This window comes from uncultured Tateyamaria sp. (assembly GCF_947503465.1).
Lineage (GTDB): Bacteria > Pseudomonadota > Alphaproteobacteria > Rhodobacterales > Rhodobacteraceae > Tateyamaria.
The window spans coordinates 1400789-1512148 of sequence record NZ_CANNDN010000001.1; the positions used below are offsets into that span (position 1 = coordinate 1400789).

The 111360-nt window shown below is 62.8% G+C and carries 119 protein-coding genes (1 of these 119 running past the window's edge); 46 read left to right on the forward strand and 73 right to left on the reverse strand.

Features of this window, described 5'->3' with window-relative positions; all coding sequences use genetic code 11:
• From Q0844_RS07150 to Q0844_RS07165, 4 genes are all read right to left on the reverse strand, one after another.
• On the reverse strand, positions 1-927 hold the 5' portion of the coding sequence (locus Q0844_RS07150) for a GSCFA domain-containing protein (RefSeq protein ID WP_299043370.1). Its footprint begins 132 nt before the window's first position; 927 of the gene's 1059 nt are visible here — the first part of the coding sequence; its start codon is at positions 925-927; the stop codon falls past the left edge of the window.
• A gap of 347 nt (positions 928-1274) precedes the next feature.
• Positions 1275-2111 carry a sialate O-acetylesterase gene (locus tag Q0844_RS07155; RefSeq protein ID WP_299043372.1) on the reverse strand — a complete coding sequence of 279 codons (837 nt, stop codon included), beginning with the start codon at positions 2109-2111 and terminating at the stop codon, positions 1275-1277.
• Positions 2112-2439: 328 nt separating this feature from the next.
• The gene (gene groL, locus Q0844_RS07160) at positions 2440-4083 is read right to left on the reverse strand and encodes a chaperonin GroEL (RefSeq protein ID WP_299043374.1); all 1644 of its coding nucleotides are present in this window, start codon (positions 4081-4083) and stop codon (positions 2440-2442) included.
• 51 nt (positions 4084-4134) lie between these two features.
• Positions 4135-4422: a co-chaperone GroES gene (locus Q0844_RS07165; RefSeq protein ID WP_299043376.1), complete on the reverse strand. Its 288-nt coding sequence runs from the start codon at positions 4420-4422 to the stop codon at positions 4135-4137.
• 216 nt (positions 4423-4638) lie between these two features.
• Here Q0844_RS07165 and Q0844_RS07170 point away from each other — a divergent pair, with 216 nt between their 5' ends.
• Positions 4639-5634 carry a TraB/GumN family protein gene (locus Q0844_RS07170; RefSeq protein ID WP_299043377.1) on the forward strand — a complete coding sequence of 332 codons (996 nt, stop codon included), beginning with the start codon at positions 4639-4641 and terminating at the stop codon, positions 5632-5634.
• 295 nt (positions 5635-5929) lie between these two features.
• Here Q0844_RS07170 and Q0844_RS07175 read toward each other — a convergent pair whose 3' ends face one another.
• Positions 5930-6604 (reverse strand): DUF2161 family putative PD-(D/E)XK-type phosphodiesterase, encoded by a 675-nt coding sequence (locus tag Q0844_RS07175; RefSeq protein WP_299043379.1) that lies wholly within the window; start codon positions 6602-6604, stop codon positions 5930-5932.
• A gap of 534 nt (positions 6605-7138) precedes the next feature.
• Between Q0844_RS07175 and Q0844_RS07180 the strand changes: the two genes are divergently transcribed.
• The 6 genes from Q0844_RS07180 to Q0844_RS07205 all read left to right on the forward strand — a co-directional run bounded on the left by Q0844_RS07180 (position 7139) and on the right by Q0844_RS07205 (position 12045).
• Entirely contained in the window at positions 7139-8059 is a 921-nt protein-coding gene (locus Q0844_RS07180; RefSeq protein WP_299043380.1) for a manganese-dependent inorganic pyrophosphatase, read from the forward strand.
• Between the two features lie 39 nt (positions 8060-8098).
• Complete coding sequence (locus Q0844_RS07185; protein WP_299043382.1) at positions 8099-9043, forward strand: crotonase/enoyl-CoA hydratase family protein; 945 nt, start codon at positions 8099-8101, stop codon at positions 9041-9043.
• A gap of 62 nt (positions 9044-9105) precedes the next feature.
• Positions 9106-9978 (forward strand): TIGR01459 family HAD-type hydrolase, encoded by an 873-nt coding sequence (locus Q0844_RS07190; RefSeq protein WP_299043384.1) that lies wholly within the window; start codon positions 9106-9108, stop codon positions 9976-9978.
• Positions 9979-10067: 89 nt separating this feature from the next.
• The gene (locus Q0844_RS07195; RefSeq protein ID WP_299043386.1) at positions 10068-10511 is read left to right on the forward strand and encodes a MaoC family dehydratase; all 444 of its coding nucleotides are present in this window, start codon (positions 10068-10070) and stop codon (positions 10509-10511) included.
• Between the two features lie 134 nt (positions 10512-10645).
• On the forward strand, positions 10646-11578 hold the full coding sequence (locus tag Q0844_RS07200; protein WP_299043388.1) for a bifunctional riboflavin kinase/FAD synthetase: 933 nt from the start codon (positions 10646-10648) through the stop codon (positions 11576-11578).
• A complete protein-coding gene (locus Q0844_RS07205) occupies positions 11575-12045 on the forward strand; it encodes a YcgN family cysteine cluster protein (protein WP_299043390.1) in 471 nt (156 codons plus the stop codon). Before Q0844_RS07200 ends, Q0844_RS07205 begins: the two co-directional genes overlap by 4 nt.
• A 3-nt stretch (positions 12046-12048) precedes the next feature.
• Here Q0844_RS07205 and Q0844_RS07210 read toward each other — a convergent pair whose 3' ends face one another.
• Together Q0844_RS07210 and Q0844_RS07215 are read right to left on the reverse strand one after the other, a co-directional pair.
• Positions 12049-12846 (reverse strand): alpha/beta hydrolase, encoded by a 798-nt coding sequence (locus tag Q0844_RS07210; protein ID WP_299043392.1) that lies wholly within the window; start codon positions 12844-12846, stop codon positions 12049-12051.
• Positions 12843-13442 carry a 2-hydroxychromene-2-carboxylate isomerase gene (locus Q0844_RS07215; protein WP_299043393.1) on the reverse strand — a complete coding sequence of 200 codons (600 nt, stop codon included), beginning with the start codon at positions 13440-13442 and terminating at the stop codon, positions 12843-12845. The genes Q0844_RS07210 and Q0844_RS07215 overlap by 4 nt, the downstream gene beginning before the upstream one ends.
• A gap of 105 nt (positions 13443-13547) precedes the next feature.
• Here Q0844_RS07215 and Q0844_RS07220 point away from each other — a divergent pair, with 105 nt between their 5' ends.
• The 7 genes from Q0844_RS07220 (at position 13548) to Q0844_RS07250 (ending at position 18425) form a co-directional block, all read left to right on the forward strand.
• Entirely contained in the window at positions 13548-14567 is a 1020-nt protein-coding gene (locus Q0844_RS07220; RefSeq protein ID WP_299043395.1) for a ribose-phosphate pyrophosphokinase, read from the forward strand.
• A 66-nt stretch (positions 14568-14633) separates the two neighbouring features.
• Complete coding sequence (locus tag Q0844_RS07225) at positions 14634-15101, forward strand: AAA family ATPase (RefSeq protein ID WP_299043397.1); 468 nt, start codon at positions 14634-14636, stop codon at positions 15099-15101.
• Positions 15086-15322, forward strand: a complete 237-nt coding sequence (locus Q0844_RS07230; protein ID WP_366522982.1) for a hypothetical protein — start codon at positions 15086-15088, stop codon at positions 15320-15322. The genes Q0844_RS07225 and Q0844_RS07230 overlap by 16 nt, the downstream gene beginning before the upstream one ends.
• A 75-nt stretch (positions 15323-15397) precedes the next feature.
• A complete protein-coding gene (locus Q0844_RS07235; protein WP_299043399.1) occupies positions 15398-16213 on the forward strand; it encodes an ABC transporter substrate-binding protein in 816 nt (271 codons plus the stop codon).
• Positions 16210-17019 carry an amino acid ABC transporter permease gene (locus tag Q0844_RS07240; protein ID WP_299043401.1) on the forward strand — a complete coding sequence of 270 codons (810 nt, stop codon included), beginning with the start codon at positions 16210-16212 and terminating at the stop codon, positions 17017-17019. Before Q0844_RS07235 ends, Q0844_RS07240 begins: the two co-directional genes overlap by 4 nt.
• Positions 17006-17734 (forward strand): amino acid ABC transporter ATP-binding protein, encoded by a 729-nt coding sequence (locus Q0844_RS07245; RefSeq protein ID WP_299043403.1) that lies wholly within the window; start codon positions 17006-17008, stop codon positions 17732-17734. Before Q0844_RS07240 ends, Q0844_RS07245 begins: the two co-directional genes overlap by 14 nt.
• A 79-nt stretch (positions 17735-17813) precedes the next feature.
• On the forward strand, positions 17814-18425 hold the full coding sequence (locus Q0844_RS07250; RefSeq protein ID WP_299043405.1) for a septation protein IspZ: 612 nt from the start codon (positions 17814-17816) through the stop codon (positions 18423-18425).
• Positions 18426-18483: 58 nt separating this feature from the next.
• On the opposite strand, the gene Q0844_RS07255 is transcribed toward Q0844_RS07250, so the two are convergent.
• The 6 genes from Q0844_RS07255 to Q0844_RS07280 all read right to left on the reverse strand — a co-directional run bounded on the left by Q0844_RS07255 (position 18484) and on the right by Q0844_RS07280 (position 23891).
• The gene (locus Q0844_RS07255) at positions 18484-18834 is read right to left on the reverse strand and encodes an H-type lectin domain-containing protein (RefSeq protein WP_299043407.1); all 351 of its coding nucleotides are present in this window, start codon (positions 18832-18834) and stop codon (positions 18484-18486) included.
• Between the two features lie 114 nt (positions 18835-18948).
• Positions 18949-19374 (reverse strand): F0F1 ATP synthase subunit epsilon, encoded by a 426-nt coding sequence (locus Q0844_RS07260; RefSeq protein ID WP_299043408.1) that lies wholly within the window; start codon positions 19372-19374, stop codon positions 18949-18951.
• 86 nt (positions 19375-19460) lie between these two features.
• Positions 19461-20885, reverse strand: coding sequence for a F0F1 ATP synthase subunit beta (gene atpD / locus Q0844_RS07265; protein ID WP_299043409.1), 1425 nt, complete (start codon positions 20883-20885; stop codon positions 19461-19463).
• Between the two features lie 18 nt (positions 20886-20903).
• Complete coding sequence (locus tag Q0844_RS07270; protein WP_299043410.1) at positions 20904-21776, reverse strand: F0F1 ATP synthase subunit gamma; 873 nt, start codon at positions 21774-21776, stop codon at positions 20904-20906.
• Positions 21777-21788: 12 nt separating this feature from the next.
• Positions 21789-23330, reverse strand: a complete 1542-nt coding sequence (atpA, locus tag Q0844_RS07275; RefSeq protein ID WP_299043412.1) for a F0F1 ATP synthase subunit alpha — start codon at positions 23328-23330, stop codon at positions 21789-21791.
• The gene (locus tag Q0844_RS07280) at positions 23331-23891 is read right to left on the reverse strand and encodes a F0F1 ATP synthase subunit delta (protein WP_299043414.1); all 561 of its coding nucleotides are present in this window, start codon (positions 23889-23891) and stop codon (positions 23331-23333) included. It abuts the gene before it with no gap.
• Between the two features lie 426 nt (positions 23892-24317).
• Between Q0844_RS07280 and Q0844_RS07285 the strand changes: the two genes are divergently transcribed.
• Positions 24318-25865 carry a hypothetical protein gene (locus Q0844_RS07285; protein WP_299043416.1) on the forward strand — a complete coding sequence of 516 codons (1548 nt, stop codon included), beginning with the start codon at positions 24318-24320 and terminating at the stop codon, positions 25863-25865.
• A 3-nt stretch (positions 25866-25868) separates the two neighbouring features.
• Here the strand turns inward: Q0844_RS07285 and Q0844_RS07290 are convergent, their stop codons facing one another.
• Positions 25869-26612: a methyltransferase domain-containing protein gene (locus Q0844_RS07290; protein ID WP_299043418.1), complete on the reverse strand. Its 744-nt coding sequence runs from the start codon at positions 26610-26612 to the stop codon at positions 25869-25871.
• Between the two features lie 72 nt (positions 26613-26684).
• Between Q0844_RS07290 and gloB the strand changes: the two genes are divergently transcribed.
• The 3 genes from gloB (at position 26685) to Q0844_RS07305 (ending at position 30937) form a co-directional block, all read left to right on the forward strand.
• Complete coding sequence (gloB, locus tag Q0844_RS07295; RefSeq protein WP_299043420.1) at positions 26685-27452, forward strand: hydroxyacylglutathione hydrolase; 768 nt, start codon at positions 26685-26687, stop codon at positions 27450-27452.
• Between the two features lie 195 nt (positions 27453-27647).
• The gene (gene clpA, locus Q0844_RS07300; RefSeq protein ID WP_299043422.1) at positions 27648-29969 is read left to right on the forward strand and encodes an ATP-dependent Clp protease ATP-binding subunit ClpA; all 2322 of its coding nucleotides are present in this window, start codon (positions 27648-27650) and stop codon (positions 29967-29969) included.
• The gene (locus Q0844_RS07305; protein ID WP_299043424.1) at positions 29969-30937 is read left to right on the forward strand and encodes a M23 family metallopeptidase; all 969 of its coding nucleotides are present in this window, start codon (positions 29969-29971) and stop codon (positions 30935-30937) included. Before clpA ends, Q0844_RS07305 begins: the two co-directional genes overlap by 1 nt.
• Positions 30938-30949: 12 nt before the next feature.
• Here Q0844_RS07305 and Q0844_RS07310 read toward each other — a convergent pair whose 3' ends face one another.
• From Q0844_RS07310 to Q0844_RS07320, 3 genes are all read right to left on the reverse strand, one after another.
• Entirely contained in the window at positions 30950-33190 is a 2241-nt protein-coding gene (locus Q0844_RS07310) for a peptidoglycan -binding protein (protein ID WP_299043425.1), read from the reverse strand.
• 2 nt (positions 33191-33192) lie between these two features.
• Positions 33193-34398, reverse strand: coding sequence for a biopolymer transporter ExbB (locus Q0844_RS07315; protein WP_299043426.1), 1206 nt, complete (start codon positions 34396-34398; stop codon positions 33193-33195).
• Positions 34399-34472: 74 nt separating this feature from the next.
• A complete protein-coding gene (locus tag Q0844_RS07320) occupies positions 34473-35003 on the reverse strand; it encodes a gamma-glutamylcyclotransferase (RefSeq protein ID WP_299043427.1) in 531 nt (176 codons plus the stop codon).
• A 66-nt stretch (positions 35004-35069) separates the two neighbouring features.
• On the opposite strand from Q0844_RS07320, the gene Q0844_RS07325 reads away from it, so the two are divergent.
• On the forward strand, positions 35070-36068 hold the full coding sequence (locus Q0844_RS07325; protein WP_299043428.1) for a DUF2125 domain-containing protein: 999 nt from the start codon (positions 35070-35072) through the stop codon (positions 36066-36068).
• A 56-nt stretch (positions 36069-36124) separates the two neighbouring features.
• Here Q0844_RS07325 and Q0844_RS07330 read toward each other — a convergent pair whose 3' ends face one another.
• The 5 genes from Q0844_RS07330 to Q0844_RS07350 all read right to left on the reverse strand — a co-directional run bounded on the left by Q0844_RS07330 (position 36125) and on the right by Q0844_RS07350 (position 40535).
• Positions 36125-36907, reverse strand: a complete 783-nt coding sequence (locus tag Q0844_RS07330; RefSeq protein WP_299043429.1) for an extensin family protein — start codon at positions 36905-36907, stop codon at positions 36125-36127.
• On the reverse strand, positions 36904-37824 hold the full coding sequence (locus Q0844_RS07335; protein WP_299045240.1) for a prephenate/arogenate dehydrogenase family protein: 921 nt from the start codon (positions 37822-37824) through the stop codon (positions 36904-36906). The genes Q0844_RS07330 and Q0844_RS07335 overlap by 4 nt, the downstream gene beginning before the upstream one ends.
• Positions 37818-38900, reverse strand: a complete 1083-nt coding sequence (gene hisC / locus Q0844_RS07340; RefSeq protein WP_299043430.1) for a histidinol-phosphate transaminase — start codon at positions 38898-38900, stop codon at positions 37818-37820. Before hisC ends, Q0844_RS07335 begins: the two co-directional genes overlap by 7 nt.
• 95 nt (positions 38901-38995) lie before the next feature.
• A complete protein-coding gene (locus Q0844_RS07345) occupies positions 38996-40033 on the reverse strand; it encodes an endonuclease/exonuclease/phosphatase family protein (RefSeq protein WP_299043431.1) in 1038 nt (345 codons plus the stop codon).
• Between the two features lie 73 nt (positions 40034-40106).
• Positions 40107-40535 carry a hypothetical protein gene (locus tag Q0844_RS07350; RefSeq protein WP_299043432.1) on the reverse strand — a complete coding sequence of 143 codons (429 nt, stop codon included), beginning with the start codon at positions 40533-40535 and terminating at the stop codon, positions 40107-40109.
• 107 nt (positions 40536-40642) lie between these two features.
• On the opposite strand from Q0844_RS07350, the gene Q0844_RS07355 reads away from it, so the two are divergent.
• The gene (locus tag Q0844_RS07355) at positions 40643-41401 is read left to right on the forward strand and encodes a helix-turn-helix transcriptional regulator (protein ID WP_299043433.1); all 759 of its coding nucleotides are present in this window, start codon (positions 40643-40645) and stop codon (positions 41399-41401) included.
• A gap of 141 nt (positions 41402-41542) precedes the next feature.
• Here the strand turns inward: Q0844_RS07355 and Q0844_RS07360 are convergent, their stop codons facing one another.
• The 3 genes from Q0844_RS07360 to Q0844_RS07370 form a co-directional block, all read right to left on the reverse strand.
• Entirely contained in the window at positions 41543-42001 is a 459-nt protein-coding gene (locus Q0844_RS07360; RefSeq protein ID WP_299043434.1) for a DUF2867 domain-containing protein, read from the reverse strand.
• A gap of 197 nt (positions 42002-42198) precedes the next feature.
• A complete protein-coding gene (gene rpsD, locus Q0844_RS07365; RefSeq protein WP_299043435.1) occupies positions 42199-42819 on the reverse strand; it encodes a 30S ribosomal protein S4 in 621 nt (206 codons plus the stop codon).
• 131 nt (positions 42820-42950) lie between these two features.
• Positions 42951-43532, reverse strand: coding sequence for a DNA-3-methyladenine glycosylase I (locus Q0844_RS07370; RefSeq protein WP_299045243.1), 582 nt, complete (start codon positions 43530-43532; stop codon positions 42951-42953).
• Between the two features lie 125 nt (positions 43533-43657).
• Here Q0844_RS07370 and Q0844_RS07375 point away from each other — a divergent pair, with 125 nt between their 5' ends.
• From Q0844_RS07375 to Q0844_RS07395, 5 genes are all read left to right on the forward strand, one after another.
• Positions 43658-44506, forward strand: coding sequence for an EAL domain-containing protein (locus tag Q0844_RS07375; protein ID WP_299043436.1), 849 nt, complete (start codon positions 43658-43660; stop codon positions 44504-44506).
• 148 nt (positions 44507-44654) lie between these two features.
• Positions 44655-45830: an acetyl-CoA C-acetyltransferase gene (locus Q0844_RS07380; protein ID WP_299043437.1), complete on the forward strand. Its 1176-nt coding sequence runs from the start codon at positions 44655-44657 to the stop codon at positions 45828-45830.
• 131 nt (positions 45831-45961) lie between these two features.
• Complete coding sequence (phbB, locus tag Q0844_RS07385; protein ID WP_299043438.1) at positions 45962-46684, forward strand: acetoacetyl-CoA reductase; 723 nt, start codon at positions 45962-45964, stop codon at positions 46682-46684.
• Between the two features lie 353 nt (positions 46685-47037).
• Positions 47038-47985, forward strand: coding sequence for a transcriptional regulator GcvA (locus tag Q0844_RS07390; protein ID WP_299043439.1), 948 nt, complete (start codon positions 47038-47040; stop codon positions 47983-47985).
• The gene (locus Q0844_RS07395) at positions 47982-48866 is read left to right on the forward strand and encodes an EamA family transporter (protein ID WP_299043440.1); all 885 of its coding nucleotides are present in this window, start codon (positions 47982-47984) and stop codon (positions 48864-48866) included. Before Q0844_RS07390 ends, Q0844_RS07395 begins: the two co-directional genes overlap by 4 nt.
• On the opposite strand, the gene Q0844_RS07400 is transcribed toward Q0844_RS07395, so the two are convergent.
• The 3 genes from Q0844_RS07400 to Q0844_RS07410 form a co-directional block, all read right to left on the reverse strand.
• The gene (locus tag Q0844_RS07400; protein ID WP_299043441.1) at positions 48847-49011 is read right to left on the reverse strand and encodes a DUF465 domain-containing protein; all 165 of its coding nucleotides are present in this window, start codon (positions 49009-49011) and stop codon (positions 48847-48849) included. The genes Q0844_RS07395 and Q0844_RS07400 overlap by 20 nt on opposite strands.
• A gap of 113 nt (positions 49012-49124) precedes the next feature.
• Positions 49125-49868: a methyltransferase gene (locus Q0844_RS07405; RefSeq protein ID WP_299043442.1), complete on the reverse strand. Its 744-nt coding sequence runs from the start codon at positions 49866-49868 to the stop codon at positions 49125-49127.
• Positions 49846-50061, reverse strand: a complete 216-nt coding sequence (locus tag Q0844_RS07410) for a DUF2007 domain-containing protein (RefSeq protein ID WP_299043443.1) — start codon at positions 50059-50061, stop codon at positions 49846-49848. Before Q0844_RS07410 ends, Q0844_RS07405 begins: the two co-directional genes overlap by 23 nt.
• Before the next feature lie 56 nt (positions 50062-50117).
• Here Q0844_RS07410 and Q0844_RS07415 point away from each other — a divergent pair, with 56 nt between their 5' ends.
• The gene (locus Q0844_RS07415) at positions 50118-51116 is read left to right on the forward strand and encodes a polyprenyl synthetase family protein (protein WP_299043444.1); all 999 of its coding nucleotides are present in this window, start codon (positions 50118-50120) and stop codon (positions 51114-51116) included.
• Here the strand turns inward: Q0844_RS07415 and Q0844_RS07420 are convergent.
• The 4 genes from Q0844_RS07420 to soxR all read right to left on the reverse strand — a co-directional run bounded on the left by Q0844_RS07420 (position 51109) and on the right by soxR (position 56078).
• Positions 51109-51915 carry a 4-(cytidine 5'-diphospho)-2-C-methyl-D-erythritol kinase gene (locus Q0844_RS07420; protein ID WP_299043445.1) on the reverse strand — a complete coding sequence of 269 codons (807 nt, stop codon included), beginning with the start codon at positions 51913-51915 and terminating at the stop codon, positions 51109-51111. The two genes, Q0844_RS07415 and Q0844_RS07420, sit on opposite strands and share 8 nt — an antisense overlap.
• On the reverse strand, positions 51905-53617 hold the full coding sequence (locus tag Q0844_RS07425; RefSeq protein ID WP_299043446.1) for a tetratricopeptide repeat protein: 1713 nt from the start codon (positions 53615-53617) through the stop codon (positions 51905-51907). Before Q0844_RS07425 ends, Q0844_RS07420 begins: the two co-directional genes overlap by 11 nt.
• 131 nt (positions 53618-53748) lie before the next feature.
• Positions 53749-55398, reverse strand: a complete 1650-nt coding sequence (locus Q0844_RS07430) for an electron transfer flavoprotein-ubiquinone oxidoreductase (RefSeq protein ID WP_299043447.1) — start codon at positions 55396-55398, stop codon at positions 53749-53751.
• A gap of 221 nt (positions 55399-55619) precedes the next feature.
• Positions 55620-56078 carry a redox-sensitive transcriptional activator SoxR gene (gene soxR, locus Q0844_RS07435; RefSeq protein ID WP_299043448.1) on the reverse strand — a complete coding sequence of 153 codons (459 nt, stop codon included), beginning with the start codon at positions 56076-56078 and terminating at the stop codon, positions 55620-55622.
• Between the two features lie 89 nt (positions 56079-56167).
• Between soxR and Q0844_RS07440 the strand changes: the two genes are divergently transcribed.
• The 3 genes from Q0844_RS07440 (at position 56168) to Q0844_RS07450 (ending at position 58196) form a co-directional block, all read left to right on the forward strand.
• On the forward strand, positions 56168-56548 hold the full coding sequence (locus Q0844_RS07440; RefSeq protein ID WP_299043449.1) for a VOC family protein: 381 nt from the start codon (positions 56168-56170) through the stop codon (positions 56546-56548).
• Positions 56549-56707: 159 nt separating this feature from the next.
• Entirely contained in the window at positions 56708-57178 is a 471-nt protein-coding gene (gene greA, locus Q0844_RS07445) for a transcription elongation factor GreA (RefSeq protein ID WP_299043450.1), read from the forward strand.
• 4 nt (positions 57179-57182) lie between these two features.
• Positions 57183-58196, forward strand: coding sequence for a hypothetical protein (locus Q0844_RS07450; RefSeq protein WP_299043451.1), 1014 nt, complete (start codon positions 57183-57185; stop codon positions 58194-58196).
• Between the two features lie 4 nt (positions 58197-58200).
• On the opposite strand, the gene Q0844_RS07455 is transcribed toward Q0844_RS07450, so the two are convergent.
• Genes Q0844_RS07455 through Q0844_RS07480 form a run of 7 tightly spaced genes read right to left on the reverse strand, consistent with a single transcriptional unit; the run spans position 58201 to position 63323 of the window.
• Positions 58201-58779, reverse strand: a complete 579-nt coding sequence (locus Q0844_RS07455; RefSeq protein ID WP_299043452.1) for a chemotaxis protein CheB — start codon at positions 58777-58779, stop codon at positions 58201-58203.
• A 59-nt stretch (positions 58780-58838) separates the two neighbouring features.
• Complete coding sequence (gene glp, locus Q0844_RS20875; protein ID WP_366522983.1) at positions 58839-60083, reverse strand: gephyrin-like molybdotransferase Glp; 1245 nt, start codon at positions 60081-60083, stop codon at positions 58839-58841.
• The gene (locus Q0844_RS20880; RefSeq protein ID WP_366522984.1) at positions 60070-60945 is read right to left on the reverse strand and encodes a molybdopterin guanine dinucleotide synthesis; all 876 of its coding nucleotides are present in this window, start codon (positions 60943-60945) and stop codon (positions 60070-60072) included. Before Q0844_RS20880 ends, glp begins: the two co-directional genes overlap by 14 nt.
• Positions 60942-61433: a molybdopterin-guanine dinucleotide biosynthesis protein B gene (gene mobB, locus Q0844_RS07465; RefSeq protein ID WP_299043453.1), complete on the reverse strand. Its 492-nt coding sequence runs from the start codon at positions 61431-61433 to the stop codon at positions 60942-60944. The genes Q0844_RS20880 and mobB overlap by 4 nt, the downstream gene beginning before the upstream one ends.
• Entirely contained in the window at positions 61430-62032 is a 603-nt protein-coding gene (gene mobA / locus Q0844_RS07470) for a molybdenum cofactor guanylyltransferase MobA (RefSeq protein WP_299043455.1), read from the reverse strand. Before mobA ends, mobB begins: the two co-directional genes overlap by 4 nt.
• A complete protein-coding gene (locus tag Q0844_RS07475) occupies positions 62029-62436 on the reverse strand; it encodes a hypothetical protein (RefSeq protein WP_299043457.1) in 408 nt (135 codons plus the stop codon). The genes mobA and Q0844_RS07475 overlap by 4 nt, the downstream gene beginning before the upstream one ends.
• Positions 62436-63323 (reverse strand): formate dehydrogenase accessory sulfurtransferase FdhD, encoded by an 888-nt coding sequence (locus Q0844_RS07480; protein ID WP_299043459.1) that lies wholly within the window; start codon positions 63321-63323, stop codon positions 62436-62438. The genes Q0844_RS07475 and Q0844_RS07480 overlap by 1 nt, the downstream gene beginning before the upstream one ends.
• Before the next feature lie 49 nt (positions 63324-63372).
• Between Q0844_RS07480 and Q0844_RS07485 the strand changes: the two genes are divergently transcribed.
• The gene (locus Q0844_RS07485) at positions 63373-64083 is read left to right on the forward strand and encodes an AzlC family ABC transporter permease (RefSeq protein WP_299043461.1); all 711 of its coding nucleotides are present in this window, start codon (positions 63373-63375) and stop codon (positions 64081-64083) included.
• Positions 64080-64400 carry an AzlD domain-containing protein gene (locus Q0844_RS07490; RefSeq protein WP_299043462.1) on the forward strand — a complete coding sequence of 107 codons (321 nt, stop codon included), beginning with the start codon at positions 64080-64082 and terminating at the stop codon, positions 64398-64400. The genes Q0844_RS07485 and Q0844_RS07490 overlap by 4 nt, the downstream gene beginning before the upstream one ends.
• A gap of 51 nt (positions 64401-64451) precedes the next feature.
• Here the strand turns inward: Q0844_RS07490 and Q0844_RS07495 are convergent, their stop codons facing one another.
• From Q0844_RS07495 to Q0844_RS07515, 5 genes are all read right to left on the reverse strand, one after another.
• Entirely contained in the window at positions 64452-65057 is a 606-nt protein-coding gene (locus Q0844_RS07495) for a hypothetical protein (protein WP_299043463.1), read from the reverse strand.
• A gap of 40 nt (positions 65058-65097) precedes the next feature.
• Positions 65098-65232 (reverse strand): aa3-type cytochrome c oxidase subunit IV, encoded by a 135-nt coding sequence (locus Q0844_RS07500; protein WP_299043464.1) that lies wholly within the window; start codon positions 65230-65232, stop codon positions 65098-65100.
• Positions 65233-65314: 82 nt separating this feature from the next.
• A complete protein-coding gene (locus tag Q0844_RS07505; RefSeq protein ID WP_299043466.1) occupies positions 65315-65773 on the reverse strand; it encodes a DUF6173 family protein in 459 nt (152 codons plus the stop codon).
• A 10-nt stretch (positions 65774-65783) separates the two neighbouring features.
• Entirely contained in the window at positions 65784-66830 is a 1047-nt protein-coding gene (locus Q0844_RS07510) for an MBL fold metallo-hydrolase (RefSeq protein WP_299043467.1), read from the reverse strand.
• Positions 66830-68536, reverse strand: a complete 1707-nt coding sequence (locus tag Q0844_RS07515; protein WP_299043469.1) for an acyl-CoA dehydrogenase — start codon at positions 68534-68536, stop codon at positions 66830-66832. The genes Q0844_RS07510 and Q0844_RS07515 overlap by 1 nt, the downstream gene beginning before the upstream one ends.
• Positions 68537-68670: 134 nt before the next feature.
• On the opposite strand from Q0844_RS07515, the gene Q0844_RS07520 reads away from it, so the two are divergent.
• Positions 68671-69606, forward strand: coding sequence for an L-threonylcarbamoyladenylate synthase (locus Q0844_RS07520; protein ID WP_299043471.1), 936 nt, complete (start codon positions 68671-68673; stop codon positions 69604-69606).
• Here Q0844_RS07520 and Q0844_RS07525 read toward each other — a convergent pair.
• Entirely contained in the window at positions 69603-70172 is a 570-nt protein-coding gene (locus Q0844_RS07525; RefSeq protein WP_299043473.1) for a YqgE/AlgH family protein, read from the reverse strand. The two genes, Q0844_RS07520 and Q0844_RS07525, sit on opposite strands and share 4 nt — an antisense overlap.
• A gap of 158 nt (positions 70173-70330) precedes the next feature.
• Here Q0844_RS07525 and Q0844_RS07530 point away from each other — a divergent pair, with 158 nt between their 5' ends.
• Entirely contained in the window at positions 70331-71143 is an 813-nt protein-coding gene (locus tag Q0844_RS07530) for a protein-disulfide reductase DsbD domain-containing protein (protein ID WP_299043475.1), read from the forward strand.
• Here Q0844_RS07530 and Q0844_RS07535 read toward each other — a convergent pair.
• From Q0844_RS07535 to Q0844_RS07555, 5 genes are all read right to left on the reverse strand, one after another.
• Positions 71140-74754: an efflux RND transporter permease subunit gene (locus tag Q0844_RS07535; RefSeq protein ID WP_299043477.1), complete on the reverse strand. Its 3615-nt coding sequence runs from the start codon at positions 74752-74754 to the stop codon at positions 71140-71142. The genes Q0844_RS07530 and Q0844_RS07535 overlap by 4 nt on opposite strands.
• Positions 74755-76215 carry an HlyD family efflux transporter periplasmic adaptor subunit gene (locus Q0844_RS07540; RefSeq protein ID WP_299043479.1) on the reverse strand — a complete coding sequence of 487 codons (1461 nt, stop codon included), beginning with the start codon at positions 76213-76215 and terminating at the stop codon, positions 74755-74757.
• A gap of 95 nt (positions 76216-76310) precedes the next feature.
• Positions 76311-76853, reverse strand: coding sequence for a molybdenum cofactor biosynthesis protein B (gene moaB / locus Q0844_RS07545; RefSeq protein WP_299043481.1), 543 nt, complete (start codon positions 76851-76853; stop codon positions 76311-76313).
• Complete coding sequence (locus tag Q0844_RS07550) at positions 76850-77458, reverse strand: LysE family translocator (protein WP_299043483.1); 609 nt, start codon at positions 77456-77458, stop codon at positions 76850-76852. The genes moaB and Q0844_RS07550 overlap by 4 nt, the downstream gene beginning before the upstream one ends.
• Positions 77451-78230, reverse strand: coding sequence for a uracil-DNA glycosylase (locus Q0844_RS07555; RefSeq protein ID WP_299043484.1), 780 nt, complete (start codon positions 78228-78230; stop codon positions 77451-77453). The genes Q0844_RS07550 and Q0844_RS07555 overlap by 8 nt, the downstream gene beginning before the upstream one ends.
• A gap of 129 nt (positions 78231-78359) precedes the next feature.
• On the opposite strand from Q0844_RS07555, the gene Q0844_RS07560 reads away from it, so the two are divergent.
• From Q0844_RS07560 to Q0844_RS07585, 6 genes are read left to right on the forward strand one after another with little or no spacing between them, the layout of a single operon-like run.
• Positions 78360-79304 (forward strand): aspartate carbamoyltransferase catalytic subunit, encoded by a 945-nt coding sequence (locus tag Q0844_RS07560; protein ID WP_299043485.1) that lies wholly within the window; start codon positions 78360-78362, stop codon positions 79302-79304.
• A complete protein-coding gene (locus Q0844_RS07565) occupies positions 79301-79843 on the forward strand; it encodes a hypothetical protein (protein WP_299043487.1) in 543 nt (180 codons plus the stop codon). The genes Q0844_RS07560 and Q0844_RS07565 overlap by 4 nt, the downstream gene beginning before the upstream one ends.
• Positions 79840-81120 (forward strand): dihydroorotase, encoded by a 1281-nt coding sequence (gene pyrC / locus Q0844_RS07570; RefSeq protein WP_299043488.1) that lies wholly within the window; start codon positions 79840-79842, stop codon positions 81118-81120. The genes Q0844_RS07565 and pyrC overlap by 4 nt, the downstream gene beginning before the upstream one ends.
• Positions 81120-81734 carry a glycerol-3-phosphate 1-O-acyltransferase PlsY gene (gene plsY / locus Q0844_RS07575; RefSeq protein WP_299043489.1) on the forward strand — a complete coding sequence of 205 codons (615 nt, stop codon included), beginning with the start codon at positions 81120-81122 and terminating at the stop codon, positions 81732-81734. The genes pyrC and plsY overlap by 1 nt, the downstream gene beginning before the upstream one ends.
• Positions 81731-81988, forward strand: coding sequence for a hypothetical protein (locus Q0844_RS07580; RefSeq protein ID WP_299043491.1), 258 nt, complete (start codon positions 81731-81733; stop codon positions 81986-81988). The genes plsY and Q0844_RS07580 overlap by 4 nt, the downstream gene beginning before the upstream one ends.
• Before the next feature lie 9 nt (positions 81989-81997).
• Complete coding sequence (locus Q0844_RS07585; RefSeq protein WP_299043492.1) at positions 81998-82621, forward strand: LysE family transporter; 624 nt, start codon at positions 81998-82000, stop codon at positions 82619-82621.
• Between the two features lie 37 nt (positions 82622-82658).
• On the opposite strand, the gene Q0844_RS07590 is transcribed toward Q0844_RS07585, so the two are convergent.
• The 4 genes from Q0844_RS07590 to Q0844_RS07605 form a co-directional block, all read right to left on the reverse strand.
• Entirely contained in the window at positions 82659-84029 is a 1371-nt protein-coding gene (locus Q0844_RS07590; RefSeq protein WP_299043494.1) for a glutamate--cysteine ligase, read from the reverse strand.
• A 107-nt stretch (positions 84030-84136) separates the two neighbouring features.
• Positions 84137-84670, reverse strand: coding sequence for a hypothetical protein (locus Q0844_RS07595; protein ID WP_366522985.1), 534 nt, complete (start codon positions 84668-84670; stop codon positions 84137-84139).
• Entirely contained in the window at positions 84670-85545 is an 876-nt protein-coding gene (locus Q0844_RS07600; RefSeq protein ID WP_299043496.1) for a GNAT family N-acetyltransferase, read from the reverse strand. Before Q0844_RS07600 ends, Q0844_RS07595 begins: the two co-directional genes overlap by 1 nt.
• Positions 85542-86267, reverse strand: coding sequence for a 16S rRNA (uracil(1498)-N(3))-methyltransferase (locus Q0844_RS07605; RefSeq protein ID WP_299043497.1), 726 nt, complete (start codon positions 86265-86267; stop codon positions 85542-85544). The genes Q0844_RS07600 and Q0844_RS07605 overlap by 4 nt, the downstream gene beginning before the upstream one ends.
• A gap of 12 nt (positions 86268-86279) precedes the next feature.
• On the opposite strand from Q0844_RS07605, the gene ubiA reads away from it, so the two are divergent.
• The 3 genes from ubiA (at position 86280) to Q0844_RS07620 (ending at position 89536) form a co-directional block, all read left to right on the forward strand.
• Positions 86280-87242: a 4-hydroxybenzoate octaprenyltransferase gene (ubiA, locus tag Q0844_RS07610; protein ID WP_299043500.1), complete on the forward strand. Its 963-nt coding sequence runs from the start codon at positions 86280-86282 to the stop codon at positions 87240-87242.
• Between the two features lie 67 nt (positions 87243-87309).
• Positions 87310-89223, forward strand: coding sequence for an OmpA family protein (locus Q0844_RS07615; protein WP_299045245.1), 1914 nt, complete (start codon positions 87310-87312; stop codon positions 89221-89223).
• A complete protein-coding gene (locus Q0844_RS07620) occupies positions 89210-89536 on the forward strand; it encodes a hypothetical protein (protein WP_039688288.1) in 327 nt (108 codons plus the stop codon). The genes Q0844_RS07615 and Q0844_RS07620 overlap by 14 nt, the downstream gene beginning before the upstream one ends.
• A gap of 170 nt (positions 89537-89706) precedes the next feature.
• Here Q0844_RS07620 and Q0844_RS07625 read toward each other — a convergent pair whose 3' ends face one another.
• The 10 genes from Q0844_RS07625 to Q0844_RS07670 all read right to left on the reverse strand — a co-directional run bounded on the left by Q0844_RS07625 (position 89707) and on the right by Q0844_RS07670 (position 98394).
• On the reverse strand, positions 89707-90147 hold the full coding sequence (locus tag Q0844_RS07625; RefSeq protein ID WP_299043505.1) for a molybdenum cofactor biosynthesis protein MoaE: 441 nt from the start codon (positions 90145-90147) through the stop codon (positions 89707-89709).
• A gap of 4 nt (positions 90148-90151) precedes the next feature.
• Positions 90152-90397, reverse strand: coding sequence for a molybdopterin converting factor subunit 1 (moaD, locus tag Q0844_RS07630; RefSeq protein ID WP_299043507.1), 246 nt, complete (start codon positions 90395-90397; stop codon positions 90152-90154).
• 5 nt (positions 90398-90402) lie between these two features.
• Positions 90403-91062: a CDP-diacylglycerol--glycerol-3-phosphate 3-phosphatidyltransferase gene (pgsA, locus tag Q0844_RS07635; protein WP_299043509.1), complete on the reverse strand. Its 660-nt coding sequence runs from the start codon at positions 91060-91062 to the stop codon at positions 90403-90405.
• Positions 91063-91119: 57 nt separating this feature from the next.
• The gene (uvrC, locus tag Q0844_RS07640; protein ID WP_299045247.1) at positions 91120-93006 is read right to left on the reverse strand and encodes an excinuclease ABC subunit UvrC; all 1887 of its coding nucleotides are present in this window, start codon (positions 93004-93006) and stop codon (positions 91120-91122) included.
• 289 nt (positions 93007-93295) lie between these two features.
• Positions 93296-94153: an SDR family oxidoreductase gene (locus Q0844_RS07645; protein ID WP_299043510.1), complete on the reverse strand. Its 858-nt coding sequence runs from the start codon at positions 94151-94153 to the stop codon at positions 93296-93298.
• Positions 94096-95046: a calcium/sodium antiporter gene (locus Q0844_RS07650; RefSeq protein WP_299045248.1), complete on the reverse strand. Its 951-nt coding sequence runs from the start codon at positions 95044-95046 to the stop codon at positions 94096-94098. Before Q0844_RS07650 ends, Q0844_RS07645 begins: the two co-directional genes overlap by 58 nt.
• Before the next feature lie 179 nt (positions 95047-95225).
• Positions 95226-96023, reverse strand: coding sequence for a S49 family peptidase (locus tag Q0844_RS07655; protein WP_299043511.1), 798 nt, complete (start codon positions 96021-96023; stop codon positions 95226-95228).
• Positions 96024-96092: 69 nt separating this feature from the next.
• Complete coding sequence (locus Q0844_RS07660) at positions 96093-96854, reverse strand: ABC transporter permease (protein ID WP_299043512.1); 762 nt, start codon at positions 96852-96854, stop codon at positions 96093-96095.
• Positions 96854-97786 carry an ABC transporter ATP-binding protein gene (locus Q0844_RS07665; RefSeq protein WP_299043513.1) on the reverse strand — a complete coding sequence of 311 codons (933 nt, stop codon included), beginning with the start codon at positions 97784-97786 and terminating at the stop codon, positions 96854-96856. The genes Q0844_RS07660 and Q0844_RS07665 overlap by 1 nt, the downstream gene beginning before the upstream one ends.
• An 89-nt stretch (positions 97787-97875) precedes the next feature.
• Positions 97876-98394, reverse strand: a complete 519-nt coding sequence (locus Q0844_RS07670; protein WP_299043515.1) for a carbon monoxide dehydrogenase subunit G — start codon at positions 98392-98394, stop codon at positions 97876-97878.
• Between the two features lie 106 nt (positions 98395-98500).
• Here Q0844_RS07670 and Q0844_RS07675 point away from each other — a divergent pair, with 106 nt between their 5' ends.
• Complete coding sequence (locus tag Q0844_RS07675; protein ID WP_299043517.1) at positions 98501-99484, forward strand: DMT family transporter; 984 nt, start codon at positions 98501-98503, stop codon at positions 99482-99484.
• Here the strand turns inward: Q0844_RS07675 and Q0844_RS07680 are convergent.
• From Q0844_RS07680 to Q0844_RS07710, 7 genes are all read right to left on the reverse strand, one after another.
• Complete coding sequence (locus tag Q0844_RS07680; protein ID WP_299043519.1) at positions 99481-100446, reverse strand: NADPH:quinone oxidoreductase family protein; 966 nt, start codon at positions 100444-100446, stop codon at positions 99481-99483. The two genes, Q0844_RS07675 and Q0844_RS07680, sit on opposite strands and share 4 nt — an antisense overlap.
• Positions 100447-100461: 15 nt before the next feature.
• A complete protein-coding gene (locus tag Q0844_RS07685) occupies positions 100462-100707 on the reverse strand; it encodes a hypothetical protein (RefSeq protein ID WP_299043521.1) in 246 nt (81 codons plus the stop codon).
• Positions 100708-100771: 64 nt separating this feature from the next.
• Positions 100772-101881: a Hint domain-containing protein gene (locus Q0844_RS07690; RefSeq protein WP_299043523.1), complete on the reverse strand. Its 1110-nt coding sequence runs from the start codon at positions 101879-101881 to the stop codon at positions 100772-100774.
• A 140-nt stretch (positions 101882-102021) separates the two neighbouring features.
• Positions 102022-102492, reverse strand: coding sequence for a transcription antitermination factor NusB (gene nusB, locus Q0844_RS07695; protein ID WP_299043525.1), 471 nt, complete (start codon positions 102490-102492; stop codon positions 102022-102024).
• The gene (locus Q0844_RS07700; RefSeq protein ID WP_299043527.1) at positions 102489-103031 is read right to left on the reverse strand and encodes a 6,7-dimethyl-8-ribityllumazine synthase; all 543 of its coding nucleotides are present in this window, start codon (positions 103029-103031) and stop codon (positions 102489-102491) included. The genes nusB and Q0844_RS07700 overlap by 4 nt, the downstream gene beginning before the upstream one ends.
• Position 103032: 1 nt before the next feature.
• Positions 103033-104151 (reverse strand): 3,4-dihydroxy-2-butanone-4-phosphate synthase, encoded by a 1119-nt coding sequence (ribB, locus tag Q0844_RS07705; protein ID WP_299043528.1) that lies wholly within the window; start codon positions 104149-104151, stop codon positions 103033-103035.
• 193 nt (positions 104152-104344) lie between these two features.
• The gene (locus tag Q0844_RS07710; RefSeq protein ID WP_299043530.1) at positions 104345-104932 is read right to left on the reverse strand and encodes a riboflavin synthase; all 588 of its coding nucleotides are present in this window, start codon (positions 104930-104932) and stop codon (positions 104345-104347) included.
• 152 nt (positions 104933-105084) lie between these two features.
• Between Q0844_RS07710 and Q0844_RS07715 the strand changes: the two genes are divergently transcribed.
• From Q0844_RS07715 to Q0844_RS07725, 3 genes are all read left to right on the forward strand, one after another.
• Positions 105085-106377, forward strand: coding sequence for a capsular biosynthesis protein (locus tag Q0844_RS07715; RefSeq protein WP_299045250.1), 1293 nt, complete (start codon positions 105085-105087; stop codon positions 106375-106377).
• A 180-nt stretch (positions 106378-106557) separates the two neighbouring features.
• The gene (locus Q0844_RS07720; protein WP_299045251.1) at positions 106558-107670 is read left to right on the forward strand and encodes a polysaccharide biosynthesis/export family protein; all 1113 of its coding nucleotides are present in this window, start codon (positions 106558-106560) and stop codon (positions 107668-107670) included.
• An 8-nt stretch (positions 107671-107678) separates the two neighbouring features.
• Entirely contained in the window at positions 107679-109691 is a 2013-nt protein-coding gene (locus Q0844_RS07725; RefSeq protein WP_299043532.1) for a capsular polysaccharide biosynthesis protein, read from the forward strand.
• Here Q0844_RS07725 and ribD read toward each other — a convergent pair.
• Complete coding sequence (gene ribD, locus Q0844_RS07730) at positions 109688-110788, reverse strand: bifunctional diaminohydroxyphosphoribosylaminopyrimidine deaminase/5-amino-6-(5-phosphoribosylamino)uracil reductase RibD (protein WP_366522986.1); 1101 nt, start codon at positions 110786-110788, stop codon at positions 109688-109690. The genes Q0844_RS07725 and ribD overlap by 4 nt on opposite strands.
• On the reverse strand, positions 110785-111252 hold the full coding sequence (gene nrdR / locus Q0844_RS07735; protein WP_299043536.1) for a transcriptional regulator NrdR: 468 nt from the start codon (positions 111250-111252) through the stop codon (positions 110785-110787). Before nrdR ends, ribD begins: the two co-directional genes overlap by 4 nt.
• Between the last annotated feature and the right edge of the window lie 108 nt (positions 111253-111360).

Below are 111360 nucleotides of genomic sequence, written 5' to 3' on the forward strand. Positions count from 1 at the left end.
CTCAAAGAAAACCGACATCACCCGATCCACGGCAGAGCGCCCAACGGTCCGCAGGTTCGCAGTGTAGGACCCGGACACGAACGGCACGCCGCATACCAGTTCGTAGGACGGAAAGTAATCGACATTGGGATGGCTCAACGCGAGCTCTTCTGCTGCGGCCCGCAACACGGACTTGGAGTACGTCGTGGCCGCAAGCACATGTGTGTCGGTCGCGGTTGCGGTCAGCGGAACAGGGGACACCGTCAGCAAGAGGCTGATGTCCGGTGCGATGTCGCGCATCAGTTCGAAGGCGATGTTCATGTCCTCGACCACCTCGTTGAAGCGGAAGTTGACGAAGGAATGGCGGGCCGGGTCATAGGTGCCCGCAACGACACCCGGCGCCGTGGGAAACGCCAAACCGGTCCTGGTATCTTGCCATGCTTCGGTCAAACCCAGAGTGAAGATGAACATGTCCGCCGTCTCGAAGATGGAGCGCACGCGGTCGAGGTGATCGCGCCGGTGCGCCTTCAGCGCGTCAACGCTGGCGTATCCGTGGGGTTCGATGCCCGGTCGCAGGCCGTCAAAAAAGGCGCCGTCCTGACCCCAGATCGCTTCTTTGTGCACGTCGCCCGTGACGGCGTCGGTCAGCAATTGCCGCAATTGCCGGGCCGTGTAGATGTTTCCGTATCGGGCCGAAAACAGGTCATACCCGTATCTCTTGGCGACGTCCGGTGGCATGCCGTAGGGGGCAGGTTCGACGTCTACGAGGGTCAAATCGGATTTCTTGATATAGGCGCCGATATTCTGGGCAAAGCAACTTCCGGCCGTCGCGATCTGATCCCCCGTCTTCAACTGGCGTTTCGGGCGAAACATCTGATTGGAAAGAAAGTCTTGGCTGTCGCGACAGATTTTCCAGAAGGCCGATTTCTGCTGGGACGAATAGGGCATTGACCTGCCTTCCGGGCACAAGGGTTTTCCCAGAGTGCGGATTAGTCCGGCGCTTCGTCAAGTCCGAATGTCCGTGGGTCTGGCACTTGCGGCACGGGCACGGACAGGGGCGTGACATGGCCCCTGGCCGTAGGGGTCACGCCATGCGGTTCAGCCTGATGCAAACACTCTGCCACGCCCGAAGTACTGCCGCGACGCATCCCCGATCTGACCAAAGCCGAAGGCGCAAGGGCGGCCTTGGTGTGCGGGCAGCGCCGCGAGCCGGCACCGGATCATCTGGTCGCGTCGGTGCCCAAGCGGACAAAGGCGTCCTCCTTGACCCGCCAATGGGCCCGTACCGTATGCGCTTAGCCAACCATGCCAAGCAACGGCAGAAGTGGCAGCAGGAACAAGATCGCTTCGAAGCCAAAGCCGCCGTCATCCCCGTCTTCTTCTGCGCCGTCCGCTTGCATGTCGTCCAGCGGCGGGCCCTCGTCCGTGACCGGCAACGTCGGGAATGGCGGCACGGGGGACCCATCACCGTCGTCCCCGACCTCTGGCGGCGAGAACGCCAGCGTTTGCACCAGTTCGTCGGCCAGGATGGCCCCAAAGTCATCCTCGTAATGCAGCCCATCGCGAAACATGTCCGATGCAGCGACATCTGCATCTTGGGCAACGGTGTCGGGGTCCAGCGTTTGTACCGTCGGATCCGCGTCCGCGACCTCCCGTTGTTCGGCAATGACGGTGTCCCAGCCAACGCGGTCCGGGGCGTCTGGCGCGTTCTCTGACAATTCGAGAATGGTCACGTTTGCAGTATTCATGCCCACGTCGATGTCGCCCATTGCGGTCGAAACATCGTCCCGGAACCCGTCAATCAATTCGTCCAGCGTTTCGCCATATCGGTCGGCGCCGCCTGCGAAAAACGTGTCCGCCTCGCCCTGGACCCAGATCATGCCGCCAAAGACCCGATCATCGTCAGCAAGCAGCGCGTTGATCGTTTCGACGGTCAGGTCCTCTCTCAATTCATCTGGATTGCTCCAATCCAGTTGGTTTTCCCGTTCCCGGGTCAACGGTGCGCCCGCATCGAAAACGCGAATAAGTTCGTAATTGCCCAAACCATATTCATCGTCGAATGCCTGTTCGATTTCGCTGGACAGGAAGCCAACATTACTTTGGCCTGCCAAAACAAATACCGGTGTTGTCATAGCGCGATGCACCTCCGTTTGAGCAAAGAGGTACGCGCACTTGGTTAAATCCGGGCTAACACTGTCAGCCCAGGTTTCGGTGATGGAAGTATGATTTTACAAATTGAAATTTCACATCAAGTCAATAAAGGTGAATTTTTTCCTAATTTCACAACCCGGGGACATTCCTGTTGGGTGTGGATTGCGTAAAAAGGGGTCGCCGCGCCGCCACCCCTGCGCAGGTGCCAACGCAAAAGGGGCCGCCCGAGGCAGCCCCTTTCATCCATCCGGTCAAGCGGTTGCTTGCCCTTTCGTGGTCGCACAAGTCGGCTGAACGCCGCCTTGTTGCTTACATCATGCCGCCCATGCCGCCCATGTCGGGCATGCCGCCGGGGGCACCGCCTGCGCCTTCTTTGGCGGGCTTGTCGGCCACCATGGCTTCGGTCGTGATCAGCAGCGACGCGACCGAGGCGGCGTCTTGCAATGCGTGGCGCACCACTTTGGCGGGGTCGATCACGCCGAACTTGAACATGTCGCCATATTCTTCGGTCTGCGCGTTAAAGCCAAAGGTCACGTCACCGCTTTCGCGGATCTTGCCCGCAACCACGGCACCGTCGACGCCTGCGTTTTCGGCGATCTGGCGCAGCGGCGCTTCGATGGCCTTGCGCACGATGCCGATGCCGACGTTCTGGTCGTTGTTGTCACCGGTCAGCCCGTCAAGCGCCTTGCCTGCCTGAACCAGAGCAACACCGCCGCCCACAACAACACCTTCCTGCACGGCAGCGCGGGTGGCGTTCAGGGCGTCGTCGACGCGGTCCTTACGCTCTTTCACTTCGACTTCGGTCATGCCGCCGACGCGGATCACCGCAACACCGCCTGCCAGCTTGGCAACGCGCTCTTGCAGCTTTTCACGGTCGTAATCGGATGTGGTTTCCTCGATCTGGCCGCGGATCTGGGCAACGCGTGCCTCGATCTCGGCTTTCTCGCCATTGCCGTCGATGACCGTGGTCTCGTCCTTGGTGATTTGGATGCGCTTGGCGGTGCCCAGCATGTCCATGGTCACGTTTTCCAGCTTCATACCCAGATCTTCGGAGATCACCTGGCCGCCTGTCAGGATCGCGATGTCCTGCAGCATGGCCTTGCGGCGGTCACCAAAGCCGGGGGCTTTGACGGCTGCAATCTTCAGGCCGCCGCGCAGCTTGTTGACAACCAGGGTTGCCAGCGCTTCGCCTTCGACGTCTTCAGCAATGATCAGCAGGGGTTTCTGCGACTGGATCACCGATTCCAGCAGCGGCACCATGGGCTGCAGCGACGACAGTTTCTTTTCGTGCAGCAGGATCATGCAGTCTTCGAGCTCGGCGGTCATCTTGTCCGCGTTGGTCACGAAGTAGGGGCTCAGGTAACCGCGGTCGAATTGCATCCCTTCGACGACATCGGTTTCTGTTTCCAGACCCTTGTTCTCTTCGACGGTGATGACACCCTCGTTGCCGACCTTCTGCATCGCGTCCGCGATCTGCTGGCCGATTTCGGCTTCGCCGTTGGCCGAGATGGTGCCGACCTGTGCCACTTCGGCGCTGTCGTTCACTTCGCGCGAGGCGGCCTTGATCGCTTCAACGACTTTGGCGGTTGCCATGTCGATGCCGCGCTTGAGGTCCATCGGGTTCATGCCTGCGGCAACCGATTTCATGCCTTCCTTGACGATGGCCTGGGCCAGCACGGTGGCGGTCGTTGTGCCGTCACCCGCTTCGTCGTTGGTACGCTGGGCCACTTCCTTGACCATTTGCGCGCCCATGTTCTCGAACTTGTCTTCCAGTTCGATTTCCTTGGCAACCGACACACCGTCCTTGGTGATGCGGGGTGCGCCGAAGGATTTGTCCAGCACCACGTTGCGGCCTTTGGGGCCCAGTGTCACTTTGACGGCGTCCGCCAGAATGTTCACGCCTTTCAGCATGCGCCCGCGGGCATCTGTGTCGAATTTGACGTCCTTAGCCATTTTGAATTCTCCTGTGAGAGTTTCGATCAGGGATCAGAGAAGCGGGGCCGCTTACTCGATGATCCCCATGATGTCGCTTTCTTTCATCATCAGCAGCTCTTCGCCGTCGATGTTGACTTCGGTGCCGGACCACTTGCCGAACAGCACCTTGTCGCCGGCTTTGACACCCATTTCGATCAGCTCGCCGCTGTCCTTGCGGGCGCCGGGGCCTGCGGCCACGATTTCGCCTTCGCTGGGCTTTTCCTTGGCGCTATCGGGGATGATCAGCCCGCCAGCGGTTTTCTCTTCGCTTTCCGTGCGGCGTACCAGCACGCGGTCATGAAGCGGTTTCAATGCCATCTTTGCAGCTCCTTGAGGCTCAAAGTTACTCTCCCTTGACCCCGGATTCGGGGCCGTTAGCACTCATTACGTGCGAGTGATAACGTGGCGTAGGTAAGGAAGCGCCCGCGCCGAGTCAAGCACCGCCAACACCAAAAAATGCACGGCTTTGTCCGCACCTGTCTTGGCAAGCTTTGCCCCTGCCCCTAGCCTGCCGAAAACAAGAGCGAGGCGACAATGCACACATTTGTTCGATCCTGTCTGGCCGCCTGCGCCTTTGTGCTGCCGGGCCTTGCCATGGCAGCCTGCACCGGCGCCGATCTGAGAGAAACGCTCACCCCGCAGGACAAGGCAGAGATCGCGTCACAGGTCGCGTCGATGCCCTATCCCGAAGGCAACCATTGGCAGGCAACGCGGGGCGATCAGACCATTGCCCTGATCGGCACCATGCATCTGCACGATGCGCGGATGGGGGCCATCGTCGATCGCCTGAGACCGACCATCGCTGGCGCGGACCTGCTGTTGGTCGAGATCACGTCGGACGAGGAAGCGGCCATGCTGAACGCCATCGCAACCGATCCTTCAATTGCCTTTCTGACGGACGGGCCCAGCCTGATTGATCTGGTGGCCCCGGACGTGTGGACCGAGCTGGCAGCTGCCGTGCAGAAGCGCGGTGTGCCACCTTTCATGGCTGCGAAGTATCAACCGTGGTTTTTGTCACTGACCCTGGCCCTTGCGCCCTGTGCCGCGGCGGACGTGCAGGCAGGCAAACCCGGTCTCGACAAGCAGATCATCGGTGCGGCGGACGCCGCGGATGTCCCTGTTGCGGGCCTCGAGACCTTTCGCGAGGTGTTTGACCTGATGGCGTCTGACCCGCTGGAAGAGCAACTGCGCTTTCTGCCGCTGACCATACAGATGGAGCGGACGGTGAATGATGCGACCGCCACGACTATCGCAAGCTATTTCGAAGAACGACATGGTGAGTTGTTGGCCTTTTCGCAGGTATTCACGCGCGGACAGATCGATATTGCCGCAGATGAGTTTGACGCCCTGTTTGACGAGATGATGGGTATGCTGCTTGATCAGCGGAACCTGATGTGGATGGACCGGATCGATCAACGCACAGAGCGCAACATCGTCATCGCTGTGGGGGCCGCGCATTTGTCGGGCGAAACCGGGCTGCTGAACCAACTGGCCCTGCGCGGGTACACTGTGGAACGCCGCCCCTTTTAGGTCCTGGACGTCTCGGTCGGTGCAAGACAGAGCGTAACCCTTTGGCCCATGCGGTCGGGTGACGGTCGACCGTCCAATTCTGCACATGTCCCCGGCGCCACAGGTCATCCCCAGCCGTCCGCACCGCTGCGCGCAAAAGTCCGGACGGAGGTGACTATGACCCACCTGACCAAACCCGTTTCTCAGGCTGTCCTGATCGTACGCGGTTTCGCCCTTGCGGGCGTTGATGTGGGCCAGTCGCTGGGTACAGCCGAGGCCGATATGCGCGCCGCGCTTTGCCGCACGCCAAGGCGCCTTAGGCCCCAAGCACCCGCCCGGACTGCGCCACCGCCTCGGCCCCCTTGGGCGTCAGACCGTAGACACCTTTTTCCACCTTCTCGAACCAACCGTAATGATCATCGCGCATCATTGTCGTGGCGCGGGCCACACCGGTTTCGCGCGCGACATCCGCGCCCTTGCTCGCGCCAACCTCGAACAGATACATCGCAAGTTTGACAGCATCCTGCCTGTACGCCGTGACCAGCCCGACACGGGTCTGACCACCGTCATTCGGATCCCCTTGCCGCGCCGCAAATTCGCGCAGCAATTGCCCCTGTCGCCTGGTGTTCTTGCGGGGCGCATAGGGTCCGGGGTCGCAATGCACCTGCACCAGATCATCGGACAGTCGCACCGTCATCAGCCCCAGCCCAAGACGGCGACACAGCCTGGTCATGTCCCTGGCCGCTTTCTGAAACCGTTTGCCCTTGCCGCGTTCAACGGCCATGTAAACATCATCACTGACCGCAAGCCGGGCGACGCATTGATGCACCAAGGCGAGGGAGAACCCGGTTTTCAACTCGACAATGACGGGAGGTTCACCGCCCCGCACCGCCACCACATCTGCCGCGCCAACTTCGGATTTCACCACGTACCCCTGCCCTTCGAGGAAGGTTTTGACAGCAGGATAAAGATCGGTTTCGCGGGTGGTCACGTCGGCGGTCCAGGCATTTGGCCTGTGCGAAGAAACCCCCGCACGGACCAGTTGGCAAGTCCTATCGCCCGCCGGTGCGGCCCGGGAACCGTGGCGGGCGGCCACCGCGCACTTGCATGCGCAGGGTCTGGCCAGGCCTGCGGTTCAGGTCAGGACGTGCAGGTGGACGGGCCTTGGATGGCGTGCGGATGGTGCCCGGCTTGCGGGCTGGGGGTTTCGATCTGGGCATGAGGTGCCCCTTCTGTCTGAAATGGATGGGACTGCGCGACGCGCAGCACGATCCCCGCGGATGCGGGTCAGGCAGGCTTGTCCATTGAAAAACACTCCTCTGAAAACAGGGCGCGCGGGGCGCGCGGAACACTTTGGCGGTCAGACCAGGCTGTTCATTTTCAGAGCACTCCTCGGGATGTGTAAGCGCCCAGTTTACCGCAATACGCACGGCGCGACAATTGCACTCTGTCCGTCCCCCGTGACACGGCAGGCAAGGTTGCTATAAGGGCGCGAAATTGACGCTTTCGGTAAGGACGCACCGCCATGACCACCCTTGTTTTCGGCCACAAATCACCAGACACGGATTCAACCGGATCAGCCATCATCTGGGCCTGGTACCTGAACGAGATCAAGGGCGTGGCCGCCGAACCCGTTCTGCTGGGCGAGCCCAACACCGAAGCGGCATTTGTTCTGAAGAAGTGGGACCTGCCCAAGCCGCGCATCATTGATGGCGTGGATGCGGATCAACCCGTGGTTATCGTGGACACGAACAACCCGGCCGAGTTGCCCGATGCGATCAATGATGCCGACATCACGGCCATCATCGACCATCACAAGCTGGTGGGCGGGCTGGAGACCAAGGGCCCGATCGACATCCGTATCGAGCCGCTGGCCTGCACGGCCACCATCATGTGGAAGATGATCGGCAAGGACATGGCCCAGATGCCCACGGGCATCAAAGGCGCAATGCTGTCCTGCATCCTGTCCGATACGCTCGAATTCCGCTCGCCCACCACGACACAGGAAGACACCGCCATTGCCCATGACCTGGCAAAGGATCTGGGGGTGGACCTGTCGGCCTATGCATTCGAGATGTTCGAGGCGAAGTCTGACGTGTCTGCGTTTTCGGACGCTGAATTGCTGCGCATGGACAGCAAGGAATACGAAGTGGACGGCACGCAGTTCCGCGTATCCGTGTTGGAAACCACCGCACCCAAGCTGGTGCTGGACCGCAAGGACAGCCTGATGGCGTCCATGGTGGATGTCGCCAAGGAAGACGGCGCGGACGAAGTGCTGCTGTTTGTGGTCGACATCCTGAACGAAGAGGCCACCATGCTGATCCCGAACGACCGGGTTAAGGGCGTGGCAGAGAAGAGCTTTGACGCCACCGTGTCCGGCGACACGGTCGTGCTGCCCGGCGTCATGAGCCGCAAGAAGCAGATTATTCCGCACCTCAAAGTTTGAGCGCGCGGGGCGGAGGGCACCTGCGCCTTACGATTTAAGATGCGAAGGCGGGCAATTGGCCCGCCTTACCTTTTTGTGCAAGCCTCCCGTCAAAGGGAGGACATCATGCGCACCATCAAGACAGAGAAAGATGGCCGGATCGGTCGCATCATCCTGAACCGTCCGGAGGTGATGAATGCCATCGACGACGATCTGCCCCGCGAATTGCAGGCCGCCGTCGAAGCATTTGATGCGGACCGCGATGTGCATGTGATGATCCTGTCGGGTGCAGGGCGCGCGTTCTGCGCAGGCTATGATCTGGCGCATTACGCCCAGGACCCCGACAACAGGATCACGCAGGACATGCCCTGGGACCCCATGCAGGATTATCAGTTCATGTGGGCCAACACACAGTGCTTCATGTCACTGTTTCGCGCGATGAAACCCGTGGTCGCAAAAGTGCACGGGTTGGCGTTGGCCGGGGGGTCCGACATCGCGTTGTGTTGCGATATGGTGGTGATGGAGGATACGGCGCAGATCGGCTACATGCCGGCCCGCGTCTGGGGCTGCCCGACAACAGCGATGTGGGTATACCGGCTGGGACCCGAGCGCGCCAAGCGGATGCTGTTGACCGGGGACAAGATCAGCGGCACCGAAGCGGAACACATGGGGCTGGTGTTGAAATCCGTGCCCGAGGACCGGCTTGACGCAGAGGTCGACGCCCTGGCGGCGCGAATGGCGTCGGTACCGATCAACCAGCTTGCCATGAACAAGATGGTCATCAACCAGACCCTTGAGGCGACACTTACCCAGACCCAGCGCCTGGCCACCGTGTTTGACGGGATCACGCGGCACTCGCCCGAAGGGCTGAACTTCAAAGCCCGGTCCGAGGCCGTCGGGTGGAAACAGGCCGTCAAAGAGCGGGACGAAGGCCTGTATGACTGGACGCGGGATCATCCGTTGAATGATCCGGCGCGCCGCGTGGACAAGGGTCCGGCACGCTAGCCCCTTTCGCCCCCGCCCTGTCTGTGGCAGACCCCGGGCATTCCCTTGCTGCCGGAGACGTCATGGCCCAGATCATCACTTCCCTGTCCGACATTTCGGACCGCTACGATGCGTTGTTTGTCGATCTGTGGGGCTGCGTGCACAATGGCGTGCATGCGCTGCCCGACGCGGTGGCCGCGTTGCGGACCTACCGTGCCAAGGGTGGCAAGGTTGTGCTGGTCACCAACTCTCCGCGTCCGCGGGCCGGTGTCACGAAACAACTGGTGCATTTTGGCGTTCCGGACAATGCGTGGGACACCATTGCCACCTCTGGCGACAGTGCGCGTGCCGCGATGTTTCGGGGCATGGTGGGAACCAAGGTGCATTTCATCGGCCAACCCGGGGAGGAGAAATTCTTTGACCCGATTGGCGTGATCAAGGACCCGGTCAAGATCGAGATCGTTCCGCTGCAGGAGGCCGAAGGGATCGTGTGCACCGGCCCGCGGGATCCGCTGGCCGATCCCGATGTGATGCGCCCCGAATTTCTGATGGCCAAACAGCTGGGGCTGAAGTTGCTTTGCGCAAATCCCGACATTGTTGTCGACCGAGGGGAGGTGCGCGAATGGTGTGCTGGCGCGCTGGCCAAGCTGTATACCGAGATGGGAGGCGAGAGCCTGTATTTCGGCAAGCCGCATCCGCCGATCTATGACCTGGCGCGCAGGCGGTTGGCAGAGCTGGGTGTGGACGTGCCGGGCAGCGGCATTCTGGCCATCGGTGACGGGGTTCTGACGGACATTGCAGGGGCCATGGGTGAGGACATTGATTCTCTGTTCATCTCGGGTGGGCTGGCCGCGGCGGAAACCAAAACGTCGCATCAACCGGACGAAGATGCGCTAAGAACCTATCTGGAAAAGGAAAAATCGGCCCCGACCTTTGCAATAGGGCATCTGCGCTGACCTTCTTTTCGCTTGATTTTCTGCGTGCGCAAAGTAATTACATTGCGTGAAGGCCGCGCTAGCGGTCAGAAAATTACCGGAGCCTTTCCATGTTGGACAACCTGCCCCGCGGCACGATCTGCATCGAGGACATCGAAATGGGGATGTCCCGTCACCTGCGCAAAGTCGTCACGGACGAGGACATCGAGATGTTCGCGCAGGTGTCGACAGACCGGAACCCGGTGCATCTGGACGACGATTATGCCCGTGACACCATCTTTGCGGGGCGCATTGCCCACGGGATGCTGACAGCTGGTTTGATCTCGGCCGTGATTGGGGAACAGCTTCCCGGCCACGGCACCGTCTATATGGGCCAGTCGCTCAAGTTTCTGGCCCCCGTGCGGCCCGGCGACATGGTCTATGCCGAGGTGAAGGTCATCGATATCGATTTTGCCAAGCGCAGGGTCAGGTTGGACTGTCATTGTGCCGTCGATGGCAAGAAGGTGTTGATCGGCGAAGCCACAGTGCTGGCGCCATCGCGCAAGTTCGACTGATCCCAAGGACGCGCTGGCGCGCGACGACAAGTTCGAGGGGGCGCTGCCCCCGGCCTTGCGGCCTCCCCCGTCGTATTTCCGGTCGGAAGAAACTGCATCTTGCCCTTGTGACGGCGCGTGGCTAGGCAGGGCCCATGAAGATCATCCGGGATTATCAGTATGTGGACGCCGCCGACCGGGGCGCAAGCGTGGCGATCGGCAATTTCGACGGGGTACATGTCGGCCATCGTTCAGTTATCGAATTGGCGCAGAAAGCAGCCCCCCATGCACCGCTGGGCGTTCTGACGTTCGAGCCGCATCCGCGCGAATACTTTGCCCCCGACGCCCCCCCGTTTCGGTTGATGAGCCAGGCCGCACGTGCAAGCAGACTGGAAAAGATGGGGCTGCGTTATCTGTTTGAATTGCCGTTTCACGCAGGCCTGGCGGGGCTGAGCCCCGAGGATTTCGCGCGTGATGTGATTTGTGAAGGCCTGGGCCTGGGTCATGTTGTCGTGGGGTCCGATTTCTGTTTTGGCAACAAGCGGGCGGGCACGGCGCGCGACCTGGTGCAATTTGGTCAGGCCATGGGGTTCGGGGTCACGGTTGCGCCGCTTCTGGCACACGAGGCGCGCACGGTGTCCTCGACGGCTATCCGCCAGGCCTTGACCGATGGTCGTCCGCAGGACGCTGCAGACATGCTGGGCCATTGGCACAGGATCGAAGGGCCCGTCATTGGCGGCGAACAGCGTGGGCGTACGTTGGGATACCCGACAGCAAACATGTCAATCGACGGGCTGCACCCGCCCGCCTTTGGTGTTTATGCCGTGTTGTTCAATGTTCTGGATGGGCCGCACAAGGGCGCCTATCACGGTGTGGCATCGCTGGGCGTCCGACCGATGTTCGGAGAAAACAAACCGAACCTGGAAACCTTTGTTTTCGACTTTTCAGGTGACCTTTACGGGGCACCGGTGTCGGTGGCTCTGGTCGCGCATCTGCGCGGCGAGGAAAAGTTCGACGGCCTGGAGACCCTGATTGCGCAGATGGATGCAGACAGTGCGCAGGCCCGTGCCATTCTGGCGAACCTATGAGCGATCCGATTGACCGCGCCGGTCTGCCCCCGCGATTTTGGGAAAACAAGCCCATTCACCAGCTGACCCGCAAGGAATGGGAAGCGCTGTGCGATGGGTGCGGCAAATGCTGTCTGAACAAGCTTGAAGATGAAGACAGCGGCGAAGTGGCGTTGACCCGCGTGGCGTGCCGGTTGCTGGATGACGACACGTGCCGTTGCGCGCATTACGACACCCGTCACCAGTTTGTGCCCGATTGCATTGTGCTCAAGCCCTCGAACATCGAGGAGCACCTGTACTGGATCCCGCAAACTTGCGCTTACCGCCTTGTATATGAACGCAAACCGCTTTTTGATTGGCATCCCCTGATCTCGGGCACGGCTGAGACAGTGCATGACGCGGGTCTGTCCATGCGCGGGCAGACCGTCAGCGAGTTCGATGTCGCCGACGAGGATTGGGAGGATCACATCATCGAAGAGCCGACCTGACCCTCACGCGGTTTTCAGGAACCCGGCCCAGAGCGGCGCAACCCGGTCGGGATGTGTGACAGGCCCCATGTGCCCCACCCCGTCCAGCGTTTCGGACTGGACCTGGGGCAGGCGCCGGGCGATGGCGCCATTCACGTCGGCCGCCCATGGGGACGTTGCGCCCGCCAACACCAGTGCAGGCATGGTCGCCCGGGCAAAGCGGCCAGGCGTCAGCAAACCGGCGCTGTCATGCAACAGGAACGGCGCGCTGTCAGGGACAAACCGGATGCGGTCTGTCATGTAGCGGCGGGCATTTGCCGGGATATCCTCCCATGCCGGCCCATCGCCCCACGCGCGATTGAAGGCGCGCGCTGCCCCCTCGTCATCCTGCGCCGCGAGTGCGGCATCGAAGTCGGCCGTGTCTGCGGCATAGCGATCCGCAAAGCCCGGATCATCCGCGAAGGCCGCTGCAAAATAGACCGGTTCGAACAGTGTCACGCTGCGCACGCGGGTTGGATGTTCGATTGCAATCCGCAACGCAACCGTGCCGCCAAAGCTGTGACCGATGATGTCGATGGGGTCCGGGCCAATATCGTCCAGCACGCGCAGCGCCATGGCCGTGGCTGTATCATGCATGACCCCCTGCCCGTCCCAATCGCCGGACTGGCCGTGGTTTGGCAGGTCATAGGCGTGCAAAGTCACCAGATCCCCGACCACATCGCCAAAAGCGCGCCACATGCCCGAATGCGCCAACGAACAATGGATGGCGAGGGCCGGACGTTCACCGGCCCCAAAGGCCCGGGTGTTGATGTGGGGGATCACAGTTTTCCGGACAGGTGCAGGTCCAGATCTTCAAGCTTGTCCTGGCCCCAAAAGCGTTGATCCCCATCGACGATGTAGAAAGGCGCACCAAAAACGCCCTTGTCCACCGCCTCTTCCAGATTGGCGGCATAGGTCTCTGCGCCGGAGAGCAGGCCGCTGTCGGCGAGAGATGGGTCAAATCCCGCTTCTGACAGGCAGGCCTTGATCACGTCATCCTCGGCGATGTCCTTCTGCTCGGCCCAGACCGCACGCAGGATCGCGTGCACCAGCGCGCCCAGATCACCGCCGCCCGCGGTCTGAGCGGCAATGATCGCGTATGACGAGGGTGCCGCATTGGTGGGCCAATGCGCCGGTTGCAGGTTAAACGGCAGATCGTGCTTTTTGGCCTGCCGCACCAATTCCTGTGCGCGGTATTCGATCCGGTTGATATGCCGATCCTTTGGCGGTGTGCCCCCGGTCCGGTCAAACAGAGCAATCACATCCAGCGGTTTATAGGTCACCGTTGCGCCATGCGCCTCTGCCAGCGCCTCGAACCGTTTCCCGGCCAGATAGGTATAGGGCGACAGCGTCGCAAAATAGTAATCGATCTGGGCCATTTTTGTCTCCGGCGGCAGGGTCTGCTGTTTCGCGCGACCGTACGCCCGTGCTAAGCGGAGTCAACATCACGAATCTGTCACAATCGTGCTGCGCGGGGACACGACATGCCAACCATTCAAGAGCCCAAGCTGATTTCGGGCAACGCCAATCTGCCATTGGCAAATGCCATCGCTCGGCGCATGTCGCTGCATCGCGGCGTCAATGTCGGCCTGGTCGATGCCCGTGTCGAACGGTTCAACGATGGCGAGATATTTGTCGAGGTGTTCGAGAACGTGCGCGGCGAGGACATGTTCATCATCCAGCCCACGTCGAACCCGGCCAATGACAACCTGATGGAACTGCTGATCATGTGTGACGCGCTGCGCCGGTCGTCGGCGGCCCGCATCACCGCGGTGATCCCCTATTTTGGATATGCGCGGCAGGATCGGCGGTCAAAGGCCCGTACGCCCATTTCATCCAAGCTGGTTGCCAATATGCTGGTCGGTGCAGGGATCGAACGGGTTTTGACAATGGACTTGCACGCGGCGCAGATCCAGGGGTTCTTTGATATCCCGGTCGACAACCTTTACGCCTCTCCGGTCTTTGCGCTGGACCTGAAAACCCAGTTCGCGGGGCAGATGGACGACCTGATGATCGTGTCCCCCGACGTGGGCGGCGTGGCGCGGGCCCGTGATCTGGCCAAGCGTGTGAACGCCCCCCTGTCCATCGTGGACAAGCGCCGCGAAAAGGCCGGCGAAGTCGCCGAGATGACCGTGATCGGGGAAGTGACCGGCAAGACCTGTGTGATTGTTGACGATATCTGTGACACCGCAGGCACATTGTGCAAAGCGGCCGAGGTTCTGATCGAAAATGGTGCAAAAGAGGTGCATTCCTACATTTCGCATGGTGTGATGTCCGGCCCGGCGGTCGAGCGGGTGACAAATTCTGTCATGAAGTCACTAGTCATCACCGACAGCATCCAGCCGACCGACGCCATCAAGGCCGCGCCCAACATCCGCATCGTGCCCACGGCCCCTGTCTTTGCACAGGCCATTCTGAACATCTGGCACGGCACGTCCGTGTCGTCCTTGTTCGAGGCCGAGACGTTGTCGCCCATCTATGACGGGATGTACGCGGCCGAGTAATGGGTCACCATCGTGCGTAGGCAACGCGATACGAGGCTACCCGCGCCTTACTTGCAAAGGGTCTTCATGGAAGATCCCGGTGCAGAACGCCCTGACCGCTACCCTTTCAACCTGCCGTGGCTGGGTGACGGTTTCGAACTGGAATTCAGCACGCCCGTCACGATCTTCGTTGGCGAAAACGGATCAGGAAAATCCACATTGCTTGAGGCCATCGCCGTGCTTTCGGGGTTTTCTGCGGCAGGCGGCGGTGCCTGGGCGGGCGCACCTGATACCAGCAATGATGAAAATGCGGCGGATCTGGCGGCACATTTGCGATGTGGGTGGCTGCCCAAGGTGCAGCGGGGCTGGTTTCTCAAGGCACAAAGCTTTGCTTCAGTCGCCAACGTGACGGTGGGCGACTACCTTTCGGCATCGCATGGCGAAGGTTTTGCCGCCATGATTCAGGACCGCATGTCCGGTCAGGGGTTTTCCTGTTGGATGAACCCGAGGCGGCGCTTTCACCACGCAAGCAAGCAGAATTGCTGGCTTTCTTGACCGAGATACAGACAGATGCAAGCGCGCAGGTCATCATGGCCACGCACTCACCCATCTTGATGGCGATCCCGTCGGCGACACTGTTGCGTATCTCGCATCGCGGCATATCCAGCATCGGACTGCGCAAGACGGAACACTTCCGTCTCTGGGCGTCTTTCGCGGCGGACCCCGATGCGTTTGTGCAATCTGCATGCAAGGACGAACTTGATCTGCTGACCTGAGCAGGTGGCAACGATATGGACTCGACACCCCTGCCCCCTTGCCCGAATATCGCGGCAAATAATGGGGAGATCGTAATGAAACCGTTTATCACCGCCGCCATCCTCGCACTCACCGCCTCAGCCGCATGGGCCGACGGCCACTGTGCCGCTGGCAAGACGCTGACTGACGGCACATTGACCATCGCCACCGGCAACCCGGCCTATTACCCTTGGGTTCTCAACGATGCGCCGGAAGCGGGTGAAGGGTTTGAGGCTGCCGTCGCCTATGCGCTGGCCGAGGAAATGGGATTTTCCGCGGATCAGGTCACCTGGGTGCGCACGTCGTTCGACGAGGCGATCCAACCCGGCGCAAAGAATTTCGACCTGAACATGCAGCAATATTCGATCACGGAAGAACGTGACAAGGTCGTGGACTTCTCTGCCCCCTACTACACCGCGCCCCAGGCGGTGATGACGACGCAAACCGTGGTCGAAGGTGGCGCAGAACCCACACTGGACAGCCTGAAGGGCCTGAAATGGGGGGTGGTGGCATCAACCACTGCCCTGCCCGTGGTCATGGAGCAAATCCAGCCCGATCAGTCACCGCTGGTCTATGACGACAATGCCAACATCACGGCAGCCATGCAGGCCGGCCAGATCGACGCAGCCTTGTTTGACCTGCCAACCGCGCTTTTTACTGCGGCCGTGCTGATGGACAATGGCGTGGTGCTGGGCCAATTCGACCCGGCGGCTGCGGAAAACCCGGATCAGTTCGGTATGCTGATGCCCGAAGGGTCGGCCCTGAAGGCCTGCGTGGATGAGGCCCTGGCTGCCATGACGGACAGCGGCAAATTGGCCGAGATAGAAGCACAGTGGCTTCAGGAAGCCACCGGAGTTCCCCTGATCCAGTGACACGGCGCGCCGCTTATGAGGCCCGGCAAAAGCGCCGGGCCAATACGATTGCGGGGGTCAGCACCATTGTCGTGCTGACCCTCGTCGTGCTTCTGGTCCCCCTCGCCCCGGGCTGGGACGCGGTACGTGCGTCTTTCTTCAATGGCGACGTGTTCCTGCGCGTCTTTCCCGATCTTCTGCGGGCCTTTACGCTGGATGTGGCGATCTTTGCCTGGTCGGTTCCGATGATCTTTGCGCTCGGACTTGCCATTGCGCTGGCACGCGGCAACACCAACCCGGCGCTGTTTCCGCTGCGGATTTTCGGGGCAATCTATGTCGATCTGTTTCGCGGCATCCCCGTGGTCTTGCTGGTCTATCTGGTGGGCTTCGGCATTCCCGGGCTGGGGCTGCCGCGCCCCTGGAATTCGCCCTATATCTGGGGCACCGTTGCGCTGGTCCTGACCTATTCCGCCTATGTGGCAGAGGTGCTGCGGTCCGGCATCGAAAGCATCCATGCCAGCCAACGCAATGCCGCCATCTGTCTGGGCCTGAACGAACGGGACACGATGCGCTACGTGATCCTGCCGCAAGCCATCCGGCGCGTGGTGCCTGCCAACATGAACATGTTGGTGGCGCTGCAAAAGGATGTCGCGCTTTTGTCCTTTATCGGACCGGTCGAAATTCTGCGGCAGGCGGGCATCTTCAAATCCCTGCTGGCGAACTTCACACCCTATGTGGCCGCCGCCGTGATCTTTTTGTGCATTACAGTGCCCGCCACGCGGTATGCCGACTATCTGATGAACAGGGACCGCGATGCCCGATCCTAGACTGTCGTTGCGTGGCGTGACCAAAAGCTTTGGCGACGTACAGGTGCTGAAGGGCATCGACATGGACATCGCAGCAGGCGAGATGGTGTGCCTGATCGGCGCATCCGGGTCGGGCAAATCGACGCTGCTGCGCTGTATGAACGGGCTGGAGCCGGTAGATGATGGCGAGGTGCGCCTGGACGGCGTCGACATCGCCGAGCCGGGGTTTGACCTTGGGCCGGTGCGTCAACGCATCGGCATCGTGTTTCAATCCTTCAACCTGTTTCCGCACATGACAGCCTATGACAACGTCGCCCTCGCCCCCCGCCGGGTGCTGGGCGAAGACGCGCGGGAGCGGATCGAGGCGCTGTTTGTCCGGTTTGGATTGGCCGATCACATGACGAAGTATCCCGACCAGCTGTCAGGTGGTCAGCAACAGCGGGTTGCTGTGATCCGGGCACTGGCAATGCGACCCCAGACGATGCTGCTGGACGAAATCACCTCGGCCCTGGACCCCGAACTGGTCGGCGAGGTTCTGGACGTGTTACGCCGCTTGCGAGATGACGGGATGACGATGGTGCTGGCAACGCACGAGATGGCCTTTGCCCGCGATGTAGCGGATCGCGTGGTGTTCATGGATCAGGGCGTAGTGGCCGAGGAAGGGGCGCCGGACCGTATCTTTTCCGCCCCCGAACGGGAGCGCACGCGCCAGTTCCTGGCAAGCGTGTTGCGCTAGGCGCGACAGGGTCCGTTTGTTAAATGCTGGCTAACCTTGCTGTGCAAAAAAACGTGCGTGCCATGGAAAGATCAAACGAGTGACCACCGAACCGCTCAACTCCAAAGTAAAGACCATTCTGGAGATTGGCCCGGTCGCGGCATTTGTCGTGATCTACCTGATCCTGCGGAACGATGTCTTTGTGATCGGCGGCACCGAGTACACCGGTTTTGTCGTCGTCGTTGCCGCGTTCATGCCCGTCTTTCTTGCGGCCACTGCGGCATTGTGGGTCCTGAGCGGCAAGGTTGCGCGGATACAGGTTGCAACGGCAGCCATGCTGCTTGTGTTTGGCGGGTTGAGCATCTGGCTGAATGACCCGCGTGTGTTTCAGATGAAACCGACCGCGATTTATCTTCTGTTGGCGGCGGTGCTCGGCGTCGGTCTGATGTTTGGAAAATGCTGGCTCAAGTTCATCATGGACGACATGATCCCCCTGAAGCCAAAGGGGTGGATGATTTTGACCAAGCGGTTGGTCACGCTGTTTGTCCTGTCTGCGGCCGCCAACGAATTGGTGTGGCGCACGCATTCAGAGAGGTTTTGGGTGCTGTTCGAAACACTCGTTATGCCGGTGGTGGTCTTTGCCTTTTTCGTCCTTCAAATCGGCTTGATCATAGATCATGCCAAGCTGGGGCCGTCGAAGAAAAAACGATGATCTGGGGTGGACGCGGTCGGCCTGGAGATGCAGCCGGACACCGTGTCGAATTGGGCAGTCAGTAAAGGTCCCACTCGTCCGCCTGCCGCAATTCGCCCATGGCGAGCCACGCGACACGAACGCGCGCCACGCGCGTGTCGCCCCAGGTGCGGAACACCAGGTCAAAACCGGCCTGCGTGATGGTTTCGGCCACCACGTCCGCCCGCAACGGGGTTTCATTGTCGACATCCCACATCGAAATGGACACGTGCACGGACGGCTCCGTCCGGAACGGCTCGGAAAAGGCGATGCGGCGACGACGCTCGCGTTGCCCGCGGCCGGTCCACATCTCCCCGCCATCTTCGAAATCGGAAAACAGGACGGTGTCGCCTTGGTCGATCCCTATCAGGTGATTGCGCAGTCGTTTCATAAGTTCGGTCTTGGGTTCGTCACAATGTCGTAACACGTCGCAACGGGAATTTAAGGGGCAAAACGCAAAAGGCCCCGCAAAAAGCGAGGCCTCGAACGTCTGTTCTACCTGACGTTACAGGCTGGGCTGCTTGGTGCTCAGACCAATTTCCCCGCCCATGGCGACCATGTCGGCCAGCAGCTTGGCGGCGTCATCCACAAGCCCGTTGTCGCCGTCCGCGACGTCCTTGGCGCGGGTGTAGGCATCCTGCACCTCATCGAACATCGCATCCATCTGCTCTTGGGTCATGTCACCCTTCGCCACCGCACGTTCGGCCAGAACGGACACGCCTGCGGCGCCGATCTCGGCAAAGCCGCCGGTCACGACATACTCATGTGTTTCACTGCCCGCCTCGACCTTCAGCACACCGGGGCGCAGGGTTGTGATTGTGGGGGCATGGTCGGCCATCACGGTCATGTCGCCATCCGCACCCGGGATTTGCACGGCGGACGCGTCCAGCGAGGCCAGGCTGCGCTCGGGCGATACCAAATCAAATTGCATCTTTGCCTCCTATCCGGGTGGTGGGCAGATTGCCCACCCTACCCTTGGGCGTTGTCGTAGGGTGGGCAATCTGCCCACCGCACTGTTTAGGCGGCGTCGGCGGCCATCTTCTCGGCTTTGGCTTTCACCTCGTCGATGCCGCCAACCATGTAGAAGGCACCTTCGGGCAGGTGGTCGTATTCACCCGCCACAACCGCCTTGAACGAGGCAATCGTGTCTTCCAGCGGAACCTGCACACCGTCCGAGCCGGTGAAGACTTTGGCCACGTCAAAGGGCTGGCTCAGGAAGCGCTGGATTTTCCGGGCGCGGGCCACGGTCAGCTTGTCCTCTTCCGACAACTCGTCCATCCCGAGGATGGCGATGATGTCCTGAAGCGACTTGTAGCGTTGCAGGATCTGCTGCACGTCCGAGGCCACCTTGTAGTGCTCTTCCCCCACGATCTGCGGGTCCATCAGACGCGACGAGCTGTCGAGCGGGTCCACGGCGGGGTAAATACCCAGCTCCGAAATCGCGCGGGACAGAACCGTTGTCGCATCCAGGTGCGCAAAGGTGGTGGCAGGCGCAGGGTCGGTCAGGTCGTCCGCAGGCACGTACACGGCCTGGATCGATGTGATCGAACCCGACTTGGTCGAGGTGATCCGTTCCTGCATCGCACCCATGTCGGTGGCCAGTGTCGGCTGGTAGCCCACCGCCGAAGGAATACGGCCGAGCAAAGCCGAAACCTCGGAGCCCGCTTGCGTGAAGCGGAAGATATTGTCGACGAAGAACAGAACGTCCGTACCCGACGCGTCACGGAACTGTTCCGCCAGCGTCAGACCGGTCAGGGCCACACGTGCCCGCGCTCCGGGAGGTTCGTTCATCTGACCGTAAACCAGAGCAACCTGGCTTTCTTCCAGATTGTCGGGCTTGATCACGTTGGATTCGATCATCTCGTGATACAGGTCGTTGCCCTCACGTGTCCGTTCACCCACACCGGCGAACACAGAGTAACCCGAGTGCACTTTGGCGATGTTGTTGATCAGTTCCATGATCAGAACGGTCTTGCCCACACCAGCACCGCCGAAGAGGCCGATTTTACCGCCCTTCGAATAGGGGGCCAGCAGGTCCACAACCTTGATTCCGGTCACCAGGATTTCGGATTCGGTCGACTGTTCGGCGAATTCAGGCGCAGGCGCGTGAATGGCGCGCTTTTCCTCGGCCTCGACCGGACCACCTTCGTCCACGGGCTCGCCCACGACGTTCAGGATACGGCCCAATGTCTTGGGGCCGACGGGCACCATGATCGGGCCACCTGTGTCGGACACTTCCTGGCCCCGCACCAGACCTTCGGAACTGTCCATCGCGATGCAGCGCACGGTGTTTTCACCAAGGTGCTGTGCGACTTCCAATACAAGGTTGTTGCCATTGTTGTCGGTTTCCAGAGCGTTCAGAATCTCTGGCAGGTGGTCATCGAACTGCACGTCGCAGACGGCCCCGATGACTTGTGTGATTTTGCCTTTAGCATTTGCCATTTTTCGTCTCCGGATGTCTTACAGCGCTTCCGCGCCGGAAATGATTTCAATCAGTTCGTTGGTGATCACGGCCTGGCGCGAGCGGTTGAACTGGATGGTCAGCTTGTCGATCATCTCGCCCGCGTTGCGGGTCGCGTTGTCCATGGCGCTCATCCGGGCGCCCTGTTCGGACGCTCCGTTTTCCAGCAGGCCGGAAAAGATCGCTGTGGCGACGCCGCGCGGCAGAAGATCGGCCAGGATGGCTTCCTCGTCCGGCTCGTAATCATAAAGCGTGTCGGACCCTTCGTAGTCCTCCGGGATCGCAAAGGGGATGATCTGTTGTGCGGTGGGGATCTGCGTCACGACATTCTGGAACTTCGCAAAGAAGATCGTCGCCACGTCAAATTCGCCCGCGTCAAAGCGGCCCAGCACATCCTTTGCCACACCCTGCGCATCCGCGTAGGACATCCGCTTGACCTCGGACATGTCCACGTGACCGACAAAGTCATTGCCGAAATCACGTTTCAGCTGGTCGCGGCCCTTCTTGCCAACGGTCAAGATCTTGACCTTCTTGCCGGCGGCTTTCAGTTCCGTGGCCTTCGCGCGCGCAAGTTTCGCGATGTTGGTGTTAAAGCCACCGCACAGTCCACGTTCAGATGTCATCACCACCAGCAGGTGGGTCTGATCCGAGCCCGTACCGCTGAGCAGTTTGGGCGCGCTGTCAGAGCCGGCAGCAGCGGATGCCAGCCCCGCCATCACGGCTGTGAACCGTTCGGCATAGGGGCGCGACATCTCGGCCGCTTCCTGCGCCCGCCGCAGTTTCGCGGCGGCCACCATCTGCATGGCCTTGGTGATCTTCCGCGTGGATTTCACGCTTTCGATCCTGTTTTTCAGGTCCTTGAGATTTGGCATTGCCCGATCTCCTTATGCGAAGGTCGAAGCGTACTCGTCGAGGACCGCCTTCATCTTGTCGACATTCTCGCCGCTCTTGAACTTGGGATCTTCGTCTGCAATCCACTTGAGGAAGTCCGCCTTCTGCGAGCGCAGGAATTTCAACAGGCCGCTCTCGAACTTGCCCACATCGCTGACGGCGATGTTGTCCAAGTAGCCATTCGTGCCCGCGAAGATCACGCACACGATTTCGGCATTGGTCAGGGGCGAGTATTGCGGCTGTTTCATCAGCTCGGTCAGGCGCGCGCCACGGTTCAGAAGCTGCTGGGTTGCGGCGTCGAGGTCCGAGCCAAACTGCGCAAAGGCAGCCATCTCGCGGTACTGCGCCAGCGACAGTTTCACCGGGCCGGCCACCGACGACATCGCGTCCGTTTGTGCCGACGAACCCACGCGGGACACCGACAGACCGGTGTTCACGGCGGGGCGGATGCCCTGGTAGAACAGTTCGGTTTCAAGGAAGATCTGGCCATCAGTGATCGAGATCACGTTGGTCGGGATAAAGGCCGACACGTCGCCACCTTGGGTTTCGATGATCGGCAGCGCCGTCAGCGAGCCCGCGCCGTTGTCTTCGTTCAGCTTGGCAGACCGCTCCAGCAGACGCGAGTGAAGGTAGAACACGTCGCCGGGATACGCTTCGCGGCCCGGCGGGCGACGCAGCAGCAGAGACATCTGGCGGTACGACACGGCCTGTTTCGACAGGTCATCATAGATGATCAGCGCGTGACGGCCGTTGTCGCGGAAGAATTCGGCCATGGCTGTCGCGGCGTAGGGCGCCAGGAACTGCATCGGTGCCGGGTCGGACGCGGTCGCGGCCACGACGATCGAATAATCGATCGCACCGCTCTCTTCGAGCTTCTTCACCAGCTGCGCCACGGTCGAACGCTTCTGGCCGACGGCGACGTAGATGCAGTAGAGCTTCTTGCTCTCATCATCGCCGGCTGCGTCGTTATAGGATTTCTGGTTCAGGATCGCGTCAAGCGCCACAGCCGTCTTGCCGGTCTGACGGTCACCAATGATCAGTTCGCGCTGGCCGCGGCCAATCGGGATCATCGCGTCCACGGCCTTGAGGCCAGTCGCCATCGGCTCGTGCACCGACTTGCGGGGGATGATGCCCGGCGCCTTCACGTCTGCCACGCGACGCTCGGAGGCGTTGATCGGGCCCTTGCCGTCCAGCGGGTTGCCCAGGCCGTCCACGACGCGGCCCAAGAGTTCGTCACCGGCGGGCACGTCCACGATGGAGTTGGTGCGCTTGACGGTGTCGCCTTCCTTGATGTCGCGGTCGGAGCCGAAGATCACGACGCCCACGTTGTCGTTTTCCAGGTTCAGGGCCATGCCCTGAATGCCGCCGGGGAATTCGACCATCTCACCGGCTTGCACATTGTCGAGGCCGTAGACGCGCGCGATACCATCGCCCACCGACAAGACGCGGCCCACTTCGGCCACTTCCGCTTCCTGACCAAAGTTCTTGATCTGGTCTTTCAGGATCGCAGAAATCTCTGCTGCTTGGATACCCATTTATCCGACCTCTTTCATTGCATTCTGGAGGGAAGCGAGCTTGGAGCGGATCGACGTGTCGATCATCTTCGAGCCCACTTTAACGATCAAACCGCCGATGAGACTTTCATCGACGGAAGCATTGATGGTGACGTCCTTGCCCATGCGGGCCTTCAGCGTCTTGGCAAGCTTGTCGCTTTGCGTTTTGGTCAGCGCCTTGGCACTGGTCACGTCCGCGGTCACTTCGCCCTTGTCTTCGGCGATGACATCGCGCAGCGCCTGCACCAGCTGTGGCAAAACGAACAGACGACGCTTTTCGGCCATCAGGGCCAGCGTGTTTGTCATCAGGTCTGTCAGCTTGGCTTTCTTGGCAATGGCGGTGATTGCGGCGGCCTGCTCTTCCCGGCTGTAGATGGGCGAGTGTATCAGGGCGTTGAAATCACTGCTGTCGGCCATGGCCTCAGTCAGTGTCGCGATGTCGCCTTCGAGGTTCTTTACGGCTTTGCCGTCCTTGGCAAGTTCATAGACAGCCGTAGCATAGCGCGCCGCGATGCCTGTGGAGATCGAAGCTGGTTCGGACACGTCCACCCTTTCGATGTCTTGGCCCGGGAGGATTGCACACGGGAAGTGTGGCCCGGGGTGTTGGACCGCCCTGATTTTGGCCAAGGCGTGAAAATCAGGGGGGATGTAGCAGAGGGTTTGCCACCCCGCAACATATGTTCGCGAACAGGCAATCGAGTGGTTATTGAGCCTTTTCAATTGGTTAACAAAACTGCGACCTATTGGCCCGCCGAAACTGCAAGAATTCTGTCACAAAACGCGCCCGATTGCGGGCGATTCCTCGCATTTTGCGTGCCCAGTACGTCCGGCGTCGCGAACGCATCTTAATATCGCGCGAGTCCTGCAACCGTTTCAACGTTGGCAACAGTTCAACCGCAAGAGTTGACTCTAAAGCGCGTCATTGTGCACATATCTCTCAGGTCTCAGCATTTTTTTAAGGAACGTGAAATGGGCCCATTGGCTTTACTGGCTTTGCTGACCGGCACCTTTGTTCTTGGTGCAGTCGTAGACAATGACACATCGCCCGCTACGGATGACACGACGCCGGAACCCGAAGATCCGGACCCGATCATCGAGCCGTCAGACCCTGATGTCCCGGCCGAACCGGACGTCGGTGCATCCTTTATGTTTGATGAGACCACAAACGCCGTCAGCATCGATGTCGGCGAGGATGAGACGGGCCGGATCGCCAGCATTATCTATGTCGACACCGAGGACAATGAGGAAAACTTTGTCGAAACCTACGAGGCGCGGTTTTACCTTGTGCCCGAGGGCACCGATCTGACCGATGCAGATTTCGAAGCGCGAAGCGACATCCCCGGTCAGCAAGAGTATGGCGGTTCCCCGTTCAACTACCAGTTGGAAGACTTCGAAGCCTTTTTCGGCCTGGAACTTCTGGGAACCGTACCGCTGGATGTGCCCGAAAACGGTGGCATCCTTCCTGAACCAGGCACGATGCGCAGCGTACTGCCCGACATAGCGGCCAATGCAGAAGTTGCTGTTCACTATCTTGAAGCCAACACCGACGGAGACGACCTGATCACCTTTCTAAACGAGGACTACGTTATCACCCGGGGTGGTGTGACCGAACAAGTGGTAACCGAAGACACCACCGGCACCAATGGCAACGACTGGATCACCACCGGGGCAGAGAACCTGACCCTGGACGGTGGCGACGGCAACGACACGCTCGTTGCCGACCATGCAGGCACAACACTGATCGGAGGGGCAGGCAACGATATTTTCGAAGGCGTGTTTGCCGAGCGTGGGGCTGGGTTTTCGCTGTTGGATGGCAGCGAACCCGGCATCGTGATCGATGCTGGCGACGGTGACGATAACGTTCGCACGTCCAATGCGATCGTCGACGCAGGCACCGGAGATGATAGCGTACGCCTGTTTGGCGGTGAGGTGCGTGGGGGCGACGGAAATGACGTTTTGATGTCTTCCGGCCCAGGCGAAACCTCCCTTTTTGGCGACAACGGGAATGACCGCTTGACCATCGGCGGCGCAGGATCAGAAGCGTTCGGAGGTGCGGGAGACGACTTTTTGTCCACAACGGGAAATGCGGGTGCGGTCGCATATGGTGACGCCGGCAACGATACGTTGCAGCTAAGCGCCGGAAGCGCGGGGTTCGGCGGCGAAGGCGACGATCTTTTCAACCTGTACAGTTTCTACGATGACGAGGATGGACCAACGACAATTACGGGAGGTGCGGGCGCAGACACGATCAATGCGCAGGTGCGCAATGCCTTTGGGACACCCGAGGCGATATATGCCGAAATCACCGATTTCGACACGACGGAGGATGTACTGCAAGTTGGATCGTTCAGCGGGGTCGGCATCACGAATATCGACATAGAACAGAACGCGGATGCCGGTGTGACCGATATTCGCATCAGCTACGTGGACACCGGCAATACCGGTCCCGGCACGGCCATCATCCGTATCGACGGCCTGTCCGACATTACCGAAGATCAGATCATCATTGTAAGTTGACGCCTACACCCGGCCGGCGATGGGTGCAGCCACCCCCTGGGGCACTTTCTGTCGCTTGGCATTGGACCGGGCCACCTTGCCCTTGGGTGGGTAGACCAGTTTCGATGCTTCAACCATGAACGCCCCTCCGGCCACCATGCCAGGCATGAGGCGCCCCACCTTTTCGAACATCGGGGCGGATTTCATCCACACCCGCTTGGTGGATGGGAATTGGTACAATGCGCCCACATGCCGTTCCGGCAGGAACTGATGCTTGCGCAATTGGGTTTCAAGCTGGCTGGCCGAATAGGGTCGGCCAAAGCCGAATGGCGTCCGGTCCCGACGGGACCAAAGCCCTGCGCGGTTCGGCACGATGAACAATGCCTTGCCACCCGGTCCCAAGACCCGCCACGCCTCTTCCAGAAGGTCATAGGCCCGCTCCGACGTCTCGAGCCCGTGCAACATGATCAACTTGTCCACGTGACCGGTCTCCAGCGGCCAAAGCGTTTCCTCGGTCAGGACCGACACGTTGGGCATGTCAGTAGGCCAAGGCATCACCCCCTGCGGTCCGGGCATCAGGGCCACCACGCGCCGCGCCTGCTTCAGATACGGGCGCAACAAGGGGGCGGCGAACCCGAACCCCGCCACTGTCTGGCCCTTGGCTTCGGGCCACATCTCGACCAGACGCCGCCTGAGCGACGCCTGCGCCGCCCGCCCTAGCGCGCTGCGATAGTAGAAATTGCGCAGGTCCTGCACATCAAGATGCATGATCGTCTCTTGTCCATCCGGGCCCCGCGGGCCACCTTGCCCTTAACAGTAAGCACAAAGAGCCGAATTGCCATGCCCCTCGACATCCGAACAATACCCTGCCTGTCCGACAATTACGCGTATCTGGCACACGACCCGGCGACGGGCGACACCGCCCTGATTGATGCGCCGGAGGCGGAACCGATCCTGACGGCCCTGAACGACACAGGATGGCGATTGACCCATGTTCTGATCACACATCACCATTATGACCACATCGACGGCCTGCCCGGCATCCTTGCGCAATACCCGGCCCGGGTTATCGGGGCCAGGGCCGATGCGCACCGCCTGCCAGCACTGGATGTACAAGTAGAAGAGGGGGACCCTGTAAACATCGGCGACGAAACAGGCACGGTCATCGACGTTTCGGGCCACACCGTCGGACATATCGCATTTCACTTTCCGTCCTCCAAGGCCGTCTTTACTGCCGACAGCCTCATGGCGCTGGGATGTGGCCGCGTGTTCGAAGGCACCAAACCCCAGATGCACGACAGCCTGCAAAAGCTGGCCGCCCTGCCGGGCGACACGGTTGTCTATTCCGGGCATGAATACACTGCCGCCAATGCAAAATTTGCGCTGACCATTGATCCCGAAAATCCCGACCTTATATCGCGGGTCCGCGAGGTGTCCGAAAAACGCGCATCAGGCACCCCGACCGTTCCATCGCTCTTGTCCGAAGAACTGGCCACAAACCCGTTTCTGCGCGCCCATGATCCCGCCATTCAGGCCCATCTGGGCATGACCGGCGCCAACGCCACCGACGTGTTTACAGAAATCCGCACCCGGAAGGACAACTTCTGAGACGCGGCGTTCCACCGACACGCCCAATGTGACACCATCGTAACGCTTCTCACGCACAATGTGAGGTCCCAAGGACAGAAAAGCCTTGAAGCCGCGCGATCTTCAACCAAACTTAAACACATGAGGCCATGGTTGGTACGGGGCCTCGATATTCCTTGGCGCCCCCACCCGACCCCGATCGAAAGGAGCACGCTCGTGCCTTCATTCTCGACGACACTGGAAAAAGCCATTCATCAGGCGCTTGCGCTGGCCAACGAACGCCGGCACGAATTCGCAACGCTCGAACATCTGCTGCTGTCGCTGATCGACGAACCCGATGCACGCCGCGTCATGCAGGCCTGTTCGGTCGACATTGACGAGCTGCGCGGCACGCTTGAGGAATTCGTGGACGACGACCTGTCGAACCTCGTCACTGACATTGACGGGTCCGAAGCCGTGCCTACGGCCGCCTTTCAACGCGTCATCCAGCGCGCCGCCATTCACGTGCAATCGTCTGGCCGCACAGAGGTGACAGGGGCCAACGTGCTGGTCGCCATCTTTGCCGAGCGCGAATCAAACGCGGCCTACTTCCTGCAAGAACAGGACATGACCCGCTACGACGCAGTGAACTTTATTGCGCATGGCGTCGCCAAGGACCCCGCCTTTGGCGAGGCGCGGCCTGTATCCGGCGCCCCCGAGGCCGAGGAAGAAGCCCAAGGCGTCACCGAAGGCGAGAAAAAGGAAAGCGCGCTTGCCAAATACTGCGTGGACCTGAACGAAAAGTCGCGCGAGGGCGATATCGACCCGCTGATCGGCCGCTCGGCCGAGGTGGAACGCTGCATTCAGGTGCTGTGCCGCCGCCGCAAGAACAACCCGCTGCTTGTGGGTGATCCCGGCGTGGGCAAAACCGCCATCGCCGAAGGGCTGGCGCGCAAGATCGTCGCAGGCGAAACGCCCGAAGTGCTGTCCGGCACGACCATCTATTCGCTCGACATGGGCGCGCTTCTGGCGGGCACACGGTATCGCGGTGATTTCGAGGAACGGCTGAAGGCGGTCGTGACCGAACTGGAGGAGCACAAGGACGCTGTCCTCTTCATCGACGAAATTCACACCGTGATCGGTGCGGGTGCGACGTCTGGTGGCGCGATGGATGCGTCCAACCTGCTGAAACCTGCCCTGCAGGGTGGCAAGCTGCGCACCATGGGCTCGACCACCTACAAGGAATTCCGTCAGCATTTCGAAAAGGACCGCGCGCTGAGCCGCCGGTTCCAGAAAATCGACGTGAATGAACCGTCGGTGGAAGACGCCACCAAGATCCTCAAGGGCCTGAAACCCTATTTCGAGGATCACCACGGCGTCAAATACACCTCGGACGCGATCAAGACGTCGGTGGAACTGGCCAGCCGCTACATCAATGACCGCAAGCTGCCGGACAGCGCAATTGACGTGATCGACGAGGCGGGCGCGGCCCAGCACCTTGTCGCCGCCGCCAAGCGTCGCAAGACCATCGGCACCAAGGAGATCGAGAATGTCGTGGCCAAGATTGCCCGCATTCCTCCGAAAAACGTGTCCAAGGACGACGCAGAGACCCTCAAGGATCTCGAAGTGTCGCTCAAGCGCGTGGTGTTTGGTCAGGACCCGGCGATCGAAGCGCTGTCCTCGGCCATCAAGCTGGCGCGGGCCGGTCTGCGCGAACCTGAAAAGCCCATCGGCAACTACCTCTTTGCCGGGCCGACGGGCGTGGGCAAGACCGAGGTCGCCAAGCAACTGGCAGACACGCTGGGTGTTGAAATGCTGCGCTTCGACATGTCGGAATACATGGAGAAACACGCTGTTTCGCGCCTGATCGGTGCGCCTCCCGGCTATGTCGGCTTTGACCAGGGTGGTCTCTTGACCGATGGGGTCGATCAGCATCCGCACTGCGTGCTGTTGCTGGACGAGATCGAAAAGGCACACCCGGATGTGTACAACATCCTGCTGCAGGTCATGGATAACGGCCAGCTGACCGATCATAACGGGCGCACCGTGGATTTCCGCAACGTGATCCTGATCATGACCTCGAATGCGGGGGCCTCGGATATGGCAAAGGCCGCCGTGGGCTTTGGCCGCGACCGGCGCGAGGGCGAGGATACCGCCGCCATCGAGCGCACGTTCACGCCCGAATTCCGCAACCGCCTGGACGCGGTGATCAGCTTTGCGCCGCTGGGCAAGGATACGATCCTGTCCGTGGTCGAAAAGTTCGTGTTGCAGCTTGAAGCGCAGTTGATGGATCGCAACGTGACCATCGAATTGACGAAACCTGCGGCTGAATGGCTGGCCGACAAGGGCTATGACGACAAGATGGGTGCGCGTCCCTTGGGCCGCGTCATCCAGGAACACATCAAGAAGCCGCTGGCCGAAGAACTGCTCTTTGGCAAGTTGATGAAAGGTGGCGTTGTCCGTGTGGGCGTCAAGAATGGCGAACTGGACCTGAAACTCTCCGGCCCGGACAACCCCCGGATTTCGGGCGACAAGCCACCGCTTTTGACTGCGGATTGATGCGCGCGGCAATCTTTGCCGCTTTGATCACGTCCCTTGCCGCGCCCGTCGCGGCGAGGGACATCTTGTTGAACGTGCCCATTGATTGCGATCTGGGCACGGAATGCTTCATCCAGCAATATGTGGACCACGACCGTTCGCGCCAGGCGATGGATTTCCGCTGCTCGAACCTCAGCTATGACACGCACAAGGGCACCGATTTTGCCCTGCGGTCACTGGATCAGATGCGGCGCGGCGTCAATGTGGTGGCTGCTGCCCCCGGCACGGTTCAGGGCACACGCGACGGTATGGAAGACAGGCTGTATCGCACCGGCGACGGCGATCGGGTCAGCGGTCGGGAATGCGGCAATGGCGTCTTGATCGACCATGGCGGCGGATGGAGCACGCAATACTGCCACCTCAAACGTGGCACGATTGCCGTAAAAAATGGGGACCGGGTCAACACATCCACCGTTCTTGGCCAGGTTGGCCTGTCCGGACGCACCCAGTTCCCCCACGTCCACATGACCGTGCGCAAGGACGGCGAGGTGATCGACCCGTTCGACCCCGATGGCGCAATCCAATGTGGCGCACCCAGCACCGATACACTGTGGCAGACACCCCCGCCCTACCGGCCCGGCGGCGTGCTGGACGTGGGTTTTGCCGACGGCGTTCCGAATTTCAATGACGTCAAGGCCGGGACGGCTGGCGCGGGCCGTATGCCCAGCGACGCGCCAGCGCTTGTCGTCTTTGGCTACGCCTTTGGAGGCAAAGCCGGTGACCGGATGCAATTGCGCATTGATGGCCCCGAGGGCACGCTGATCGATGACGAGGTCGAGATTGACCGCAATCAGGCCCAGTTCTTTCGCGCCATCGGCAAGAAACGGACGCAAGCCAACTGGCCAACCGGCCGGTATACGGGCACCGTTGTCTTGCGTCGCGGACAACGCGAAATCAGCCGTGTGCAGGGCGAAACAATCGTCCAATAGCGCCGAGGCACGCTATTTTTCGGTGAACTTCAACTCGATCCGGCGGTTTTGCGCCCGGGCCTCGGCCGTGTCACCCGACGCGATGGGCTGATACTGCCCAAACCCGTTGGCCGACATCCGATCCGGCGGCAGGCCAAGGAAGTTCACCATATACAACACCACCGAAAGGGCACGCGCCTGGCTCAGTTCCCAGTTGTCGGCAAATTCGCCCTGGCCCGAAAGCGGCACGTTGTCGGTGTGCCCGTCCACCTGCAACACCCAGTCGATACTGGCCGGAATGTCATCGGCAATGCCCCTCAGGATGCCCGCGATGTTCGCGATCTCCCGCTGCCCCTCGGCCGACAGCTCCGCGCCGCCGGGCGGAAACAGAACTTCGGACGAAAAGACAAAGCGGTCGCCGACGATCCGCACACCCTCTTGCCCTTCCAGCACATCGCGCAACTGGCCAAAGAATTCCGACCGGTAACGCTCAAGGTCCTGCGCCTGCGCCTCAAGCCGCTTGCGCTCTTCCTCTTCCAGTTGCCGCCGCCGCCGTTCTTCCAGCGCGGCCCGCGCCAGAGCCGTGTTCAGGTCGCGCCCCAGCGTGCTCAACTGCACGTCCTTGGCCGCATCCCGCGCCACCGCATCATCCAGAAGGGCCTGCAACTGCCCCAGCTGCGTACGCAGCGCCTCAACCTGCTGGTTCAACAGTTCGGTCTGACGTTGCGCTTCCAGCGTCGCCGCTTCTTCCGCGCTCAATGCATCACGGGCGGCGGCCAACAGGGCGGCCCGCTCCTCTGCTGCGGTCGTCTGGGTTGCCAGCGCGCCTTCCGCGTCCGCCTTCTCGGCCAAGGCCGCCGCCAGGGCCGCGCGCAAGTCCCGCGTGTCGGCCCCCAGCGTGTCCAACTCCGTTTCGGCGGCCAGCTTTGCGGCCAGCGCCGCGGCCAACTGTTCGCGAACCGTTGCGTTGCTGCTGCCGGCGGCCTGCGCATCCGCTTCGGCGGCCTCACGCGCGGCAATGGCCGTCGCCAGTTGCGTGCGCAGTTCGGTCAGATCCCCCGCTTGCGTCGCTACCTGCCCCTCGGCGGCCACTTTCTCGGCAATGGCCGCCGCCAACCTGTCGCGCAGATCGGTGCGCTCCAGATCCAGTGCGGCCAACCGCTCCTCCAACACGGCCATCTGGGCCTCTACGTCGGACAAGGTCTGGGCCACCGCCGCATTGTCTTCTGCGGCCAGCAACGCCGCCGCCAGACGCGCCTCAAGGCTCGCCTGCGCCTCTTGCAGCGCCGTGGTCTGGGCGGACGACGTCTCCAATGCCGACAGGGCCAGTGCCAGATCTGCCTCAAGCCCCTCGATCCGGTCCTGCGCCAGCGACGCGGTGGCACCGGAATCCTGTGCCGCCAGAAAGGCCACAGCCAATCGGTCCGTCAGATCGGCCTCTGCGGCGCGCGCGGCGGCCAGCAGGGTCAGCGTGTCTTCGGCCTCTTGCCGCTGCGCCTCAAGCGCAAGGGTCATCGCCGTCAATTCCGCATCCGCATTTTCCAACCGCTGCCGCAGCGCCTCGGCAGCCGCCGCTTCCGCCAGCCGGGCCGCCTCTTCAGCGCTCAGCGCGTCGCGGGCGGCGTCCAGGTCCGCCTGCAACGCGGCGGCCTGATCGGCACTGTCCGCATTGCGCGTACGCAAATCGGCGATCAAGGCCTGCAATGCCTCGGTCCGGGCCGCCGCCAACCGGGCGGCTTCTGCCTGCGCGTCAACCTCGGTCCGCGCCGCCGCCAGCGCCAGGTTCAGCGCCTCCTGCTCTGACAGCAATCGTGTTTGCTCGGCCTCAAGGCCCGACACCGTTTCCAAGGCGGTATCCCGATCGGCAATCAGCGCGGCAACCTGCGCTTCAAAGCTGGTGATGCGCGTGTTCGCCTCGGCCAGCGCACTGTCCTGCGCGTCGCGCTCCGCAGTCAGCGCCGCGATCTGGGCGGCCTGGTCGGCCAGCTGGGACTGGGTATCCGTCAATGTCACGTTCAGGGCCGACAGGCGTGCATCCAACTGGTTCGCCCGGCGCTCTTCCAGCCCAAGCGCCTGCGCAAGGGCCGCCACCTCGCCCGCCAGTTGATCCAGTTCCGTCTCCTGGCCCGAAATCGTCTCGCGCAGCACAAACTGCACCACCATAAAGATGGTCAGCACAAACATCAGAACCAGCAAAAGGCCCGTCATCGCATCAACAAAACCGGGCCAGATCGACGCCTGGAACCTTTGCCCTGTGCGTCGCGACAACGCCATGATCAGCTATCTCCCGTGGATTGGCCTTGGCGGTTTACGGGGTGGCCTGTCTTGCGTCCCTGTCCACGTGGCTGGCTCAGCGCCGTGGCCAGCGCCGAGATATCGGTCCGCAATTCGGCCATCGTTTCCTGGCGGCCCGCGCTGATCTCTTCCAGGATGCGCAGCATCTGCACATCGATGGACCGCAACCGCATCCGGCTTTCGGCATCAATGCCGTCTCCGGTGCCCTGCCGTTCGATCACCTCGATCAACCGGTCCTGACCGTCGGCGATACGGGCCAGCGCATCGGTCCCACCGCCCTGCGCCTCCAGCCGAGTGGTCATGCGATCCACCGCATCCGCAAGGTTGCCCAGCTTTTCATCCACCATGGACCGGCTGATGTCGGACTGGGTGAACATGGTTTGCAGGCTTTCCATCTGCTCGGCCAGATGATCGATCACACCGGCCATCGCACTCTGATCGCTACCGCCTTCGCCATCTGTCAGGCCCACGCGGGTGATCGAACTCAGCCACTCCTCAAGCTCGCGGTAGAACCGGTTCTGGCCACGCCCGGCAAACAGTTCCAAAAGCCCGACAATCAGCGATCCGGCGAGCCCCAGCAGGGACGACGCAAAGGCGACCCCCATGCCCCCCAATTGCGCTTCCAGGCCGGTCATCAGGCGGTTGAACACCTCGACGCCGCCCTCGCCTTCCTGCGGGGCCAGGCTGCGGATCGTGTCGACCACGGCAGGCACAGTGGTCGCAAGACCATAGAATGTCCCCAAAAGACCAAGGAAAATCAACATGTTGACGATGTAGCGCGTGATGTCACGCACCTCGTCGATGCGGGTCGCCACCGAATCCAGGATGGACCGGGTCGACGACGCCGACAACTGCATCCGTGCCCCCCGCGACCGCAACAGCGACGCAAGCGACGCCAGAAGCTGCGGCGCCTTGGTCTGGGCCTCGGCCCGGTCACTGGCAAATTCTTCGATCCACCGGACAGAGGAAATCAGCGAAAAGACCTGCCAGAAACAGGCAATGACACCGATGATGAACACCAGGACGATAAAGCCGTTCAGATAGGGGTTCGCCTGAAACACCGGCAACACGCGCGGCAGGGCCAGCACCGCGCCAAAAAGCGACAGGCCCAGCACAAAGACCATGGCAAAGATCTGCTGGACCGGCTGCGAGAAATGCGGCTGCGCCTCGGGTGTGGTCTGCGCCATATTGTGGCTCCTGACCCCTGCTCTGTTCTGCGTTTTTGGCAATCTATCGGCTTTTGTGCAAAAGCGCCAAGGATTTATGCCAATATTGCTGCGACGCGGCGTGATAACCAATCCAGGTCAGGATCGGCAACCCCCATCTTGGTCAGGTGCCGGGCGGTGTTGAAAAGATACGCGCTGTTCGGCCCCCGCCCGCCATGGGCATGGGCGATGATCTGCGCCTGTTCTTCCAACGGCAAACCACCGCAATACTGCACATGATCGGGGTCAATCACATAGGTCACGGCTTCGACATGGCGCCCGTCGCTCAGCGCCACTTGAAGCCGCTTTTCCAGATACGCGGACGAGATCAGCTCGCGCTCGCGCAAATAGGCCAGCGTCCCGTCTTCCGTGCCGGGGGCCACGCGCAAGGCCACGCCGTCGCAAACCGCGTCGGTCGCGGCATCCAGCGCCAGAACCAGCCCCGGCTCGGCCTCGGACCCACGGTGGTGGATCGACCGCATGCAAAACGAACGGGCCCACCCGGGCAAGCTGCCCCGCACGCTTTCGGCCACGTCGAAGCCAGGGTTCCAAAGCAGGCTGCCATAGCCAAACACCCACATCGTCATTGTCACTGGTCCTTTTGCTGCCGGGTGCGGTAGACCCGATTTCGCGAACAAGGAAAAGGGCCCCCCATGCGCAAAGTGATGTGGATTGTTGCAGTGGCTGCGCTGGCATGGTGCGGCTGGTGGTGGGTGGCTTCTGCAGGCCTGCGCGGCGCGGTCATCACCTGGTTCGACGCCCGCGCCGCCGAAGGGTGGCAGGCAGACTTGCAAGAGGTCGCGGGCGGCGGGTTCCCCCTGACCCTGCGGGCTGGCTTGCGCGACGTGGCGCTGGCGGACCCCCAGGCGGGTCTTGCCCTGCGGACCCAGGCGCTCGACATCTCGGCCCCCGCCTGGTGGCCCGGCGATGTCACGGTCACCCTGGATGACGACCCGATCCTCATCGCATCGCCGCTGGGACGCTCCACGCTGATCATGCAGGACGGGGCAATGGTCCTCAACCTGCATCCCGGCACCGCGCTCGAACTCGAGGCGCTGGGATGGACGGCGGGCCCGTGGCAGGTGCGCGACGGCGATGGCGTGCAGGCACAGGCGGGCGACCTGACGCTCACCATGGTTCAGACTGACGGCGCGCAATACGCACTCACGGCAGAGGCCAACGCGTTTTCCCCCGGCACCGCCGCGCGGCGCGGCCTGCGGTTGCCGGACAGTTTCCCGGATGCATTCGACAGCCTGCAGGTGCAGGCCGATATCACCTTCGACACGCCGTGGGACCGACGGGCACTGGACCAGCGGCGCCCGCAACCCCGGATCATCAAGCTCCGCCTCGCCGAGGCGATCTGGGGGGATCTGCAATTCAACCTCAGCGCCGATCTGACCGTCGATGCACAAGGTGTCCCCGCAGGGACAGTGGCCATTCAGGCCGAAAACTGGCGGACGATGCTGGACCTTGCCGAAAACGCAGGCGCCTTGCCGTCACAGCTGCGCGCCCAGGCGGACACCGTTCTGCAGGCGCTCGCGAACGCTTCGGGTGGCGCCGATACGCTGGATGTCGACCTCGCGGTGCGCGACGGAACGCTCCGACTGGGGTTCATCCCGCTTCTGCCTGCACCCCGCCTGATCCTGCGTTAGGTCTTCTTCTGACCAGAAATACGACGGGGGTCTGGGGGCTGGCCCCCAGTCAATCGCTACCGGCAGTACGGCCCGCTGCGATAGCGTGCGGTGTCGAAATGAAAATGATCGCGGTGGAACCGGTCCGAGTTCGGGCCCAGCACTGTGCCGAAGGGCCCACAGGCCGACCCGTGCATCTGCCGCAGCGCACGCCGATGGCGCGAATTCCAGTCGTTCAACACGGTCAGCGCCGTGCCGTCCTTCAACTGGAACCCCGATATGTCGATGGCCCGGCCCTTGCCATGTTCCGAAATGCGGGCACCCGGCCGGTTGTTGCGCGTCCGGCACGCATAGTGGGCCGCCACCCGGTAACCGGCAAGCCCGCCGCCCGTGCCGCGCAGCGCAGGCTTGGCGCCCCGCTGGGTCCACTGCTTCAACGCCTTGGCCGTGGTGCAATCCATCAGCGCCGATTGGCTGAGCGTGACACCCGAGACAGAGCGCAGCCGCACCGCTTCCGAAATCCCGCACCCGTTGATGCGCCCGGGCACAAAGCCGACAACCTCCCCCTGCAGGTCCGGATCGCCGCACACCTGTCCGCGCTGCCGTTCGGACCGACGCGACATCGCCTGTTCGACAATGGCACCCGGGCGCAGAACGGGACGCAACGATTCGGCGCGTCCGGGCAGAACGGCCGCCGCAGGCAGGGCAGAGACCACAGTGGGTGGGGCAGGTTGCACCGCCGCCGCGCGCACCGCATTGCGCGCATCGGTGCCGGCCCGGGCGACGGGGCGTTTGGAACTGTCTGGCGCAGCCACGGCGACACCCGCCAGCAGCACCAGGGCCAGCGCAAGCCCCCTCACCGCTTGCTCCCGCGCCCGAAATCGGGGGCATCGGTGTCCTGACCGGCCTCGATAATGCCGCGACGGATCGCACGCGTGCGGGTGAAGTAGTCGAACAGATGATCACCGTCGCCCTTGCGGATGGCGCGTTGCAAGGCAAACAGCTCTTCCGTGAACCGGCCCAGAATTTCCAGCGTCGCGTCCTTGTTGGTCAAAAAGACATCGCGCCACATGGTCGGATCGCTGGCCGCGATACGCGTAAAGTCCCGGAACCCCGCGGCCGAGAATTTGATGACCTCACTGTCGGTCACCCGGCGCAGGTCATCCGCCACACCGACCATCGTGTAGGCAATGAGGTGCGGAATGTGGCTGACCACGGCACAGACCCGGTCGTGATGCTGCACCTCCATCCGGTCGGTCATCGCGCCCAGCGCGGCCCAATAGGCTTCAACCTGTTCCACCACCGCGTCGTCCGTCCCGTCCGGCGTCACGATCAGGGTCCAGCGGTTGTCATACAATTCGGCAAACCCGGAGTCCGGTCCACTATGTTCCGTGCCGGCCATCGGGTGCGTGCCGACAAAATGAACACCGGCGGGCAGATGCGGCAGAACGGCATCGAACACCGCCTGTTTGACCGACCCCACATCGATCACCGTGGCCCCCGGCTTCAACGCGCCCGCAATCTCGGCCATGACCGACCCCATCGCGCCCACGGGCACGGCAAGCACCACAAGATCGGCCTCTGCCACAGCGTCCGCTGCGGTGTCGGCGACGCTGTCACAAAACCCCAGACGCCGGGTCGTGTCGCGCGTCGCCTCGGACCGGGCATAGCCGCTGATCGTCGTGGCCGCCCCGGCCCGCTGCGTGGCCCACGCCATGGATCCCGCAATCAGACCCAATCCGATAAAGGCGATCTTTTCGTAGATGACGCTCACGATGCATTCCGCCATTCGGTAAGGGCGGCAATCACGCGGCCCGTTTGGTCTGCATTGCCGACGGTGATGCGGATGCCTTCGGGAAACCCGTAACCGGCCACCCGGCGCACAAGGATGCCATCGGCATTCAGCGCCGCCTCTGCCGCGTCCGCCTCTGCCACGGATGCGGCCCGGGCCAGGACAAAATTCGTGTCACTGTCGTCGCAGGCCAGGCCCAGTTGCCGCAACGCGCCGGTCAGGCGGGCGCGTTGGTCGGCGTTCAGGGCTGCGCAATCAGCCACCCATTTCGTGTCACGCACCGCCGCCTCTGCCGCGCTCAGCGCGACGGTCGACAAGTTGAACGGCTGCCGGATCCGCGTCATCACGTCGATCATGTCCCTAGGGCCATAGCCCCAGCCGACACGCAGCCCCCCCAGGCCGTAGATCTTGGAAAAGGTGCGCGTCATCAGCACGTTGGGCCGCGTCTCTGCCAGGGCCCGACCGCCATCATACCCTTCGGCATATTCGGTATAGGCCCCGTCGATCACCAGGATCACATGATCGGGCAAGCCATCGGCCAGCCGCACGATCTCGGGATCAGCGAGCCGCGTGCCCGTCGGGTTGCCCGGGTTGGTCAACAGCACGATACGGGTCCGTTCGGTGACGGCCGCCAGGATCGCATCCACATCCACGACCCGCTCATGCTCGGGCACGCAGACGGGTGTGGCCCCGGCCATGTTGGCCAGGATCGGGTACATGGAAAAGCCATGCGCGGTGTGGATGATCTCATCCCCCGGCCCCGAAAAGGCCTGCGTCACGAATTGCAGCACCTCGTCGCTGCCGACACCGCAGATTACCCGGTCTGCGTCCACGTGCCAGACATCCGCAATGGCCGCCCGCAGCGCCGCGTGGTCGGTTGACGGATAAAGGTGCATGCCGGTCGCCGCGTCCCGCAACGCCGCGATGGCAGAGGGCGGCGGGCCCGCCGGGTTCTCGTTCGAGGACAGTTTCAGCACGTCCCGAACACCCGCCAGATGCGACGCCCCGCCCTGATAGAGCGCGATGTCCATGATGCCGGGTTGCGGTGTGATGCGCGTCATTGTTCCTCTCCGTATGTCAGAGAGGTTTTAGGGGCGCGGGGCCTGAGTGACTAGGGGCAAAAGCGCGCGTGTCTGGCGACGTATCGGGGCGCAGGTCAGCCCGTCACCCCCGGCGCGGGCTTCCACTTGAACCCAACCCGGATCACGCCGTGATCGTTGGTGCCGCTTTCCTTGTGATCGTCGTGGTTCAGGTGGTCGTTCTGCACCACCATCTCGTCAAAGGCCCATTTGCGCTTCTTCGAGTTGTCATAGAATTCCTGACTGAACAGGATGTGATCCAGACTTTCGCGCTGCCCCTTGAAGACATGGGTATAGTAGACATCGCGCACGGATCGGTATTCCTGCATCGTCTGTGCAGTATACAGCGCGTTGTCCCCGCCCCCGGTGGACAGGGGGGACAGGTAGGTGGGTTGTTCGGACAGGATGTTCAGCGTGTTGCTGTCCTTGCCATCGTTCATGTCGCCGATGACGACAACAGGCGTGTCGGTCTTTTTGACCAGTTTCGTGATCAACACCCGCAACGCCGCCGCCTCGGCGGTCCGGCGAACGGTCGAGATTGCATATCCCAGCGCGTTGGCGTGCGGCCCGTGCACCTCCTTTTCGTACCAGCTACGCTCGCGCCAGATCTGCGTGGGACGGCGGGATTTGAAATGGCAGACAAAGACATGGATGACCGGCGTCCGGTCATCGGGCTGCACCTGAAAATGCAAAACCGGGCGCGAGAAAGTGCTCAGGTTGACCTCGAGGAAATCCTGTTGCGGATCGTCGCCGCCGGTCCTGAGGACATATTCGTCCGGAAAATCCACAATCCACTCGGGATCACCCACCAGCATCCCCTTGCGCACGGCCGCCGCGCAGACAATCTTGTCCCCGGCATGTCCAGGCGGAACCAGCGCGGAAAAGTCGCTCTCCATACCCGCCTCGATCAGCACCTGATCCAGCGCGGCAGGGGCCCACAGTTCCTGCAGGCCCACAACATCTGCATCCAGCCGCCCTATCACGCTGGCCGTAAAGTCCACCTTGCGCTGATAGGTCACCGGGTCCCACCCGTCAGTGTCGCCGTAAATCGCATCTCCGGGGGTTTGCAGGTTCAACAGGTTGAAGCTCGCAAAAGAAATGTCGCGCGCGCCCATGGCAGTCTCCAATTCGCATCAATCAATGCGCAAAGGCTACCACAGGTTGCAACAGTGGGTCATGAAAACTTCATCACGCCGCCGGCGTCTGCGCGGGCCGGTACAGCGGGCCAACGGCAACAGCCAGAATTCCGATATTGAACACCACGTTGGACGCCTGCCCCGACACGACGGAACCGGCGCTGTCCAACACGAACCACAGGCAAAGACCGGTCACCACCGCCCTGCGCACGCCCTCCGGGGCCGCGTCGAAAACCCAGGCCTGCAAGCACCAGATCGTCGTGGCCCACCCCAGCAACAGACCCCCCATGATGGCAGCAAGAAACCTGCTCGCATCGGTGCCGTACACGGGCAACCCGTCCAGGGGCAGACCCAGCAGATCCAGCGTGAATTGCAATGGTGCGGACGTCGCCACCATGCTGCCCAGAAACATCACCGGCGCAAAGGAACCGATGACAAGTGCCGTGATCCTCAGCCAGAATTTTTGAAAGTCCCGGGTCATGTGCGCCTCCCTTTTCAGACTGACAACTGGGTAGCGGACGCGGCAGAGGCCCATCAATTACCTTGCAGGTAATGGATCAGGGGCACGCCCGGCGCTAGGCTGGGGCCATGTCAGATTTTCCCGGCACACTCCGCACCTGGCGCAAGGCGCGCCGCCTCAGTCAACTGGACCTCGCAGGCGAGGCGGACGTGTCGGCGCGCCACATCTCGTTTCTGGAAAGCGGCCGATCACAGCCCAGCCGGGACATGATCGCGCGGCTCAGCGACGCGCTGACCTTGCCGCTGGATGCCCGCAACCAGTTGCTGACCCATGCCGGTTTTGCCGCACGCTATCCCAGCCGGGCCTGGGATGATGCGGACATGGCCCCGATCCGGGCCGCGGTTGACCATATGCTGAAGGCGCACGCCCCCTACCCCGCCCTGGCTGTGGACAGGCTGTGGACCGTGATCGACATGAACCGGCCCGCCGCCCTGCTCTTTGGGGCGCTGGGACTGGCGCCCGGGGGCAGCCTGCTGGATCTGATGATGTCGGACGACGCGGCCCCCCTGATCGAAAACTGGCCCGACGTGGCGCATCATGCCTGCCAGCGCCTGCGCACGGAAAGTGCGGCCCAGGGCGGTGTGCCTGCCCTGGACCGGGTGGCCGACCATCTTGGCGCGGTGACCGGGCGCACCCAAAAACCAACCGGCCCCGTGATCCCCACAATCTTCAATACCGGCGGCATGCGCCTGTCGGTCTTTGCCACCATCGCGCAACTGGGCACGCCCGAAGATGTCGCTCTGGATGACCTCAAGGTCGAACTATACTTCCCCGCAGATGCCGAAAGCGATGCAGCGCTGAGGGCCATGGCGGCTGATCCGGGTTGAGGGGCCGCGCACGGCCTCGGGCGTCAACCCGTCACCCAACCGGTGACCGCCTGGTCCCTTGCATTCAGGACGCGACACCTGTCCGGGCCTGCCCCGGCCGGATCCCTGCACATCGCAACACACGGCTTGCGGCGCTGTTCCTCAGGACCGGGCAACACGTGCCAGGGCATTGCGCGCAATCAGGATGTGAAACGGCATGATCGCCGCCAGATACAGACGCCCGCCCAAATTGTGCGGATGCACCCATGTGGCCAGCGACACCAGACCGTCCTCGGACCGGACGGACACGCGAAAGTCGAGATGCCTGTCGTCAAAGCCGGCAATCAGTTCCGTACCCGTCTCGCTTTCGACCGGGAACGGCCCCAACTTGTCATCCGCGGCGGGTCCATCCTGCGACAGACCGAAAGGGGCGGTGATCACCCCGCGCAGCATGACCAGCGCCTGCGCCCATGTGGGAAAGGCGGTGATGATCTCGGCCGCGCGGCGCGGGCCTAGGGTGCTGGCCACACTATAGCAGTCCAGGAAATCGCCCTGCCCGATCCGGGCGCTGAGCATGCTGGCCGCGGGCAGCCGTGTGGCCGTGACACGTGGTGCGGACATGATCCGTCCCTCCTGTGATCGTCGATGCTTACCCTAGTGACGCAGACGGATACGCACCCTGTGACATGAAATCACAACGCCGGATACATTTTGCCACGGCGCAACAGGGCAGTGCAGCCCCCCGGACACGAAAAAGGCCGCCCCGTATCGGAGCGGCCTGTCGTTGCTGTAGGGTGGGCAATGTGCCCACCAAACCCTTAGTTCTTGGCGTAGAATTCGACGACCAGGTTGGGTTCCATCATCACCGGATACGGCACGTCGCCCAATGTGGGGGTGCGGGTGAAGGTGGCGGTCATCTTCGAATGGTCGGCCTCGATATAGTCGGGCACATCACGCTCGGGCAGCTGGGTGGCTTCCAGCAGCACGGCCAGTTGCTTGGACCGGTCACGCACCTCGATCACGTCGCCTTCCTTGACGCGGTACGAGGGGATGTTGACCTTGCGACCGTTCACACGGACGTGGCCGTGGTTCACGAACTGACGCGCGGCAAACACGGTCGCCACGAACTTGGCGCGGTACACAACGGCGTCCAGGCGACGCTCCAGCAGGCCGATCAGGTTTTCACCGGTGTCACCGCCCACACGGACAGCCTCGGCATAGATTCGGCGGAACTGCTTCTCGGTCAGGTCGCCGTAATACCCCTTCAGCTTCTGCTTGGCGCGCAGCTGGATACCAAAATCCGACAGCTTGCCCTTGCGGCGCTGACCGTGCTGGCCGGGGCCATATTCACGACGGTTGACGGGGGATTTGGGGCGGCCCCAAATGTTTTCGCCCATGCGGCGATCGATCTTGTACTTGGCAGACGTGCGTTTTGTCACGGCTGATCTCCTTCGTTCAGGTTGTCGAAGGGCGTTGTCCTCTCCCCGGATTTGGCCGGGACGACAGGGATCTTCTTGCGAAGGCCACCAACACCAATGAAGCCGCGCTTATACGCGCAGAATCATCAGAGTCAACGGCTGCCCGGGCCTGGCATCGCCGCGCATGCGGCATGGCGGAAACAGGGGGTGATGTGATCATTGACCAGGCCCGTGGCCTCCATGAACGCATAAACAATCGTGGGGCCCACGAATTTGAAGCCGCGGGCGCGCAGGTCCCGGGACACCTGTTCGCTCAGCTTCGTCTTGGGCGGGACCAGATCGCGGCTGGCAAAATTGGTCTGCAACGGCTGACCGTCGACATAATTCCATAAGAATTTATCAAAACCGATGGCCTCGTTAACCTCGAGGTAAGCGCGGGCGTTGGTTATGGTGGCCTCGATCTTGCCCCGGTGACGGACAATGCCCGGATTGCCCAGCAGGCGCTGCACATCCGCGTCGCCCCATGTGGCAACCACCGCCGGGTCGAACCCGGCAAAGGCATCGCGAAACGCATCGCGCTTGCGCAGGATCGTGATCCAGCTCAAACCGGCCTGAAATCCATCCAGGATCAACTTCTCCCACAGGCTGCGCGCGTCATGTTCGGGCACGCCCCATTCGGTGTCGTGATAGGCCACGTAATCCGGGGCCTCCCCCTCCCATCCACAGCGATGCAACACGGCAGATCCTCCCTGCTTGGTTAACGGATAAAATTAGAACAAAATGCAAACATTAAGAGTGTTTTTACGGCTTCCGACCCATGGTGACCACAGATTTTTGAACACAAGGGTCCTGCCAACCCATGAGCAAAAGACGCTTCCAAAACGTGCCCACCGGGGCCGATTCTCCGTTGAACGCGGCGGTGTCATCGCGTGACCGCAGCACATTGTCGATGGTCGAACAGGCGGTCAAACACCAGCAGACCCTGCTGGCGTTCCAGCCGGTCGTGATCGCAAACGATCCCTCGCGCGTCGGGTTTTACGAGGGGTTGATCAGGGTGATGGATGAAACGGGGCGCATCATCCCGGCCAAGGATTTCATGCCGGTGGTCGAACGGGCCGAACTGGGGCGCGAAATCGACGTCGTCGCGCTGAACATGGGACTGCGCACGTTGCACGAAAATCCGTCCATCCGGCTGTCCATCAACATGTCGGCGCGGTCAATCGGGTTCCAGCGCTGGATGCAGACCATGAACCGCTGGCTGAAAAAGGACCCGTCGGTCGGCGAGCGACTGATCCTCGAAATCACCGAAGGGTCGGCAATGGATCAGCCCGAACTGGTGGTCGACTTCATGGACAGGCTCAGCTTGAAGGGGATCAGCTTTGCGCTTGACGACTTCGGGGCGGGCTATACCGCGCTGCGGTATTTCAAGGACTTCTATTTCGACGTGCTGAAGATCGACATGGAATTCTGCCATGGCATCGCGGGCGACCCCGACACGCAGGCCCTCACCGGCGCCATCATCCAGATCGGCCATCACTTCGACATGCTGGTCGTGGCCGAAGGGGTCGAACGACAGGAAGACGTGGACATGCTGACGCAGATGGGGGTCGACTGTTTGCAGGGCTTCTATTTCCAGGCGCCACAGGTCCGGCCGAACTGGCTGTTTGGTCAGCGTCCCGGTGCGCAACAGGCGGGTATGCGCGCCTGAGACATAACGTCCGTTGCCGCATGGCAGCGAATCCGGTAGTGCAGCCGCAGCGCGGGACCATTCTGAGGCCCGCACCGGCGCAAAAAACGCCCTCGGACGTGCGAAGTCTCGGAGTGGTCCTCATCAAATTGACAGAGGACCTGACACTATGACCAACATCGTCATCGCATCAGCCGCCCGGACTGCCGTCGGCAGCTTTGGTGGCTCATTTGCCAACACCCCCGCACATGACCTCGGCGCGACCGTGCTCGAAGCCATCGTCGAGCGGGCGGGCATCGACAAGTCCGAAGTCTCCGAGACGATCCTCGGTCAGGTGCTGACCGCGGCCCAGGGCCAGAACCCGGCCCGCCAGGCGCACATCAACGCAGGCCTGCCCAAGGAAAGCGCCGCCTGGTCGATCAACCAGGTCTGTGGCTCGGGCCTGCGCGCCGTCGCCCTTGGTGCCCAGCACATCGCCCTGGGTGATGCCGACATCGTCGCCGCCGGCGGACAAGAGAACATGACCCTGTCGCCCCATGCCGCGGCCCTGCGCGCCGGTCACAAGATGGGCGATCTGAAATACATCGACACCATGATCCGCGACGGTCTGTGGGATGCGTTCAACGGCTACCACATGGGCCAGACGGCAGAGAATGTTGCCGACCAGTGGCAGATCACGCGCGACGCGCAGGACGAATTCGCCGTCGCCTCCCAGAACAAGGCCGAAGCCGCGCAAAAGGCAGGCAAGTTCGCGGACGAAATCACCGCCTTCACCGTGAAGGGCCGCAAGGGCGACACCATCGTCGACGCCGACGAATACATTCGCCACGGCGCGACCATGGAGGCAATGCAGAAACTGCGCCCCGCCTTCACCAAGGACGGGTCGGTCACCGCCGCCAACGCGTCGGGCCTGAATGACGGTGCCGCCGGTGCCCTGCTGATGAGCGCCGAGAACGCCGAAAAACGCGGGATCGAGCCACTGGCCCGCATCGCCAGCTACGCGACCGTCGGCCTTGATCCGTCGATCATGGGCGTGGGCCCGATCTATGCATCCCGCAAGGCGCTGGAAAAGGCCGGTTGGAAGCCCGAAGACCTCGATCTGGTCGAAGCCAACGAAGCCTTTGCCGCGCAGGCCTGCGCCGTGAACAAGGACATGGGGTGGGACCCGTCCATCGTGAACGTGAACGGCGGCGCCATCGCCATCGGCCACCCCATCGGCGCCTCGGGCGCGCGCATCCTCAACACCCTGCTCTTCGAGATGAAGCGCCGCGACGCCAAAAAAGGCCTCGCCACGCTGTGCATCGGCGGCGGCATGGGCGTTGCCATGTGCCTGGAACGCGACTGATCGGTCTTGGGGTGCGCCGTCGTGGCGCACCCATATCCCAAAATTCATGCGGCTATGCTGCGCAATAATATTGCGCTTTGATGCCGTTTGAGGGAAACAATGCGAAACAAATCCCAAAAGGAGTTCACCCCATGTCCCGTGTAGCCCTCGTCACCGGCGGTAGCCGCGGTATCGGCGAAGCCATTTCCAAAGCCCTCAAAGACGCAGGGTACACCGTCGCCGCCACCTATGCCGGCAATGACGAAGCCGCCGCCAAATTCACGGACGAAACCGGCATCAAGACCTACAAATGGAACGTGGCAGATTACGACGAATCCAAGGCGGGCCTCGCACAGGTCGAAGCCGACCTTGGGCCGATCGACGTCGTGGTCGCCAACGCGGGCATCACCCGTGACGCGCCGTTTCACAAGATGACGCCGGAACAATGGCACCAGGTCATCGACACGAACCTGACGGGCGTGTTCAACACCGTGCACCCGCTCTGGCCGGGCATGCGTGAACGCAAGTTCGGCCGCGTGATCGTGATCTCGTCCATCAACGGCCAAAAGGGCCAGTTCGCCCAGGTGAACTATGCCGCGACCAAGGCCGGTGATCTGGGTATCGTGAAATCGCTGGCCCAGGAAGGTGCACGCGCAGGCATCACCGCCAACGCGATCTGCCCCGGCTATATCGGCACCGATATGGTCATGGCGGTTCCGGAAAAGGTGCGCGAATCGATCATCGCGCAAATCCCCGCTGGCCGTCTGGGCGAACCGGAAGAAATCGCGCGCTGCGTAGTGTTCCTGGCCTCGGACGATTCGGGGTTCATCAACGGCTCGACCATCTCGGCCAACGGCGCACAGTTCTTCGTCTGACAAAACGGTGTACGGGCTGTGCACACATTGTGCACAGGCGGTGCACACGGGTTTGACCACAAAAAAGGGCCGGTGCATCGCTGCACCGGCCCTGTCTTATCCCGTAAGATGGCGCGCGCCCATCAGCGGGAAGTCTTGCCCCCGAACAGCCAGGTCCAGGCCTCGGCCAACATGGCACCACGTTCGGCGTGGGCGCGTTCCAGGCCCTTGCGGATGGCGGGGTGTGCAGATGTCTCGAACATGGGCGGTATCCTTTGGATCAGCGTTTCTGAATTGATCTGAATATGCGCCCTAGCAGACAACCTGACAAACGAGTCTTTCCAAGGCTTCACTTAAGCTGTACTTAAGTGATCATGTCTGAACGCCTCCCCCCTCTGACCGCCCTGCGCGCCTTTGACGCCGCCGCCCGCCACATGTCTTTCGCCAAGGCGGCAGAGGAATTGCGCGTCACCCCCGCCGCGCTCAGCTTCCAGATCAAATCGCTCGAAGAGCACCTGGGCACGCAAGTGTTCCGCCGCTTGAACCGCGCGGTCGAACTGACCGAAGCAGGTCGTGCCATGGCCCCCGGACTGGCCGACGGTTTCCAGATGCTGGGCGCCGCGTGGCGGGCCGCCGAACGCACGTTGGACGATGAAACATTGACCGTCACAGCCGGTCCCGCGTTCACCGCCAAGTGGTTGGCACCCCGTCTTTACGACTTTGCGCAGGCACATCCCGAAATCGAACTCAGGTTCTCCGCCTCGCTTAAACTGGTGGACCTCAGCCGCGACGCCGTCGATGTCGCCATCCGCTTTGGCCCCGGCAAGGACGAAGGCGTCTATTCCCTGCCGCTGGTCGAGGAATGGGTGTGCCCCGTCATGACCCCGGACATGGCCGCCCGGTTTCCCACCCCCGACAGCCTACGCGCAGCGACGCTCATTTTTGACGACAGTATCGCTTTCCTGAAACCGTCCAGCGACTGGGCCACGTGGTTCCGCATGATGGGCGTTGATTTCGCACCAACCACAGGCCCCAGGTTCAGCCAGGCAGACCACGCCGTCGACGCCGCACTTGCAGGTGTCGGTGTCGTCCTCGGGCGCCGATCATTGGTGGTCAAGGATCTCGATGATGGACGTCTCGTGGCCCCGTTCCCCACTGCGCTCGACACCGGCATCCGCTTCCGGTTCCTCTGCTCGGAAGGGGCCGAAACCCGCCCCCAGATCGCCGCCTTCCGGGACTGGATGCTTGCCGAGATCGACAAAACAGGCCACATCACCAAACAGATGATCCGCAAGCCCGCCGCGAACTACCAGGCCGAATGACACGCACCACCGCCACCCTGATCGGCTTTGTCGCTGTGCTCCTGTGGGGTGTGCTGGCCTTGCTGACCGTCGGCTCTGCTCCGACACCGCCCTTCCTGTTGAACGCGCTGTGCTTTGCGATTGGCGGCACGCTGGGCCTGGTCTGGACCGCCGCCAGCGGTGGGCTGTCACAATTGCGCGTCGTGCCGGTCCAAGTCTATGTCATGGGGACGCTGGGCCTCTTCGGCTATCACGCGCTGTATTTTTCGGCCCTGCGCCTGGCCCCCGCGGCCGAAGCCGGTTTGATTGCCTACCTCTGGCCACTGCTGATCGTGTTCGTGTCCGGCCTTCTGCCCGGGGAAACGCTGCGGCGTGGCCATGTGTTCGGCGCGCTGATCGGGTTTTCGGGTGCGGCACTTGTCATCACCGGCGGGGCCACGGGTTTCGACGCAAGCGCTTTGCCGGGCTACATGCTGGCACTGGCCTGTGCCGCGACCTGGACCGCCTATTCGATCCTGTCGCGGCGCTTTGGCGCCGTGCCCACCGCGTCCGTCGCCGTGTTCTGTGTCGCCAGTGCCATTCTGTCCGTGCCGCTGCACCTGATGCTCGAGGACACGGTGTGGCCCAGCGGCACGCTGGGGTGGGCAAGCGCGATTCTGCTTGGCCTCGGCCCCGTCGGACTGGCCTTTTATGTCTGGGACATCGGGGTGAAACGCGGCGACATCCAGATGCTCGGCACCGCGTCCTATGCGGCGCCGCTCTTGTCGACGATCGTTCTTGTGGTGGCTGGCGTTGCTGCGCCCAGTTGGTCACTGGCTCTCGCGGCGATTCTGATCACCGGCGGAGCGCTGCTGGCAGCCCGCGCCAGCCTGAAAGTGCGCCCTAACTCGAAAGTCGGGTAATCTCTTCTTTCAGTTTCAGCTTCTGTTTTTTCATGGCGGCCACTTCGACGTGATCCACACCAGGGGATCGTTGGGCCATATCCACCTGATCACTCAGGTTCTGGTGCTTCTTTTTCAACTCTTCGAGATGGGCAATCACGCTCATTCGGTCCTCCTTGCTGATAAAGTTGCTCCCACAGCCAAGCACAGCTTTGTCGCCAAGTCACGCCGCAGGCGCAGCATATGGATAAGCTTGACGTAGGTACGGTTAACGGCCCGTTAAAGGGTCAGAGCGGCGCCATCCCGCAAAACCGCTTGAATTTCAGATCGATAGCTATCGCCATCGCGTTCATGCTGCGTCCCTTCGTGTAAAATGATGGGAAAATGCTGGCGAAATTCTGCGCGCCCGTTCTTGCGCGCCCGAAAAATAACCAGCTCTGCCGGTTTTCCGATCCGGGGACAAAGCGGCCATGTCTCGGGGCTGCCCAGCCGCCCCGCAGCACCGGCCAGCAGGTCCGGCAGCCGCGCGGCCCGGTGGATCATGTGCAGATACCCCTTGTGCGCCAGCCGCCGCGCCGCGGTATCAATCCACGCTGCCACGGGTGTCTCTGCCCCGCGCCCGGCTTCGCGCCCCACATCTGTCGCGGACGCCCCGGCCCCCCGGTCAAAAAACGGCGGGTTGGCCAAAACGTGATCGAAACTGCGTGTCTTCACCGCTTCGGGCATGTCGGTCAGATCAGCGCAAAAGGCCTCCAACCCGTTGCGCGCGGCCAGCGCGGCATAATCCGCCTGACGCTCGATCCCGACCAGGTCAAGCCCCGGCACCCGCGCCCCAAGGCACAGCGCCGCCGTCCCCACGCCGCAGCCCAGATCAAGCACGGCCTGCCCCGCCCTTGCCGGCACAGAGGCCGCCAAAAGCACCGGATCGACCCCCGCCCGATACCCGGCACGCGGTTGCCACACATGCACCCGCCCGCCCAGAAACGCGTCATGCGTCAGATCATCGCCCAAGGTCGATGTCATTGTCCGTGACCACTTTCAAAGCGGCGTCATAATCATCGGCCCGTACCATCAAGCGGCGTGGAAAGATGCCGATGCCACCTTCCAGGACGCTCATGTTTACGTCCATCTGAAAGCAGTCTATATCCTCGCCTTCAAGAAGGGCAGAGGCAAAGGCGATGATCGTCGGGTCAGTACTGCGCAAAAGTTCCTTCATATCATGGATGTAGGGGCACACCGGCCTAGCTGTCGAGGGGTGCAATGAGGAAAGTGATGGACGCGTCCGCAATCGCAAAGCCGCATGACCGTCTGGCGGCCTATCTATCGGCCGATCTGGAAGGCGTGAACGACCTGATCCGCGACCGCATGGCGTCGGAACATGCGCCCCGCATTCCCGAAGTGACCCGCCACCTGGTCGAAGCGGGCGGCAAGCGCCTGCGCCCCATGCTGACGCTCGCCGCGGCCCACCTGTGCGGCTATCCCGGCCCCTATCACGTGCATCTTGCGGCCACGGTCGAATTCATCCACACCGCCACCCTGCTGCATGACGACGTGGTGGACGAAAGCGGCCAGCGGCGCGGACGGCCCACGGCCAACTTGCTGTGGGACAACAAATCGTCGGTGCTGGTGGGCGACTATCTCTTCGCGCGCAGCTTCCAGCTGATGACAGAGACCGGCAATATCGACGTTCTGCGCATCCTGTCGGACGCCGCCGCCACCATCGCCGAAGGCGAAGTTCTGCAAATGACCGCCGCCCAGGACCTCGCCACGGACGAGGCCATCTATTTGCAGGTGGTGCGCGGCAAGACGGCCGCCCTGTTCTCCGCCGCGATGGAAGTGGGCGGCGTGATCGCGGGCAAGGACGCCGCCACGACGCAGGCACTTTTCGACTACGGCGACGCGCTTGGCATCGCATTTCAGATCGTGGATGACCTGCTGGACTACCAGGGTCAGGCCTCGGCCACCGGCAAGAATGTCGGTGACGATTTCCGTGAACGCAAACTGACCCTGCCGGTGATCAAGGCCGTGGCACAGGCCGACAGCGAAGAGCGCGCCTTCTGGTCCCGCACCATTGAAAAGGGCCAGCAGGATGACGGCGATCTCGACCACGCGCTGGCCCTGCTCGGCAAACATGGCGCGCTAGACGCCACACGACAGGATGCCATTGCCTGGGCGAAGAAGGCCAAGACGGCGCTTGGCACCCTGCCCGCGCATGATCTGCGCGACATGCTGATTGACCTGGCCGATTACGTGGTCGAACGGATCAGCTAAGCGTCGCGGGAACGCACCACCAATCGGGGCGTTCCGCGGCAATCGCGCTGGCCGCAAACTGCGCAGCTGACCGGGTGGGAAACAACCCGAAACAGGTCGCACCCGATCCCGACATACGCGTGACAAGAACACCCGGCGCCGCCTCAAGGCCGCGCAGGACCCGATCAATGCCGGGCGCGATAGCCATCGCGGGGGCCTGCAAGTCGTTGCGCTGCGCACGCAGCCAATCCAACCACCCCCGCATGCCTGAGTGACGCGGTGGCAACGGTGCCATGCCCGCATTGTCCTTGCGCTGCAAACGGGCAAAGACCTTGGGCGTCGCCACATGCAGGCCCGGATTGACCAGAACGGCAAAGAAGGTCGGATCGTCTGCAACCGGCGTCACAACGTCGCCAATACCGCCCATGCGCGCGGCCCGTCGCACCATGCACACCGGAACGTCAGCCCCAAGGGCCAGCGCATCCGGTCCAGCCCCCAAAGCACGCAACACAGCCGCGGCATCAGCCGATCCGCCACCAATCCCCGCGCCATGGGGCAGGTTCTTTTCTATCTCGATGTGACCGGTCCAACCCGCCAGGTCCGCCGCGCGCCACGCAAGGTTGCGCGCATCCGTTGGAACACCATCGGCAAACGGCCCCGTAACATCCAGTGACAGGGCATCACCGGGCGTCAACCTCAACCGGTCCCCCACATCCGCAAAAACCACAAAGGAATCAAGAAGATGATAGCCATCATCGCGTTGGCCGGTCACATGCAGGGTCAGGTTGATCTTGGCGGGCGCAAAGGCCTCAATCGTCATTCGCAACCTTCAGGGGTTCGGCGCCTTCCTCTTCCAGCACCTTGTCCAGCCCCACTTCCAGCTTGCGGCGCATCCGGTCCGGGTCCGCCTCGCCATCCACCTCGTCGGGATCGACAAAGCTCAGCGCCCGCATCCACTGGAACTGCGCCTCGCGCTCGCGCCCCACGGCCCAATACACATCGCCCAGGTGGTCATTCACCACCGGATCAATCGGCATCAGTTCAACGGCCCGCTCCATATGGTCCACGGCCTCTTCGTAGCGGCCCAGCCGGTACAGAACCCAGCCCAGCGAATCCACGATGTACCCGCTGTCGGGGCTGGCGGCGACCGCCTGCTCGATCATCTCCAGCGCTTCGTCCAGCTTGATCTGCTTTTCGACCAGCGAATAGCCAAGATAGTTCAGGACCTGCGGCTGGCCCGGGTTCAGCTCCAGCGCGCGACGAAAATCCGCTTCGGCCTTGGGCCATTCCTTGAGGCGCTCGTGGGAAATCGCACGCGCATAATGCAGGAACCACGCGCCCCGCGCATTCGGGTCCGTCAGGTCCAGCGCACGATCATAGGCGGCAACCGCATCTTCAAATCGGTTTTGCTGACGCAGCACATCGCCCAGCGTCGAATGGACTAGCGCCAGATCGCCAAAGCGTTTGGCAAGCTGCTCCAGCACCTCGATGGCGGCATCCGGCTTGCCGGATTCGCGCAGGGCGGCGGCGCGCCCCAACTCGGCGGCGTGAAAGGCCGGGTGATCCGCGGGCACCTGTTTATAGGCCGCGTTCGCCAGCTCGTATTGCTGCAATGTCTCCAGCAGGTCGGCATTCAGCAGCAGGGCATCGACGTGATCCGGGCGCAGATACCGCGCCACGCGACCGTAAAGCAGCGTGTAATCCGCCCCCGCGTCCTGGCGCAGCGCGCCCGCCAGCGAATAGAACACCTCGGCCATACCGTCGCGGGCCGACGTGATATGGGTAAAGGCCAGCGTCTCACCGGCCTCCAGCGCCAGGGTCATCGCGTCCAGTTCCGGGTCGGTCACGGACCCGAACGCAGCCTCAAGCGACGCAATCGCATCCGCGTTGCGGCCCAGTTGCGACAGGACTTCGGCCCGTGCCATCGCGCCACGGCGTGTCTGTTGCAGCGGACCGGAGCCATCGTTTTCAAAGAGATCCGCCGCGGCCGCGAACTGTCCCAGTCCCGCCAGCGCCATCGCCTTGTGATACAGGGCAAATCCGCGTACGCCCCGCTGCTCTGACACGTCATCAAAGGCCGCCATGGCCGCCTCTGTCTGATCGTCGCCCACCAGGGCCCATGCGTTCAGCAGCCCATCCACAAGGGGTCCGATGCCCTGCGTCTCGGTGTCCCGCGCCAGGTACGCGGCATAGTCTTCCTGCTTCAGCATCTCGGCGATGATGACCATGTGGGCGGCCTGACTGCGCGCGCCGCGTTCTTCCACCAGGCGCGCAATGGGCAGGGCGCGGTCCACGCGGCCCAGGGCCAGCTGGGCCACAATGGAATCCTCCATCAACTCCACATTGCCCGGATCACGGGCAAGGGCCTCGGTATAATACCGCGCCGCAGCTTCAAAATCGCTCAGGATCGCGGCCTGCCGTCCGGCCAGATACGATCCGGCAACGGATTGTGCGGATGTGGTGTGCGGCGCGGTCGCCAGAACGGCGGCCAGGGCAACACTGGAAAGAAGCGTTCGGATCACGGGGGCACTGCCTTTTCTCTGTTTGACCAGAGGCTAGCACGTCTGGCCCCATGTGCAATGTGGCCTCGCGCAAGTGTCAGCGGATGGGTGCCAGAAAAAAGGCCGGGCAAGGGGCCCGGCCTTTGTCCTGATCACATGTTCGGATAATTCGGCCCGTCGCCCCCCTGCGGCGTGGTCCAGATGATGTTCTGGGCCGGGTCCTTGATATCGCAGGTCTTGCAGTGCACGCAGTTCTGGAAGTTGATGACAAAGCGCGTGTCCTTGCCCTCTTCCTCCACGAACTCATAGACACCCGCCGGACAATACCGCGCGCTCGGCCCCGCATATTTCGGCAGGTTCTGCGCCACGGGGATGCTGTCATCGGTCAGCCGCAGGTGTGCGGGCTGGCTTTCCTCGTGATTGGTAAAGCTGAAGGACACATTCGTCAGCCGGTCAAAGGACAGCGTGCCATCTGGCTTGGGATAGTCGATGGGCGTGTGCTTGCTGGCCTCTTCGGTGGCCTCTGCATCGGTCTTGCCATGCCCCAGCGTGCCAAACAGCGAAAAGCCCATCGTGTTGGTCCACATGTCCAGACCACCGCCCATCAGCGACGCCACCAGCCCGTATTTCGACCACAACGGCTTCACATTGCGCACCTTCTTGAGGTCCTTGCCGATGGCGCCGTTGCGCACCTCGGTCTCGTAGGCGGTCAATTCGTCGCCGGCACGGTCTGCCTTGATCGCGTCAAAGGCCGCCTCCGCCGCTGCCTTGCCCGACAGCATCGCATTGTGGTTGCCCTTGATGCGCGGCACGTTGACCATGCCCACCGAACAGCCCAGCAGGGCCACGCCGGGCGCGACCATCTTGGGCATCGACTGGTATCCACCCTCGGAAATCGCCCGCGCCCCATAGGCCACGCGCTTGCCGCCCTTCAGCAGGTCGGCAACCATCGGGTGATGCTTGAACCGCTGGAACTCCATATAAGGAAACAGATGCGGGTTGCGGTAGTTCAGGTGGACCACGAAACCCACATAAACCTGATTGTTCTCAAGGTGATAGATAAACGACCCGCCACCCGCGTTCTTGCCCAGCGGCCAGCCCATCGTGTGGGTGACAGACCCTTCGCGGTGCTTCTCGGGATCAATCTCCCAGATCTCTTTCATGCCCAGGCCGTATTTCTGCGGCTCCCTGCCATCGCTCAGGCCGTATTTGGCAATCACTTCCTTCGACAGCGACCCGCGGACACCCTCGGACAGGAACACATACTTGCCGTGCAACTCCATGCCCGGCTCGGTGTTCTCGCCAATCGACCCGTCCGCCTCCAGGCCGAACACACCGGCCACAACGCCCTTCACCTCGCCCTTGTCGCCATAAACAAGCTCGGAACACGCCATGCCGGGGAAAATCTCGACCCCCATCGCCTCGGCCTGCTCGGCCATCCAGCGACAGACATTGCCCATGGAGACGATGTAGTTGCCGTGGTTGTTCATCAGCGGCGGCATGGGGAAGTTGGGGATACGGACCTGCCCCGCCTCACCCAGCATATAGAAATTGTCGTCCCTGACCGGCACGTTCAGCGGCGCACCCTTTTCCTTCCAATCCGGGATCAACGCATCCAGACCACACGGGTCCAGCACCGCACCCGACAGGATATGCGCCCCGACCTCGGACCCTTTCTCAAGAACCACGACGTTCAGATCGGCATCCAGCTGTTTCAGACGAATGGCCGCCGACAGACCGGCCGGCCCTGCCCCCACGATCACTACGTCATATTCCATCGCTTCGCGTTCAATCTCGGCCATCCGGCGGCTCCCTTCAACTCCCGGCGCTTTCGCGCAAATTTTGTCGTCGCTACCCTACAGATAGGGCGCGCGCAATGTGGTGAACTGTCCCCGTGAAAAAATCCACAAAAAATTCACGAAACGACCGCACGTTATTTCAAGTGACGTCACGGCCATTTACGTCACCCTGTGTCCTACCCCCCAGGGCAGGCACCCGTCTTTCAAATCCGCACGAAAGGCGATCAGCGCGCGGGCGGCCGGTCTCCCAGCAGATACCGTGGCCCCTGCCCCTTCTCCGCCGCCGTATCGGCCGGATTGTATAACGCGCACGCCTCCAGGCTCAAACAGCCACAGCCGATACAGCCATCCAGCGTGTCGCGCAATTTTTCCAGCCGCGCAATGCGCGCATCCAGGCCGGTGCGAAACTCTGTGCTGATGCGGGCCCAGTCCCGCTTCGTCGGCGCGCGGTGGCGGGGCAACAGGTCCAGCTCCGCCTTGATCTGCGCCAGGGTAAACCCGAATTGCTGCGCGACCATGATGAAACTCAGGCGCCGGATGTCAGCCCGCTGAAACCGGCGCTGCCCTCCGGCATTCCGCCACGGGGCCACCAGCCCCTCGTCCTCGTAATACCGGATCGCAGACACCGCCAACCCGGTCCGCGCCGCAATATCCCCAATGCTCAACCCTTCTGACGGTGCCATGAAAAAATCCCTTGACCTCAAGTTGACTTGAGGTCGCAGCATGACCCCATAGACCTGAAAAGGAAAGACTATGACGAAAGGACCAGACCATGCCCGCGATGCTCGAACACACCAATCTCACCGTCTCGAATCCCGATTCAACCGCCGCGTGGATGTGCGACCTCTTTGGCTGGCATATCCGGTGGGCCGGCAACGCGATGGAGGTCGGGCGTACCGTCCACGTCGGAACGGACACGCATTATCTCGCGCTCTACACACAGGACGCGGCGGCAAAGGGGCGTGAAAGCTCCTACGCCACCATCGGCGGTCTGAACCATATCGCCATTGTCACAGATGATCTCGAAGGGATCGAACAGGCTGCCCGCGACCGCGGGTTCCAGGTGGGCCAACACCATGACTACGAACCGGGCCGCCGCTTCTACTTCCACGACGCCGACAACATCGAATACGAGGTCGTGCAATACGACTAGGTCCTCATTGTTCCCAAAATATGCCGGGGGAGTCGCGCCAGCGACGGGGGCTGGCCCCCTTACCCCCTTGCATTCCCCCGTCCCATTGGGTCAGGTAATCCCCATCGCAAACAACGGCGGCTCCAAATCGGGCCGCCGCTCGTGATTAGGACGACGCCGATGGAAAAGATCCCGATGACCCGCGCCGGTGCCACTGCACTGGAAACGGAATTGAAACACCTCAAGACCGAAGAGCGCCCCGCCATCATCAAGGCGATTGCCGAAGCGCGCGAACACGGGGATCTGTCCGAAAACGCCGAATACCATTCGGCCAAGGAAAAGCAGTCCTTTATCGAGGGCCGGATCAAGGAGCTTGAGGGCGTGATTTCGCTGGCCGAGGTGATCGACCCCGCCAAACTCTCCGGCTCCATCAAGTTCGGCGCGACCGTCACCCTGGTCGACGAGGACACGGACGAAGAGAAAACCTATCAGATCGTTGGCGAATACGAGGCCAATATCGAAAAGGGCCTCTTGAACATAAAATCGCCCATCGCACGGGCCCTGATCGGCAAGGAAGAGGGCGACAGCGTCGAGGTGCGGACACCCGGCGGTGAAAAGTCCTATGAAGTCCTGAAAATCAGCTATAGCTGAGGCCATGGCCGACAAGCCCGAACCCCAATCGCGCCCGACCCCCCTGGGTATCTACGACAAGCCCAGCACCGGGGGTGTCACAGGGATCGAGATCGCCGCGTTGATCCTCACCGCCATCTGGCTGGTGGGGGCGGCGGCCTATTTCATTCTGGCAGGCGATGACCCGGCGGGCACCGGCGAAGGGTTGCGCTTTCTGATCACGATGCTGGCGGTGTTCATGCCCATCGCGATGATCTGGGTCGCGGCCACGGCGGCCCGCTCCAGCATGGTGATGCGCGAGGAAAGTCAGCGGTTGCAGACCGCCATCGACGCGATCCGGCAGGCCTATATCGCCCAGAACCAGGGGCGCAACGTGGCGGATGAGCCCTCGGTCGCGCGCAAGCTCGATGAGATTGCCGCCGCCACCCGCAAGACCGAAACGGCGCTTGCCACCTTCCAAAGCCGCCGGGACCAGGCCCCGGCCCCGCACCCTGCCGCACGGGCCGAAGACCTCAGCGGCGATCAGCCCGCGCTGGCGCTTGGCACCAGCGCCGAAGACATCGCGCCGCCGCTTGCGACCGAAGATTTCATCCGTGCCCTCAACTTCCCCGAAACGGCCGAGGACGAGGAAGGCTTTGTCGCGCTGCGCAAGGCCATGCGCGACCGTGAGACGGCCAAGCTGGTACAGGCGGCCCAGGACATCCTGACCCTGCTCAGCCAGGATGGCATCTACATGGATGACCTGCGCCCCGACCGCGCCCGGCCCGAAATCTGGCGCCAGTTCGCCCAAGGCGCGCGGGGCCGTGCGGTGGCACCGCTCGGTGGTGTAAGGGATCGTTCATCCCTGGCCCTGTCCGCAGGCCGGATGAAACAGGATCCGATCTTTCGGGATGCCGCGCATCACTTCCTGCGCCGCTTCGACAAGGCCATATCGGCCTTTGCCGAAACCGCCACGGATTCGGAAATCTCGGCCCTCAGCGACACCCGCACGGCGCGCGCTTTCATGCTGCTGGGCCGCGTCGCAGGCACGTTCGACTAGGGGCTCAATCCGGGCGCACCAGCCCGCGCGCGCCCACCATGTCCAGCAACCGCTGCGCAATGTGCTCCGCCTTCAGCTCTGCATCCGGATGATCATGCAGCACCACGCTGGCCGGCATCGACGCGAAATCCGCCTCGCCCGGGGCCTGCACCAGCGTGCACCCGCCCGCCTCGTGCACCGCCTGCGCACCCATCGTGCCGTCATTGAGGTTGCCCGACAGAACAACCGCGACCGTTCCGGCGCCATAGCTTTCGGCGGCACTGCGAAACAGCAGGTCGACAGAGGGCTGAAACCGCGCCGCATCGGGCAGGCGCCCAAGGCGCAGCGTGCGGCCTTCGACCCGTGTGTGTTCCCCGCCGGGACACACGGCGATCACCCCCCGTTCCAGGCGTTGCCCGTCGGTGGCTTTCTGCACGGGCAACAGCACCTTGCCTGTCAACACTTCGGTCAACTGACTGAACTGACCGCCATGAATGGCAACCACCACGGGCGCATCCAGATTGCGCGGCAAGACCCGCAAGACACGGATCATGGGCTTCAACCCGCCGGCGGACGCGCCTATGACGATGATGTTGTCGCTCATGTTGATGGGCCCATCCTGTCAAGTGTCGCAAGACGGCACGTCGCCTTGATTGATGGGCATCACATGCCGAACCCGGCCCAGGGGATAAAGCGCACAAGGTCGCCGTGTTCTATTGATATGGCGTGATCGGGCAATTCTACCAGCCCTTCGGCCCAAGACAGTCCGCTGATCCGCCCCGACCCCTCCGAGGCAAAGACCTCGACCCTGTCCCCGCGGAGACGCGCGCGCAGGAATTCCCGCCGCCCCGGCTTCTTCGATTTTGAGAACCCGGCAGGCACCATGAACCCCTGCGGCGCGGTCCAGTCGGCCCCTGCCAGCAGGGCCAGCGCGGGGGCCCCAAAGACCAGCGTGCAGACCATCGCGGCAACCGGATTGCCCGGCAGCCCAAAGACCGGCGTGCCCTCCCACATCCCCAAGCACAGCGGGCGTCCGGGCTTGATCGCGATGCGCCAGAGCGCCATGGCCCCGGCCTCGTTTAACAGGGCTGACACGTGGTCCGCATCGCCCGCGGACGCGCCGCCGCTGGTGAGGATCACGTCCACGCTGCGCGCCGCCTCGTTCAGGCGGGCGCGCAGGTCTGCGCGGCTGTCGGGCACCTGGCCGAGGTCCACGGGCGCGTGGCCCAACCGCGTGACAAGCCCGCGCAGCATCGGCCGGTTCGCGTCATAGATCTGGCCCGGCGCGGCGGTCTCGCCGGGTTGGCGCAATTCGTCCCCGGTCGACAGGATGCCAACGCGCAGCCGCTGCCGTACCGGCACCTCTGCCACCCCCACCGCAGAGAGAAGCGCAAGGTCGGCAGGCGTCAACTTGCGCCCCGCCTGCGCGATCACGTCGCCGACCTGCACATCCTCACCTGCCTTGCGGGTGTTGGCCCCCTGCCTGATCGGGCCCGTGAAGTGGATGGCGCCGTCGCGGACCTCGACATCTTCTTGCAAAATCACGGTATCGACCCCGTCCGGAAGGGCCGCGCCGGTGAGAATGCGGATGGCTGTCCCCGCGGGGACACTTGTGTCGGGGGCCGCTCCGGCAGCCATATGCTGCGCCACAAGCGGGATGTTGTGGTCCCCTTCCCCGCGTCCGTTAAGGAACCCGTAACCATCTACAGCCGTGTTTGGCAGCGGCGGGTGCGCGCGAGGCGCTGAAATGTCCGTGGCAAGGATGCGGTCGAGGGCCTCTGCCACGGGCCATTTTTCGGTGTCCACGACGCAGGACAGACGCGTGCGCAGATCGGCCAACGCCTCGTCCACGGGCGTCCAGTGCACCCCCGGCGGCAAGGCGAAACAGTCGTTCTTAAGCGGCGGCATCGGTGTCCTCCGCACAGGCCAGCAGGTCGGCGGCATGGCCTGCGCCCAAGATCCATGCCTCTTCGCGCGCGGCAGATGGCAGGTCGGTCATCCAGCGGCGCAGGGTCGCAGCGGGCACGCGCGACAGCGCCGTCGCCAACAGGCGGACCTGCACGGCGTCGCGGATGCCATCGGTCTGGGCGGCCTTGACGGCCGGTTCGATCAAACCGGGCCAGATTTCGGCAAGGACGACAGGCGCGTCTTGCCACGCCTGGAACGGCCAGACGGCCACGCCGGGACGCGCACGCAGGCGGTTCAGGGTGGGCAGACCCATGAGGATCTGGCCGCCGACCGTCGGCGGGAAGGCCAGTTGAAAACAGCTGGAAGACGCCTTGGCCGCCAGGTCGCAGACGCGTCGTTCGGGCACTGCGTCGTAGTTGATCCCGGTCTTGCGGTAGGGCACGCCCGGCCAATCGGTCTGGTTTGGCTTGCCCCAGAACGGGCCGGGGCCGTCAAACTGCGCGTTCATGGTCTCTGCGACATCATAACGGTTGTTGGTCCCGTCGGGCGCATCCGTGATGCGGGCGCTGATCCAGTCCCACAGAGCGAAGGGATCATCGCAGCCGGTAAGGTGGCGCGCGAAGCCGCGCGGGTACCCAAAGGGGAAATCGAACGTCGCGAGCATGCGACGGCCTGCGGCCCGTTCCGCGTCGATGAGCGCCGTGATCTGCGCCTCTGCCTCTTGCCGCGCGCGGCAATAGATCGGGTCCTGTGCCACGCCATTGCGGACAACGCCAAGCCAGATCGCATCCTTGCTGGGGCGCGCGGGGCGGCGTTTGCCTGCGGACCAGTCGGCCACGAGGAGGGTGTCGAAAGCGGTCACAGGCCGACCTCTGACAGGATGAAATCGGCAATACGAGTGGTGTCGTTCAGATCGAAGACGGGCCGGTCCATCGTCAGCGCCGTGTCGCTGGCAATGGCGCGGATGGTCGGATCGTCGGGCGCGATCAGGGGATTGCCGGTTTCGGCCCTGTGCGCCTCGACCTTGGGATGCGCGTCGCGTTTGTAGCCTTCGACCAGCACCAGATCGACCGCGCTGAGGCGTTTCAGCAGATCGTCGAGTGTGGGTTCGTCCTGATCCCGCAATTCCTGCATCAAGGCCACGCGATTGCGCGAGGCCAGCAGCACCTCGGACGCGCCGGCGACGCGGTGGCGGTGGCTGTCCTTGCCGGGATGGTCCACGTCGAACGTGTGGTGCGCGTGCTTGACGGTCGAGACGGTGATGCCGCGCCGCGTGATCTCGGTCACGAGCCGTTCCATCAGGCCGGTCTTGCCTGCGTTTTTCCACCCCACCACGCCATAGATCCTCATGCCATGTCCTTTGCGGTATTCAGGTCGTCGGGGGTGTTCACGTTGAAGAACGCGGCCTCGTCCGGGAAAAGGGCGGTGCGTCCGTCATGTTGGTCGGTCCAGAGGACAACCTTGCGCAGGCCAGCGTCCAGTGCCGCGCGCAGGTCGTCGCGCAAGGCGACCGGCCAGAGACCGAATGTCGGGTGCCGCGCCTGTCCGCGTTTGGGGTCGAGTGTGGCGGCCAGCGCCAGCGGGTGGTCCATGCCTTCGGTCGCCAATTGCAGGCGGGGGACCAGATCGCATGGGAAGAACGGTGTGTCGGCGGCGGCGGTGACGATGGCGTCCGCGCCCTGTTCCGCGGCCCAGTCGAGCCCGGCCAGCACCCCCGCAAGCGGGCCTGCGAAGCCACCGATACTGTCCGCGATCACGGGCAGGTTGAGGTCGTCAAAGCGGCCCGGGTCGCCATTGGCATTAAGCGCCAGGCCCGCGACCTGCGGCGAAAGCCTGTCGATCACGTGGTCAATCAGGCGTTTGTCACCTGCGCGCAGCAGCCCCTTGTCGCCGCCGCCCATGCGCGTGGCCTGTCCGCCCGCGAGGATTACGCCAAGGGGTGGGGTCATGGCTTGCGCCGGTCCTGTTTGTAGGGGGTGGGCATGAGGGTCGCCATCGGCACGGTGATATAGCCCCCTTCGGTGTCGTCCGGGACGGCGACCTGTGCCTGGCGGGCAAAGTCGAGCATCAGTTCGCGGCAGGGGCCGCAGGGGGGAATAACCGCGCCGTGCCGGTTGACGGCGGCGCAGAACACGATGGGATCGTCGGGGTCATGGGTCATCGCCATGCCCAGCGCCACGGGTTCGGCGCAGACACTGGCGCGGGGCAAGATGCTGTCGAGGTTCATGCCGATATACCGCTGGCCGCGACGGGTCACCACGACGGCGGCGACGGTGTGCCAGTCGGGCCGTTTCTGTGTGTCGATGAGCGCGCGGGCGGCTTCGACCGCGTCGGCAAAGGGGGATGCGTCCATTACGCGGCCCCCTTGCGCCCGCTCTTGCGCGGCTCGTCCGTGATGCTGGTGGGGTCCGTGTCGCGGATCAGCCGGTCTTCGCCGCTGAGGCAGACGAAGCGTTGCCCGCGCATACGGCCGATCAGGGTCAGGCCGACCTGCTGTGCGATTTCAACGCCCCACGCGGTGAAGCCCGACCGTGAGGCGAGCACAGGAATGCCCATGAGGGCCGTCTTGATCACCATTTCCGACGTGAGCCGGCCGGTGGTGTAGAGGATCTTGTCCGCAGGATCGGCGCCGGTTTGCAGCATCCAGCCCGCCACCTTGTCCACGGCGTTGTGGCGGCCCACGTCCTCCATGTAGACAAGTGGCTGGTCGCGGTGGCACAGGACCGTGCCGTGGATGGCCCCCGCTTCGAGGTAGAGCGAGGGGGTGCGGTTGATCGTGGCCGACAGGGCATAGAGCCATGAGGTGCGGACATCTGCTGCGGGCAGCTGGGCATCCTCCAGCCCCTCCATCATGTCGCCGAAGACGGTGCCCACCGCGCAGCCGCTGGTGCGCGTCTTTTTCTTCAGCTTGTCCTCGTGGTTGGTGGGGGTGGCGGTGCGGACGACGACGGTTTCGAGTTCCTCGTCATAGTCCACCCGCGTGATCGTATCGGCATCCGTCAGCATCCGCTGGTTGCGCAGGAAGCCCAGAGCCAGGTAGTCGGGGTAATCCCCGATGGTCATGGCCGTCACGATTTCCTGTGCGTTGAGGTAGATGGTGAGGGGGCGTTCCTCGACCACGCTGATCTGTGTTTCGGCCCCGGTATGGTCGTGGCCCGTCACCGCGCGGGTCAGCCGGGCCGCAGACGGGTCGGGCGCGATGATGTATCCGTTCGTGTTGGCGTCACGTGCCAATTGCATCCCCCCGTGGCTGGCGTTACCCATTCAGAGATCAGTCTAAGGCCCCCTCATGCCCATCACCACCACCAAATCCGCTTTTTGGGCGGGCGTGCGCGACGGCGCACCGTTTATCTTCGTGGCCGGTCCCTTTGCGCTGCTGTTTGGCGTGTTGGCGACCGAGGCGGGGTTGAACGTGTTCGAGGTGATGACCTTTTCGCTGGTGGTGATCGCGGGGGCGGCCCAATTCACCGCGTTGCAGGTGTTGCAGAACGATGCGCCCACCGTTGTTGTGATCCTGTCGGCCCTTGCGGTGAACCTGCGGGTGGCGATGTATTCCGCGGCGCTTACCCCCTATCTGGGCAAGGCACCGTTGTGGCAGCGGGTGTTTGCGGCCTATTTGCTGGTGGATCAAAGCTATGCCCTGAGCCATGCGAAGTTCGAGGCGGCCCCCGATCTGAATGTGCCGCAGCGGATGGCCTACTATTTCGGCACGTGCCTGCTGGTGATGATCTTCTGGTTCGGGATGAGCTATGTCGGCGCGGCTGTCGGCACGCAACTGCCGCAGGACCTGCCGCTGGATTTCGCGCTGCCGATTGCATTTTTGTCCATGGTTGCCCCCATGGTGCGCACGCTGCCGCATCTGATTGCCGCCGTGGTCGCGGTGGTGGTGGGCCTTTTGGCCGTCTCCGTCCCTTATTCGCTGGGCCTGATCGTCGCGGGGGCCGCAGGCATGATGGCAGGCGCCCAGGCCGAGGTGATGTTGAAGGGGCGCACGCCATGATCGACAGCGCAACCCTGTGGACCGTCATCATCGGGCTGGGTGTGGGCAGCTTTCTGTTGCGCTTTGCGTTCCTCGGCTTCGTGGGCGACAGGCCCCTGCCCGAGTGGCTGCTGCGCCATCTGCGCTATACGGCGGTGGCAATCCTGCCTGCGCTGGTGGCACCGCTGGTGGTCTATTCAGGCGAAAACGGCAGTACCGATGTCACCCGCGTGTTGGCGGCCCTTGCAACGCTGGGCGTGGGCATGTGGACGCGCAACGTGTTTGCCGCCATCGGGGCCGGGGCCACGACCCTGTTTGTGCTGGTCTACCTGGTCTGAAGGGACGGTGGGCGGGGCGTCTTTGGCACCGCCAAAGCGCGTCCGGCCCCGTCACTCGGCAATGACCAGGTTCTCAATCCCGTCCACGATCGTGCCTTCGTCATTTTCGAAATACCTGTCTTCGATCACGCCGGGGCGCTGCGCCATCTGCTCCATCAGGTTGGTCGGAAAAAACGTGGTGCGGATGTCTTCGAAGCCCGGCACTTGCCGCAGCAGGTTGGTGTTGGCGTTGGTACAGAACGCGCGGGGCACCGCACCGTTGCGCTGCGCCAGTTGCAGCGCAATTTCGGCCTGTTCCGGGGTCACTTCGACCGTTTGGCTGACGACGTGAAAGGTGCTGCGCGCATGGGCGCTCTTGTAGCCCTTGAGCACCGCAGGCGACACGCCGTAGAGCACATCCTCCTGTTCGGGCACCCGCTCGTTCACGAAGGAGCCCGCCGGATCAAAGATCACCCGTTGGCTGCCGTTGATCATCAACGCGGAATGCCCACCCGACCCGTCGCGGTTCGACACCATGGTCATGACGGTGATCGTGGCAGGCCCCGGTGCGCGATAGGCAACCGAGGCCACCCGCGCATCCGACGCATAAGGCACCGCAGGCGGCTGTGCACAGCCCGCCAGCGCGCCGCACACCGCAAGGGCTGCAAGCATTCGCATGTCCACCACTCCCCACTTGGCCCGCAGGGGCCACGTCACCTCAGGTGATAAAGATCGCCATGCCGACCAGCAGGACCAGGATGATGATCACCGACCAGGTGACCCAGGACATGAACCCGTCAAAGGTCTTTTCCTGGCTCTTGACGTCCATCTCGCCCACTTTGTGCTCTGCCATGTTCCGGGTCCCTTTCCGTATCAGCTTGGGCCGCGCTTTAGCCTATCCGCGCGGGTCTGTCACTGCGTCGTTGCATCACGTGTCATTCGTCTTCGAGATCCTGGGCCAGACGGAAGCCGATGCGCCGCGGTTCGGCCTGTTCCACGGCCTTGGGCAGCGCCCGCAGCATCACATTCAGCTGGCTGACATGCTGGATCGCCTGCGTTTTGGCCCCGGTCGGGTCCGAACCGTAAAAGGTCACGATGTCGGGTGGAAAATATCCCATCCCCTCGATTCGCAGCACGCCCGCGTCACCGCCCGTGAACCCCATCGCCACCTCATGTTCGTTGTCGAGGCTTTCCTCGAAATTCTTGAGGTACATGATGATCCGTTCATAGGCCCATTGCGCCGGGCTTTTCTTTTCGGTGGGCGTCCTGGACACGCCTTTGGGCAGCGGCTGATCGCCTGCGTTGCGCGCATCGGGGTCCGAATGCACCTCGTGCGCGCGCGGCAGGGCGTCTGCCTCGACCGCCTCGGCCGCTGTCTTGATGTCGTTGTTCATGGCCCGCTCCTTATTCGGCGCGCTGGTAGACCCACGCGCCGTCGTCCCGTCTGGTGCGGGTGGCCCGCCCCTGCTGGTAAAGGTGCGACAGATGCGCGACGGCTTCAACCAGCGCCAGCCCGTATTCGCCGTCGCCAATTGTCCGCTTGAACAGGGGCGCAAAGCAGTCCGAGGCCGCCTTGGGCGTGTCGATATGGTCCATCAGGCGGGCCAGCGCGCCGTGGTGATTGTCGATCAACTGCCGCATCCGTGTGGGCAGACCCGTAAAGGGCAGCTTGTGCCCGCCCAGCACCAAATGATCCGCGCGCGCCAGCAGGTTCAGGCGCTCGCACGCCTCCAGCCAGTCGCCGATGGGGTCGGCCATGGGTTCGGTGGCATAGACGCCGATGTTCGGGCTGATCGACGGCAGGATCTGGTCGCCCGCCAGCACCAGATTGTCATCCCTGCTCCAGAACGTGGCGTGTTCCGGGGCGTGGCCGTTGCCGATATGGATGTCCCATGTCCGCCCGCCCATGGTGATCGTGTCGCCCTGTTTGATCCGTGTGTAGCCCAGCGGCATCGGCGCCACGATATCCCCGAAGTTGAAGGGCCGTTCCGAGGCGCGCCTGTCAAAGGTTGCCTTGTCCATCCCTGCGCTGCGGTAGAAATCGAGTGTTTCCCGGGTGGGTGTCTCTTGCACATCCAGCGTCAGCATGCGCGCAAACAGCCACGCCGTGCGTGTGGTGATCAGCTCTGCTCCGAAGTCGGATTGCAGCCAACCTGCAAGGCCGACATGGTCGGGGTGGTGATGCGTGACAATCACCCGCGTGATGGGTTTGCCGCCCAGGGGCCCGTCCATCAGCGATTGCCAGATGGCCTTGGTTTTGTTGGACGCAAACCCTGTATCGACCACGGTCCACGCGTCGCCGTCATCCAGCGCGTAGACGTTCACGTGATCCAGTTTCATCGGCAGCGGCAGCCGCATCCAGAGCACGCCGGGCGCCACGTGCGCGGCTGCGCCATGTTCCGGCGGGTCCGCCCACGGGTATCTGAGGCCAGCGGGCGGAATGTCTTTCATCAGGCGGCGAACTCTTCTGGCGTCAATGCATAGACGTCGTAATCGCCCGCCTGCGCCTGTGCAAGCAGGCTGTCATGTTCGGGCAAGAGCCGCTGGATGTAGAAGCGCGCCACCTTTTCATGTGCGCCGCCCTGGTCGTGCAGCGCCGAGGCGAGGTGGATATGGCCGCCCAGCACGCGGGCAAAGGCGCGCAGGTAGGGCACGGCCCCGGCAAAGCGGACGCGGTGGTTCTGTGCGATCATCCATTCGGTGGTTTCGCGCAGGGATTCGCTGGCCTGCCAGACCGCTTCGGCCATCTTGGGGAAGGTGCCGCGCGCGTCTTCGGCGGCGGCCTCGATCTCGTCAAAGATGCGTGCGGCGGCTTCGCCCCCGTCCATCATCTTGCGCGCGACAAGGTCCATGGCCTGTATGCCGTTGGTGCCTTCGTAGATCGTGGTGACCCGTACATCTCGGGCATATTGGGCGGCGCCCGTTTCCTCGACAAAGCCCATGCCGCCATGGACCTGGATGCCCATGCCCGCAACCTCGTTGCCGATATCGGTGCCGAACGCCTTGGCGATGGGCGTCAGCAGCGCCGCGCGGGATTTCCACGTGGCGTCGTTGGCGGCTGTGGTCATGTCGATGGCGACGGCACACATCAGCGCGATGCCGCGCGCGGCGTAGGTTTCGGCGCGCATCGTCATCAGCATGCGGCGCACGTCGGCGTGGTCGATGATGGTGCCGGTCTCGCCCTCGGTCTTGCCCTGCTTGCGGTCGAGGGCATAGCCCAGCGCGTGCTGGTAGGCGCCTTCGGCCGCCCCCACGCCCTGACCGCCCACGCCAAGGCGCGCGTTGTTCATCATGGTGAACATGGCCGCCATGCCGCCGCCTTGCGCGCCGATCAGCCAGCCCTTGGCGCCGTCATATTGCATCACGCAGGTGGGCGAGCCGTGCAGGCCCATCTTGTGTTCGAGGCTGACCACCTTGAGCGTGTTCGCCACGCCGGGATTGCCGTGTTCGTCCGGGATGTTGCGCGGCACGAGGAAGAGCGAAATCCCCTTGGTCCCCGCAGGTGCGCCCGGCAGGCGGGCCAGCACAAGGTGGCAGACGTTTTCGGTAAAGTCGTTGTCGCCCCAGGAGATATAGATTTTCTGGCCCGAGATGGCGTAGGTGCCGTCGCCATTGTCCTCGGCCTTGGACGACAGTGCGCCCACGTCCGATCCGGCCTGCGGTTCGGTCAGGTTCATGGTGCCGGTCCATTCGCCCGAGATCAGCTTGGGCAGATAGAGCGCCTTGATCTCGTCGCTTGCGTGGTGTTCCAGCGCCTCGATCTGGCCTTGGGTCATCAGGGGGGACAGTTGCAGCGACAGGCAGGCCGCCGACATCATCTCGTTCACCGCTGTGGTCACGGCCATGGGCAGGCCCATGCCGCCATATTCGGGGTCCGCCGCCATGCCGACCCAGCCACCTTCCGCGATGGCCTTGTAACCCTCTGCATAGCCGGGCGAGGTGCGCACGACGCCGTTTTCCAGTCGCGCCGGATGCAGGTCGCCGGGGCGTTGCAGGGGCGCGATCACGTCCTCGCAGAGCTTGCCCGCCTCCGTCAGGATCGCGCTTGTCACATCTGACGTGGCGTCGGCAAAGCGGTCGGTTGCCACCACCTGATCCAGTCCCACGATGTGGTCAAAAAGGAACGTATAGTCGTCGACAGGGGCGCGATAAGGCATGGCAGGGCTCCGGTATCAATCTCTTGGCAAGCGCCTGTGCGGCGCGTAAAGGGGCGTCTTTGAAATCATAGATGCGTTTGGGATGACGCTACCGCAACTCAAACGCGGCGTCACGAAATCACGGGCGGGACCAGATGACCGACATTGAGACAGCCGTGCTGCGCGCCGATGCGGCAGGTATCGCCGAGGCGGCCCGGCTGCTGGCGGCGGGCGGGCTGGTGTCGTTTCCGACCGAGACAGTCTATGGCCTGGGCGGGGATGCGCGCAATGACATTGCAGTTGCGCGCATTTTCGACGCCAAGGGGCGGCCCCGCTTCAATCCGCTGATTGTGCATGTGCCCGATCTGGAGACGGCCCGACGGTTTGCCCGCATCGATGGGCCGCTTGCCGCACTCGCCACAGGTTTCTGGCCCGGACCGCTCAGCCTTGTTGCCCCGCTGGCGGACGGCCACGGGCTGTCGCCGCTGGTCACGGCCGGTCTGGATACCGTGGCCTTGCGGGTGCCTGCGCATCCAGCGGCCCAGGACCTGTTGCGGGTCTTTGACGGACCCGTGGCCGCGCCGTCAGCCAACCGCTCGGGACGGATCAGCCCCACCACCGCCGCCCATGTCATGGCGGGTCTGAACGGCAAGCTGGATGCGGTTGTCGATGCCGGGGCCTGCGCCGTGGGCCTGGAATCAACCATCGTGGGCGGTGACCCTTTGGCGCTGTTGCGCCCCGGCGGATTGGCGCAGGACGATATCGAAACCATCACCGGTCCGCTGGCCGGGGCCGGGGCCGGCATTACGGCACCGGGGCAATTGTCATCCCATTATGCCCCCGACGCCACGCTGCGCCTGAACGCCAATACGGCCCATCCGGGCGAGGTGTTGCTGGGGTTTGGCCCGATGCAATCGGACCTGAACCTGTCCGTCTCGGGCGATCTGATCGAGGCGGCGGCCAACCTGTTCGGGCATCTGCACAGCCTTGACGCGATGGCACGTCCGATTGCCGTGGCCCCCATTCCCAAGTGTGGTCTGGGTCAGGCAATCAACGACCGTCTGGCACGGGCTGCGGCGCCCAGAGGCTAGGCGCGACCGGCCGCCCCCGACAGGCCCAGCGGATCAATGCCAAGCGCCCCCAGCGCCTTGATCCATTTCGACGTGTCGCCGGTGCCGAAGACAAGCTGCGGCGTGGCCGCCACCGTCAGCCAGCCATTGCGCGCAATCTCGCCCTCAAGCTGGCCCGGCCCCCATCCGGCATAGCCCAGCATGACCAGCGTGCGTTCCGGTCCGTCCCCGATTGCAATGTCTTCCAGCACGTCCTGGGTCGCGGTCATGCCAAAGGCGCCCACCTCGAGCGTGCGCAACCGCGAGGCATAATCCGTGCCATGCAGCACAAAGCCGCGCTGCGTTTCGACCGGGCCACCGAAATGTACGGCATGGTTCCGTTCCGGGCCGGTGCAGGCAATTTCGAGCTGGTCCAGCAATTCGCCCAGAACCATGTCCACGGCGGGTTTGTTGACGATCAGACCCATCGCCCCGTCGTCGGAATGTGCACAGACAAACACGACCGACCGGTCGAAACGCGGGTCGCCCATGCCCGGCATGGCGACCAAAAGCTGTCCGGTCAGATCCAAGGTGGCAGCGCCTGTCATTGCCTGTTCCGTTAACGTCTGTGCCCAGCATGACGCTGGTGTGCGGCGAGGGCAACCGGAGGATGTGCCGCAGGCAAGCCCTTGCCCACCTTTTCGTTACAACGAATTGACCGTGACGTGACTTGGCATTGTGCGCATGAACCGTCATTTACAGACATATGAGACAGAGCGCCCTTTCCCTAGCCGCCGTGCTGGCGACCGTTGCTGCCGTGCCATCATTGGCGCAGGGTCAATTCGATGATGTTGTCCGCACCGAAGTGCTGCAAGGGTGGGACTTGCCCAATGGGCAGCGGTTGGCGGCGGTGCGCCTGGTTCTGGCGCCGGGTTGGAAAACCTATTGGCGTGCGCCGGGCGATGCGGGCATCCCGCCCCATTTCGACTGGTCCCGCGCCCGCAATGTCGGCGCTGTCAGCCTGACCTGGCCCACGCCGGACGTGCATCACCAGAACGGCATGCAATCCATCGGCTATACCGATCAGGTTGTGATCCCGATGCATCTGACCCCGGCCAAGCCGGGCAAGCCCATGCGCCTGCGCACCACCCTGTCCATGGGCGTGTGTGCGGATGTGTGCATTCCCCATCAGGTGTCCATTGACACGCTGTTGGACAGCCCGGACCTGACCCCGACCCCGGCCATCGTGGCCGCATTGTCCGATGTCCCCTATTCCGAAGCCGAGGCCCAGGTGCGCGCCGCCACCTGCCGCGTGCGCCCCACCGAACATGGCATGCAGATCGAGGCCCGTGTCACCCTGCCCCATACCGGCGGCACCGAGGTCGCCGTCATCGAGCCCGGCATTCCGGGTGTTTGGGTCAGCGAAGCCCGCACATCGCGCAGCGGTGACACTGTCGTGGCCGTCAGCGAGATGGTGCATGCCGATGGCGGTGCCTTTGCCATCGACCGGTCCGATGTCCGCATCACCATTCTGGGTGGCAACTATGCCGTGGATGTGCGCGGCTGCACCGCCGGTTAAGCCGCCCGCCAGCGCGCGATCTGGAACGTCAGTGCGCCGATCACATAAGCCGCAAGGCCCAATCCCATCACCCCGGCAGCAAAGAGCCCCAAGGCCACAGGCAGCGCCGCGCGATCCGCAATCACGGGCAGCGCATCCGTGAGCGTTGAAAGAACCGAGCCAGTCACCAGCGTGTAGCCCATCGTGGCCCCGAACCAGCCCAGAACAATCGCCCACAACGCCATGAACCCCCAACGCACGGGCGCGGCCGGTGCGCTCAGGCCCCGCCGCATCGCCCGGATCTGGCGCGCCACGTCGTGTTGCACCGCCACCAGCGCAGGCACCACCAGAAGCACCAGCACCATGCCAAAGCCAAGGCCGTATACCAGCGTGATGATCGTGGGTTTCAGGAATTGCGCCTGTTGCGACGTCTCGTACAGCAGCGGCGTCATGCCCAGCACCGTTGTGAGCGTTGTCAGCATGACCGGCCGCAGGCGATCCGCCGCGCCGTCGATGATCGAGGGGAACAGCCCGCGGTCCTTGGCATAGTCATCGATGGTCGTGACCAGCACGATGCTGTCGTTGATGATGATCCCTGTCATGCCCAGCAGCCCCACAACCGTGAACATGCTGAGCGGCACGTCCCACAGGTGGTGGCCGTAGATCGTGCCGACGAGGCCGAAAGGGATGATCGCCATTACCACGATGGGCCGTGTCCAGCTGGCAAAGACCCAAGCCAGCACAAGGTAGATACCGGTAAGACAGAGGATCAGGCCGGTGAGGCTGTCGTTCAGGAACTCGTTTTCCTGTTCGTTCAGGCCCGATTGCCGGTAGTCCACCTGCCGTTCGGCGGCGATGGTCGGCAGGATGTCCTCGGCCAGCGCGCGGTTGATTTCGGTGGCGCGCGCGGGGTCGTCTTCGGAGGTGTCGCCGGTGACCGAGATCAGGCGGATGCCGTTTTCGCGCCGGACAGTCGAGAACCCGGTGCGCCGGTCGACACTTACGATGTCGGCCAGCGGCACATAGGTGCCGTCGGGCGTGCGCATCTGTGTGCGGTCGAGGAAATCCGCGGTCAACTCGCCCTCGGGCAGTTCGACGCGGATTTCGGCGCTGCGGGGGCCATCGGGGAAGGTCGCCGCCTCGATCCCGTTCAGGCGGTCGCGCAGGGCGCGGCCCAACGTGTCGATGGTAAAGCCCAGCGCCTGGCCCTGTGCCGTAAGGTCGAGGATCAGCTCCTCCTTGTCGAAGGCGAGGTTGTCTTCGACCGCCGACACTTCGGGGTATTGCAGCAGCGCGCGCTTGAGGTCCTCGGACGCGGCCTTGAGCGTGTCAGTGTCGGCGCCGAAGAATTCGACATCCAGCGCGTCGCCCCCCGGACCGGACCGCCAGCCGCGGAAGCTGACCGTTTCGGCCAGCGGGTGGTGCACCACCACATCCTGCAACTCGGCCACAAAGGCAAAAGAGGAATAGGGGCGCAGGTCGGCGTCGATCAGTTCGATCGAGATGCCGCCCAAAAGATCAGTGTCCTTGCTGTCCGTCCCGGCAATGCCCCGGCCCGCGTTGCCGCCAATCTCGGCAATGACATAGTCGATGGGATTGCGGCCATAGCGGTCTTCGTACTGTGCGCCCAGCGCCTCGGTGGCGCGCTGCATTTCGCGCATCATGGCAAGGGTGTCGTCGCGGCTGGCCCCTTCGACCATGGCAAAGTTGCCCGTGACCGATCCGCGTTCGGGCGCGTTGAAGAAGCGCCATTGCACGTCCCCCTGGATGAACAGGGCAAGCTGGCTGGCCAGCACCACGCAGACACCGGCCAGCACCACATAGCGGGCGGCGATCACGCCCGCCATCATGGGACGGAACAGCCGCTCGCGCATCCACTCGAAACCCGCATTGACGATGACAGAGGGCGTATCGAGACCCTTGGCCCCCATGGACGCGACCCAACGCGTCTTGAGCCGACGTGGCGACAGCAGGAACACGGCGGCCATGATGGTGGGGCCCGCCAGCAGGTAGGGCCAGATATCCGCAAGCCCCGCAATGCGGTCGGACCAGATGACATAGCCCACCGCCCCGGACACCACGGCGGACAGGACGGCGACGCTGGCAAGGGCCACCGCCAGCTTGACGCGGGAAAAGCGCGGCTTGTCCGAAGCGGCCAGCGCGTGGCCCATGTGGTGTGGCAGGATCAGGAAGCATTCAATCAGCGAGGCGATCAGCACGGCGATGACTGTGAAGGGAATGTCGCGGATCAGGTCGCCGAACCGGCCCCCGATCGCAACAAGGCCGAAAAACGCGATGACCGTGGTCAGCGTGGCGGCAAAGACCGGCATCGCCATACGCCGGGCGGCATTCTCGGCCGCCACAAGGGGCGCTTCGCCCCAGGCGCGGTGCCGATGATCGGCGTGTTCGCCCACGACAATGGCATCGTCCACGACAATGCCCAGCGTGATGATCAGGCCAAAGAGGGACACCATGTTGATGGTCAGCCCGCCCAGATACATCAGCGCGATGGCCGCCAGCAGCGCAACCGGGATACCGGCAGCCACCCAAAAGGCCGTGCGGGCGTTGAGGAACAGGAACAGCAGCGCAATCACAAGGCCAAGACCCACAATCGCGTTGTCGACCAGAATGTTGAGACGCGCCGATATCGCCTCGGCCCGTGTCCGGATCAACTCGACCGTGACAGAGGGGGGCAGCGTCGCCTGCAGTTCGGCCGCCACTTCGGCCACCTGCCCCTGCATCTCGATCGCATCACCGTTGTTGGACCGGTCCACACGGATTGAAACCGCCGGATCGTCGCCCACGAAATAGCTGCGTTCACGGGCAGAGCCGAGTTGCGTGACCGTCGCCACGTCACGCACCAGCAATTTGGAACCGTCCGTATTCGAGCGCAGTACGATATCCGCGATCTCTTCGGGTGTGCGTTTCTGGGTGCCGGTGCGCACGCGGGCATTGGCCCCGGTCACATCGCCTGCGGGATCGGTATCGACCTCGGCGTTTATGGCCTGTGCGATCTCGGACATCGTGACCTCGTGCGCGATCAGCGACAGCGACGGCACTTCGACCAGCACCTGCGGGGCTGCGACGCCACGGATGGTGGTGCGCGTGATCCCTTTGGCAAAGAGGCGCACAACGAATTCGTCGGCAAACAGGCCCAGTTGCTGCGGATCGACCGGACCGGTGATGACCACATCGGTCACCCGGTCGCGCCACGCGCCCCGGCGCACGGTGGGTTCGTCCGCTTCCTCGGGCAGCGTGGTGACGGAATCGACGGCCGTTTGCACGTCGTCGGCGGCGCGACCCATGTCCCAGTTTGGTTCAAATTCCAGCGTGATTGTCGCTGATCCCTCGCGCGACCGGGACGACGTGCTTTCCACCCCCTCGACCGCCAGAAGCCCCGGTTCCAGCACCTGTACGATGCCCGCATCCACATCTTCGGCCCCCGCACCGTCCCATGTCACGCTGACGGTCACATTGTCGATGATCACGTCGGGAAAAAACTGTGCCCGCATGTTGGGCACGGCGGCCACACCGGCCACCAGCATGACGAGGAGCAGCAGATTGGCGACCGTGCGGTGGCGCACGAAGTAGCTGAGAATGCCGCCCGCGGCCTTGGGGATACCGCGCGCCATCTATCCGCCCATCCGGCTTTCCAGCCGGGCGACCATGCGTGCGGGCACCCGTGCCTCGGCCAGCCGGGCCAGCACACGTTCCTTGGCGTCGGCCGGCATGCGCTGGTTCGCCTCGACAAAGGCGACAAGGCGGGCGCGGCGTTCGTCGGTCAATTCGACCATCTCGGGCTCTGCCGGGGCGGTGTCGGCCTCTTGTGGGCGCAAGGGACGGACAGAGATGCCTGCGCCCAGAAGGGGCGAGCGTGCCTCGACCACGTCGCGGCCGAGAATGTCGGCGCTGCGCACCAGCACATCATCGCCCTGACGGCGCAACACGGTGACGGGGACGGACGCGAGGCGGTTGTCGTCTTCGAGCACCAGCACCGTGTCGTTCGCGTCAATGGCGGAGGCCGGCAAGCGCACCACGTTGTCGAGCGGTGGTTCGGACACGACCACGGTCACGAAATCGCCCGGCTTGAACCCGACGGCGCTGCCCAGCCGGGCAAAGACAAGCCGCCCGGTCTGCATGTCGCCGCCGCCCGCGCTGGCGCGGTTGACGGTGCCGGTTGCCGTCATATCAATGCCAACAACGTCCAGAATTGCGGTGACTGGCGCGTCGATCACGGACCCCGATGAGTCCAGAAGGCGCGAGAATTGCGCGGTTGAGACACGAAACGCCACTTCGAGCGCCCTGGGATCGATCAGGGTTGCAAGCTGTTCATTTGCCGATACGAGACGGCCCGCCACGAGATCGGTGTCGGTCAACGTGCCATCAAAGGGAGCGATGACCGTGGTGTCGTTCAGCGTGCGTTGCGCCTCGTCCAGGGCGATGCGGGCGCGGGCCAGACGGGTCTGGGCCTGATCGATGCGGGCTTCGGCCGTTGTGACGGCCTGACGGCGCGAAAGTGCGGCCTGACGCGCCGACGCGGCGGCCAGTTCCGCCTCTTCCACCGCTGCGGCGGTGCCCACGCCACGGGCGGCCAGATCTTTTTGACGGCGGAAAGCACGCATCCGCAGGTCGGTCTGGTCCTGCGCGGCCTGTTCTTCGTCACGCGCCAGAACAAGCGCCCGGTCCGCGTCGCGCACTTCGGCCTCGGCATCCATCATGTCGGCCTCGGCGCGGGCCAGCGCCGCCTTGGCGTTGGCCGGATCGATGCGCACCAGCACCTGGCCCGCGGTGACGTCGCCGCCGTCTTCGAACCCGTCGGCCAATTCGATCACGCGGCCCGATACGGCGGCGCGCAATTCCAGTGTGCGACGGCTTTGAACCTCTCCAAACGCTTCGAGCACCGGTGTTTCGGTGCCCGGTTGCGCCTGCACCACACCAACGGCAAAGACCCGTTCGCGCGCGGGCGGGGCGTTGGTTTCCTGCGCCAGCCTGTCCTGGACGGCACCGCCCACGATGGACCCGGCATAGGCAAGCAAGCCGAGGCTGAGTGCAGCCAGCACCAGTCCGATCAGGCTCTGCCTCAAAAATCTCATTCTTTCACGCCCTTAGTCGCCGCGACCGGCATCGTATCACAATTTAGGTGCGCCCGGAAAATGTCCAAGCAACATTACTGTTACGTATGTCCGCACTATTTCCGTCGCTGGTGTTCATCCAGGCGCGGCAGAATTTCCACAAAGTTGCAGGGCCGGTGCCGGTAGTCGAGTTGCCGACCGAGGATTTCGTCCCACGCGTCCTTGCATGCGCCGGGGCTGCCGGGCAGCGCAAATAGGTACGTGCCGTTGCGGACTCCGCCGGTGGCACGGCTTTGCACCGCGGATGTGCCGATCTTTTGCATGGACACGATGGTAAAGACGGTGCCGAAGGCGTCGATTTCCTTTTCGTAAACATCACGATGCGCTTCGACGGTCACATCGCGTCCGGTCAGGCCCGTGCCGCCGGTCGAAATCACGACATCGATCTGGGGATCATCGCACCAGGCGCGCAACTGTTCCGCGATCTGGTGGCGTTCGTCGGGCAGGATCTTTCGATCGGCCAGCATGTGACCAGCCTCTGTCAGCCGCCCGACCAGCACGTCGCCCGAGCGGTCCTGATCCAGGTCGCGGGTGTCGCTGACCGTCAGCACGGCGATGCGGATCGCAATGAAATCAAGGCTGTCGTCGATACGGCTCATGTACGCTCCAATATGGCAAGGCGGGCGGCGAGGGCGGCAAAGACGCTGGCCGAGATGTAGTCGAGCACGCGGCTGCCCTGGGCAAGGCGCTGGCCCACACCGCCTGCGAACACGCCAACTGCGCCGTTGATGATGAACCCGCCCAGGGCCAGCAACGCACCGAAGATCAGGAATTGCCCAAGAACCGCCCCCGCGTCCGGGTCGACGAATTGCGGCACGAAGGCCAGCACGAACAGGATCACCTTGGGGTTTGTCAGGTTGACCATCAGCCCCGCCCGGAAAGCACGGCCCGGTACCGCGGGCCCGACACCCGCATGCGACCGGCTGCGCAGGGTCTGAAGGGCCAGCCACAGCAGGTAGCCAACGCCGACCCAACGGATCACCTCGAACGCCACCGGCACTGCGGCAACAAGCGCGCCCAGGCCCAAACCGGCCAGCAACGTATGGATGAATGCGCCCAGCGAAATCCCGGCACTCGCCGCCAACGCGGCCCGTGGGCCGGCACGCGCCCCCTGCCCCAGACAGAACATCATGTCGGCCCCCGGCGTCAGGTTCAACGCCAGCCCGGCAGGGACAAAGGCCAGCAGCAGGACAGGATCAACCATCGCGCAACCGCGCCTGCAGGCTGAGCAGATCAGCCCAGGCCTCGCGCTTTGCCGCCGGGTTGCGCAAGAGATATGCCGGGTGGAACATGGGCAGCGCCGGTTTGCCCTGCGCTTCGGTCCAGTCGCCGCGCAGACGCGTGATGCCGCGCTTGCCCAGAAGCGCCTGGCACGAATGGTTGCCCGCGATCACCAGCACATCGGGGTTGGCCAGCTCGATATGACGATTGAGGAAAGGTTGCATCATCGCGACTTCCTCGGGCTTGGGATCGCGGTTTTGGGGCGGGCGCCACGGCAGGACATTGGTGATGTAGACGCTGTCGTGGCGGCGCAAGTTGATGGCGGCAAGCATCTTGTCCAGAAGCTGACCCGCGCGCCCGACAAAGGGTTTGCCCTGCATATCCTCGTCCCGACCGGGTGCTTCGCCCACGATCATCACGCGGGCCCCGGGCTGACCGTCGGAAAACACAAGGTTGCGCGCACCTCGCTTCAACTCGCAATGATCAAACGCCGCAAGGGCGGCCCGCAGGCCATCAAGGTCCTGCGCCGCCGCCGCCGCGTCCCGCGCGACGGCAACAGGGTCGGGACCGGCAGGCATGGCGGTGGCCGGTGCCACAGCCTGCGGCGTATCCGGGGTCTTTGGCCTCGCGGCCCTGGGGGCGGATGCAGGCACGGCATAGCGGTTCACCGGTGCATCGGCGATGCACTCGTCCGCGCCCAGCTCGATCTGCCAGGCAAGGGCCGCAAGGGCGCTGTGATACTCTGCCGATTCCATGGCGCGATCCTACGCCCGGCAGCCGGGAACCGGAATGCCCATTCATTGTTCCTCAAATATGCAAATCCAACCGCTTGCCGCCCCGCCCCGCCGCCGCCTATAAGCGCCCGAGCACGCCAAGGGATGCCCATGACCTTTACCCACCGCCACCTTCTGGGGATCGAACACCTGCGCCCCGAAGAAATCGTGACCCTTCTGGACCTGGCCGAAGACTATGTCGACCTGAACCGCGCCGCCGACAAGCACCGCGACGCCCTGGCCGGTCTGACCCAGATCAACATGTTCTTTGAAAACTCCACCCGCACGCAGGCCAGTTTCGAACTGGCGGGCAAGCGGCTGGGCGCGGATGTGATGAACATGGCGATGCAGGCCTCGTCCATCACCAAGGGCGAGACGCTGATCGACACGGCCATGACGCTGAACGCGATGCATCCCGACCTGCTGGTGGTGCGCCACCCGCATTCCGGGGCCGTGGACCTGCTGGCGCAAAAGGTGAACTGCGCCGTCCTGAACGCCGGTGACGGGCGGCACGAGCACCCCACCCAGGCCCTGCTGGATGCGCTGACCATCCGGCGGGCAAAGGGGCGGCTGCACCGGTTGAACATCGCCATCTGCGGTGACATCGCCCATTCCCGCGTGGCGCGGTCGAACATCATCCTTCTGGGCAAGATGGAAAACCGCATCCGCCTGATCGGCCCGCCGACCCTGATGCCCACGGGCATTTCCGAGTTTGGCGTCGAGGTTCATGACGACATGGCGAAGGGGCTGGAGGATGTGGACGTGGTGATGATGCTGCGCCTGCAACGCGAACGCATGGATGGGGGTTTCATCCCGTCGGAACGCGAATATTACCACCGGTTTGGCCTGGACGGTGACAAGCTGGCCCATGCCAAGCCCGACGCCATCGTCATGCACCCCGGCCCCATGAACCGCGGGGTCGAGATTGACGGCACGCTGGCCGACGACATCAACCGAAGCGTCATTCAGGATCAGGTCGAAATGGGCGTGGCCGTCCGCATGGCGGCCATGGACCTTTTGGCCCGAAACCTGCGCAATGTGCGGGGGGCGGCATGACCGACGCACTGCACGTGCCCCGCAACGAACGCGGCGTGATCCGGGTCTTTGCCCTGTCGATGACGGATGACGAGGCGCGCCAGGTCAAGGACGATCCGGAGCTGATCGCCGCGGCCCTCGGTGCGCCCGTGAACACGGACCAGATCGAAGTGTTTCCGGTGTCCGACCTGGAAGGCATCGGGCTGGTTGGCTATCTGCTGGAAGGCAATGCGGTGCCCATGGACCAGCTGGCACCCGACCGCGGCAAGCTGGACAAGCTGGGCGGGTGGGTCATGATCGTGTTTTCACTGGCCTTCGAGGACCGCGAAACCGTGCTTGACCCTGCGTCGTCGCTGACCCTGATCGGGACCTACGGCGAGGGGCGCACAGATTGGCGCGCAACCGAAACCGTGGACGCAGACAGCGCGCAACCCTATTCCGCGCCGACGGAAACGGTGCGGAAGAAGCCATCGGATGCAGCCATGTCCGGCCGGATCGCGATGATTGCACTGCTTATTCTGGGCCTACTGACCTGGGCAATGATTTGGATTGGTGGATGACAGATCTTCTCTTGACCAACGCCAAGCTGCTGGACCCCGAAGGCACCGTGACCACCGGTGCCCTTGGGGTGACGGATGGTCGGATCAGCGCCGTGATTACCGATGGCAGCCCCCTGCCAGAAGCCGGCGCCGTCATTGAGTGCGACCGCAAGCATCTTGCCCCGGGGATCATCGATATCGGCGTCAAGGTCTGCGAGCCGGGCGAGCGGCACAAGGAAAGCTTTGGTTCCGCAGGCCTTGCCGCCGCTGCGGGGGGCGTCACCACCATGGTCACCCGCCCCGATACGGACCCCGCCATCGACAATCCCGAAACGCTTGAATTCGTCATCCGACGCGCGCGCGAGGCCGCGCCCGTCAACGTGCTGCCTATGGCCGCCTTGACCAAGGGGCGGCAGGGGCGCGAGATGACCGAGATCGGGTTTCTGCTGGACGCCGGTGCCGTTGCCTTTACCGATTGCGACCATGTCGTCACGGACAGCAAGGTCTTTGCCCGCGCGCTCACCTATGCCCGGTCGCTCGGGGCGCTGGTTCTGGGCCACCCGCAAGAGCCGGGGCTGAGCGCGGGGGCGGCAGCCACAAGCGGTAAGTTTGCCTCGCTGCGCGGCCTTCCGGCGGTGTCGCCCATGGCCGAACGCATGGGGCTCGACCGCGACATCGCCATGGTCGAGATGACCGGCGCGCGCTATCACGCCGACCAGGTCACGGCCGCCCGCGCGCTGCCCCCGCTGGCGCGGGCCAAGGCCAACGGGTTCGACATCACGGCAGGCACCTCGATCCACCACCTGACGCTGAATGCGCTCGATGTGGCCGACTACCGCACCTTCTTCAAGATCAAGCCGCCGTTGCGCGACGAAGAGGACCGGGTCGCGATGGCCGAGGCCGTGCAGACTGGCCTGATCGACATCATCAGTTCCATGCACACGCCGCAGGACGAGGAAAGCAAGCGCCTGCCGTTCGAGGCGGCCGCCTCGGGCGCGGTCGCGCTGGAAACGCTGCTGCCCGCCGCGATGCGCCTGTTTCACGCCGACCAGATTGATCTGCCCACGCTGTGGCGTGCGATGTCGCTGAACCCAGCCAGGCGCTTGGGCCTTGATGCCGGGCGTCTGGCCGTCGGTGCGCCTGCCGACCTGGTGCTGTTCGATCCGCACGCCCCGTTTGTGATGGATCGTGCCACACTGCACTCCAAATCGCGCAACACCCCGTTTGACGGGGCGCGGATGCAGGGTAAGGTCCTGCAAACCTTTGTCGCTGGCCGTTCCGTTTACAAGAAACCCTGATGCCCCTGATCGAAAGCACCATTGCCGCGCTCGCCCTGTGGGCCGTGATTGGCTATGCCCTTGGCTCCATCCCCTTCGGGATGGTTCTGGCCCGCATAATGGGCCTGGGCAACCTGCGAGAGATCGGGTCGGGCAATATCGGCGCCACCAACGTGCTGCGGACCGGCAACAAGACGGCGGCGGCGCTGACGTTGCTGCTGGACGCGGGCAAGGGCGCGGCGGCCTTGCTGCTGGCGCGGCTGGTCACCGGGCACGAGGATGCAGCCCAGGTTGCGGGCCTTGCCGCAATGCTGGGCCACTGCTTTCCCATCTGGCTCGGGTTCAAGGGCGGCAAGGGCGTCGCGACCTTTCTTGGACTGCTGATTGCCCTCCATTGGCCGGTCGGGCTTGGGGCCTGCGTGGCATGGCTTGTCGGGGCCGCATTGTCGCGGATCTCGTCCATGGGCGCGCTGGTTGCGGCGGCCGCCTCGACCTTCCTGATGGTGTTTCTGGGCTATCCGGACGGGCTGTTCCTGGGCGTGATCCTGACCTTGCTGATCTTTGTCCGTCACCGCGAGAACATCCGCCGCATCAAGGCGGGCACCGAGCCGAAGATCGGCAAGAAAACCGCATGACACCGTTCGCGCAGGCCCTCGCGGCCCTGCCGGACGGCACGTTCTATGGCACAGCACATGGTCGCCGCTATGTGGCGACAAAATCCAGCTTTGCAAACGGCAAGTCCACGAAGCTGGTGGCCGAGGAACTGGGCGGCCCGGACTATATCAGCCTGAACTGGTATACGCTCGAAACAGGCGGTCGGCTGAAACCCTGCGAAATGCCCGAGGCCAAGGTGCGCGCCTTTGTGGACGCGCTGGTGCCGGACGCCTAAGCTGCCCACATGACAGACATCAACCTGCCCCTGATCCTGCTGGCCGCGCTTCTGGCAGGCGCCAGCCCCGGCCCCGCGACACTGACAATTGCGGGCACATCCATGTCCTCGGGCCGTCGCGCCGGTCTGGCCGTCGCATCCGGTGTCACGACCGGGTCGTTCATGTGGTCGGTCTCTGCCGCGTTCGGGCTTGGCGCGATCATGCTGGCCAATGCCTGGCTGTTCGAGCTCGTGCGCTACGCCGGGGCGGCCTACTTGGGGTGGCTGGCGTTGAAATCCGCACGTTCCGCATGGTTGGGTGCAGCACTGACAGTGCCGCCTGTGGCGTCGCGGTCCAACCGGGGCCACTATGCCAAGGGACTGGCGCTGCACCTCACCAACCCCAAGGCCATCCTGTTTTTCGGCGCGCTCTATTCCGTGGGTGTGCCCCCCGGCACGCCCGTGACGGCCCTTGCCACGGTGATCCTTGCGGTGGGCACCCTCAGCTTTGCGGTGTTCCACGGCTACGCGTTAATCTTTTCCTCAGCGCCCATGACCCGTGCCTACACAAAGGCCAAACGTGGGTTCGAGGCGGTCTTTGCCATCTTCTTTGGCGCAGCGGCCTGGCGCATCCTGACGGCGCGGCTGGCATAGCGACCCAAGGTGCGCATTCCCTGCGCACCGTCTGTTATCAATAGGAATAATCCGCAAAGACGCGGCTGATATCCCCGCCCCAATCGCCATGATAGCGATCCAGCAACTCGTCCGCGGGCGCCTTGCCCGTCTCGACGCTTTCCTGAAGCGCATTCAGAAAATGGGTTTCGTCCGGGATCAATCCACCGGCGCCGGGCCGGGCGCGGGCGGCCAGCCCCGCGCGCGAGATCGCAACCGCCTCGCGCGCCAGATCATGCATTTTTACGCCGTTCACCTCGGCCTGCAGCCCATCAACCGACGCAGCAACGCGCAACCCCTCGCGCGTTTCTGCGTCCAGATCCCTGACCAGGTCCCAGGCTGCATCCAATGCCGTCTGATCATAGGTCAGCCCGACCCAGAACGCGGGCAACGCGCACAGGCGCCGCCACGGCCCGCCGTCGGCGCCACGCATTTCGATGAATTTCTTGACGCGGGCCTCGGGAAAGGCAGTGGTCAGGTGATCCGCCCAATCGCTGAGGGTCGGGGTTTCACCCGGCAGCGCAGGCAGCCTGCCTTGCAGAAAGTCGCGAAAGGATTGGCCCAGCGCATCCACGTATTTGCCATCGCGGTAAACAAAATACATCGGCACATCGAGCGCGTATTGGACCCACCGTTCAAAACCGAACCCGTCCTCGAACACAAAGGGGATCATCCCGGTGCGATCCGGGTCCAGATCGCGCCACACCCGGCTGCGCCAGGATTTGTGACCGTTCAGCTTGTTTTCAAAGAAGGGCGAATTGGCAAACAGCGCTACGGCCACAGGTTGAAGCGCAATCGCCACGCGCATCTTCTGGACCATGTCGGCTTCGGTCGCGAAATCGAGGTTCACCTGCACCGTACACGTGCGGCGCATCATCACACGGCCCATGGTGCCGACCTTGCCCATATAGGCATCCATCAGCGTGTAGCGCCCCTTGGGCATGAGGGGCATTTCCTCATGCGACCAAGTCGGGGCTGCCCCAAGACCGATAAAGCCGACGCCGATCTCGTTCGCGATGTCCATGACCTCGCGCAGGTGGCTGTTCACCTCGTCGCAGGTCTCGTGAATGGTCTCAAGCGGCGCACCGGACAGTTCCAGCGCGCCACCGGGTTCCAGCGAAACATTCGCGCCGTCCTTTTCCAGCCCGATCAGTTTGCCGCCTTCGCGAATCTCGGCCCAGGCATGCCGGTCGCGCAGGGCACTCAGCACCGCCTCGATGGACCGTGCACCTGCGTAGGGCAAAGGTTTCAGGGTGTCGCGGCAATAGCCGAACTTCTCGTGTTCGGTGCCGATGCGCCACTGGTCCTTGGGCTTGCAGCCATCCGCCAGGTACTGGGCCAGTTGGTCGTGATGTTCAATCGGTCCGCCGCCGGATTGAGGGATGGACATTGGGGGCGCTCCGATTTGCGTCTGCTTACGAGGTATTAGGGATGGGGCGAATTGGCGGGGGTGTCAATGTGCGGAACCCGTGCACATGGTCACGGTGGTGTGCGCATTTATGCGCGGCCCTGCGGTTCCATTTGCGCCAGCGACGGCGCGCTGCGCTCCCAGATCAACACAGGTGCCCCGGCGTCCGCACGCAGTTTCGCAAGCATCCGCTCGGTCTTGAGCCCCGGAAGGGCCGCAAACGCATCAAAGAGCGCGTCCGCCCCATCGGCATCGACCGGGATCAACAGCGGCGGATGGTCCGGCTGGTCCAGCCGCCAATGCGCCGGTTTCTGCCCGCCATCCAGGGTCAGCCGCTGCACTTCGCGCAGGGAAACGGACCCGCCCGTCAGCGGCCCGAAATAGATGACTTCGCCCTCGACCACCTGCACGGTTCCAAGGCCCCCGCCCGCCCCGCGAAACCGCCCGCGCTGAAGACCCACCATGATCAGGGCACCCGCCCCCACCAGCATGACCGGCGCGACATAGCCCAGCACACCGCGGGCCTGCGCCAGCAGCCACAGCGCCAGAACGGCAAGGGCTGCGCCCGCCAGCACCTCGCGCCAGCGCCACAGCGCGGCTTTGGCTTCAGGTCGGAAAAACATCAGTGCGCTCCCCTGATTTCGACGGGCGCACCAAACAGAGCGACCCGATAGGTGCCAATGCGCCTGAACCCGATGCTTTCATAGGCCCGCGCGGCAGGGGCCGATGCGGCACACAGGATCGCACGTGTGATACCCCGGGCGCGGGCTTCGGACAGATGCGCCGCGACGACGCGGCGGCCATAGCCGCGATTGCGCAAGGGACGCGGGACAAAGACGCCACCCACCTGCACGACATCCGCCACCTCGGCATTGAAATCCGTCATCGCAACCGGTGCATTTTCGGAGAGGAGAAGGCGGCACGTCTGCCTTTCGATCGCCCGCTGCGCACGGGCGCGGGCATCGCAGCGCATGGCGTCTTCGCTGTCGCCGAAATCCGTGTCTTGCAGATAGGCATAAAACCATGCCTCCAACATCGACCGATCGGCGGCGTTCGGGGGCCGCAGTGAGGCAAAAGGGCCTTTCAGCCGCTCCAGATCCATGTCGTATAGCGGCTCGGGCGTGTCGTCCCACATCCGGGTGTCCGCCAGTCCAAACTCGCGCAGCACATGGGCAACCTGCTTGCTGACGCCCGTCATGCCCCGCACGGTCCGCCCGCGCCAGGCCGCGATTGCCTCGGACAGGTTCCGTGGCGGGTTCGGCAGTTGCGCCAGCAGATAGCCCCCGTTGGTCAGGCCCAGAACGCCACACACCTGACGGTCCTTTTCGATCATGAACATTTCGGTCGCATGGGCGGCGTCAGAAGCCACAAGGCCGTGCGCAGCCAGGTTTGAACGCAAGAACATCGACGTTGCGGGATGCGTGGCCAAAAACGCCTCGATCCGCTGGGCATCGTCAGGCCGCGCCCGTCGTAGGGCACAGGTGTCCTGCACCGTCATGCCCAATCCCCCAAGCGCTGCTGCCAGACGGTCAGGGCGGCCACCGCCGCCGTGTCGGCGCGCAGGATACGTGGCCCAAGCTGCACGGCGTGGGCGCGCTCCGTCCGGTGCAATTGGGCCCGTTCCTTGTCCGAAAACCCGCCCTCCGGCCCGATCAGAATGGCCCACGGACCGGGGATGTCAGGCAAGGCAAAGCTGTCCTCCGCCCCCGCCAGCGCCTCGTCGCAGAACATCAGATGCCTGTCGCCCAGCTGCGCCAGGGCACGATCCAACCTCTGCAGGTCTGCCACCTCGGGCACATAGGTACCGCCGCATTGCTCTGCCGCCTCGATGGCGTGTGCCTGAAGGCGGTCCCGCTGGATGCGACCGGCATTGGTGAAAGCCGTCTGGACCGGCACGATGCGCCGCGCGCCCATTTCGGCCGCCTTTTCCACGATGAAATCCGTGCGCGCCTTCTTGATCGGCGCAAACAACAGCCACAGGTCCGGCGGGATGTGCAGGGGCCGGGTCTGTGTGGCGCACACCAGCGTGCCACCACGCTTGCCCGCCTCGACCACGTCGGCCCGCCATTCACCGCCCGTCCCGTTGAACAACAGCACCGCACCACCCACGCCCAGCCGCATCACGCCAAAGAGATAATGCGCCTGCTCCCGCGACAGCGGAACCGATTGCCCCTGCCCCAGCGGGTGCTCTACATACAGGCGTATCTTTGCGTCACTCATGAGCCCCTACATATGACCAAGCCTGCGCCTGCACCAGACGGACAAGTCGCCGATGCCGAAGATCACAATTGGGTTGATCGATACGCACCTGCCAGCGCGCGGCCCTATCTGCGTCTGAGCAGGCTCGACCGCCCGACACCCGTGCTCTTTCTGCTGCTGCCCTGCTGGTGGGGGCTGGCGCTTGCCGTGTTGCATGACCAGACCCCGCGCCTCGAAGATATATGGATCATCGTGGGCTGCGCCATGGGTGCGCTGCTGATGCGCGGTGCGGGCTGCACCTGGAACGACATCACCGACCGCAACTTCGACGGACAGGTCGAGCGTACCCGGTCGCGGCCGATCCCCGCCGGACATGTCAACGTGCGAGGGGCCGTTGTCTGGATGTGCCTGCAGGCGGTGATCGCCTTCGGCATCCTGCTCACGTTCAACACCGCCGCGATCCTGCTGGGCATCCTCGCCCTGCTGCCGGTGGCGGTCTACCCGTTCGCCAAACGGTTCACCTGGTGGCCACAGGTGTTTCTGGGGCTGGCCTTCAACTGGGGGGCGCTGCTGGCGTGGACGGCCCATACCGGGGCGTTGGAGGCGCCCGCCGTCGTGCTCTACTGTGCCGGGATTGCGTGGACGCTCTTCTACGACACGATCTATGCGCATCAGGACACCGAAGATGATGCACTGATCGGGGTGAAATCGACGGCGCGCCTGTTCGGGGACCAAACCCCGCAATGGCTGCGCCGCTTCCTGATGGCGACCGTGGGCCTGATGGGGATCGCCGTGGTCAGCGCGGCCATTGACGAGGCCAATGTCCTGGCGATGGTCCTGGCCCTTGGCGGACCGTGGGCGATGGGCTGGCACATGGCCTGGCAATTGCGCGGCCTCGACATCGAAGATCCGGCAAAGTGCCTGCAACTCTTTCGCGCCAACCGCGACACCGGCATGATTCCGCTGGTCTTTTTCTGCGCCGCACTTCTGGTATGATTGAACCCCTGCCCCTCTGGGCGTAGACCTGACCCCGTACCAGGGCCCAAGCAAAGGTTTGCCGATGATGCGTCTGTCATCCCTGCTGATCATCGTTGTCACGTTTTCCGTGGCGGCCGTTCTGGCCTTGGTCACCGCCAACCTGTCAGTGACATTGATCGAGGAAAGCTCGGAAATCGGGGTCCGGGACGCGCTGGATGACGAAGGCATGACCTGGGCCGAGGTTCAGGCAGACGGGCTGCAGGTCACGCTGGCCGGCATCGCGCCGACCGAAGCGATCCGCTTTGCGGCACTGTCGACCGCGGGCAGTATCGTGGACGCCGCACGCGTGATCGACGAAATGGAGGTCGAGGCCGCCGCCGCCATCGCGCCACCGCGCTTTTCTGCCGAAATCCTGCGCAACGACGCGGGCTTTTCCATCATCGGGCTGATCCCTGCGGCTACGGACCGGACGGCAGTCATTGACCGGATCACGGCCATTGCCGGCGACTTGCCCGTAACGGACCTGATCGAGGTCGCCGACTATCCGGCCCCGGACGGGTGGGAGGACGCGCTTGGCTTTTCACTGACCGCGATGGAACGCTTGCCGCGCGCCAAGGTGTCCGTTCTGGCCGGGCGCGTGTCGATCACCGCGATCACCGACAGCGCTGAAGAAAAGAACCAGCTTGAAACCCAGTTGAACCGCGCCGCCCCGCCGGGCCTGCGTGTTGCGCTGGACATTGCAGCGCCCCGCCCCGTCATCACGCCCTTCACGCTGCGCCTCGTCAAGGACGAGGCCGGAACCCGATTTGACGCCTGTTCGGCCGACACCGAAGCGGCCCGGACACGGATCGTGAACGCGGCATTTTCGGCGGGCCTGACCGGTCCGGGCCAGTGCACGGTGGGCATGGGCGTGCCCAGCCCGAACTGGAGCATCGCCGTCGAACAATCCATTGCCGCCCTGGCCGAACTCGGCGCAGGTTCGGTCACGTTTTCAGATGCGGATATCACGCTGATCGCGGCGGAAGGCACGCCACAGACCGAATTTGATCGGATCGTGGGTGAACTGGAAAATGCCCTGCCCGAGGTGTTTGCCCTCTATGCCAAGCTGCCGGAAACGGTGGACCCGGATCAGGGACCGTCCGAATTCGTGGCAACGCTCAGCCCCGAAGGGCTCGTACAGCTGCGCGGCCGCATCTCCGACGAAAACCTGCGGTCGCTGGTCGACAGCTATGCCCAGGCGGCCTTTGGATCGGACAGCGTCTATACCGCGACGCGGATCGTCGATAACCTGCCCGCAAACTGGCCGGTGCGGGTGCTGACGGGGCTCGAGGCGCTGTCGCAACTGTCCAATGGTGCGGTGACCGTGACGCCGGATACGCTCACCATATCCGGCAACACAGGCAACCCGAAGGCCAGCACCAATATCGCATCGCTTCTGGCCTCCAAACTGGGCGAGGCCGAAGAGTTCGACATTCGCGTCACCTATCAGGAAAAACTGGACCCGGTCGCCGCCCTGCCCACGCCCGAAGCGTGCGAGGCGGAAATCGCGGGGATCCTCTCCGCCTCCAAGATCACGTTCGAGCCGGGCAGCGCCACGATCGATGCAAGCGCGTTGGGCACAATGGACGACATCGCAGAGGTGCTGCGCCAATGCGGTGACCTGCGGCTGGAAATCCAGGGCCACACCGACAGCCAGGGCCGCGAGGTGATGAACCTGAACCTCAGCCAGGCCCGCGCCCAATCGGTTCTGAACGAACTGCGCGCCCGCCGCGTGCTGACGGCCACCTATTCGGCCAAGGGCTATGGTGAAACGGACCCGATTGCGGAAAACGATACCGAAGAAGGGCGTGAGGCCAACCGCCGCATCGAATTCAAGCTGATCCGCCCTGCCCCTTCCGCACCGGAAGGCGAAACAACGCTGGAAACCCTCGCCGGAACAGGCGATACAGAGGCGGGCCCAGAGGACAGCGCCGAAGGACAGGACGATGAGCAGAACTGAGTTTGTCATTGCGACAGCCATCATTCTTTTCATCGCGTTCTGCCTGGGATGGTTCGCGAACTGGTTGATTCACCGTTTTACACGTGTTGCCTCTGGCGACGTGGCAGAACTGGACCGGATGAGCCAGGAACTGCACGAGGCCGAAGAAACACGCGATCAGGCGATCACCTACCTGCAACAGCGCGAAGCGGAGCTGACCAACCAGCTGAGCCAGACCGAGGCCGAATTGCGCGCCGCCATGGACGGGTTGCGCGACGCCCGGCACGAGGCCGAGGAACTGCGCGCCTGGATCGACCGCCAACAGGCCAGCTGAGCACCGGGGCCGGATCAGCATCCTGCGTCCGACGTCCACCTTTCGTTAACCGACGCGCGGTCCGTTAACCCCGCGATCCGGCGCATCAGCGGTGCACAGGTTGTGCACACGGTGTGTACAGGTAGTGCACCGGCGAAAACCGCGATTCAGGTATCTAAAAAAGGTGCGAATCACCACCGCGCCAGCGCGTCCTCATCCTCGTCCCGCGCGGCCACCCAATCGGCGCCATCTGCTGTCACTTCGCGCTTCCAGAACGGCGCTCGGGACTTGAGGTAGTCCATCAGATACTCAGCCGCCTCGAATGCATCCTTGCGGTGCCTGGCGGCAGTGGCGACCATCATGATCATCTCGCCCACCTCAAGCCGTCCGTGCCGGTGGATCACCAGCGCATCCTCCAGCGACCATCGGTCAACCGCCTGTTGCGCAATCTCTGACAGCGCGCTTTCCGTCATGCCGGGATAATGCTCGATCTCCATGGCCTGCAGCCCGCCATCCACGTCGCGGACGATGCCGGTAAACGTCACCACGGCCCCCGAAACAGCGCGGCCCCCGGCAAAGGCAGATGCTTCGGCCCCGAAGTCGAACGGCGCATCCTGAACGACCACGCGCATCCGCCTAACCGCCTGTCATTGGAGGAAAAAACGCCACTTCCCGCACCCCGGACAAGGGGGCATCAAAGTCGGTCAACTGTTGGTCCACAGCCACCCGCAACGCCGTGATGTCGGCAAATGCCGCCGCATATCGTTCTTCCTTGGCACGCAGTTCTTCCACCAGATCCATCACGGTTGCCGCCTGCGTGTCGACCGCCTCACGCGGGATGCCAATCCGTTCCCGCACCCAGGCAAAGTAAAGCACGTTCATGGCTGTCACCCTTTCAGATACGGCATGGCCTTACGGAAGTAGTCCCATCCGGTGATAAAGGTAAGGGCGGCAGCGATCCACAGCAACCAAAGGCCTATACGGCCCGACCAATCGGCACCGGCCAGCTTCCACGCCAGGCCCAGATTGTCGGGTTCGTCACCGTTCAGGATGGCGCTGACCATGGCCTCGTCCATGCCCCAGATCGACATCCCGAAATAGTGTTCAAACACGCCTTGGGAAAACAGGACCGCAATGGCAACCATCTGAAAAGTCGTCTTCCATTTCGCAAGCTTTGTAACCTTCAACGTACCGGCCGTGTCCCCCAGAAACTCGCGCAGACCCGACACAAAAACCTCTCGAAACAAGATCATCGTCGCAGGCAGCACCAGCCACGGTGACCAGCTGGAAAAGCCGATGATGACCATCAGCGCAATGACCACCATCGCCTTGTCCGCGATAGGGTCGAGCATCGTGCCAAGCTTGGTCTGTTGTCCCCATGCGCGGGCCAGATAGCCGTCGAACCAATCCGTGATGGCCGCCCCGATAAACAGGATCACGGCAAGGATGTCGGCATAGGGTCGGGTGAAATACAAAAACATCACAGCAACAAGCGGGGCCGCGATCAGCCGCAGGGTCGTCAGGATGTTCGGGATCGTCCAGGTCATGCGCAATCTCTAGCGTGTCCGGTGCCGGGCCGGAAGGGGGCGTACGCAGACATGCGCCTACTGATCGTGAAAGAAGTCATAGACCTTTTGCGCCAACCCCTCTGACACGCCATCCACGGCCTTGAGATCGGCAAGGTTCGCACGTGCCACCGCCTTGGCCGATCCGAAATGCGCCAGCAGCGCACGCTTGCGGGACGCACCCACGCCCGGAATATCATCCAGCGGGTTCTTCATGTTGGATTTCGCCCGTTTCGCCCGGTGCGTGCCAATGGCAAAACGGTGCGCTTCGTCCCGCATGCGTTGCACGAAATAGAGCACCGGATCGTTGTGGCGCAGGGCAAAGGGGCGCTGGCCCACGCGGTGGAACTCCTCCTTGCCCGCGTCGCGGTCCACACCCTTGGCAACGCCCACCATCGGGATGTCCTCGACCCCGTGTTCGCGCATGATTTCGGCCACGGCACTCACCTGCCCCGCACCACCATCGATCAACAGCAGGTCAGGCCACATGCCTTTGCTGCGGTCCGGGTCCTCAGTCAAAAGGCGCTTGAAGCGGCGGTGCAGCACTTCCTTCATCATGCCAAAGTCATCACCGGGCGTCAGGTCATCGCCCTTGATGTTGAACTTGCGGTAGCTGTTTTTCATGAACCCGTCCGGGCCCGCGACGATCATCGCGCCCACGGCATTGGTGCCCTGGATGTGGCTGTTGTCGTACACCTCTATCCGGTCAGGCGGCTCCGGCAGTTCGAATGCTTCGGCCAGCCCGCGCAACAGTTTTGCCTGCGTCGCGCTTTCAGCCATTTTTCTGGCCAGGCTTTCACGCGCATTGCGCAGGGCGCTGTCGACCAGTTCGGCCTTTTCCCCGCGCTGTGGCACCAGCAACTCGACCTTGCGCCCCAGTTTCCCACTCAACGCTTCGGCCATCAGGTCGGGGTTCTCGATCTCGTTTGACAGGATCAACTGTCGGGGCGGTTCCTTGGTGTCATAGAACTGGCCCAGAAACGCCTCCAGCACCTCGGCCGCGTCCACGTCCGCACCGATGCGTGGATAGAAATCACGATTGCCCCAGTTCTGGTTGGCGCGGATGAAAAAGACCTGCACACAGGCCTGCCCCTGATCCATATGCAGGGCCACGATATCCGCCTCGGTCACGCCGCGCGGGTTGATGCCCTGCGCGGTCTGTACCTGCGTCATGGCCCGGATACGGTCCCGCAAGGCTGCGGCGCGTTCGAATTCCATGGCTTCCGACGCCTCTGCCATCTGCCCGGCCAGCTTGGCCTGGATGTCCGTAGACTTGCCGGTCAGGAAGCGCTCGGCATCCTTGACCGACTGGGCATACTCGGCCTCTGAAATCAGGCCGACACATGGCCCCGAGCAGCGCTTGATCTGATAAAGCAGACAGGGCCGCGTGCGGCTTTCGAACATGGAATCGGTGCAGTTACGAAGTAGAAAGACTTTCTGTAGTTGATTGAGCGTGCGGTTCACGGCACCCGCGCTGGCAAACGGCCCGTAATAGGCGCCCTTCTGTTTCTTTGCGCCGCGGTGCTTTTTGATCTGGGGATAGGCGTGATCGCCCGTCACGAGGATGTTGGGAAAGGATTTATCGTCGCGCAGCAGGACGTTGAACTTGGGCTTGAGCTGCTTGATCAGGTTCTGTTCAAGCAGCAGCGCCTCTGTCTCTGTCCGGGTGGTCAGGAACATCATCGACGCGGTCATGGAAATCATGCGCGCAATGCGACCCGAATGACCGCTGGGGCGGGCATAGTTCGACACCCGTGCGCGCAGGTTTCTGGCCTTGCCGACGTACAGCACCCGGCTTTCGCGGTCGAGCATGCGGTAGACACCGGGCGAGCTGTCGAGTGTCTTGAGATATCCCTGGATCACCTCGTGACCGACAGGCACGGGCGGCTCAATCTGGGAGTGTGAGGGGGTATCCTGTTTCGCCATGCGATTCGCGCTGTCTTCCATGTTTTGGCTGCACTGATTTGACCAGGTGATCAAGCAAACTTGCATCCACGGTTCCTGTGGATAAGTGTGCGGGTAACTTCCGGGCGCTCAGATTTTTTCCTTGTTTCTTGGGCCCTTCGCCAATCTGCCTAATTTTTGGGCACATATGTAAGTATATGGTTTTACTTCACTTTTATTTTCACTTGCGGCAAGTAACTGAAAACACATGGCTTTTGGTAACAGTTTTGTAACCAGTATTAACCCGGTGCAAAACTCACCTTACGTCACCTTACTCTACGCCGATCACGTCCGGAGTTTCCCAGGCGAGGTGCTGTCCCCCATCCACGCAAAGAAGTTGGCCCGTGACCGCCGGAGAGTCGAGGAAATAGCCCAGCGCGCCCACGATGTCTGCAGGGTTTGATCCGCGTTGCAAAACGGTTGCGGCGCGTTGTTTTGCAAAATGTTCGGCACTTTGGCGGCCGCCCTGCAATGTGGGGCCGGGCCCAATCGCATTGACGCGGATCGCTGGGGTCAGGGCCCGGGCACTCGTTTGCGTCAAGGCCCATAGGCCCATCTTGGCAAGTGTGTAGGTCATGAACTCGGGCGTCAGCTTGCGCACCCGTTGGTCTGCCATGTTCACGATCAGGCCGGAGGCGACCGGTTCATCCATGTCATCGCGCGTGGGCTCCAAGCCCTGGGCTGCCATCGCCTGCGTCAGCACAAACGGTGCGCGCAGGTTGCTTTCCATGTGTCGGTCCCAACTGTCGCGGGTGGCCGTTTCAACTGTGTCGTATTCAAAGATCGAGGCATTGTTTACCAGGCAGGTGATCGGCCCACCCAGCGCATCGGACGCTTTGCCAAACAAGGATTGGGTCTCTGCCTCTTTCGTGAGGTCCGCTTGCAGTGCAACGCCGCGCTGACCCCTGGCGTCGATCCGAGCCACTGTTTCAAGCGCACCTTTGTCGGAACTGGCATAGTGTACGGCGACATCGTATCCCCGGCCGGCCAGATACACAGCCATCGCCCGGCCCAGTCGGTGCCCTGCCCCTGTTACAAGCGCGCGTGTCATCGCACTCTCCTTCTTTTTGATCAGCTTAGTACGATGCCCAGATAGGCCAGATAGAGCACGGTCAAGATCACACCCCATGTCCGCGTGATGTCACGCCGCATGTAGACAAAGGGCACCAGCAGGATGGACGCGCCCAGCATGACCCAAAGATCGAAGCGCAGGAACGCGGGATCAACCGGGATGGGCCCGACCAGCGACGCAATCCCGACAATGGCCAGCAGGTTGAACATGTTCGACCCGATCACGTTGCCCAGCGCCACATCCGCCTGCCGTCTGAGCGCCGCCATGACCGTTGTCGCCAATTCGGGAAGCGAGGTGCCAACAGCAACAAGCGTGAGACCGATGACCGTATCGCTGACCCCGTACATCTTGGCGATGATGGTGGCGTTGTCGACCAAAAGATCCGCACCAAGCGGCAAACCGATCAGCCCCAGAACCAGGAAGACGGCAATGCGCCAGCCTGGCAGATCCGGGTCCACGCCCTCGATCTCGTCTTCGTCTGCGGATGCATCCGCGCATGCCGCGCGGTGGCCGGTCGCTTCGCGTGCGGCGTCCCACAAGACAAACGCAAGCGCCGCAAGCAGCACAACGGCCGCGATCCAGTCAAAGACGCCGCGAAACGCCAGCGCGATGAACAAGACCGACGCCGCGATCATGAAATTGTACGTCTTCCTTGTCTCGCATTCCGACGTGTGCATGGTCGCCAGCAAGGCCGGTATCCCGAGAACCATCAGAATGTTCGCCGTGTTGGACCCCACCACATTGCCGATCGCGATGCCCGGTGCCTCGTCCAGAACGGCCTGAATGGCGATCAGCAATTCGGGCGCTGACGTTCCGAAGGCGACGATGGTTAGACTGACGATCAAGGCCGGCACGCCGAGGCGTAAGGACAGGTTGACCGCTCCCTTGACCAGCGAGTCGCCTGCCAGCAGAAGAATGATCAGTCCCAGCCCGCTCAACAGCCACGGCATTGCGGCAGCCATCAGCGACCCCCTCGGCCGCAGGTGCACGTGCCCTTGCCGATCCGGTAGCGCCCGCATTCACATTTTGCGGCTGCCAGACGCTTGCCGCCAATCCAGTGCAGTTTGCCAAAGACCGCCAGGACGGCGATGAAAGCAAGGAACAGAAGGACGATCTTGGACAACATGGGCTACAGCCCGAACCGGGCATAGGCCGCCCGTTCTTCGATGACGGATACGGCGTCGTCCATCGCCTGTGCGCCCAAACGGGAGAACAGGGGGCGGCGCACGCCGTAGCGGCGAAACTTGACCTTGTCGCCGAACCGCGCTTCCATCATCGGTTTCAGGTGCCCGATGCCGTCGATCAGCCCCAACGCCTTGGCCTTTTCGGCCAGCCAGACCTCGCCTGTGAAAAGATCAGCCTCTGCATCAATCTTGCCAGCCCGCCGGTCCTTCACATGGTCAATGAAATTGGTATGGATGTCATCCAACAGACCCTTGAGCCGTTCGACATCCTCCGGCTTTTCCGGGCGGAACGGGTCCAGCATGCTCTTGGACTTACCCGCCGTATAGACCCGCCGCTCAACCCCTTGCCTGGCCAGAAATTCGTGTGCGCCAAACCCGGCAGAGATGACACCGATGGACCCCACGACAGAGGACGGGTCGGCGTAAATCTCATCCGCCGCAACGGCCAGCCAATAACCGCCAGAGGCCGCGACATCCTCGACAAAGGCGATGACCGGTATGTCCTTTTCCTCCGCCAGCCTGCGGATGCGCGCACCGATCAGCGAAGACTGCACAGGGCTGCCCCCGGGTGAATTCACCTCGAGCGCGACTGCCACGGGTTTGCCACGGCCAAAGGCCTTGTCGATGACGCCAGCGAGGGCCCGGTCATTCAAGGTGCCGCGCGTCCCGCCCGCGATGACCCCTTGCAGTCGCACAATGGCGACCGTCGGGTCGGATTTCATGAAGGGAATCCAGCGTTTCATCTCAGCCCATGTAGAATGCGGCCCCGCACAGAACAAGGCCGCAATGCAAAGGAGTTGTGCGCCGTTACGTTATTGCCGAATACGCCACCCGGTCTTGAAAATCCACCAGACCGCCGCAAGGCACAGCCCGGTAAAGACCGCGATCGCCGCAAGCGATGTCCCAATATGCACATCCGCAATCCCGAAGAAGGCCCACCGAAAGCCCGAGATGAGGTAAACCACCGGATTGAACATCGAGATCGTCTGCCAGACCGGTGGCAACATCGAGATGGAATAGAATGACCCGCCCAGGAACACCAGCGGCGTCACGATCAACAACGGCACCAGTTGAAGCTGTTCAAAGTTCCCGGCCCAAATGCCGATAATGAAGCCCAAAAGCGCAAAGCTGATACAGGTCAGGATCAGGAAGGCGATCATCGCCAACGGGTTCTGGATCTGGATATCGACAAAGAAAAACGACGTCGCAAGAATGATAATCCCGATGAACATCGCCTTTGTCGCCGCAGCGCCGACATAGCCCATGACAATCTCAAGAAAGTTAACCGGCGCCGACAGCAATTCGTAAATCGTCCCGATGAACTTGGGGAAGTAGATGCCAAAGGATGCGTTGGATATGCCTTGGGTCATCACGGTCAACATGATCAGCCCGGGCACGATGAACGCGCCATAGCTGACGCCTTCGACCTCCTGGATGCGGCTGCCAATGGCGGCACCGAAGACCACGAAATACAGTGACGTGGACAGAACGGGCGAGATGAGAGATTGCGCAATCGTCCGAAAGAAGCGCGCCATTTCAAAGACATAGATCGCGCGAATAGCAGACCAGTTCATCACGTTTCCTCCGGCGCGTTGACCAGCGACACAAATATATCTTCAAGGCTCGATTGACGGGTCACCACGTCCTTGAGTTGCAGGCCGGCCTTCTGCACATCGTTCAGAAGCTTGGTGATCCCCGTCCGTTCGGCGTTTACGTCATAGCTGTAAACCAGCGTCCAGCCGTCGTCGCCCAGGGTCAGGTCATAGCCGCCCAATGCCTCTGGCACCGCGTCAATCCGGGTGGTCAACTGCACATCAAGTTGCTTTTTACCCATCCGCGCCATGAGCGTGTTCTTGTCTTCGACCAGAAGGATTTCGCCCTTGCTGATCACGCCCACGCGGTCGGCGATGGCCTCGGCTTCTTCGATGTAGTGGGTTGTCAGGATGGTGGTCACACCGTCCGCGCGCAGCTGTTCGACGATTTCCCACATATCCTTGCGCAACTCCACGTCGACGCCGGCCGTGGGTTCATCCAGAAACAGCACGCGCGGCTCGTGCGCCAGCGCCTTGGCGATCAGGACGCGCCGCTTCATCCCGCCAGACAGTTCGCGGATCTGGTTGTCGCGCTTGTCCCAAAGGGACAGGCGTTTCAGAATATCCTCGACCGCGCTGTCCTTGCGCCCCTTGCCGAACAGGCCCCGGGAAAACCGGACGGTGTTGATGACCCTTTCGAACGGTTCAAGTGCAATCTCCTGCGGGACAAGACCAATAAGGCTGCGCGCTTCGCGGTAATGGGTGAGCGTGTCGAACCCCGTCACCGAGACGGAGCCGGATGTGGGCATCGTGATCCCGCACACCGTTGAAATCAAAGTTGTTTTTCCGGCGCCATTGGGCCCCAGCAAGGCAATGATCTCGCCCTCGTCGATATCGAGGTTCACACCTTTCAAGGCTTCGAATCCGCCGGCATAGGACTTGCGCAGGTTCTGGATACTCAGGATCGTGGACATGGAATCTCCGCTGTGTTCACGCAAACGAGAGGTATGCCCCGTAAACAGACAGGGCCAGCGCGCGGGCGCACACGCACGTGTGCAGGCGTTCAGTCCTTGCCGGTCAAACGACCCAGCCACCCCTTTTTGGCGGGTTCGGCGCCTTCCGTCTCCGCATCCTGCGCGGGCGGTCCTTCCAGCGTTTCCTGAAGGTTGGCAAAGAACTGGTCCGCCATCTTCTTTGCGAACCCGTCGATGATACGACTGCCAAGCTGGGCCAGTTTACCACCCACCTTGGCCTCGACATCATAGCTGAGCTCCGTGCCGCCATCGACAGCCGCCATCCGGACTTCGGCACCGCCTTTGGCAAACCCGGCAGCACCGCCTTTGCCCTCGCCCGAAATGGTCAGACTTTGGTTTTCAACCCTATCGGACAGGGTGACGGCCCCTTTGAATGTCGCTTTGACCGGGCCGACCTTTTGGGTGACCGTGGCCTCGAACCCGTCATCGGGATTGCCTGTGACCTCAGTCGCGCCTGGCACGCAGGCTTTGAGCACCTCTGGGTCGAGCAAGGCGGCATAGACATCGGAGGGCGGGGCCGCGATCTGGCGTGTGTCGGACATTTGCATCGGGTGTCTCCCTTGGTTTTTTGGAGGTGTGATACCTGAGCGCCCGCAATTGTGCCATGCGCTATTCGCAACCCACATCCCTGCATCCTGTGGTAGGGCTGGTGTCATGGAAAGCATACGCCAGAACTTTGCCGGGCTGGGCATCCTATTTGTCCTGATCGGGGTGTTCTGCATCTCCATAAATGACATGCTGATCAAGCAGCTGTCGGGCGCGTACCCGTTACATCAGATCGTGTTTGCGCGGTCCGCGATCGGCATTCTGTTCAGTCTGATCATCGTGCAGTACGAAGGCGGGTTTGGCATATTGCGCACGAACACACCGTGGCAGCATGCGTTGCGCGGCGTTCTGATCGTGATTGCCAACATGACCTTCTTCGTCGGCCTTGCGGTGTTGCCGCTGGCAGATGTGACGGCCCTGTTCTTTGTGGCGCCGCTGTTCATTACCCTGCTGTCAGTCCCCATGCTTGGCGAGCGTGTCGGGCCCCTGCGCCTGTCCGCCGTTGCCATCGGCTTTGCCGGCGTTGTCATCATGCAACGCCCCTGGGCCGACGCCGGGTCGCTTGACGTCAACCGCATCGTCCTGGTGCTGCCCGTTCTTGCGGCCCTCACCTATGCCTTGAACCAGGTGCTGACCCGCAAATTGGGCGTTGCGAGCAAGGCCAGCGCCATGGCGGTCTATATCCAGGCAACTTTCATCATCGTGTCAGCGGGTTTCTACATTGTTGCGGGCGATGGGCGCTTTGCCGAAGGCACAACAAACGAACCGCTCATTTTCCTGCTCCGTGCGTGGGTTTGGCCCAGCGGCGCCGATATGTGGGTCTTTGCCGGGCTGGGCCTGAATGCGGCCATCATCGGCTATTGCCTCAGTCAGGCCTACCGGTTGGCCGACGCGGCAACAGTCGCCCCGTTTGAGTACATTGGCCTGCCGCTGGCCGTGTTTTGGGGATGGGCCGTGTTCGGCGACCTGCCTGTGCTGGAAGTTTGGATCGGCATCCTACTGATCCTGGGGGCCGGCCTGTTCGTGTACGTGCGCGAGCGCCAAAAGGCCCGGATGCTGGCCCGGCGCCCGTTCGCGGGCGGCGCGCGCTAGGCGTCGACCTGAATTACAACCTTGCCCGTTGCCTTGCGGGTCCGCAGCAGATCCAGCCCGTCATTCGCGTCGGCAAGTGGCAGCACGTGGCTGACATGGGGTTTCAACTTTCCCTCCGCGTACCAACCGAACAGCACTTCGAAACTGTCCGTCAGCACCTTGGGGTTCACGCGCATGTAGCCCCCCCAGTAAAAGCCCAGCACATGCAGGTTCTTGACCAGCAGGTAATTGGCCGGGATCTGTGGAACGGTGCCGGAGGCAAAGCCCAGCGGCAGCAACCGTGCCTCGGGGTTGCAGGCGCGCAACGCCGCCTCAAACAGATCGCCACCCACGGGATCATAGACGACATCCGCACCGCCCAGTGCCTTGACGTCTGCCCGCAGGTCGCACGTGTCGCTGTCCAGCAGGTGATCTGCCCCGGCATGCGACGCGATTTTCAACTTGTCAGCGCCACGGGCACAGGCAATCACCTCGGCCCCCATGAGTTTGCCAAGTTCGACCGCCGTCAGGCCCACACCGCCCGACGCCCCCAACACCAACAGGCGTTCGCCTGGTTGCAAACGTGCTTTGTAATCCAGTGCAACGTGACTGGTGCCATAGGCCACAAGGAAGGCGGCAGCATCCACTTCTGTCATCTCATCAGGAATCGGCACACAGATGTCAGCAGGCAAGGCAGCGTACGCACCGAGGCCCCCAAAACCCGAATAGGCCGCGATCCGTTGGCCCGGCTTCAGATGTGTGACGCCATCGCCAACCGCTTCAATCGTGCCGCACATCTCCATCCCGATGGTCGCGGGCAGTTGCGGTTTCTCCTGGTAGGTGCCTTTGACAATCAGTGTGTCCCCAAAGTTCAGCCCACAAGTGTGGACCCGCACCAGCACCTCGTTTGCCTCAGGGATCGGTGCATCGACCTCTCGCAGTTCAAGCGGCTGCCCAAGGGCGGTGACTTGCATGGCACGCATGGTTGTTCCTTTGGTCTAGTGGCCGTCGCGGCCGATTTGCCAGACCTGATAACTGATCTGCACGGCGCCGAACAGAAGGCCGTGGAAGAACCAAAGGATAAAGAGGATCAGGAACGCATCATCGCTGTTTGTGGAACGTGTGTGAATGTCTGCGACGTCCATGATCCAGATGCCCGAGACAAAAACGGCCGAAAGGGCAAAACCGACGGCCGTGCCATTCAGGAACAGGCGGATAAGGGGGTTCGGTTGCTCCGGATCCATGCGGCAAATGTAGGGCACGCGACGCGGATGACGACCGCCAGCTGGCCGTGGCCGCGGTGTAGGATCAGCCCGCCACTGCGTTTGCCGCGGCAAGACCGCTGGCGGCTGCCATCCCTTCGTACCCCCGCACACGTCGACGGATGCGGGGAAACGGCGCGGGCGCGCTGTCGCTGGCAAGTTCGGGGTACAGCGATATCAGGCGCGCGCGCGCCAGCGGATCAAGGCTTTGGCGTGCGACGGGACCGGGATAAAAGCTTTCTGCGAGCATGCCGTTGGCCCAGACCAGTGCATGGGTATCGAACATGAAGTGGTGATACTCGACAGCCTGCGACGCGCTGGCCCGAGTGATGTCGTGACCGTTCACGCATTCGCGCGCAGCCATCAGCACTTCGGTCGTGTCGAACATCAGTTCAAAAGCCGCGTCGCGCCGAAGCAGGCAGTGGCGCGGTGAAATTCCGGTTGGCGCAAAGGGTTGACCCGGACCGAAGGTATCAGGCGCGACCCAAACCGGCAAATCGTCGCCCTGCGGAAACAGGATCATCCGGTGCGCGGCCCAGCTGATCCGCTCTGCGCCACCATCAAAGGTCAGGACACGGTCACCGATCTCAAGTTGTTCGACCGGCACATCGCCATCCGGCGTTCGGATCAACGTGCCGCGCACAAAGCATACGATTTCACCATAAGGCGTGCCGCCGCCGTCATTCTTGAATGCGATGTTGTATGTCGTACCGGGGATCAGCGGCGCCGTGGACACGACCAGGGTCAGGTCGCCCTGGTTCTCGCCCGGGCCTGCCGCGACAAAGAGAAGATCAATTGTCGGGCCACCGCCAACGGGCGTGGCTGTGAGGGTAAACTCGACCTCGAGAACGGCGCCTGCCGCGACCTGAACGGGGTCGCCATCGGCATTCGTGGTGTCAATGTCGTCGCGCAGGATCTGGTTCAGCGGCGTACCACCCGGATCGTCCTGAAACCCGTCGTCAAATTCCATGTCATCGTCATCGACATTGATGTCGATTGTGGTGGCTGCGGCGGCCAGCGTCGCCTGGGCATTGTTCGGCAATGAAAAAGGACCGTTCTGACCCGGGTTCAGCTGCCCGTTGTCGTTCACGAAACTAAAATCCTCGAACAGAAATCCTGTGATCGACCCGCCATTTGGCATAACGCAACGCTCCAACTTGTGTCCGCGTTCTGCGGACCCCAAGCCCAGACGATACAAGGCCCAGGCGACATCGCCTACATCCCATTGGACACGTTTGGGAAACAGAGTGTTGATTGGCGCCCAACTGGCGGAGAAACGCCGATGCGCGCAGGCTGCTAAAACGCCTCGGGCCGCGCCTCGCGGGCCATGTGATCAAGGACGGCGTTCACAAACTTCGGTTCCTTGCCGTCGGGAAAGAACGCCTGCGCTACGTCCACATATTCCACGATCACCACCTTGGGCGGCGTGCCCGTGTCCCGAAACTCGGCCCCCGCCGCCCGAAAGAGCGCGCGCAGGGTCGGATCAATCCGCGCAATCGGCCACTTCGCAACCAGCGCACGGTCCGTCATCTGGTCGATTGGAGCCTGATAGTTCACCGCATCGTCCATGACCCGCGCAAAATGGTCCGGATCGCCCTCGGCCATCTCGTCGCCCTCGTAGGACGCGCCAAAACGGTGGTCCATGAATTCGACCTTGATCTGGTCAACGGTCTGCGCTGTCTGCTCCATCTGGAACAGCGCCTGCACTGCGTAAAGCCGCGCGGCCGAGCGCATCTTGCGTTTCTGGTTGCCCGAAAGGGTCGTCATGCGGTTGTGGATCCTGTTTTGGACGCCAGCTGATATTCAGAGGCGGGTTTGAACCCGACCCCTTTGCTGGAGCGGCCCCACTTACGGCTGAGCGCGATCAGGTGCAAGGCCGCAGCCGCTGCCCCGCCGCCTTTATTCTGCTTGGCCGGATCCGCGCGCACTTCGGCCTGTTCGGTGTTCTCGACCGTCAGGATGCCATTGCCGATGCACAGGCCCTGGAGCCCCAGAAGCTGTATGGCGCGGGACGAGTCATTGCAGACCGTCTCGTAGTGCGTCGTCTCACCCCGGATCACACAGCCAAGCGCCACGTAGCCATCAAAGTTCGACATGCGTTCGCTGATCCCGATAGCGGTGGGAATTTCCAGCGCACCGGGCATCTCGATCAGGTCCCAGGTGGCGCCTGCTGCCTCAATCTCGGCCGTGGCTCCAGCGACCAGATTGTCGGCGATCTGCTTGTAATAGGGCGACACGACGATCAGCAGCTTGGTCGGGTCGTCAAAGCTGGGACGGTCCAGCACGTTATGATCGATGGATGCCATGTTACTCTCCGAGGATGGGTCGGGTGCCGACGATTTCGAGCCCATAGGCGTCGATGCCCATGTAGGTGGTGCGCGGGCTGTCTGTCAGCAGGATCAGGCGCGAGAGTCCCATGTTGGACAACATCTGTGCGCCCAGGCCAGTATTCTTGACGATACGCGGGCCCGCGTCTTCGTCCGTAAACAGGGATTTGCGTGGTTCGCGAAACAGGCACACAACGCCGCGTCCTTCGGCGGCAATCAACTCCATGGCCCGCGGCAACTCTCCCACCGGCTTGTCGGAAAGGCCCAGAATATCGGTGACCTCAGCCAAGGCATGGGTCCGCACCAGCACCGGTTCGTCCGTCGCCAGGTTCCCTTTGGACAACGTCACATGTTCAATCCCATAGGTCTGGTCGGTGAAAATACGCATGTCCCAGTCGCCACCATGCTGCGAGGTGACCATGCGGCGGTCCGTTTCGACCACCAGATTGTCATGGCGCCGACGATAGGCGATGAGATCGGAGATGGTGCCGATCTTCAGCCTGTGCGCGGCGGCATAGTCCACAAGATCGGGCAGACGGGCCATAGACCCGTCTTCGTTCATGATCTCGCAGATCACGCTTGATGGGTAATGCCCGGCCAGTCGCGCCACGTCGCACCCCGCCTCCGTATGGCCGGCCCGCACCAGCACCCCGCCTTTCCGAGCGCGCAGCGGAAACACGTGCCCCGGTGTCGCCAAATCGGCAGCGGTCGCTTGCGGGTTCACGAGTGTCGAAATGGTCAGGGCCCGGTCCCCTGCCGAGATGCCCGTACTGACCCCCTCCCGGGCCTCGACCGACACGGTAAATGCCGTCTCGTGGCGCGAGGAGTTGTGCATTGCCATCATGGGCAAACCCAGCGCCTCGACCCGCTCTGCGGGCAAGGTCACACAGATCAACCCGCGCCCATGGGTCGCCATGAAGTTCACCGCCGCCGCATCGGCGAAATTGGCTGGGATTACCAAATCGCCTTCGTTTTCGCGATCTTCGTGGTCAACCAGAATGAACATCCGGCCCAGACGTGCCTCTTCGATAATTTCTTCGATGGGCGAAATGGCCGTAGCCAAATCCGTCTCGACAGGACCAGGGGTTTCAAAGCTCATGGATCACCTATGGCAGCATTGACCGCGACATAGAGGATCAGGCGCACCATTGCCAGTAGGACGCAGCGCACAAACCCTGTTCTCTTCCCTGTTTCAAAGAATCTGTCCCGAAGGGTCGGTCAGACATGATCGCACGCCATACCGATTACGAGAACGCCAGCAAGAGGTGCCGGCATGGCGTCAGGCCACTGGATCAGCCCGCGTCGGCAAGGCGCGCGACATAGCGGGCCAACGTATCGATCTCGAGATTGACGGCATCCCCCACAGCCACATCGCCCCATGTGGTCACGTCCTTGGTGTGCGGGATAAAGTTGATGCCAAAAATGGCACCTTGCACCTCGTTCACGGTCAATGAGGTGCCATTCAGGGCCACGGATCCCTTTGGCGCGATAAATCGGGCAAGGTCATCCGGGGCGCGCAACTGAACGCGCGTGCTGTCACCTTCGTCCAGTACAGAGACCACCTCGGCCACACCATCCACATGGCCGGACACGATGTGTCCGCCCAACTCGTCACCCACGCGCAATGCCCGCTCAAGGTTCAATCGCTTGCCCACCGTCCACGCGCCAAGGTTTGTCTTCGACACCGTCTCGGCGCTGACCTGCACGTCATACCAGTCAGGACCGAGATCAACGACCGTCAGGCAAACGCCGTCTGACGCGATGGAGGCACCCATATCAATACCTGCCGTGTCATAACCGGTCGAAATGCGCACACGCAAATCACCCTCTTGCTTGAGGTCAGTGATGGTTCCGATGTCGGTGATGATGCCCGTGAACATTGCGGTCTCCCATGCCGTTGGTCCCGAGGTAGCGGCGCATATCTGCAAGGGCAAGAGGGCCACGGATTGCGATTGCGCAAAATCTGGGCCATAAAAACGCCCCAGTCAGGTGTTCATCTATGAGTAAGAGATTGCCGCGTATCAGGGATCAGATGACACTGCACGCCCCCACATCCCGCGTGTTTCTGTTTTTGCAGGGACCACACGGGCCTTTTTTTCATCGCCTGGGCGCCATGCTGCGGCGGGCGGGCGCGACGGTGTGGCGTGTGGGGTTCAACGCGGGGGACCGGGCCTTCTGGTTTCACCCGCGCAGCTACATTCCCTATCGCGGCAAGGCCAGCGACTGGCCGGACACATTTGCCCGACTGGTTGACGAAAAGGGTGTGACAGACATCGTCCTTTATGGCGATGTGCGCCCCATCCATGCGCAGGCCGTGGCCGAGGCCAAGCGCCGTGGCATCACGGTCCATGTCTTCGAAGAAGGGTACATGCGCCCCTATTGGGTCACGTATGAACGGGGTGGTACCAACGGGCATTCGCGCCTCATGGACATGTCGGTGGCCCAGATGCAGACAGCGCTTGCCCTGTCTGACATGGAAGCGCCCCTGCCCCCCGGCCATTGGGGTGATATGCGGCAGCACGTGTTCTACGGAGCACTGTATCATTGGTTCGTAATGTTTCGGAACGGTGACTATCGCAATTTCCAACCCCATCGCGCGCTGACCGTAGCCCGCGAATTCCGGCTTTATCTCAAACGCCTTCTGTTGATGCCGCTCCATGCGCTGGACCGGGTTCAGGCGACACTGCGCATCCGCTACGGCGGCTTTCCATACCATCTGGCCTTGCTCCAGCTTGAACATGACAGCAGCTTTCAGGAACACTCACCGTTTGACACGATGACCGAATTTCTGGACCTCGTGATCCGTGGCTTTGCCGACGGGGCGCCCAAGCACCATCACCTGGTGATCAAGGCACATCCGCTGGAAGACGGGCGCGCGCCGATCCGCAAGTCCATTCGTATGTCGGCGAGGGAATTGGGCCTGCAGGGTCGTGTGCACTATGTGCGCGGCGGTAAGCTGGCCCAACTGCTCAACGACGCCCGCAGCGCTGTGACGGTCAACTCCACCGCCGCACAACAGGTTCTTTGGCGCGGCATTCCGCTGAAAGTGTTCGGCAAGGCCGTTTTTGCAAAACCGGAATTTGTCAGCGATCAGCCGCTGCCTGCCTTCTTTGCCGGCGCCACGCGACCTGACAACCGGGCATACAAGGACTACCGGCGCTACCTGCTGGAAACCAGTCAGCTGCCGGGCGGATTTTATTCGGCGCGTGGGCGTCGGCAACTTCTGCGGCAGGTGGTGGATATGATGCTGTCCCCTGATGATCCCTATGACGCTCTGGCTGCGGGCACCGCGGCTCCACGGCAACAGTTGCGGTTGGTGACCTGATCACCACTATCCCTATGGCTAGATTTTATCGCTGGACTCCGGTAACTTGACGCCAAATCAGCGCCGGAAAACCGTCGCGGCATAAAAACAAATGGGCGTGGATCAACCTGCGCCCCGAGGCAGACAAGAACAGGTCGAGGAGACCGAGCAGTGATTTTCCAGTCATTCCGCTGGGCACGCATGGGCGTGTCGTTGGCCCTTGTGGGGGTTTTGGCCTCTTGCAGCATTCTCCCACAGGTCGGTCCGAACAAACGCCAGATCTTTGCCGGTTCGGTTCAGCGTCAGGGGGACGCCTTTGTCGTGTCCGTGAATGACCGCGTGACAGAGGCGACCGCCGTCACACCCGCGCTGGGCTTTTCGGACGAATTCCGGAATGCGGGCCTGCTGGGCTCGGACACCATCCGGCCGGGTGACGTGCTGGGCCTGACCATCTGGGAAAACGTGGATGACGGCTTGCTCGCGGGCGAGGCGCAGAACTCGACCATCCTTGAGGAAGTACAGGTTGACGGTGCGGGTTTCATCTTTGTCCCCTACGCGGGTCGCATCCGTGCCGCCGGCAACACACCCGACGCCATACGGCGCATCATCACAACCAAGCTTGAAGATCAGACCCCCGACCCGCAAGTGCAAGTGCGCCGTGTCGCGGGCGACGGGTCGACCGTGTCCCTGATCGGGTCCGTTGGCGCGCAGGGCGTCTATGCAATCGAACGCCCGACACGGACGCTGTCGACCATGCTGGCCCGTGCGGGCGGGGTGACAATCGTACCCGAAATTGCACGCGTGACTGTCATTCGCGGTGGCATGCGCAGCCAGATCTGGTTCCAGGACCTGTACGATCATCCTGAATTGGACATCGCTCTGCGCGGCGGCGACAGGGTCCTGGTCGAAGAAGACACGCGCGCCTTCACTGCGCTGGGTGCCACGGGCGGTCAGGCCCGTGTTCCCTTTGAAAGCCAAACGCTGAGCGCGCTTGAGGCACTGGCGCAGGTCGGTGGCTTGCAGACCAATACATCTGATCCCACAGGCATCTTCGTATTCCGAAACGAACCCGCCGAAGTCGCCAACGTGGTGTTGGGGCGCGATGACCTGGTCGGCGCGCAACGGCTTGTCTACGTGCTGAACCTCACTCAGCCGAATGGCATGTTTCAGGCGCGCGACTTCGTGATCCGCGACGGCGACACGCTTTACGTGACAGAGGCGCCATTCACCCAATTCGCCAAGATCATCACATCGCTGACCACGCCATTGACGGGCTTCAATTCGCTCGCGACCGGCATCGAAGGCAACAACTGATCCGTCCCATGGGTGCGCCCCGGGACCCTGCCGCCGGACCTGATGAGGCCCGGCGGCTTTATGTTTACAACGGCGGCTTTCTGGCACGCGGCCGTGTGCGCCGCATTGTCGAACTTGCAGGCTACGACATCGCACTGGGTTTGCCGCAACCCGACGGCTTTGTCGGGGTCTGGGGCAATTCACCTACCGCGCACCGGGGCGAAGCGATTGCCGACAAACGCGACGCAAACATCGTCAGGGTTGAGGATGCGTTTCTGCGCTCTGTCTTGCCCGGGCGCACAGGCAGCCCCCCGATCGGGTTGCTGATCGATCACAAGGGCGTACATTTCGATCCATCGAACCCATCCGATCTGGAAGAGATTCTGGCCACTCATCCGCTTGACGATACCGCCGTTCTGAACACGGCGCGCGGTGCGATGGCACGGATGAAAGAGGCCCATCTGAGCAAGTACACCGGCTTTGCCCCCGAGGCCGCAGTGCCGGACCCGGGTTACGTGCTTGTCATCGACCAGACACGCGGCGATGCCTCGGTCACCGCGTCGGGCGCGGATCGCAATCGGTTTCTCGAAATGCTGTTTGTGGCGCAGGAGGAACACCCCGGCGCGCGTGTCCTGATCAAAACACATCCCGAAACGGTGCAAGGTTTCAGGGACGGGTACTTCGGCCATGACGATTGCAACGACCGGGTGTCGCTTTTCCCCGATCCGGTCAGTCCATGGACCCTGATGGAGGGGGCCATTGCAGTGTACACCGTGTCATCTGGTCTGGGGTTCGAGGCCATCGCGGCAGGCCACAAGCCACGCGTCTTTGGGCAACCGTTCTATGCCGGCTGGGGTCTGACGACAGACGAGTTTCCGGTGCAAAGACGGCAGCGCACATTGACCCGCGCCCAGCTGTTCGCGGCTGCGATGATCTATTACCCGACCTGGTATGACCCGCATCGGGATTGCTTGTGCGATCTGCAAACTGCGATGGAGGCATTGGCAGCAGAGACCCGTGCCTGGCGCGCGGATCGCAAGGGCTGGGTTGCAAGCAACATGCGTCTTTGGAAACGACGCCCGCTTCAGAAGGTGTTTGGCCGATACGCGCCCATGCGGTTTGAAGATGACCCCGCCCGTGCCCGGGCCCAGGCGCGCCCGTGGATGGTATGGGCTGGAAAGGCGGATGTCGGGCACGAAGACGCAGTGCGGGTCGAGGATGGGTTCCTGCGGTCGCGCGGATTAGGGGCCGAATTGATCCCGCCCTTATCGTTGGTGACCGACGATCTGGGTATCTACTATGACCCCGGCCGCCCCAGCCGGTTGGAGGAAATGATCCGCATGCGCAGAACCTTGCGCCCGGATCAGGCCTTACGCGTCGAACGCCTGATCCGGTCTCTGACCGATGGCGGTCTGAGCAAGTACAACCTGCCAGGGGCTGCGCCAGATTTGCCCGAGGGACGGCGCGTGCTGGTCGTTGGACAAGTCGAGGATGACGCATCGATCCGCTTGGGCGCTGGTGAGATATCCACCAACCGTGCGCTGCTGGATGCTACGCGCGCCGCGCGCCCGGGTGACGTGTTGATCTATAAACCGCATCCGGATGTGGAGGCCGGTCTGCGCGACGGGGCGCTGGATGCGTCCGGTGTTGCAGACGTGGTGGCAGACGGCACCAATATCTCCACTTTGCTGGACCAGGTCGACGAAGTCTGGACCATGACATCCCTTTCCGGCTTCGAAGCGCTGTTGCGTGGCGTCCACGTGGTGACGACCGGCGCGCCGTTCTACGCAGGCTGGGGCCTGACCGAAGATCGCGGGACGGTTCCACCACGACGGCGCGAGGATGTCCCGCTCATTGGATTGGTGCATGCCGCCTTGATCGACTATCCACGCTATTTCGATCCGGTGACAGGCACGGCCTGCCCGGTAGAAGTCGTGGTCGAACGGCTTGCCAGTGGGACTGTGCCCCGTCCCGGTTTCGCAAACCGTACGCTGTCAAAGCTGCAGGGTCTGTTGGCCAGCCGCGCGTATCTCTGGCGCTAGCTGCTCCTGGTCCAGACATGGTAGATATCATTGCCTGCCCGCGTGACGGATTTCAGGGCAAAGCGTTGCGCAGCCTCAAGTGAGCCCAGGCCCAAAGCGCCGATGCTGGGCAACCCTTCCGCTCCAATGGCGAGGCCTGCGGTGAAGCCGACCAGTTGATCCACAAGGTCGGCTTCGATCAAGGATGCTGCCAGCGCGCCACCCCCTTCGCAGAATACGCGGGTCAGGCCATGCCCACCCAATTGGTGCAGGACATCTCGCGGATCCAGCTGGCTGCCTGCCGTCTGACATGGCAGCAAGGTGGCGCCCAGATCACGCCAGGTGTTTTGCAACATGGGTTCGGCATCGCGCCCGTGGCACAGGATCACCGGCACATCGCGCGCCGTCTGCCCGATCTTGGACATCAGCGGCAAGTCAAGCCGACGCGACACCACCACACGCGCAGGCTGCGGCATGTCGCCCATACCGCGCACCGTCAGTGCCGGGTCATCATGCCGCGCCGTCCCACCCCCGACCATCACCGCGTCGTGGCGGGCACGCATGGCGTGCACCTGGCGCCGCGCCAGCGGTCCGGTGATCCATTGGCTTTCACCCGTGCCAGTCGCAATGCGTCCATCAAAACTGCTCGCCAGTTTCAACGTGACAAAGGGGCGGCCCTGTTCCGTGCGCAAGGTAAAGCCAAGGTGGTCCTCTTCTGCCTGCGCCTCGCAAACACCGGTGGCAACGTCGATACCGGCCTCTTTCAGGCGCGCGATACCTTGCCCATTCACGCGCCCGTCGCTGTCTTGCATGGCGATCACGGCGCGGGAAATGCCGGCACGGACCAGCGCATCGGCGCAAGGCGGCGTTCTGCCATGATGCGCGCAGGGTTCAAGCGTGACGTAGACGGTCGCACCACGTGCTGCGTCTCCAGCCTGAGCAAGCGCTTCGGTTTCGGCGTGCGGACGGCCACCCGGCCTTGTCCAGCCGCGGCCAATGACGCGACCATCCTTGACGATCACACAGCCCACGGCAGGGTTTGGCGCGGTACGCCCCTGGCCGCGCCGCCCGAGGGCCAGCGCCAATGACATGAAGCGGATGTCCTCCGCCGCGCTCACTCGTCCGAGGGGGTGTCGGGCCGCAGTTCGGCCACGAACTTGTCGAAGTCGTCAGCCGCCTGGAAATTCTTGTACACGCTGGCGAACCGGACATAGGCAACCGTATCAATCCGGTTGAGCGCTTCCATCACGATCTCGCCGATTTGCTTGGACTGGATGTCGGTTTCGCCCATGGATTCCAACCGCCGCACGATACCTGAAATCATCTGGTCGATCCGCTCGGGATCAATTGGGCGCTTTTGCATCGAAATGCGGATGGAACGTTCCAGCTTGTCGCGGTCGAAGTCTTCGCGCTTGCCATTGGACTTGATCACAACCAGGTCGCGCAGCTGCACCCGCTCGTAAGTTGTGAACCGCCCGCCACAGGCCGGACAAAACCGCCTGCGCCGGATCGAAACGTGATCCTCTGCCGGTCGGCTGTCTTTGACCTGAGTGTCGATATTCCCGCAAAACGGACAGCGCATTGCCTATCCCCTTCGTATTTGTCCCGCCTGTAGTGGGGGTTTTCCCCCGTTCCACGAAACTATAGGCGGTCGTCAAGGTTTTGGGTAGAGGGGAAATGACACCGCTAG

Coding starts and splice junctions, on each gene's coding strand:
- Q0844_RS07310 (WP_299043425.1), bottom strand. CDS start 33,190: ATGGCGTTGTCGCGACGCACAGGGCAAAGGTTCCAGGCGTCGATCTGG.
- Q0844_RS07525 (WP_299043473.1), bottom strand. CDS start 70,172: ATGACAGGCGCTGCCACCTTGGATCTGACCGGACAGCTTTTGGTCGCC.
- Q0844_RS07410 (WP_299043443.1), bottom strand. CDS start 50,061: ATGAAGGAACTTTTGCGCAGTACTGACCCGACGATCATCGCCTTTGCC.
- Q0844_RS07605 (WP_299043497.1), bottom strand. CDS start 86,267: ATGAGTGACGCAAAGATACGCCTGTATGTAGAGCACCCGCTGGGGCAG.
- Q0844_RS07650 (WP_299045248.1), bottom strand. CDS start 95,046: ATGCCGTGGCTGTTGAGCGGGCTGGGACTGATCATTCTTCTGCTGGCA.
- Q0844_RS07720 (WP_299045251.1), top strand. CDS start 106,558: ATGGGCGTGTCGTTGGCCCTTGTGGGGGTTTTGGCCTCTTGCAGCATT.
- Q0844_RS07710 (WP_299043530.1), bottom strand. CDS start 104,932: ATGTTCACGGGCATCATCACCGACATCGGAACCATCACTGACCTCAAG.
- mobB (WP_299043453.1), bottom strand. CDS start 61,433: ATGAGGATCTATGGCGTGGTGGGGTGGAAAAACGCAGGCAAGACCGGC.
- Q0844_RS07405 (WP_299043442.1), bottom strand. CDS start 49,868: ATGACATCGACCTTGGGCGATGATCTGACGCATGACGCGTTTCTGGGC.
- Q0844_RS07530 (WP_299043475.1), top strand. CDS start 70,331: ATGAGACAGAGCGCCCTTTCCCTAGCCGCCGTGCTGGCGACCGTTGCT.
- soxR (WP_299043448.1), bottom strand. CDS start 56,078: ATGGCACCGTCAGAAGGGTTGAGCATTGGGGATATTGCGGCGCGGACC.
- phbB (WP_299043438.1), top strand. CDS start 45,962: ATGTCCCGTGTAGCCCTCGTCACCGGCGGTAGCCGCGGTATCGGCGAA.
- Q0844_RS07700 (WP_299043527.1), bottom strand. CDS start 103,031: ATGGCATCCATCGATCATAACGTGCTGGACCGTCCCAGCTTTGACGAC.
- Q0844_RS07225 (WP_299043397.1), top strand. CDS start 14,634: ATGGAAGATCCCGGTGCAGAACGCCCTGACCGCTACCCTTTCAACCTG.
- Q0844_RS07390 (WP_299043439.1), top strand. CDS start 47,038: ATGTCTGAACGCCTCCCCCCTCTGACCGCCCTGCGCGCCTTTGACGCC.
- ribB (WP_299043528.1), bottom strand. CDS start 104,151: ATGAGCTTTGAAACCCCTGGTCCTGTCGAGACGGATTTGGCTACGGCC.
- Q0844_RS07505 (WP_299043466.1), bottom strand. CDS start 65,773: ATGAACAACGACATCAAGACAGCGGCCGAGGCGGTCGAGGCAGACGCC.
- Q0844_RS07475 (WP_299043457.1), bottom strand. CDS start 62,436: ATGGACGCATCCCCCTTTGCCGACGCGGTCGAAGCCGCCCGCGCGCTC.
- Q0844_RS07165 (WP_299043376.1), bottom strand. CDS start 4,422: ATGGCATTGAAACCGCTTCATGACCGCGTGCTGGTACGCCGCACGGAA.
- Q0844_RS07655 (WP_299043511.1), bottom strand. CDS start 96,023: ATGAAACGCTGGATTCCCTTCATGAAATCCGACCCGACGGTCGCCATT.
- Q0844_RS07420 (WP_299043445.1), bottom strand. CDS start 51,915: ATGACGATTGAGGCCTTTGCGCCCGCCAAGATCAACCTGACCCTGCAT.
- gloB (WP_299043420.1), top strand. CDS start 26,685: ATGCCCCTCGACATCCGAACAATACCCTGCCTGTCCGACAATTACGCG.
- plsY (WP_299043489.1), top strand. CDS start 81,120: ATGCCCCTGATCGAAAGCACCATTGCCGCGCTCGCCCTGTGGGCCGTG.
- Q0844_RS07440 (WP_299043449.1), top strand. CDS start 56,168: ATGCCCGCGATGCTCGAACACACCAATCTCACCGTCTCGAATCCCGAT.
- Q0844_RS07715 (WP_299045250.1), top strand. CDS start 105,085: ATGACACTGCACGCCCCCACATCCCGCGTGTTTCTGTTTTTGCAGGGA.
- Q0844_RS07345 (WP_299043431.1), bottom strand. CDS start 40,033: ATGGGCGCGCGCGACATTTCTTTTGCGAGCTTCAACCTGTTGAACCTG.
- Q0844_RS07485 (WP_299043461.1), top strand. CDS start 63,373: ATGCCCATCACCACCACCAAATCCGCTTTTTGGGCGGGCGTGCGCGAC.
- atpA (WP_299043412.1), bottom strand. CDS start 23,330: ATGGGTATCCAAGCAGCAGAGATTTCTGCGATCCTGAAAGACCAGATC.
- Q0844_RS07685 (WP_299043521.1), bottom strand. CDS start 100,707: ATGGATCCGGAGCAACCGAACCCCCTTATCCGCCTGTTCCTGAATGGC.
- Q0844_RS07490 (WP_299043462.1), top strand. CDS start 64,080: ATGATCGACAGCGCAACCCTGTGGACCGTCATCATCGGGCTGGGTGTG.
- Q0844_RS07185 (WP_299043382.1), top strand. CDS start 8,099: ATGCGAAGGCGGGCAATTGGCCCGCCTTACCTTTTTGTGCAAGCCTCC.
- Q0844_RS07375 (WP_299043436.1), top strand. CDS start 43,658: ATGAGCAAAAGACGCTTCCAAAACGTGCCCACCGGGGCCGATTCTCCG.
- Q0844_RS07495 (WP_299043463.1), bottom strand. CDS start 65,057: ATGCGAATGCTTGCAGCCCTTGCGGTGTGCGGCGCGCTGGCGGGCTGT.
- Q0844_RS07155 (WP_299043372.1), bottom strand. CDS start 2,111: ATGACAACACCGGTATTTGTTTTGGCAGGCCAAAGTAATGTTGGCTTC.
- Q0844_RS07235 (WP_299043399.1), top strand. CDS start 15,398: ATGAAACCGTTTATCACCGCCGCCATCCTCGCACTCACCGCCTCAGCC.
- Q0844_RS07380 (WP_299043437.1), top strand. CDS start 44,655: ATGACCAACATCGTCATCGCATCAGCCGCCCGGACTGCCGTCGGCAGC.
- Q0844_RS07480 (WP_299043459.1), bottom strand. CDS start 63,323: ATGCAATTGGCACGTGACGCCAACACGAACGGATACATCATCGCGCCC.
- ubiA (WP_299043500.1), top strand. CDS start 86,280: ATGACCAAGCCTGCGCCTGCACCAGACGGACAAGTCGCCGATGCCGAA.
- Q0844_RS07565 (WP_299043487.1), top strand. CDS start 79,301: ATGACCGACGCACTGCACGTGCCCCGCAACGAACGCGGCGTGATCCGG.
- moaD (WP_299043507.1), bottom strand. CDS start 90,397: ATGAACGTGCTTTACTTTGCCTGGGTGCGGGAACGGATTGGCATCCCG.
- Q0844_RS07590 (WP_299043494.1), bottom strand. CDS start 84,029: ATGTCCATCCCTCAATCCGGCGGCGGACCGATTGAACATCACGACCAA.
- moaB (WP_299043481.1), bottom strand. CDS start 76,853: ATGAGCCGTATCGACGACAGCCTTGATTTCATTGCGATCCGCATCGCC.
- Q0844_RS07180 (WP_299043380.1), top strand. CDS start 7,139: ATGACCACCCTTGTTTTCGGCCACAAATCACCAGACACGGATTCAACC.
- Q0844_RS07450 (WP_299043451.1), top strand. CDS start 57,183: ATGGCCGACAAGCCCGAACCCCAATCGCGCCCGACCCCCCTGGGTATC.
- Q0844_RS07555 (WP_299043484.1), bottom strand. CDS start 78,230: ATGGAATCGGCAGAGTATCACAGCGCCCTTGCGGCCCTTGCCTGGCAG.
- Q0844_RS07305 (WP_299043424.1), top strand. CDS start 29,969: ATGCGCGCGGCAATCTTTGCCGCTTTGATCACGTCCCTTGCCGCGCCC.
- Q0844_RS07260 (WP_299043408.1), bottom strand. CDS start 19,374: ATGCAATTTGATTTGGTATCGCCCGAGCGCAGCCTGGCCTCGCTGGAC.
- Q0844_RS07680 (WP_299043519.1), bottom strand. CDS start 100,446: ATGCGTGCCATGCAAGTCACCGCCCTTGGGCAGCCGCTTGAACTGCGA.
- Q0844_RS07320 (WP_299043427.1), bottom strand. CDS start 35,003: ATGACGATGTGGGTGTTTGGCTATGGCAGCCTGCTTTGGAACCCTGGC.
- Q0844_RS07360 (WP_299043434.1), bottom strand. CDS start 42,001: ATGTCCGCACCACGTGTCACGGCCACACGGCTGCCCGCGGCCAGCATG.
- pgsA (WP_299043509.1), bottom strand. CDS start 91,062: ATGACCTGGACGATCCCGAACATCCTGACGACCCTGCGGCTGATCGCG.
- Q0844_RS07520 (WP_299043471.1), top strand. CDS start 68,671: ATGACCGACATTGAGACAGCCGTGCTGCGCGCCGATGCGGCAGGTATC.
- Q0844_RS07725 (WP_299043532.1), top strand. CDS start 107,679: ATGGGTGCGCCCCGGGACCCTGCCGCCGGACCTGATGAGGCCCGGCGG.
- pyrC (WP_299043488.1), top strand. CDS start 79,840: ATGACAGATCTTCTCTTGACCAACGCCAAGCTGCTGGACCCCGAAGGC.
- Q0844_RS07200 (WP_299043388.1), top strand. CDS start 10,646: ATGAAGATCATCCGGGATTATCAGTATGTGGACGCCGCCGACCGGGGC.
- greA (WP_299043450.1), top strand. CDS start 56,708: ATGGAAAAGATCCCGATGACCCGCGCCGGTGCCACTGCACTGGAAACG.
- Q0844_RS07675 (WP_299043517.1), top strand. CDS start 98,501: ATGGAAAGCATACGCCAGAACTTTGCCGGGCTGGGCATCCTATTTGTC.
- Q0844_RS07430 (WP_299043447.1), bottom strand. CDS start 55,398: ATGGCCGAGATTGAACGCGAAGCGATGGAATATGACGTAGTGATCGTG.
- mobA (WP_299043455.1), bottom strand. CDS start 62,032: ATGACCCCACCCCTTGGCGTAATCCTCGCGGGCGGACAGGCCACGCGC.
- Q0844_RS07550 (WP_299043483.1), bottom strand. CDS start 77,458: ATGGTTGATCCTGTCCTGCTGCTGGCCTTTGTCCCTGCCGGGCTGGCG.
- Q0844_RS07625 (WP_299043505.1), bottom strand. CDS start 90,147: ATGCGCGTGGTCGTTCAGGATGCGCCGTTCGACTTCGGGGCCGAAGCA.
- Q0844_RS07540 (WP_299043479.1), bottom strand. CDS start 76,215: ATGAGATTTTTGAGGCAGAGCCTGATCGGACTGGTGCTGGCTGCACTC.
- Q0844_RS07355 (WP_299043433.1), top strand. CDS start 40,643: ATGTCAGATTTTCCCGGCACACTCCGCACCTGGCGCAAGGCGCGCCGC.
- Q0844_RS07170 (WP_299043377.1), top strand. CDS start 4,639: ATGCACACATTTGTTCGATCCTGTCTGGCCGCCTGCGCCTTTGTGCTG.
- Q0844_RS07595 (WP_366522985.1), bottom strand. CDS start 84,670: ATGTTTTTCCGACCTGAAGCCAAAGCCGCGCTGTGGCGCTGGCGCGAG.
- Q0844_RS07615 (WP_299045245.1), top strand. CDS start 87,310: ATGCGTCTGTCATCCCTGCTGATCATCGTTGTCACGTTTTCCGTGGCG.
- Q0844_RS07455 (WP_299043452.1), bottom strand. CDS start 58,779: ATGAGCGACAACATCATCGTCATAGGCGCGTCCGCCGGCGGGTTGAAG.
- Q0844_RS07255 (WP_299043407.1), bottom strand. CDS start 18,834: ATGAAACGACTGCGCAATCACCTGATAGGGATCGACCAAGGCGACACC.
- hisC (WP_299043430.1), bottom strand. CDS start 38,900: ATGACGCGCATCACACCGCAACCCGGCATCATGGACATCGCGCTCTAT.
- uvrC (WP_299045247.1), bottom strand. CDS start 93,006: ATGGCGAAACAGGATACCCCCTCACACTCCCAGATTGAGCCGCCCGTG.
- Q0844_RS07245 (WP_299043403.1), top strand. CDS start 17,006: ATGCCCGATCCTAGACTGTCGTTGCGTGGCGTGACCAAAAGCTTTGGC.
- Q0844_RS07645 (WP_299043510.1), bottom strand. CDS start 94,153: ATGGGGTGTGATCTTGACCGTGCTCTATCTGGCCTATCTGGGCATCGT.
- Q0844_RS07290 (WP_299043418.1), bottom strand. CDS start 26,612: ATGCATCTTGATGTGCAGGACCTGCGCAATTTCTACTATCGCAGCGCG.
- Q0844_RS07620 (WP_039688288.1), top strand. CDS start 89,210: ATGAGCAGAACTGAGTTTGTCATTGCGACAGCCATCATTCTTTTCATC.
- Q0844_RS07325 (WP_299043428.1), top strand. CDS start 35,070: ATGCGCAAAGTGATGTGGATTGTTGCAGTGGCTGCGCTGGCATGGTGC.
- Q0844_RS07395 (WP_299043440.1), top strand. CDS start 47,982: ATGACACGCACCACCGCCACCCTGATCGGCTTTGTCGCTGTGCTCCTG.
- Q0844_RS07660 (WP_299043512.1), bottom strand. CDS start 96,854: ATGAACTGGTCTGCTATTCGCGCGATCTATGTCTTTGAAATGGCGCGC.
- Q0844_RS07515 (WP_299043469.1), bottom strand. CDS start 68,536: ATGCCTTATCGCGCCCCTGTCGACGACTATACGTTCCTTTTTGACCAC.
- Q0844_RS07500 (WP_299043464.1), bottom strand. CDS start 65,232: ATGGCAGAGCACAAAGTGGGCGAGATGGACGTCAAGAGCCAGGAAAAG.
- Q0844_RS07285 (WP_299043416.1), top strand. CDS start 24,318: ATGGGCCCATTGGCTTTACTGGCTTTGCTGACCGGCACCTTTGTTCTT.
- Q0844_RS07510 (WP_299043467.1), bottom strand. CDS start 66,830: ATGAAAGACATTCCGCCCGCTGGCCTCAGATACCCGTGGGCGGACCCG.
- Q0844_RS07580 (WP_299043491.1), top strand. CDS start 81,731: ATGACACCGTTCGCGCAGGCCCTCGCGGCCCTGCCGGACGGCACGTTC.
- groL (WP_299043374.1), bottom strand. CDS start 4,083: ATGGCTAAGGACGTCAAATTCGACACAGATGCCCGCGGGCGCATGCTG.
- Q0844_RS07220 (WP_299043395.1), top strand. CDS start 13,548: ATGCCAACCATTCAAGAGCCCAAGCTGATTTCGGGCAACGCCAATCTG.
- Q0844_RS07535 (WP_299043477.1), bottom strand. CDS start 74,754: ATGGCGCGCGGTATCCCCAAGGCCGCGGGCGGCATTCTCAGCTACTTC.
- Q0844_RS07215 (WP_299043393.1), bottom strand. CDS start 13,442: ATGGCCCAGATCGATTACTATTTTGCGACGCTGTCGCCCTATACCTAT.
- Q0844_RS07415 (WP_299043444.1), top strand. CDS start 50,118: ATGGACGCGTCCGCAATCGCAAAGCCGCATGACCGTCTGGCGGCCTAT.
- Q0844_RS07315 (WP_299043426.1), bottom strand. CDS start 34,398: ATGGCGCAGACCACACCCGAGGCGCAGCCGCATTTCTCGCAGCCGGTC.
- glp (WP_366522983.1), bottom strand. CDS start 60,083: ATGCCGCCGCTTAAGAACGACTGTTTCGCCTTGCCGCCGGGGGTGCAC.
- Q0844_RS07665 (WP_299043513.1), bottom strand. CDS start 97,786: ATGTCCACGATCCTGAGTATCCAGAACCTGCGCAAGTCCTATGCCGGC.
- Q0844_RS07270 (WP_299043410.1), bottom strand. CDS start 21,776: ATGCCAAATCTCAAGGACCTGAAAAACAGGATCGAAAGCGTGAAATCC.
- Q0844_RS07190 (WP_299043384.1), top strand. CDS start 9,106: ATGGCCCAGATCATCACTTCCCTGTCCGACATTTCGGACCGCTACGAT.
- Q0844_RS07350 (WP_299043432.1), bottom strand. CDS start 40,535: ATGACCCGGGACTTTCAAAAATTCTGGCTGAGGATCACGGCACTTGTC.
- Q0844_RS07205 (WP_299043390.1), top strand. CDS start 11,575: ATGAGCGATCCGATTGACCGCGCCGGTCTGCCCCCGCGATTTTGGGAA.
- Q0844_RS07400 (WP_299043441.1), bottom strand. CDS start 49,011: ATGAGCGTGATTGCCCATCTCGAAGAGTTGAAAAAGAAGCACCAGAAC.
- Q0844_RS07585 (WP_299043492.1), top strand. CDS start 81,998: ATGACAGACATCAACCTGCCCCTGATCCTGCTGGCCGCGCTTCTGGCA.
- nusB (WP_299043525.1), bottom strand. CDS start 102,492: ATGACGACCCTTTCGGGCAACCAGAAACGCAAGATGCGCTCGGCCGCG.
- nrdR (WP_299043536.1), bottom strand. CDS start 111,252: ATGCGCTGTCCGTTTTGCGGGAATATCGACACTCAGGTCAAAGACAGC.
- Q0844_RS07560 (WP_299043485.1), top strand. CDS start 78,360: ATGACCTTTACCCACCGCCACCTTCTGGGGATCGAACACCTGCGCCCC.
- Q0844_RS07195 (WP_299043386.1), top strand. CDS start 10,068: ATGTTGGACAACCTGCCCCGCGGCACGATCTGCATCGAGGACATCGAA.
- atpD (WP_299043409.1), bottom strand. CDS start 20,885: ATGGCAAATGCTAAAGGCAAAATCACACAAGTCATCGGGGCCGTCTGC.
- Q0844_RS07670 (WP_299043515.1), bottom strand. CDS start 98,394: ATGCAAATGTCCGACACACGCCAGATCGCGGCCCCGCCCTCCGATGTC.
- Q0844_RS07600 (WP_299043496.1), bottom strand. CDS start 85,545: ATGACGGTGCAGGACACCTGTGCCCTACGACGGGCGCGGCCTGACGAT.